Raw genomic sequence first — 113,684 nt, 5'->3', positions numbered from 1 at the left:
GTCGGCCTGCCGACGCTGCGCCTGATCCGCATCGCCATCGGCCCCTTCTCGCTGGCCACTCATCCGGTGCTGCCAGGGGAATGGCGGGAAGTGGATCCGCTGGAGCTTGAAAAATGAACGTGGACGAACGATGAATTTCCACATGGAAATTATGCGCGTAACCGCCCATGCGGAAACTCACAAAAAAGATGAAGAAGCCTGTCAACCTCTGTCGCGCGCTGCCGTTATTGTCAGTGATTCGCACGAATCATCGTTTGCCTCACATCCCTAACATGTTGAATTGAAGGACGCAAAATGAAAAAACTGATCGCCGCTCTGGTTGCCGCTCTGTTCGCAACTGCCGCTTTCGCACAAGCTCCGGCCGCTCCGGAAGCGCCGAAGGCTGAAGCCGCTGCTCCGAAGGCAAAGAAGGCCAAGAAGGCAAAGAAGGCCAAGAAGGCAAAGAAGGCAGCTGAAGCTAAGTAATTAGCGTCCGCGCAATTCGAAAAAGGCAGGCTAGTCCTGCCTTTTTTCATTTCCGACGCCTTTTCCCGCGCAGCGGCCGCAAGCGCCGACCGACGCCGATGCGCAGCATCGCTATAATCCTGCTGTCCCGCCTTCCGGATTGACCAAGAACAAACATCGATCATGCGCCAAACGAATCTTTCCCGCCTCCTGCCCCTCACCGCCGCAGTCCTGCTCGCCACCGCCTGCGCCGCCGGCGCCCATGCGCAAACGCCTCAGGTCGCGCGCTTCCCCACGACCCAGCTCAACATCGGCATCCACCTGATCAAGGCGGAAGTCGCCAAGACCGAGGCCGAGCGCGAACAAGGCCTGATGTTCCGGGAAAAAATGGGCGAGAACGAAGGCATGGTGTTCCTGTTCGGCGCGCCGGCCGGCGTGTGCATGTGGATGAAGAACACGCTGATCCCGCTGTCGGTGGCCTTCATGGATGAAAACGGCGTGATCCTCAACATCGAGGAAATGAAGGAACAGACGCTGGACTCGCACTGCGCCAGGCGCGGCGCGACCTACGCGCTGGAGATGAACAAGGGTTGGTTCAAGCAGAAGAACATCAAGCCCGGAACCAAGATCGACGGCTTGCCCCGATAAGGATCAGGGATGCGTCGCGCCGGTCACGCGCCGGCGCCGGCACGAGAAGCCGACGCGGCGAGAATCGGAAATACAAAAACCCGCCTGGGAGACAGGCGGGTTTTTGGTACTGCGGGCACTGCAGCCGAGGCATGCGCCTCAGCCCAAGACCGGCGAATTAAGCAGCCAGGGCCTTCAGGGCAGCAGCCAGGCGGCTCTTGTGGCGAGCAGCCTTGTTCTTGTGAATGATCTTCTTGTCGGCGATGCTGTCGATGGTCGACACCGAAGCCTGGAACACGGTTGCGGCGGCAGCCTTGTCGCCACCGGCAATTGCCTTGCGAACAGCCTTGATTGCGGTACGCAGGGTCGAACGCTGGCTCGAGTTGTGCGCGTTTTGCTTAACTGCTTGACGTGCACGCTTACGTGCCTGTGCGGTATTTGCCATGAAATTATCCTAAATCGAGAGTCGTGTGCGCCGCAAACCCGAGGACTCGCGATGCCAAATTCTGTAAAGCGTTGGATTATAACCAGTTTTCCCGAACAGGGCAAATACCCCGCCTGAACGGCCGCCATTTGCGCCTCATCCGTTGCTATCCGGCCAAAAACGGGCGGCAATGCATGCCATACCGGCCGTCGCATTACCGGGAAGAAATATCAACAAGGCATCGAACCGATTCAAACCGTGGGCACTCTACGCCGCGTCCCTCGGCCGCCGGCTCATCGGCGCGCCCGTTCCGAATCACCCGCAATCGGCGCCGCCGCGCATGGCCGCGCCGCTATAATGCCGCACCATGAACTTGCATAAAACGCTCGCCGCCATCTCCGGCATGACGATGCTCTCGCGCATCACCGGACTGGTCAGGGAAATCCTGTTTGCCCGCGCTTTCGGCGCCTCGGCCTACACCGACGCCTTCAACATCGCCTTCCGCATTCCCAACCTGCTGCGCCGCCTGTTCGCCGAAGGCGCCTTCTCCCAGGCCTTCGTCCCCATCCTGGCCGAATACAAGAACCAGCGCGGCGCCGACGAGACCAAGCACCTGGTCGACCACGTCGCCAGCGTGCTGATGTGGGTGATGCTGGTCACCTGCGTGGCCGGCATCGTCGCCACGCCCTTCGTGGTCTACTTCATCGCCACCGGCCTCCAGTACAACCAGGATGCCTTCCACGCCTCGGTGGTGATGACCCGCATCATGTTCCCCTATATCGGCTTCATGGCCTTCGTGGCGCTGGCCGGCGGGATCCTGAACACGTGGAAGGAATTCAAGATCCCGGCCTTCACCTCGGTGCTGCTGAACCTTGCCTTCATCGTGGCCTCGCTGTTCGTGGCGCCGTTCATGGAGCAACCGATCTACGCCATGGCCTTCGCCGTGCTGGTGGGCGGCATCCTGCAGGTGGCGATCCAGGTGCCGGCGCTGGTGAAGATAGGCATGCTGCCGCGCCTGTACTGGAACCCGATGCCGGGCCTGCGCGACGCCGGCGTGAAGCGCGTGCTGCAGAAGATGGGGCCGGCCGTGTTCGCCGTCTCGGCCGCGCAGATCAGCCTGATGATCAACACCAACATCGCCTCGCGCCTGGAGCACGGCAGCGTGTCCTGGCTGTCCTATGCCGATCGCCTGATGGAATTCCCTACCGCGCTGCTGGGCGTGGCGCTGGGCACCATCCTCTTGCCCAGCCTGGCCAATGCGCACGCGGCCAAGGACGGGGAAGAATACTCCGCCCTGCTCGACTGGGGCCTGCGCCTGACCTTCATGCTGGCCATGCCGGCCGCGGTCGGCCTGGCCACGCTGTCCGAGCCGCTGACAGCCACGCTTTTCCACTATGGCAAATTCGACAACCTCTCGGTGACCATGACCGGCCATGCGCTGGTGGCCTACGGCGTCGGCCTGATCGGCCTGATCATGGTGAAGATCCTGGCGCCCGGCTTTTATGCCAAGCAGGACATCCGTACGCCCGTGATCATCGCCGTCGGCGTGCTCATCGCCACGCAGCTGATGAACAGCATCTTCGTGCCGATGTTCGCGCACGCCGGCCTGGCGCTGTCGATCGGCCTGGGGGCCTGCCTCAACGCCGGCTTCCTGTACTGGGGACTGCGGCGCCGCCGGATCTACGTGCCGCGTCCGGGCTGGGGCATCTTCCTGGTGCGCCTGGCCGGCGCGCTGCTGGTGCTGGCCGGCGCGGCGCTGTGGATCTCGGGGCACTTCGACTGGATCGCATTGCGCGCGCATCCGCTGCTGCGCATCGGCGCGCTTGGGCTGGTGATGGTGGTGTGCGGGCTCGCCTATTTCGGCCCGCTGTTCGCGATGGGATTCCGGCTGCGCGAATTCAAGCGCATCGCGCGCCGCTGAAAAATAACGCAAGCGCAAGAGCATAAACCCGGGCCGCCTTGCCGACCAGAGCTGCCCGGGAGAAACAACAGGATTTTCTTGCGCGGCATTTTCATGCGCGACGAACCTGACGCCCGACAAAATATTTTGATAGGATGGACGGCATGACGCTCACCTCCCTCGAATATTTCGCTTCGCTGGTGCGCCAGGACGATTCGATTCCCCTGTTCGAATCCGCCTTGACGCTGGGACAGGACTTCTACCCCGAGATGGACTTTGCCGAGCAGGAAGTCGAGCTCGACATGCTGGCGGCCAAGCTGAAACATCGCCTGCCCTCGGACGCATCGCAGATCCAGAAGCTGCGCATGCTGAACCATTTCTTCTTCCAGGAAATGGCCTTCGCCGGCAACATCAACAACTACTACGATCCCGACAACAGCTACATCCACCGCGTCATCGCCACGCGGCGCGGCATTCCCATTTCGCTGGCGGTGGTCTACATCGAACTGGCCCAGCAGGTGGGGCTGGACATGAAAGGCGTCTCCTTCCCCGGCCACTTCCTGATGAAACTGTCGGTGCAGTCGGGCGAGATCGTGCTCGATCCGATGAACGGCTCGAGCCTGTCGCGCGAAGAGCTCGAGGAGCGGCTTGAACCCTACCTCGAACGCCAGCAGGAGCAGGAACTGGAGTTCGACGACGAACTGCCGCTGGCCGCCTACCTGCGCGCGGCGCACCCGCGCGAGATCCTGGCGCGCATGCTGCGCAACCTCAAGGCGATCTTCATGGAGAGCCAGCGCTGGCAGCAGGTGCTGGATGTGCAGGAACGGCTGGTGATCCTGCTGCCGGAAGAAATCACCGAGCGGCGCGACCGCGGGCTGGCGCACGCCAACCTGGGCGTGGCCCAGGCCGCACTGGAAGACCTGGAGGCCTACCTGGCCCTGCGCCCCTACGCCGACGACGCGCAGAGCCTGCGCGAGATGCTGCCCGATCTGCGCGAAGCGCTGCGCAAACCCAACTGAGCGGCAGTCCTTCAAAACAAAAGCCCGCCATCTCCGTAACGCGGCGATGGCGGGCTTGTTGCTGACACGGCGCGGACCTACTTGCGGCCGTCGATCTCTTCCCAACGCTCCAGGCTGGCCAGCAACTCTTCGTCGATCTCGGCGAAGCGCTGGTTCAGCTTCACCACGTCATCCGCGTTGCTCTTGTAGATGTCGGGATCGGCAAGCTTTTCCGAAATGATCTTCTGCTCGGCCTCAAGTTCGGCGATACGCTTGGGCAGCTCTTCCAGCTCGCGCTGTTCCTTGTAGCTGAGCTTTTTCTTCGGCGCCTGGGGCGCCGCGGCCGGCGCGGCCATCGTCGATTCGGCCTTCACCTCGCTCTTGTCGCTTTTCACTGGCGCCTTGGCGGCAGCGTTCGCAGCCGGGCGCTGGCGCTCCCAGTCGGTATAACCGCCCACGTATTCGCGCCACTCGCCGCCGCCCTCGGCTGCGATCACCTGGGTCACCACGTTGTCCAGGAACATGCGGTCGTGGCTGACCAGGAACACGGTGCCGTCATATTCTTCCAGCAGCTCTTCCAGCAGTTCCAGGGTGTCGATGTCGAGGTCGTTGGTCGGCTCGTCCAGCACCAGCACGTTGGCCGGCTTGGCGAACAGGCGCGCCAGCAGCAGGCGGTTGCGTTCGCCGCCCGACAACGTGCGCACCGGCGAGCGGGCGCGCTCCGGCGCGAACAGGAAGTCGGACAAGTAGGTCATCACGTGCTTGCGCTGGCCGTTGATCTCGACCCAGTCGCTGCCCGGCGCGATGGTGTCGGCCAGGCTGGTTTCTTCGTTCAGTTGGGCGCGCATCTGGTCGAAGTAGGCGATCTGCATCTTGGTGCCCTGCTTGACGGTGCCGCTGTCGGGCGCCTCTTCGCCGAGGATGAGCTTGAGAAGCGTGGTCTTGCCGGCGCCGTTCTGGCCGATCAGGCCGACCTTGTCGCCGCGCATCAGGATAGAGCTGAAGTCGCGCACGATGGTCTTGGCGCCGTAGGCCTTGCCGACGTTTTCCAGCTCCGCCACGATCTTGCCGGAGCGCTCGCCGGTGCCCACTTCGAGCTTGACCTGGCCCTGGCGGTCGCGGCGTTCGCCGCGCTGCGCGCGCAGCGCTTCCAGGCGGCGCACGCGGCCTTCGTCGCGGGTGCGGCGGGCCTGCACGCCCTTGCGGATCCAGACCTCTTCCTGCGCCAGGAATTTGTCGAACTTGGCGTTCTCCACTTCCTCATTGGCCAGCAGCTCGGCCTTGCGCGCCTGGTAGGTGCTGAAATTGCCCGGGAAGGACAGGATCTTGCCGCGGTCCAGCTCGATGATGCGGGTCGAGACGTTATCGAGGAAGGAGCGGTCGTGGGTGATGAACAGGATGCTGCCCTTGAAGTCGCGCAGCAGCCCTTCCAGCCACAGGATGGAGCCGAAGTCGAGGTGGTTGGTGGGTTCGTCCAGCAGCAGCACGTCGGGATTGCCGACCAGCCCGCAGGCCAGCGCCACGCGCTTCTTCATGCCACCGGAGAGCTCGCCGATGCGGGCGTCGCGGTTCAGGTTCAGCTTGTCCAGCGTAGTCTCGACCTTGTTGCCGATGGACCAGGCGTCGGCCGCATCCAGCACCGTCTGGATCTGGTGCATGCGCTCCAGCAAGGCGTCGTCGTTGTCGCCGCCGAACTGGCCGGTGATGGCCTCATACTCGGCCAGCAGCGCCGGCAGTTCGCCCAGGCCGGAGGCCACGGCGTCGAACACGCTCATCTCTTCCGGGAAATGCGGCTCCTGGTCGACATAGGCGATCTTCAGGCCCTGCTGCATCACCAGCAGGCCGTCATCCAGCTTGGAGCGGCCGGCGATGATCTTCAGCAGCGAGGACTTGCCGGTGCCGTTGCGGCCGATCAGGCCGATGCGTTCGCCGGTCTCCAGCGAGAATTCGGCGTGATCGAGGAGCGCCACGTGGCCGAAGGCCAGTTGCGCGTCGGTAAGGGAAATGACTGCCATAGGATTGCTTGCGTGCTGTGCGTGATGCGCGCCGGCCGAAACCGCGCGACAGGTGCTTGAAAAGGCGCGTAAAAACCGCGTAAAGAGCGGCATTGTACCGGCTGGCGCGGGGAAATGCCCGCAAACCCGACGACGGCGGCAACGCCGCCCCCGATTGTTTGCTTCCAGGCATCGAAATCGCCGCGCGGCGTGCGCGGCGAAACATCTTTTACATCCTGTTAAGCTTTGCCCGCGCCCGCCCGTGCGGGGCCCGGCGGCCCGATGCGGTAAGATAGCGCATTCCGATTCCCGCTCACTCCATGCACCTGTCCAAATCCCCGGCCCCGCTGCGCCGCCAACGCGGCTTCCTGAATCCCAATATTGCCAAGTTCATCGGATTATCGATCGTCGGCATGGCCATCGCCGGCGCGCTGCTGGTGGTCTACGCGCTGATCTTCATCAACCCGCGCCTGCCCTCGCTGGACCTGATCACCGATTACCGGCCCAAGGTGCCGCTGCGCATCTGGTCCGAGGACAAGGTGCTGCTGGGCGAATTCGGCGAGGAAAAGCGCAGCCTGGTGAAGCTCGACGACATCCCCGCCGACGTGAAGAACGCCGTGCTGGCCATCGAGGACTACCGTTTCTACCAGCACGGCGGCATCGACTGGATCGGCATCGCCCGCGCGCTGGCGGCCGACGTGCTGCGCGGCAGCGCCTCGCAGGGCGCTTCCACCATCACCATGCAGGTGGCGCGCAACGTGTTCCTGACCAAGGAGAAGACCTTCTCGCGCAAGCTGTATGAAGTGCTGCTGGCCAACAAGATCGAGACCGCGCTGACCAAGGACCAGATCCTGGAGGTCTACATGAACCAGATCTACCTGGGCCAGCGCGCCTTCGGCTTCGCCGCCGCCGCGCGCACCTACTTCGGCAAGGATCTGAAGGACGTCTCGCTGGCCGAGGCCGCGATGCTGGCGGGCCTGCCCAAGGCGCCGTCGGCCTACAACCCCATCGTCAATCCCAAGCGCGCCCACATCCGCCAGCAGTACATCCTGCAGCGCATGCTGGACGTCGGCTTCATCACCCAGGCCCAGTACGACAAGGCCGCCAAGGAAGAGCTCAAGGTGCGCGCGCCCGGCAGCCAGTACACGGTGCACGCCGAGTACGTGAACGAGATGGTGCGCCAGATGGTGTACGCGCAATACAAGGAAGACACCTACACCCAGGGCTTCAACGTCTACACCACGATCAATGCCGCCGGCCAGCAGGCCGCCTACCTGGCCGTGCGCAAGGGCGTGATGGACTACGATCGCCGCCACGGCTACCGCGGCCCGGAAGAGACGATCGAACTGCCGGCCGGCGCCGAAGACCGCGCCGCCGCCATCGACGACGTGATGGATGACCATCCCGACAACGACGACATCCTGGCCGCCGTGGTGGTGGCCGCCGGCCCCAAGCAGGTGGACGCGGTGCTGCGCTCGGGCGACAAGATCAGCATCAAGGGCGAGGCGCTGCGCTTCGTCGCCAATGCGTTGTCGGAGAAGGCCAAGAAGGAAGTGCGCATCCAGCCCGGCGCGCTGATCCGCGTGATGCAGGACGCCAAGCAGAACTGGCAGATCGTGCAGCTGCCGCAGGTGGAAGCGGCGCTGGTGTCGGTGGTGCCGCAGGACGGCTCGATTCGCGCGCTGGTGGGCGGCTTCGATTTCACCCAGAACAACTTCAACCACGTGACCCAGGCCTGGCGCCAGCCGGGCTCGACCTTCAAGCCCTTCATCTATTCGGCGGCGCTGGAGAAGGGCTTCGCCCCGGCCTCCATCGTCAACGACGCGCCGGTCTCCTACCCCGCCGGCCCCGGCCAGCCGAACTGGGAACCCAAGGATGACGAGACCCCGGCCGGCCCGATGAGCGTGCGCACGGCGCTGCAGAAATCGGTCAACCTGGTGGCCATCCGCACGCTGGACAACATCGGCGTGGCCTACGCCAAGGACTTCATCACCGCCACCTACGGCTTCGACCCGGACAAGGTGCCGCCCTACCTGCCCATGGCGCTGGGCGCGGGACAGACCAATCCGCTGCAGTTGTCGGCGGCCTACTCGGTGTTCGCCAACGGCGGCTACAAGATCCAGCCCTACCTGATCGCGCGCATCACCGACGCGCGCGGCAAGGAGCTGTCCAAGGCCGATCCGCTGATCGTCGGCAACGGCGCCCCGCGCGTGATGGCCGAGCGCAACAGCTACATGATGACCAACCTGCTCAAGTCGGTGGCGCAGCGCGGCACCGGCGCGCGCAGCAACAGCATCGGCCGCACCGACCTGGCCGGCAAGACCGGCACCACCAACGAAGCCTTCGACGGCTGGTTCGCCGGCTACCAGCGCACGCTGGCCACCGTGGTGTGGATGGGTTACGACCAGCCCAAGAGCCTGGGCGGCATGGAATTCGGCGCGCAGCTGGCGCTGCCGATCTGGGTCGACTACATGGCCAAGGCATTGAAGGGCGTGCCGCAGTTCGACCAGCCGGCGCCGGACGGCATCCGCTTCATCGACGGCGAACCGTACTACGACAACTTCACGCCCGAGAACGGCCTGGTGACCAACGTCGGCGTGACGGTGGTCGACGCCATTTCCAACTTCTTCGGCTGGACGCCCAACCAGGCCCCGGCATCCCCCTCGGGCGGCCAACCCATGCCCAACGCGCCGGGCACGCAGCAGCCGGCCGCACCGGCGTCGCGCGCGCCCGGCGAGGCCGGCAAACGCTTCCAGGAGAACACCTACCAGGGCCATTGAACCGGCCTGAAAGCAAAAAAGCGCAGAAGACATCTTCTGCGCTTTTTTTTATGCTGGCGCCCCCGACACGGATCGAACGTGTGACCTATCCCTTAGGAGGGGATCGCTCTATCCACTGAGCTACGGGGGCGGCAAGGGCGCTATTGTATCCGCTGCGCCGAGGCTTGCAAAGCCGCGCGGCGCAGCGCCTCGCGGCATGTTGTATGCACACGCATGTATGGGCCATGTAGGGAGCGGCGGCGCGGCGGCTTCCACTACAATAAGGCCACCGCCGGCCTTCGCGGCGGCTCCGGAGATCCCGAGAAAGGAAGACCCGCTTGAGGTCATACGCCATCCCGTCGCGCTGGACCCGCCTGCTCCGCAGAGCCTGCCTGGCCGCGTCATGCTGGATCGCGTGCGGCGCGGCCCCGGCGCAGCAGGCGGCGCCGGCCGCGCTGCCCGGCATGGCCGAGCGCGTCGCCGCCTGCACCGCCTGCCACGGCAAGGAAGGCCGCGCCACCGCCGACGGCTACTACCCGCGCATCGCCGGCAAACCGGAAACCTATCTGTTCAACCAGTTGCAGAATTTTCGCGACGGGCGGCGCCAGTATCCGACGATGACCTACCTGCTGGCCAATCTCTCGGACGACTACCTGCGCCAGATCGCAGCCTTCTTCGCCAACGAACATCCGCCCTACCCGCCGCCGGCGCCGACCGGCGCGACGGCGGCCACGCTCGAACGCGGCCGCCTGCTGGTCACCGAGGGCATCGGCGCACGCCGCATCCCGGCGTGCGCCGCCTGCCACGGCGCCGCGCTGACCGGCGTGCAGCCTGCCATCCCCGGCCTGCTCGGCCTGCCGCGCGACTACATCAATGCCCAGCTGGGCGCCTGGCGCAACGGCATGCGCCGCGCCCGCGCGCCCGATTGCATGGCCGCCATCGCGCACGAACTCACACCCGAAGACATCAACGCCGCCAGCAGTTGGCTGTCGGCGCAACCGGCGCCGGCCAACCCGGCGCCGGCGGCATCGCTGCCGGCGCCCCTGCCGCTGAGTTGCGGCAGCATGACGCAAGCCGCCGGAGCAGTCCGATGAAAAAGGCGTTGCTGGCCACGGCCGCCTCCCTGGCCGCTCTCGTCATCCTCATTGCCGCCGCGGTGCTGGCGTGGCAGACGCTTCGCAGCGAAGATCCCGGTGTGGCCTCGCCGGTTGCTGATCCGGCGCAGCAAATCGCGCGCGGCCAATACCTGGCGCGCGCCGGCAACTGCATGGCCTGCCACACCATGCGCGGCGGCGCCGCCTACGCAGGCGGCCGTCCGATCGCCACCGGTTTCGGCACGCTCTACTCGTCCAACATCACGCCGGACAAGGAGACCGGCATCGGCAAATGGAGCGCGGACGACTTCTGGCGCGCGCTGCACCACGGACGCTCCCGGGACGGCAGCTTCCTCTATCCCGCCTTTCCCTTCACCAGCTACACCAAGCTGACCCGCGACGACACCGACGCGCTGTTCGCCTACCTGCAGAGCATCCCGGCCGTGGGACGGCCCGACCAGGAACACGCGCTGCGTTTCCCCTACAACCAACGCTTCCTGCTGGCCGGCTGGCGCGCGCTGTTCTTCGAACCGGGGCAATACCGGCCGGACGCCAGGCAGAGCGCGCAATGGAATCGCGGCGCCTACCTGACCCAAGGGCTGGGGCACTGCGCAGCCTGCCACAGCGCGCGCAACGGCCTGGGCGCCAGCGTGTCGCCGCTGCAGCTGGCGGGCGGCATGATCCCCGGGCTCGACTGGTATGCGCCGCCGCTCAACGGCGACCGCGCCAACGGGCTGGGCGACTGGGAGGATGCGCACCTCGAGGCCTTGCTCAAGACCGGCGTATCGCCGCGCGGCGCGGTGTTCGGGCCGATGGCCGAGGTCGTCGGGCGCAGCCTGCAGCACCTGGATGAGCCGGACATCGCGGCCATGGCGACCTACCTGAAATCGCTGCCGCCGGCCGACGCCATGCCGCGCGCCACGGCGCAGCAGCCGGCGCCGGCCGAGGCCGAGCGCATCATGAAACTGGGCAAGCAGCTATATGGCGACCTGTGCGTGGATTGCCACAGCGCGCGCGGCCAGGGCAGCGTGCCGGACTATCCGCCGCTCAACGGCAACCGCGCGGTGGCCGGCGCCTCGGCCGTAAACGCGATCCGCATCGTGCTCAACGGCGGCTATCCGCCTTCCACGGCAGGCAACCCTTATCCCTTCGGCATGCCGCCGTTCGGGCCGCGCCTGTCGGACCAGGAAGTGGCGGCAGTGGTCTCCTACATCCGCAACAGCTGGGACAACCATGCGGGCTTCGTCTCGCCGTCGGAGGTCAATCGTTATCGCAGCGTGCCGCTGGACTGAAGATCGGCGACGCACGCGAAAACAAAAAAAGCGATCCGGCGGATCGCTTTTTTCATGGGGGGCAATGCACCCGCGCCTAGTCCTGCCCTTCGGCGCTCAGCTTGTAGCCCACGCCGCGCACGGTCTGCACGTAGTGCGACAATTCGCCCAACGACTTGCGCAGGCGCATGATATGCACATCCACCGTACGTTCCTCGATGAAGGTATGGTCGCCCCACACCTTGTCGAGCAACTGGGCGCGCGAGAAGATGCGGTCGGGATGCGCCACCAGATAACGCAACAGCTTGAACTCGGCCTGGTCCAGCAGCACCGGGCGATCCCCCAGAGAGACCTGGCGCCGCTCGACGTCGATGCTGATGATGCCGTACTTCAGCGCCTGGCTGCCGATCTCCGGCGCCTTGCGGCGCAGCAGCGCCTGCACCCGGGCCACCAGTTCCTTGGGTGAGAACGGCTTGGTGACATAGTCGTCGGCGCCTTCGTTCAAGCCCTTGACCTTGTCCTCTTCCATGCCCTTGGCCGTCAGCATGATTACCGGCAGCGCCGCGGTGCGCTGGTCGCGGCGCAGTTCGGAGAGCAACGCCAGGCCCGAGCTGTCGGGCAGCATCCAGTCCAGCAGCACGGCATGCGGCAAGGCCTCGGCGATCAGCTTGCGGGCCTGGCCGACGTCGGTGGCGATGGTGGTCGCAAAGCCGGCCCCCTGCATCGTGAAACGCAGGAGTTCGGCAATGCTGGGCTCATCCTCGACCATGAGGATATGGGGCAACTCTTTTGACATTGTCCTTCTGTCTGAAAACGGCTGTCACTACATGACGACGATATGGCGACGCGCTCCGGCGCCGCCGCTTGCGGCGCTTGCTTACAGCACCTTGTCGGCGATGCGCTGGGCCATGCTGCGCGCCAGGTCGGCGTCCTCGGCCTCCACCATCACGCGGATCAGCGGCTCGGTGCCGGAGGGACGCAGCAACACGCGGCCGCGCTCGCCCAGGCTCTCTTCCACCGCGGCCTTCTCGGCCTGCAGCGCGGCATTGGACTTCCAGTCGTAGCCGAGCGGAATCTTCACGTTGATCAGCGCCTGCGGGAACAGCGTCAGGTCGGCCGTCATCTGCGCCAGCGTCTTGCCGCTGCGACGCAGCGCCGACAGCACCTGCAGCGCCGAGACGATGCCGTCGCCGGTGGTGTGCTTGTCCAGGCACAGCAGGTGGCCGGAGCCTTCGCCGCCCAGTACCCAGCCCTTCTCCTGCAGCACTTCCAGCACGTAGCGGTCGCCCACCTTGGCGCGCTCGAAGCCGATGCCCATCTTCTTGAAGGCGACCTGCAAGGCCATGTTGGTCATCAGGGTGCCGACCGCGCCCTCGACCGGGCCGGTGGCCAGACGGTCCTTGACCATCAGGTACAGCAGCTCGTCGCCGTTGTAGATGCGGCCGGAGGCGTCGACCATCAGCAGGCGGTCGGCGTCGCCATCCAGCGCGATGCCGAGGTCGCCGCGATACTCGCGCACCGAGGCCGCCAGGGTCTTGGGCGCGGTGGCGCCGCAATCCTCATTGATGTTGTAGCCGTCCGGCTGGTTGCCGATGGTGATGACTTCGGCGCCCAGTTCGTGGAACACGTGCGGGGCGATGTTGTAGGCCGCGCCGTGGGCGCAGTCGACCACCAGGCGCATGCCGCGCAGGTCCAGCGCATTGGGGAAGGTGCTCTTGCAGAACTCGATGTAACGCCCCGGGGCATCCGACAGGCGGCGCGCCTTGCCCAGTTTTTCCGAGGGCACGCAGTCCATCGGCTGCTCCAGCGCGGCTTCGATGTCGGCTTCCAGCGCGTCGGGCAGCTTGTTGCCGGTCGCGGAAAAGAACTTGATGCCGTTATCGTGGAAAGGATTGTGCGAGGCAGAGATCACCACGCCGGCCGACAGCCGCAGCGCGCGCGTGAGGTAGGCCACCGCGGGTGTGGGTATCGGCCCGGCCAGCCAGACGTCCACGCCGGCAGCCGCGAAACCGGCTTCCAGCGCGGCTTCCAGCATGTAGCCGGAAATCCGCGTGTCCTTGCCGATCAGCACCGTGGGACGCGCCGCGCCGTCGCGCGCCTTGGCCAGGACCTTGCCCGCCGCGTAGCCCAGGCGCATGACGAAGTCAGGGGTGATGGGCGCCACGCCCACACGTCCGCGCACGCCGTCGGTGCCAAAATATTTTGCCGCCATTTCTGTTCCCTTCCCAAACTGTGCACCGCGCTGCGGCGGCGCTGCCGGCAGCGGCTGACGCCGCCGGCTGCATTGAATTCTTCGCGCCGGCGCACCGGCACGCTCGCTGTAGCTGCTGTTGTGATTGCTTCTGTTATTGCTGCTCTTCCCGCCCCGCTTGCCACATATTCAGGGCGTCGACGGTCTCGGCCACGTCATGCACGCGGATGATCATCGCGCCTTGCTGCGCGGCGGCCAATGCGGCGCCGATGCTGCCGGCCACGCGCTTGTCCAGCGGCTTGCCGGTGACCGCGCCGACCATGGACTTGCGCGACATGCCGGCCAGCAGCGGCAGGCCGAGACCGGCGATCAGCCTGCGCGTGTTCTTCAGCAAAGCCAGATTATGCTCTACTGTCTTGCCAAAGCCAAAACCGGGATCGATGCAGATGCGTTCGCGCGCCACGCCGGCGGCATTCATCAGCAGCACCTGGCGGCGCAGGAAATCCTCCACCTCCGCCACCACGTCGGCGTAGTGCGGCTCTTGCTGCATGGTCTGCGGCTCGCCCTGCATGTGCATCACGCACAGGCCCGCCTCCCCGTCCTTCACCGCCTCGATCGCGCCCTCGGCGCGAAAACCGTTGATGTCGTTGATCATGTCGACCTCGGCCAGCAAGGCCTCGCGCATCACGGCCGGCTTGTAGGTGTCGATGGAGAGCGGCTTGCCGCAGTCGCGCAGCGCGTAGATGACCGGCATCACGCGCTCCAGCTCCTGCTCCAGCGATAGCGGCTCGATACCGGGCCGGGTCGACTCGCCGCCGATGTCGATGATGTCGACGCCGTCGGCGATCATCTGTTCGGCGTGCGAGAGCGCGAATTCGAGGGACTGGTGGCGGCCGCCGTCGGAGAAGGAGTCCGGCGTGACGTTGAGGATGCCCATCACCAGGGGGCGACGGCCTTGTTGCACCGGCAGGCGGAACCTGCCGCATTTGAGGAATGCTGGGGTCATGTTGCTGAAGTCTTTGTATTTCCGGTGAGCGCCCGCTACGGCCGTCTTGTCTTTTTTGCCATGCCGCAGGCAGAAAAAAGGGCGAGGATTTCTCCTCACCCTTTGATCATCGGCCGTACGTACCGGCGGTATCGGCGGACCGCGAGGATCAGGCCGGCGCGGTGGCGTTCGGCGTGACGTCGCCCGGACGATTGTTGTCCGAGGACGATTTCTTGACCGGCACGCCGTTGCGCGGCGGGCGCGGCTCGTCGCCGTTCATGATGTCGTTGACCTGGTCGGCATCCAGCGTTTCCCACTCGAGCAGCGCCTTGGCCATGACATCGACCTTGTCGCTGTTCTCTTCGAGCAGCTTGCGCGCCAGCGCGTATTGCTCGTCCAGGATGCTGCGGATTTCAGCGTCGACCTTCTGCTGCGTCGCTTCCGACACGGTCTTGGCGGACATGCGGCCGAAGTAGGCGTCCTGCTCCGAATCCTCGTAGACCATGGTGCCCAGGGTCTCGGACATGCCGTAGCGGGTCACCATCGCGCGGGCCAGCTTGGTGGCGCGCTCGAAGTCGTTGGAAGCGCCGGTGGACATCTGGTGCATGAAGATCTCTTCGGCGATGCGGCCGCCGAACAGGATGGAGATCTCTTCCAGCATCTTGTCCTTGTACATGTTCACACGATCATGCTCGGGCAGTTGCCAGGTCAGGCCCAGCGCATAGCCGCGCGGCATGATGGTGACCTTGTGCACCGGATCGGCCTTGGGCAGCAGCTTGGCGACCACCGCGTGGCCGGACTCGTGGTAAGCGGTGTTGCGGCGCTCTTCCTCGCGCATCACGGCCGACTTGCGTTCCGGGCCCATGACGATCTTGTCCTTGGCGTCTTCGAAGTCCTGCATTTCGACCAGGCGCTTGTTGCGGCGCGCGGCGAACAGGGCTGCCTCGTTGACCAGGTTGGCCAGGTCGGCGCCGGAGAAGCCGGGGGTGCCGCGGGCCAGGATGTCGGCCTTGACGTCAGGCGCGATGGGCACCTTGCGCATGTGCACGTAGAGGATCTGCTCGCGGCCGCGGATGTCCGGCAGGCCGACCATCACCTGGCGGTCGAAACGGCCCGGGCGCAGCAGCGCCTTGTCCAGCACGTCGGAACGGTTGGTCGCGGCGATCACGATGACGCCCGAGTTGGCTTCGAAACCATCCATCTCGACCAGCATCTGGTTCAGGGTCTGCTCGCGCTCGTCGTTGCCGCCGCCCATGCCGGCGCCCCGATGGCGGCCGACGGCGTCGATTTCATCGATGAAGATGATGCAAGGCGCGTGCTTCTTGGCGTTTTCGAACATGTCGCGCACGCGGGACGCGCCCACGCCGACGAACATTTCAACGAAGTCCGAACCGGAGATGGTGAAGAACGGCACCTTGGCCTCGCCGGCGATGGCGCGCGCCAGCAGCGTCTTGCCGGTACCCGGGGGACCGACCATCAGCACGCCGTGGGGGATGCGGCCGCCCAGCTTCTGGAACTTGGTGGGGTCGCGCAGGAACTCGACCAGCTCCTGCACTTCTTCCTTGGCCTCGTCGCAACCGGCGACATCGGCGAAGGTCACCGAATTGCTGTTCTCATCGAGCATGCGCGCCTTCGACTTGCCGAAGGAGAACGCGCCGCCCTTGCCGCCGCCCTGCATCTGGCGCATGAAGAAGATCCAGACGCCGATCAGCAGCAGCATCGGGAACCACGAGATGAAGACTTGCGACAGGAAGGATTGCTCTTCCGGTTGCTTGACGTCGAACTTGACGCCGTTGTTGAGCAGGTCGCCGACCAGGCCGCGGTCCAGGTTGGTGGAGGCGGTCTTGACCTTGCTGCCGTCCTGCGTGGTGGCAACGATCATCGGGCCTTCGAGGACGGCGTCCTTGATGTGGCCGGCCTTGACCTCGGTGATGAAGTCGGAATACGCGATCGATTTGGCGCTCGACGCCGTGCTGCGGCTGTCGAACTGTTTGAATACCATAAACAGTACGAGCGCGATGACTACCCAGATGGCAGCCTTGGAAAACATGTTGTTCACTGGAACTCCTCCGACGCGCAATGCGCCACGTTGCCTTTGTACGCTCCGATTTTACCCGGATTCAAACACCCTTACTAGGAAACCACCCACTCGCGCCGACTCGCACCCGCCCACCGTGTCTGCCAGCAACGCGGCGGCGGAGGTGCGGCAGGAGATTCCGCATTGCCAGACCGGCAACAAATGGTGCCGGCGGCGAAACAGGCGTGGAGGCAAACTGCATCGATCTTGCCGGATTGACATCCGGCTCAGCCATACTGACGATTCCTGAAAATTGATATGAGGCTGAAACCAGGCAAAACAAGACGCGAAACGCCCTCGTATCGAGAGATTTTGAGCGTTAAACGGCGCGTTGATTCCGATTCACCTCAACTCTATAGGAATTTTCAGCCCGGATTCTTCAGGATTTTCCCGAGCAGGAAGATTTCGGAGGACTTGTCGCGGCTGGCCTTGGGCTTCTTCGAGGCCACCGTCTTGAATTCGGCGCGGAATTTGTGCACCAGCTCGTTGTAGCCGGTGCCGTTGAAGCACTTCACCAGCAAGGCGCCGCTGGGTTTCATGTGCATCTGGGCGAACTCGATTGCCAGATCGATAAGGTACTCGACCCGCGCGGCGTCGGCGATGGCTACGCCGGACAGGTTGGGCGCCATGTCCGACAGCACCAGGTCGACCTTGCGGCCGTCCAGCAAGGCCAGCAACTGCTGCAGCGAGTCGTCCTCGCGGAAGTCGCCCTGGATGTAATGCACGTCGGCGATCGGATCCATCGGCAGGATGTCCAGGCCGATGATGGTGCCGTGGATACCGCCGCCCTCGGCGCCGGCCAGCTTGTTGCGCACGTACTGGCACCAGCTGCCCGGGGTGCAGCCGAGATCGACGATGATCTGCCCCGGCTTGATCAGGCGCTCTTCCTCGTCGATTTCCTTGAGCTTGTATGCCGCACGCGCACGATAGCCTTCCTTCTGCGCAAGCTTCACGTAGGGATCGTTGATGTGGTCATGCAGCCAGTTTTTGTTAAGTTTGTTCTTAGCCATTCGCGTAGAATACTGGTTTTATCTCTTTCAGGGACAGCTTCGCGCCACCGTCGCGCGGTCCCGCATCGCATCCCCATGTTGACACTTACTCCCGCCGAGCGCAGCGAACTGCGCGCCCAGGCCCATGCCTTGAATCCGGTCGTCCTGGTCGGCGAAAGCGGCTTGTCCGAATCCGTCCTGAAAGAAATCGACAAGAGCCTCAACTCCCACGGCCTGATCAAGGTGCGCGTATTCGGCGACGACCGCGAAGCCCGCATCGCGATCTACGAGACCATCTGCGCAGAACTCAAGGCGGCCCCGGTGCAGCACATCGGCAAACTGCTGGTGATCTACCGCCCCAAGAAAGACGACGTCAAGAGGACCGCCTCCGGCGCCAAGGGCGGCCTGCGCGAGGTCACCATCGTCAAGACCCACACCACCAAGCGCCCGACGGTCAACAAGGTCATGCTCAAGGGCAACGAGCGCGTCACCGCCGGCGGCCTGGTCAAGAAGGCCAAGCCGCGCCAGCGCAGCGCCAAGAAGTCGCTGGGCTGAAGCCCACAGGCCCGGCTCGCGCCGGACCAAAAAACAGAATGCCCGCTGATGCGGGCATTTTTCATTTCCAGCTCCGCGATACCGCCCCACGGCAGCATCGCGTCAATCCCCGCCGCCCGGGGCGGCGGGGCAAGCGCCCGTCAGACGTAGCGCACTTCCAGGATTTCATATTCCTTCACGCCCGACGGCGCTTCCACCGCCACCACGTCGCCGGCGCTCTTGCCGATCAATGCGCGCGCAATGGGCGAGGTCACGGAGACTTTCGACTCCTTGATGTCGGCTTCGTCCAGGCCGACGATCTGGTAGGTCACCTTCTCGCCGCTGTCCAGGTTTTCCAGGTCCACGGTGGCGGCGAACACCACGCGGCCATCCGCGCTCAGTTCGGCCGGGTCGACGATCTGGGCCGCGCCCAGCTTGCCTTCCAGGTCGGCGATGCGGCCTTCGATGAAGGACTGGCGCTCCTTGGCGGATTCGTATTCGGCGTTTTCCGACAGGTCGCCCTGCGCGCGCGCCTCGGCGATCGCGTTGATGACTTCGGGACGATCTTTGGATTTCAAACGTTGCAACTCTTCTTTCAGAAGTGCCGCGCCACGCTTGGTAAGGGGAACTGTGCTCATAGGTCTCTTGCTCAAGGTTAGGGAAGTCCGGAAAACGCAGGCAAGGTCCACCGGCGGGATTGCAAACGCAAAAGGAGGACTCCGTCGCGCATGGGGCAACCGGGCGTCATCTTTGCGGGAACAATCTTCACTGATGAACGGAACGCTGCTGCAGAAGTTCCGTCAGCTCTTCAACTACGCGCGCGCCCGACTCAGAGCCGCTAACAAAATACCGTCGTCCGGCCCGGCGCGAAGCCAGCGCGGCGGCGGGATTTTGTTAGCGGCCCCCGGACGGATCTGCCCTGCAACATTGAACATGTTGTGGCCGCAGGGAGCCGTCCCGCGAGTCGCTAACAAAAAACCGCCGGAGGCATGTGGGCCTGTGGCCAGGCCCGCCGGTCTTTTGTTAGCGACTCTAAAAGTCAGAGAGGGCATCGATTGCTCAGATGCCCTCTGCGCTTGCCAGCGTCAATCATTCAATTCCAGCCGGCAATCCAACGTGTTGTGGGTTTAGTGTATAGCTTTATGCAGGCCTTGTAAATCGTAGACGTCCAGCTTGTCCAGATGGCGCATGCCCTCCACCGCAGCCTCCGCGCCGGCAATGGTGGTGAAGGTGGTCACGCGCGCGGCCAGGGCCGAGGTGCGGATCGCGCCGGAGTCGGCGATCGCGTTGCGCTTTTCCTCAACGGTGTTCACCACCAGGGCGATCTCGTTGTTCTTCACCATGTCGACGATGTGCGGACGGCCCTCGACCACCTTGTTGACGGTGGTCACCGGGATGCCGGCGGCGCCGATGGCAGCCGCGGTGCCCTTGGTCGCCACCACCGAGAAGCCCAGCGCGACCAGGTCGCGCGCCACTTGCACGGCGCGCGGCTTGTCGTTGTTCTTCACCGACAGGAACACCTTGCCCGAGGTCGGCAGCTTGACGCCGGCGCCCATCTGCGACTTCACGAAGGCTTCGCCGAAGGTCTTGCCCACGCCCATGACTTCGCCGGTCGACTTCATCTCGGGGCCGAGGATGGTGTCCACGCCCGGGAACTTGACGAACGGGAACACGGCTTCCTTGACGCTGTAGTACGGCGGCACCACCTCGCCCTTGATGCCCTGGCTGTCCAGCGACTGGCCGACCATGCAGCGCGCGGCGATCTTGGCCAGCTGCAGGCCGGTGGCCTTGGAAACGAAGGGCACGGTGCGCGAGGCGCGCGGATTCACTTCCAGCACGAACACGGTGTCGACCGTCTTGCCGTCGACTTCGTTCTGCTGGATCGCGAACTGCACGTTCATCAGGCCGACCACGTTCAGGCCGCGGGCCATGGCGGCGGTCTGGCGCTTCAGTTCTTCGATGGTGTCCTTGGACAGCGAGTACGGCGGCAGCGAGCAGGCCGAGTCGCCCGAGTGCACGCCGGCCTGTTCGATGTGTTCCATCACGCCGCCGATGAAGGTGCGCTGGCCGTCGGACAGGCAGTCCACGTCCACTTCGATGGCGTCGTTCAGGAAGCGGTCCAGCAGCACCGGCGAATCGTGCGAGACCTTCACCGCTTCGCGCATGTAGCGTTCCAGGTCGCGCTGTTCGTGCACGATTTCCATCGCGCGGCCGCCCAGCACGTAGGAGGGGCGAACCACCAGCGGGTAGCCGATTTCCTGCGCCAGGCGCAGCGCGTCGGCTTCGGTACGGGCGGTGCGGTTGGGCGGCTGGCGCAGGCCCAGGTCCTGCAGCAGCTTCTGGAAACGCTCGCGATCTTCGGCGGCGTCGATCATGTCCGGCGAGGTGCCGACGATGGGCACGCCGTTGGCTTCCAGGTCCAGCGCCAGCTTCAGCGGGGTCTGGCCGCCGTACTGGACGATCACGCCGACCGGCTTTTCCTTGTCGACGATTTCCAGCACGTCTTCCAGGGTCACCGGCTCGAAGTACAGGCGGTCGGAGGTGTCGTAGTCGGTCGAGACGGTTTCCGGGTTGCAGTTGACCATGATGGTTTCATAGCCGTCGTCGCGCATCGCCAGCGCCGCGTGCACGCAGCAGTAGTCGAACTCGATGCCCTGGCCGATGCGGTTCGGACCGCCGCCCAGCACCATGATCTTCTTCTTGTCGGTGGGATTGGACTCGCACTCTTCGTCGTAGGTCGAATACATGTAGGCGGTGTCGGTCGAGAACTCGCCGGCGCAGGTATCGACGCGCTTGAACACCGGGCGCACGCCCAGCTTCTTGCGCTGCTCGCGCACGGCGGTGTCGGTGGTCTTCAACAGCTTGGCCAGGCGACGATCCGAGAAGCCCTTCTGCTTCAACTGGAACAGCGTGGCCTTGTCCAGCGACTCCAGGGAGACATCCTTCTCCAGCCACAGCTCGATGTCGACGATCTCCTTGATCTGCGACAGGAACCACGGGTCGATGTGGGTCAGGCCGTGCACTTCTTCCAGCGAGAAACCTTGCGCGAAGGCGTCGCCCACGTACCAGATGCGGTCCGGTCCGGGTTCGCCCAGCTCTTCCTCGATGGTCTCGCGGTCGGTGGTCTTCTCGTTCATGCCGTCCACGCCGACTTCCAGGCCGCGCAGGGCTTTCTGGAAGGATTCCTGGAAGGTGCGGCCGATGGCCATCACTTCGCCCACCGATTTCATCTGGGTGGTCAGGTGCTTGTCGGCCTGCGGGAATTTCTCGAACGTGAAACGCGGGATCTTGGTCACGACGTAGTCGATCGACGGCTCGAAGGACGCCGGCGTGGCGCCCCCGGTGATCTCGTTGCGCAGCTCGTCGAGCGTGAAGCCCACGGCCAGCTTGGCGGCGATCTTGGCGATCGGGAAGCCGGTGGCCTTGGAGGCCAGCGCCGAGGAGCGCGACACGCGCGGGTTCATCTCGATGACGATCATGCGGCCGTCCTTCGGGTTCACCGAGAACTGCACGTTGGAGCCGCCGGTGTCGACGCCGATTTCACGCAGCACCGCCAGCGAGGCGTTGCGCATGATCTGGTATTCCTTGTCGGTCAGCGTCTGCGCCGGCGCGACGGTGATCGAGTCGCCGGTGTGCACGCCCATCGGGTCGAGGTTCTCGATCGAGCACACGATGATGCAGTTGTCCGCCTTGTCGCGCACCACTTCCATCTCGTATTCCTTCCAGCCGATCAGCGATTCCTCGATCAGCAGTTCGGAGGTCGGCGAGGCTTCCAGGCCGCGCTTGCAGATGGTTTCGAATTCCTCGGCGTTGTAGGCGATGCCGCCGCCGGTGCCGCCCATGGTGAAGGACGGGCGGATGATGACCGGGAAGCCGAGCGTCTTCTGCACCGCCCACGATTCGTCCATGGTGTGCGACACGCCCGAGCGGGCCGAACCCAGACCGATCTTGGTCATGGCGTCCTTGAACTTGGAGCGGTCCTCGGCCTTGTCGATGGCTTCCGGCGTGGCGCCGATCAGTTCGACCTTGTACTTGTCCAGCACGCCGTGACGGTGCAGGTCCAGCGCGCAGTTCAGCGCGGTCTGGCCGCCCATGGTCGGCAGGATGGCGTCCGGCTTTTCCTTGGCGATGATGCGCTCCACCGCCTGCCAGGTGATCGGCTCGATGTAGGTGGCGTCGGCCATCTCCGGGTCGGTCATGATGGTGGCCGGGTTGCTGTTGACCAGGATGACCTTGAAGCCCTCTTCGCGCAGGGCCTTGCAGGCCTGTGCGCCGGAGTAGTCGAACTCACAGGCCTGGCCGATGATGATCGGGCCGGCGCCAATGATCAGGATGCTTTTAATGTCAGTACGCTTAGGCATTTTGTTTCTTCTCCATCATCGCCACGAACTTGTCGAACAGGGGGGCGATGTCATGCGGTCCAGGGGATGCTTCGGGGTGACCCTGGAAGCAGAAAGCAGGCTTGTCGGTGCGCTCGAAACCTTGCAGCGAGCCGTCGAACAGCGAGACGTGGGTGACGCGGCAGTTGGCCGGCAGGGTCGCCTGGTCCACGGCGAAGCCGTGGTTCTGCGAGGTGATCATCACCTGCTTGCTGTCCAGGTCCTGCACCGGGTGGTTGGCGCCGTGGTGGCCGAACTTCATCTTCAGCGTCTTGGCGCCGGACGCCAGCGCCATGATCTGGTGACCCAGGCAGATGCCGAAGGTCGGGATGCCGCGCTCGATCAGTTCCCTGGACGCCGCGATCGCGTAGTCGCAGGGTTCCGGGTCGCCGGGACCGTTGGACAGGAAGATGCCGTCCGGATTCAGGGCCAGCGCCTCGGCGGCGGTGGCTTGCGCCGGCAGCACGGTGACCTTGCAGCCGCGCTCGGCCAGCATGCGCAGGATGTTGAACTTGACGCCGTAGTCGAACGCCACCACGTGGAACTTGGGAGTGATCTGCTGGCCGTAGCCGCGGCCCAGGCGCCATTCGGTTTCGGTCCAGTTATAGGACTTCTTGGTCGACACGACCTTGGCCAGGTCCATGCCCGCCAGGCCGGGGAAGGCGCGCGCCAGCTCCAGCGCCTTGGCGGCGGCGGCCGCGCTGTCGGCCTCGCCTGCCACGATGGCGCCGTTCTGGGCGCCCTTCTCGCGCAGGATGCGGGTCAGCTTGCGGGTATCGATGCCGGCGATGGAGACGATGTTGCTTTCTTTCAGGTAATCCGAGAGCGATTGCTGGCTGCGGAAGTTCGACAGCAGGCGCGGCAGGTCCTTGATGATCAGGCCGGCGGCGTGGATCTGCGAAGCTTCGACGTCTTCACGGTTCACGCCCGTGTTGCCGATGTGCGGATAAGTGAGGGTGACGATCTGGCGGCTGTAGCTGGGATCGGTCAGGATTTCCTGGTAACCGGTCATGGCCGTGTTGAACACCACTTCGCCAGTGGTATTGCCTGCGGCGCCGATGGAAAATCCTTGGAAGACAGACCCGTCTGCTAGCGCGAGGACGGCCGGGATCGCGGGACCGGAAAGAAGAGGCAGCAAGGGTAACTCCTGAGATGTTACCGCCGCGGCTGGATGACCGGAAGATCCTTGGCGCGCCGAACCGGCCGGCGCAAACACCCCGACTCATTCGGTACGGGAGCTGGCTTCTGGCCTGTAAGGAACGAGGTGGAGAGTGGGTATGCGCTACGGCGGAATTAAATTGGCTAAACCGCGTAATTATAGCGCAAGAGGCTCCCTCCGGCAAATCCAGGATCGCCGAAAGTTGCCGCAAGATGCGCTCCGATGAGCGCAATAAGCGGGATTCGCCGGCCAGGCGCGGCCTGCCGGCGAAGCGGGAAGATTACAGGCCCAGGGCGGCGATGCCGGCCTTGCCGATCTGCACGTCTTCCGAGGACTTCACGCCCGAAACGCCGATGGCGCCGACCACGTGACCGTCGACCACGATGGGCACGCCGCCTTCCAGCATGCCTTCCAGGCCGGGCGCGCTCAGGAACGAGAAGCGGCCGTTGTTGATCAGGTCTTCGTAGATCTTGCTTTCGCGACGACCGAGGGCGGCGGTGCGCGCCTTGCCCGGGGCGATCTGCGAGGAGATCGGGGCGGCGCCGTCCAGGCGCTGCAGCCACAGCAGGTGGCCGCCGTCGTCGACGATGGCGATCACCACGTTCCACTTGTTGGCCTTGGCCTCGGCTTCAGCGCCGGCGGCGATCTTCTTCACGTCGTCGAGCGTCAGGAATGGTTTGGTTTGCATGCTTGCTCCGGTGTGCACAAAAAATTGAACGCTGATTGTACGGCGAGAAAGCCAATTTGGCACCCAGCTCGTCGGTGAGAGTTTTTAAAGCGACCCGCGCCGCCGCCCTTCCGTAAATTATTTAGCCGAAAAAAATTTCCGCCCCCTGTAGGAAAAACACTTACTGGGAGATGCCATCAAAAGGGCCGATTTTGCCCCGGGAAACCCGTAATTGTTACAAATTACCCCGGAATTAGCTTTTGACAGCAAGTAAGAATTCGCTTACAGTCCCGCAATCCTACTTTGCGAGAGGATCTTGATGACCCAGCGCCGATCTGACCGACTCCGACGACACACCGCTCGTGCGTGTGCGCTCGCGGCCGGACTCCTGATCAGCGCGCAGGCCTTCTCCGCCGACCTCTCCCTGGCGGCGCAGGATCTCCCCGCCCCCCAGGCAACATCCCCGCAAGCCCAGCTGCTCATCAGCAAGACCAACCTGGCCATCGCGCGCCTGCAAGACATCACCAACCGCGCGTCCGAACTGGCAACCCAGGCCCTGGCCATGCTGGGCATCAACTATCGCTACGGCGGCAACACTCCCGATACCGGCCTGGATTGCAGCGGCCTGGTGCGCTACGTCTTCAAGGAAGCGTGGGGCACCGAGCTGCCCCGCACCTCGCTGGAGATCTCCCGCGTGGGCGAAAAGATCGGCAAGGACAACCTGCAACCGGGCGACCTGGTGTTCTACAACACCCTGCGCCGCGGTTTCTCCCACGTCGGCATTTACCTGGGCGACGGCAAGTTCATCCACTCGCCCTCCTCCGGCGGCCAGGTCCGCATCGAGAGCATGGATGAATCCTACTGGAAGAAGCGTTTCAACGGCGCGCGCCGCATCGCCGCCGATGAGGAAGAAGGCAAGTAAGCTTGCGCCCGATTGAAAAAGCCGCCATCAGGCGGCTTTTTTCATTTCGTCCGTTGATCCAAACGGATCTCCGATGGAGAGCCTTCCGCTCGGACTGAGCAGCCGCAACGCGGCGTCTCGAAGGCGCTCCCTGCGCCCATCAATTTCCCGCCATCGCCTTCAGCTTGCGCTTGATCTCCGGCATGGCCAGCATTGCCGCCTGCTCGCCGGCCAGGATCGCCACGTTGCGGCTGGCGAAGTCACTACCCTTCATCGCGCCCAGCACCGGCTGCAGCACGATGTCGGCGTTCTTGAGTTCGTACTGGTTGATGGTCTGGCCCATGATGGCGAAGGTTTGCAGCAGCACGTCCACCGAACTGGATGAGGCCTGCGCCTCCGGCTGCGCCGAGATGTTGACCGCAATCACGAAGTCCGCCCCCATCTGCCGCGCGAAGCGCACCGGCACCGGCGCCACCAGGCCGCCGTCCACGTAATAGTGCTCGCCGATCTTCACCGACTGGAACACGCCCGGCACCGCCGACGAGGCGCGCACCGCGATGCCCGGATTGCCGCGCTGGAACAGGATGGGCTGGCCGGTCTTGAGGTCGGTCGCCACGGCGCCGAACGGAATCTTGAATTTCTCGATGGGCAGGTTGTTCAGGGTCCGGTTCACGTAGTTCTGCACGCCCTCGCCCTTGAGCACGCCCGCCACCTTGGCGAAGAACGGCACCGACCAGTCCGAGATGGTGGCCTCATCCATCGCCAGCGCCAGCTTCTGCAGCGCGAAGCCGTCGTTGCCGGCGGCGTACATCGCGCCCACCAGGCTGCCGGCGCTGGTGCCGGCCACGATATCGGCGTCGATGCCCTGCGACTCCAGCGCCTTGATCACGCCGATATGCGCGAAGCCGCGCGCCGCGCCGCCGCCCAGGGCCAGCCCGATGCGGACTTTCTTCGGGCTGGGCGCGACCGGCGTCGGCGCGGTGGCGACCGTTTCGGCAGGCTTGCCGTCGGCAGGGCCCGGCAGCCAGGCGGTGGTGCCGCAAGCGGTCAGCAGGAAGGTGGAGGCGAAAACGGCAAAAGCCGTGCGGCGAAACGAAAAGCGCATGGGCTGGAAATAATGGTCGGGTGAAAACATGGGCGCGGGATGGCGTGACATTCTACTGCAAGCCCGGCGCCGGCCGGGGAGCTCCGCCCACTGGTGTAGAATGCGCGCCCGGCCCAAGCGACAACGATGCCCCCCAATTCCCCATGAATATCGTCATCAACGAAGAACTGCAAAAGTACATCGATCCCCTCACGCCCAACGAATACGCCTCGCTGGAGCGCAGCCTGCTGGCTGAAGGCTGCCGCGACGCGCTGGTGCTGTGGGGCGAGGTGCTGGTGGACGGCCACAATCGCTACGAGATCTGCAGCAAGTACGACCTGCCCTTCCAGACCGTGCAGAACGACAGTTTCAAGTCGCTCGACGACGTGCTGCTGTGGATGATCGACAACCAGCTCGGCCGCCGCAGCGTCTCCGATTTCCAGCGCGGCATGCTGGCGCTGCGCAAGCGCGACATCATGGCTGCCCGCACCAAGGCCGTGCCCAAGCCGGCCAGGGCGGACGACGCCCCGGCCGCCGATGCAGCGGGCGAAGCCGCGCCGGACGCCGCCCCCGCCGACGCGGGCGACCCGCCCTGGCACGCCGACGACACCACCGGCCCGATCAAGACGCGCCAGGACATCGCGCGCGCCGCCGGCATCAGCAGCGCCACCATCGGCCAGATCGACCGCATCCGCAAGAGCGCGGCGCCGGAGCTGGTGGAAGCGGTGCGCGCCGGCACCATCTCGATCAATGCCGCCGCCGCGGTCGCCTCGCTGCCCAGCCAGGACCAGGTCAGCGCGGTAGCCGGCGGCAAGAAGGAATTGCGCGAGGCCGCCAAGAAGGTGCGCGAACAGAAGGCCGCCACCCGCACCCCGCGCGCGCCCAAGGCGGATGACGGCGAGACGGCCGGCGAGGCCATCCCGCTGGTCGAAGGCCAGGAGAACGAACTCTCGGCGACCCTGCGCCGCGAGATCGCCGCGCTGCAAGGCCGCGTCGCGCAGCTCACCCAGGAAAACCAGGGACTGCGCGCGGAACTGGCCCTGCTCAAGGGCTCCGAGGCCTGAAGCCGAAGAGCGCCGCACCGTGCCCACCTTCACCCTCGCCGCGCGCGCCGAGATCGAACTCGAGATCCGCAAGAGCCGCTTCATCGGCATCGTGATGCCGGTGGAAGGGCGCGAGGCGGCGCTGCAGGAAGTGGAGCGCATGCGCGCGGCCCATCGCGGCGCCACCCACGTGTGCTGGGCGCTGATGGCGGGCGGCCAGTCCGGCATGTCGGACGACGGCGAACCCTCCGGCACAGCCGGGCGCCCCATGCTGGAGGTGCTGCGCCACCATGAACTCGACGGCGTGCTGGCGATGGTGGTGCGCTACTACGGCGGCATCAAGCTGGGCGCGGGCGGCCTGGTGCGCGCCTACACCGATGCCGTGGCCAGCGCGCTGAAGAACGCCGAGCGCACCGAACGCGTGGCCCAGGCGGAGATCGAGATCGGCATCGTCTACGCGGCCGAACCGCAACTGCGCCACTGGCTGGCCCAGCACAAGTACGAGCTGCTCGAGAGCCGCCACGACGCGCTGGCGCACCTGCGGCTGCGCTTGCCGCAAGCGCAGCTCGATCAGGCCGAGGAAGCCATCCGCCGCGTGGCCTCGAACGCCTCGATCAAGCGCATCATCTGATCCATGCGCTCGCGGCGCCGTCCTTCGTCCCGCGCCGGCGGACGCGCCCACAGCTGATCGAACTCGGCCACCAGCAGGTGGTATTGGATCTCGTCCAGTTCAGCATGCATCCCCATCCTCCCTGTATTGCGCCTATCGCCCTCAACGCGACCGCGCCAGGCCCGCTGCCAAGGCCGGCGCCAGCGCAAACGCCGCAAACAGCACCGCGGCCGCCTGCTGCGCCCCGGCGACGCCGCCCGGCGCGCCCAGCCCGGCTGCATTGGCGGTCAGTCCGGCCAGCGCCGCGCCGACCGCCATCGCGTACAACTGCACGGTGGTGACCGCGGCCGAGGTCAGGTTCTCCTCGCCCGGATTGGCCGCGCGCATGGCGCGCTCGATCAGGTGCGGCCAGGCCAGTCCGATACCCAGGCCCGCGGCTGCCAGCGCAATCGCGATGGCGGCGTCGGCCGCCGCGCCGGTCCCCAGCCATGTGCCGGGCAACAGCAGCGCAAGCGCCGCCAGGCCCGACGTCATCAGAAGCGGACCGAGGCGCACGACGCGCTCGGCGCCCGAACCGGCGCGGCCCGAACTGAGCAGCGATCCTGCACTCCAGCCGCCGGCCATGGCGGCGGTCATGTAACCCGCGCCCAGCGGCTGGTAGCCGTGCAGGATCTGCAGGAAGTACGGCACGAAGATCTCGGTGCAGCTGCCGATCACCAGCAGCGCCACGCAAGCAAACACCTTGCCCATCGCCGAGCCCGGCGCATAGCCGCTGCGCGGCAGCAGGCTGACGCGATGGCGCAGGTCGATGCGCATCACCAGCCAGCCCAGCAATACACCGCCGCCCACGCAGGCCGCCGCCAGCCAGGCCGCATCGGTTTGCGCCGCCAGCGCCATCAGCAGGACCGAGCCGGCCAGCAGCAGGATGCGGCCCAGCGGCATGGCGGCGTCGACCGGCTGCACCGCCCTGACCGAACGCGGCCCCAGTTGCGCCGCCACCAGCGCGGCCTGCACCAGCAGCAAGGGCGCCAGCGCCCAGAACGCCATCCGCCAATGCCCGCCGGCGGCGAACAGGCCGCCCACCGCCGGCCCCAGCAAGGTGGAGATGCCCCACATGCCCGACTCCAGCGCAATCGCGCGCGACCACAGGCGCTGCTCGAACACCAGGGGAATCAGCGCGTAGCCCAGCCCCGCCAACAGGCCGCCGCCCACGCCCTGCACCGCGCGGCCGGCCAGCATGGCGGCCATGCTGCCGGCCGCGGCGCACACCAGCGCGCCGGCGCCGAACACCGCCAGCGCCAGCAGGTAGGTGCGGCGCGCCCCGAGCGCGGCGAGCAGCTTGTTGGTCAAGGTGGAGCCGATGATGGAAGTCACCACGAACAGGGTCACGTTCCACGCGTAATAGTCGAGGCCGCCGATGTCGCGCACCACCGACGGCAGGATGGTGGTGACGATGTGCACGTTGATCGCGTGCAGCGCGATGCCGCCGGTCAGCGCCACCGCCCGCAGGCCGTTGCGCCCGCTCAGCAGTTCGCCCCAGGAGGCGGCCGGCGCGGCTTGATGCCGCGCAATGTCCGTGGTGGAGCCGGGCTTGCTCATTGCTTGTCCTTCGCTTCAGGTTGGCCGGAACCCGCGTTCGACATTTGGCCGGAGCGGGGATAATATGCAAGCAGTCGTTTGCTTATTTAACCGGAATGGTAATGCGCCTTCATGAATATAACAAGTAAACACTTGGAAAATGAATCTCCTGCCGGGCCAGGCATGGCCGGCCCCTCCACGCCCGAGCGCATCCTCTTCCGCCTCAAGACGCGCGGCCCGACCGCCACCGCCGAGCTGGCGCGCGAGCTCGGCATGACGGCCGAGGCGGCGCGCCAGCAGGTGCAGAAGCTGGCGGCCGAGGGCCTGATCGCCGGTCGCCAGGCCGATGCTGCGGCAGGCACGGTCGCGCGCGCCGGCCGGCCGCGCCAGGATTGGGACCTCACCGCCGCCGGTCACGCCCGCTTCCCCGATTCCCACGCGCAGCTGACGGTGCAGCTGATCGGCTCGATCCGCCACCTGTTCGGCGAAACAGGCATGGACAAGCTGATCGCCCAGCGCGAGGAAGAGATGCGCGCCGACTACCAGCGTCACTGCGCCCCCATCGCCTCGCTGCCCAGGAAGCTGGAAAAACTGGCCGAGATCCGCAGCGCCGAGGGCTACATGGCGCGTGTGGAAAAGGATGGGAAGGACTGGCTGCTGGTGGAAGACCACTGCCCCATCTGCGCCGCCGCGCACAGCTGCCAGGGTTTCTGCCGCTCGGAGCTGCAGCTCTTCCGCGAGGTGGTGGGCGACGAGGCCAGCGTCGAACGCGAGGAGCACCTGCCGGCGGGAGGCCGGCGCTGCGTCTACCGCATCACCCGCATCTGAACATTCCGCCCAAGCAGGATTGACGTCGCCGCATTCACGTAATAATATAAGTTACATGAAACGCAGCGACCGCCTATCGATTGCCCTGCACATCCTGTTGCACATGGGCCAGCGCCCCGACGCGCCGATGACCTCGGAAGAGATCGCCGGCTGGGTCGGCACCAATCCCGTCGTCATCCGCCGCACCTTCGCCGGGCTGCGCGAGGCCGGCATCGTCGCCTCCACCAAGGGGCACGGCGGCGGCTGGTCGCTGGCGCGACCTATGGATGAGATCAGCCTGCATGAAGTCCAGCAGGCGCTGGGCGAACGGCTGGTGACCCTGGGCGCGCGCGAGGAGTCGCCCGGCTGCCTGGTCGAGATCGCCGTCAACCGCGCGCTCGACGAGGTGATGGAGCAAGCCAACCGCATCCTCGATGAACGCCTGGCCGGCATCACGCTGGCCTCGCTGGCCCGTGACGTCGGGCCGCGTTTCCACCAGTGGCAGCCGCCGCCGCACTGAGCGGCCCTGCCCTTTCCCCTGCCGCATTCCATTTCCGCGCCTTGCCGCACCAGGCGCGCGGGCGTCTTCGCGCCCGCATTTTTGAAAGGAGTTTTCCATGCACTACGATGTCATCGTCGTCGGCGCCAGCTTCGCCGGCGCATCGGCCGCCATGCAGCTGGCGCGCGCCCGCCGCAAGATCCTCTTGATCGACGCCGGCAGCCCGCGCAACCGCTACGCCGAGGCCTCGCACGGCTTCCTCGGGCAGGACGGCACGCCGCCGCACGAGATCATGGCGATCGCGGTGCAGCAGCTGATGGCCTATCCGAACTTCGAACTGGCGGTGGCCTACGCCGAGCACGCCGCCGCCGATGCGCAAGGCGTGAGCGTCACGGTGGAGGGCGGCCGCCGCTTCCAGGCGCGCCGCCTGATCCTGGCCACCGGCGTGCGCGACGAGCTGCCGCCCATCCCCGGCCTGCAGGAGCGCTGGGGCAAGACCGCGATCCACTGTCCTTATTGCCACGGCTACGAAGTGCGCGACCGCAAGCTGGGCGTGATCGCCACCACGCCGCTGTCGGCGCACCAGGGCATCATGCTGCCGGACTGGGGGCCGACCACCTACTTCACGCAAGGCCAGTTCGAACCGGAAGAGGCGGAGCTCAGGCAGATGCAAAAGCGCGGCACGGCGATCGAACGCACGCCGGTGGTGGAGATCCTCGGCGAGGCGCCGGAGATCGAGGCGGTGCGCCTGGCCGACGGCCGCGCGCTGGAACTGGGCGCGGTGTTCGTCGGCCCGCGCGTACACATGTCCAGCCCGCTGGCCATGCAGCTGGGCTGCGCCTTCGAGCAGGGAGCGATGGGGCCCTACATCCGCACCGACGAGATGCGCCAGACCTCGGTGCCCAACGTGTTGGCCGCCGGCGACGCCGCCATGGCCTTCCACAACGGCACCATGGCCTCGGCCTCGGGCGTGATGGCCGGCGTCAGCGCGCATCGTTCGCTGATCATGGAATAAGTCCACGCTCCAATAAAAAAGAGCACCCGCGGGTGCTCTTTTTTCAATTGCGGCCGGCTCAGCTTTTGAGCACCGCCGCCATCGCCTCGGCCACCCGCGCCACGTTGCCGTCGTTCAGGCCGGCCACGCAGATGCGGCCGGTGGCGATCGCGTACACGCCGAACTCGTCGCGCAGGCGATCCACCTGGGCCGCGGAGAGACCGGTGTAGCCGAACATGCCGTGCTGGCGCAGCAGGAAGGAGAAGTCCTGCTCCGGCGCCGCCGTCTTGAGCTGCGCCGCCAGCTTGCCGCGCATGTCGCGCACGCGCAGGCGCATCTCTTCCACCTCGGCGCGCCATTGCGCGGCCAGCGCGGCGTCCGACAGCACGCGCGCCACCAGCAGCGCGCCATGCATCGGCGGACTGGAATAGTTGCGGCGCACGGTCAGCTTCAGCTGGCCGAGCACGTTGGCGGCCTGGCCCGGCTGCGGGCAGAACACCGACAACGCGCCGACGCGCTCGCTGTAGAGCGAGAAGATCTTGGAGAAGGAATTGCTGAGGAAGAAGGCGATGCCGCGCCGCACGCATTCGCGCACCGGCCAGATGTCGGCGTCGAGGCTCTCGGCGAACCCCTGGTAGGCCAGGTCGAAGAACGGCAGCAGGCCGCGCTGTTCGAGCACGCCGACGATCCGCTCCCACTGCTCGCGCGTGGGATCGACGCCGGTCGGGTTGTGGCAGCACGGGTGCAGCAGCACCACTGCGCCCCTGGGCAGGGAGTCGATCTTCGCCAGCATGGCGTCGAAGGCCAGGCCCTTGGTCTGCGCGTCGTAGTAGGGATAGCGTTCGGTCTTGAAACCGGCGCCCTCGAAGATGCCGATGTGGTTGTCCCAGGTCGGATCCGGGATCCACACCGTGGGCTGCGGGAAGAAGCGCGCGATCAGGTCCGCGCCCACCTTCAGCGCGCCGGATCCGCCCAGGGTCTGGACGATGGCCAGGTGCTCCGGCGCCGGCAGCTCGCGGCCGAACAACAGCTGCGCCACCGCCTTGCGGTAGCCGCCGTGCCCTTCCATGGGCAGGTAGACGTAGGGCGTGGTGGCCTGCGCGACCTCGGCCGCCGCCGCGCGCACCGAGGGCAGCACCGGCACGACGCCCTGGCCATCGGTGTAGATGCCGATGCTGAGGTTGACCTTGCCGGCGCGCTCGTCGCGCTGGAACACTTCCATCAGGCTGAGGATGGGGTCGCCGGCATACGGCGGAAGATGGGAAAACATGGATGGCTCTCGGAAACGGTGACGGTCAAGCCGCTATGTTAGCGCGTCGCGCGGAAAAACTCCCGGCAACGCCATCCATACATGCGCGCCGCTAAGCCTTGGCCATCGCCGCCGCCGCGTCGCGCTCGTCGATCGGGAAATGCAGCAGCGCCGCCATCACCCCGGCCACGAAGGTCGCGCCCCACAGCAGCGTGTACGATCCGGTCAGGTCCAGCGCCAGCCCGCCCAGCCAGGCCCCGAGGAAGGAACCCAGCTGATGGCTCAGGAAGCACACGCCGAACAGCGTTCCCATGTGGCGCGTGCCGAAGATGCGCGCCACCAGCCCGCTGGTGAGCGGCACCGTGCCCAGCCAGGTCAGCCCCATCACGGCGGCGAACAGGGTCACCGACAGCTCGCTCTTGGGCAGCACGAAGAACAGGCCGATGGCGGCGCTGCGCACGAGATACAGCCAGCCCAGCACATGCTGCTGGCGAAAGCGTCCGCCGAGCCAGCCGCAGGTCCAGCTGCCGGCCATGTTGAACAGCCCGATCAGCGCCAGCGCCGTGGCCGCCAACCCCATCGGCATGTGGCACAGCTCCAGGTAGCCGGGCAAGTGGGTGGCGATGAAGGCGAGCTGGAAACCGCAGGCGAAGAAGCCGGCCGTCAGCAGCCGGTAGCCGCGGTGGCGGCAAGCCTGCGCCACCACCGCGCGCAGGGAAAACCCCAGGCCGGCATCATCCGCCGCGCCCGCGACGCCCGACGGCGCGCGCCGTCCCAGCGCCAGCCCCAGCGGCGCCGTCGCCGCCACCAGCGCGGCCAGCGCCAGCAGCGCCACGGTGATGCCGGCGCTTGAACGCATGCCCTGCACCAGCGGCACCATCAGTACCTGGCCCAGCGAGCCGCCGGCGCTGGCCAATCCCAGCGCCATGCTGCGCCGCTGCGGCGCGACGTTGCGCCCGACCGCGGTCAGCACCACGCCAAAGCTGGTGCAGCTGATGCCCACGCCGATGAACACGCCCATGCCCAGCGCCAGCATCCAGCCGCTGGAGGCCAGCGCCGTCATGGCCAGCCCGACGCCATAGGCCAGCGCGCCGAAGGCCACTACCGGCGCCGGCCCCCAGCGGTCGGTGGCGGCCCCGGCCAGCGGCTGAGCGAACCCCCACACCAGGTTGTGCAAGGCGATGGCAAAGGCGATCAGGGTGACCGGCAGGCCGTAGTCGTACGACAGCGGGCTGATGAACAACCCGAAGGTCTGGCGCGATCCCAGCGCCATGCTCATGACCACGGCGCCGGCGGCGATGATCAGGTAGGTCTTGCGGGACGAAAGAGGAATGGATGGCGAAGGCATGGCGCGGGCCCGAAGCTGGTCGAACCGCCATTGAAACGCCGCGCGGGATCGGCTTCAAACGAGATTTGCGCGCGCTGGCATGCGCGCCGCGCATGCGAAAAAAAACAGCGGCCGCAACCGCTGTTTTTGCTGCCGCGCCGGCGCTTACTGCTGGCCCAGCTCGCGGTACAGCTCGTTGGCGCGCGTCAGGTGAGCGCGCATCGCCTCGGCGGCGGCGGCGCCGTCATGCGCGGCGATGGCGTCGACGATGCGCTGGTGCTCGGCCAGGGTCAGCTCCTCGGCGCCGGGAGCACGCACCAGCGTGGTGTAGAACTCGCTGGCCCAGCGGAACATCGATTCGACGATCGAGGGGAAAATGGGATTGCCGCTGATGTCTGCGATCTCGCGGTGGAAGGCCATGTCGCGCTCGATGAACTCTTCCAGGTTGACCATCGAGGCGCGGTGCTCGGCGATGGCCTGGCGCAACCTGGCGACCTGCTCCTCGGTGGCGCGCTCGGCGGCCATGCGGGCGGTGCTGGTTTCCAGGAAGACGCGCGCTTCCTTCATGTGCCTGAGCATGTCGGGCTTGGTGCGCAGCAGGTGCTGCGCGCCGGCGGCGATCTGCGCAATCAGGCGCTCGGCGGTCGGGTCGACCACGCGGGCGCGCTCGCCGTGAGCGATCTCGACGAAGCCGGAACGCTCCATCGCCTGCAAGGCCTCGCGCACTGCGGGGCGGCCCACGCCGTATTGCTCCATGAGTTCGCGCTCGGACGGCAGTTGCGATCCCGGTGGGAAATCGCCGCCGTGGATGCGTTCCATGAGGCGTTCCAACACTTCCTGGTATAGCTTGCGTCGCTGTATCGGTTCCGGCATGGGAAAAAATGTCTCTGGACAGTTTGTTGGTATCGTTGGACGCGCACTCTACCACAATCCCAATACCGGCCTGACTTTGCGGCGATTCGCGGGTATCCCGCGAAGACATCTTCTCAAGCTGCGGGACGACCTGCCAACACGTCGCCGAAAAAGCTGCGCGCGCCCACTTGCCCGCCCTTCAACACCAGTTCCAGGCCGTCGCGGCGCGGATTGTCCGACCAGGCCCGGCACAGTGGCGCGCCCGGCGCCATGCCGGCGCACACCGACAGCGCGGCGATGTCCAGCGCGCCTGCCACTTCGCCCGAGCTGTCGCCGCCGGCGATGGCGATGCGCCTGAGGTCGTGGACGTCCAGGATGCGCCGCATCACCTCGGCCAGCGCCACGCCGACGCTGCGCGCGGCGTCCGCGCGGCTCATGCCGGCGCCTTGCGCGATGGCGTCGAATCCGGTCACCGCCGGATCGTCCGGCCCCTCGGCGGAAAACACCAGCGGGCTGCGTCCGGCGCCAATGGCCTCGCCGGCGCGCGCCAGCAGGCGCGCCAGTTCGGCTTCGCGGCCGGATCCGGCCAGCACCGCCGCCAGGTCCATGCGCTCGGCGGCGAAACCATGCTCGCGCGCCCAGGCGATCTGGCCGGCCGTCACCGGCGAGCAGCTGCCGCTGACGGCGGCGATCACCGGCGCCGGCGCGGCCTGCGGCAGCGAGGGTTGCGCCGGGATCCAGCCGCGCGCGCGCCAGTAGGCCGCCAGCGCGTATTGCAAACCTGAGGACGACGCGCTGAACACGCCCGCGCCCTTCTCTTCCCACACCAGCCTTCCGGCCTCGCGCAGGGTTTCCTCGTCCAGCACGTCGACCAGCACCACCGGACGGTCGTCGCCGCGCAGCGTGCGCAGCCGTTCATGCGCAAGTACGGCGCCGTCGCGCAGTTGCACCATGTCCACCAGCTCGATGCGGCGGTTGGTCTGCCGGCCCAGGTGGCGGCGCAGGTCGGCCTCGTCCATGGGCGTGACCGGATGGCGCGACATGGTGGGATGGCGGTCCAGCCGATAGCCGGCGCCGTCCACCGCCGCAAACAGGTTGCCGAAGGCCTGGTAGCGCTTCAGGCGCGGCGCGCCCACCACCATCGGCGACCAGTCGCCGGGCATGTGGCGCACGCCGATGTCGACCGCGCGGCCGATCGATCCGGTGGCGGCCGACGAGTCGAAGGTGGAGCATACCTTGTACTGCATCAGCGGCGGCCGCAGCGCCGCCAGCGCCTCGAAGTCGGGCGGCAGGTGCGCATCCATCCACTGCGGCGAACGCCCGCGCGAGGAACCGGCGATGCCCACGCAGCGCACGCCGGCAAAGCGCTCCAGCAGGACCGCATCGGGCGTGCGCAGGAACAGCACGGTGGACAAGCCCGCCGCCGTCATCACTTCCATGGCGTCGGTGGAGCCGGTGAAGTCGTCGCCGTAGTACGCCAGCAGCAAACCCGGCGGCAGCGCCGGCTCGATTTGCGCCGTCATTTCCAGAATCCCAGCGCGGCCTGCAAGGCCGGGTTGCCTCGCGCGTGCTGCGCCAGCGGCACGCCTTCGATGGCGGCCACCCAGGCCTCGCGCAACGCCTCGACCCCGGCCGCCACGCCCTGCGGATGGCCGAAGATGCCGCCGCCGGCGGTGTGGATCAGGTCGGCGCAGCCGATCGCGGCATAGGTGTCGGCCGCCTGCAGGCCGGTCTGGCCGGAACTGAACACCGGCATGGTCGAGACCATCGGCGCGCCCTCGACCACCGGCGCCAGCACGGCACGCGCGGCCGTGACGACGCTGTCGTCGGGTTCGCTGAACTTGTTGCGCAGGCCGTTGACGTGCATGTGATCGGCCCCAGCCAGGCGCCACAGCTGCTGCCAGGGCGCGTAGTCCCAGCCCAGCTGCGGGCTGCGCGAGAGATAGCCCCAGCCGGCGCGATGCGCGTGGATCGGCATTTGCGCATGCCGGCGCAGCTCGCGCAGGCCGACCAGGCCGATCGAGTTCAGCACCGCCATCGCGCAGTTGCCGCCCTCGGCCAGGATCAGGTCGTGGCGGCGGCGCATCTCATCCAGGTCGCCGGTCAGGTTGAAGGCCATCATGACCTTCTTGCCGGTGCGCTCGGCGTGTTCATTGATGACCCGCATGACACCGCGCACGCGCTCATCGAACGGGCAGCGGCCACCGTCGGCCTGCAGCTCGTCGTCCTTGATGAAGTCGATGCCGCCGGCGACCAGCTCGCGCACCTGCTGCACGGTCTCCTCCACCGACAAGCCGATGCTGGGCTTGATGATGGTGCCGATCAGCGGGCCGCGCGCCACGCCGGTGAGCTTGCGCGTGCCTTCGATGCCGAAGGCCGGGCCTGGATAGGCGTCGGCGAAGGCGCGCGGCAGCTTCAATCCGGTCAGGCGCAGGCCGGAAACCTGGCGCAGCTCGAACAGGTTGCCGGCGATGGTGGACATCAGGTTGGGCAGCGAGGCGCCGGTGTTCTCCAGCGGCCAGGAGAGCTCCAGCGCGCACTGCGTGTAGCGCTGCGAAGGCATGCCGCCCGGCAGGCTGGGCTGCTCGCCGTGGCCGAGGATCTCCAGCCGCTCGACGCGGGCGCCGGAGCGCTCCTTGAGTTCCGGCGTCTCGGTGGCCAGGGCGACGAAGGTGCCGCTCGATTGTTCCCCGGCGATGACCTCGGCGGCGCGCGCGGGGTCGTCGCCGGTTTCCAGCCAGTAGCTGGCGTAGATGCGTTCCATGCGCTGTCTCTTCCTTCTTGTTGCGTGTTCGTGGCCCGGGCGCCGGGGATCGTCAGGTGATGCGGCGAATGCTCTCCGCGATCTCATCGTGATCGAACACCTTCAACCAGTCGTCGCGCAAGAGGCGCGGCAGGCCGTTCTGGATGGCCTTGTTGCAGGCGTCCGAGAAAGCGCCCGGGATCTCCTTGAAGATCACCGCGCCCAGGATGTTCATGTGGCCCAGCAGGAAGTCGCGCGCGGCCTCTTCCGGCACGCCGCGGCGCACGGTCTCGTCCATCGCCTGCTTCATGGCGTAGAGCAGCGTGGCGCACACGGTCTCCGACAGGCCCGGCTCCAGGATCGCCATCTGTTCCACCGTCAGGCGGTAGCTGCGCAGGATCGGCTGGTAGATCACCTTGGCCACGTCCTCGCCGAGGTCGAAGGCCGACTCCGGGCCTTGCATCAGCGCGCTGGTGATCGACTGCCGGGCGGCGCCGCCGCCGAAGAAGTCGCGCCGGCCTTCCTGCGTAGTCTCGTCGTTGAAGATCGGCGGATGGCAAGGATGGGCCACGAAGTAGACCAGGTCCGGGCGATCCGGCAAGTGGCCGGCGAAGGGCGCGGCCGCGTCCAGCGTCATCACCATCACGCCGGCGCGCAGCTTGGGCGAGATCTCGGCGGCGATCTTGCCGATCAGGGTATCGGGCACCGCCAGGATGACGACGTCGACATTGTCCAGCGCGGCGTCGATGCCGACGCACTCGATGCCGGCCTCGTCCCGCAGGCGCTTCTGCCCCACTTCGCTGACTTCGACGTGGGCGACCTGGTAGTCGGACTTCTTCAGGTTCTTGGCCAGGCGCACGCCCATCTTGCCGCCGGCGCCAAACAGCGCGATTTTTTCTTTCATGATCATTCTCCGTTCAAGACAAAACTGCATCGTTCCCCGCGGGCAGGCCGCCCGCGGGCTTGTTCCTCATTCCGCCACGACCCTGCCCTGCAGCTCGGCGGCTTCTTCCCTGGCGCCGGCGCCGATGGCGAAGATCACCACGGCCGACACCAGCATCAGCGCGCCGACCACGAACATCGGCGCCTGGTAGGAGCCGGTCGCATCCTTGATGGCGCCGGTGACGAAGGGCGCCATGAAACCGGCGGCATTGCCCACGGTGTTGATCAGCGCAATGCCGGCCGCCGCCGCCGCGCCCGAGAGGAAGCGCGCCGGGATCGACCAGAAGGTCGGCAAGGCCGAGAAGATGGCGCAAGCGGTGACGGTGATGGCCAGCACGGTGGCGGCCGGGGTCTGCATGTACAGCGCGGCCGGGATGCTGATGGCGCCCAGCAGCGCCGGCAGGCCGACGTGCCAGCTACGCACGCCGCGGCGGGTGGCGTCGCGGCTCCACAGGAACAGCGCGACGGCCGCCGGTGCGTAGGGAATGGCGGTGATCAGGCCCTTCTGGAACACGTTGAACTTGGCGCCGAACTGGGCTTCGAAACCGCCGATGATGGTGGGCAGGAAGAAGGCCAGCGCGTAGAGCCCGTAGATCAGCCCGAAGTAGACCAGCGACAGCATCCACACGCGGCCGTTCTTCAGCGCCGCGCCGGCGTGCTGCGTATGCTGCACCTGCTTGCCGCTGCGCTCGGCCGCCAGCTCGGCGGTAAGCCACTTGCGCTCGGCCTCGGTCAGCCACTTGGCCTCGGCCGGCTTGTCGGCCAGGTAGAACCAGGCGATCACGCCCACCACGATGGCCGGCAGCGCCACGCCGGCGAACATCACGCGCCAGCCTTCCAGACCGAACAGGCCGTGCGCCTCGATCAGCAGCGCCGCCACCGGCGCGCCGATGACGATGGTCAGCGGCTGGGCCAGGTAGAACAGCGCCAGGATGTGGCTGCGGTGCCGCGCCGGCACCCACAGGCTCAGGTAGAGGATGGCGCCCGGGAAGAAGCCGGCTTCGGCCACGCCCAGCAGGAAGCGCAGCGCATACAGGCCTTCCACGCTGCTGACCCAGGTGAACAGCAGCGCAACAACGCCCCAGGTCACCATGATGCGCGCCAGCCAGCGGCGCGCGCCGTACTTGTGCAGGGCCAGGTTGCTGGGAATCTCCAGCAGCACATAGCCGATGAAGAACACGCCGGCGGCGAAGCCGAACTGGGCCGCGGTCAGCGCAAGATCCTTGCTCATGCCGTTGGGACCGGCGAATGAAATCGCGGTGCGGTCGAGGAAATTGATGAAAAACATCAGGCCCACGAAAGGCACTAGCCTCATCGCGACCTTGCGGATGGCCGATCTTTCGACGGCGCTGGCGGTGGTCTCCACTGTCTGTCTCCTGGTAGGTTGAGAGGCTGAAGCCCGATCAACGACAACCTCTGCTTTTTTTTGATTGCGCCAGGGACGACGGGGCTGCGAACCCTCAGGCCGCCTGGCTGCCGCTTTTATGTTTCTTTGTAATTTCTTGCCGGTTGCCACGTCTTTCCCTTACAAAAGACGTGAATTAGCAACTGGTATAATCACTATACCATTGTCTAAATCGAGTCTGCATTAATTTCTTGCACGCGTGGGATGAGTATTGCGAGGGTTGTCGTCGCGAAACGGATGCTCCGAATGGCCAGGTGCGATAGACCTTCCTTTGTCAGCCATCGCCTCTGAACCATCGCCTCTGTTGTCCCGGCGAAGGCCGGGACCCAGCGTCTTTTGTCGCACCTCGCCAGATTCCGTTCTGACTCCAAGGAGCGCAACGAAAGTCGCTGGATCCCCGCTTTCGCGGGGACGACGGCTTAATTGAGATAGCGAGCCAAGGAATCGATGCCGCAGGCGAGTAAGAAACAGCGCGAGGCCGCAGGCGAGCCGGATACGCTTTCCCCTTGTGGGCCAGCCGTCGGAGCGGCGCAAAAAGTGGATCAGGGCGTCAGTCGGAGCGCAGCGACTCTGACGACCCCACTTTTTGTGCCGCTCCGACGGGTACCCCGAAGGGGCTGGCACTTAGGGGCCGGTTTCTTTGCTTACTTTCTTTGGCGGGCCAAAGAAAGTAAGCGGCTGCCGGGCCGCCCCCGGCGCTCCGGCCCGACCGGAGAAAGACAAGATTAAAGCCGGTACATCTGCACGCAGCAAGACCAGACTACCCAAAACAACGACGGCATCCACGCCGACTTCGATACGCCGCCAAAGCGGCTACTCAGCCCGAACGGAGTCCAAGGAGCGCAACGAAAGTCGCTGGATCCCCGCCTTCGCGGGGATGACGGAGGAGAGAACTTGTACAGCCGGCGGATGGAATCCCCTCCTGCTTGTCGTTCCTGCGAAAGCAGGAACCCAGTGGCGTTCATCATGCCTCGACCGCCGTTGAACGGCGCTGGATCCCCGCTTTCGCGGGGACGACGGATTAAATGAGATAGTGAGTCGCCAAAGGGACAGCCAACGAGCAGCAAGCAAGACAAAGCCGCAGGCGAGTCGGAGGCAGCGCGAGGCCGCAGGCGAGCCGGCTACGCTTTCCCCTTGTGGGCCAGCCGTCGGAGCGGCGCAAAAAGTGGATCAGGGCGTCAGTCGGAGCGCAGCGACTCTGACGACCCCACTTTTTGCGACGCTCCGATGGGTACCCCGAAGGGGCTGGCACTTAGGGGCCGTTCTCTTTGCTTACTTTCTTTGGCGGGCCAAAGAAAGTGAGCGGCTGCCGGGCCGCCCCCGGCGCTCCGGCCCGACCGGAGAAAGACAAGATTAAAGCCGGTACATCTGCACGCAGCAAGACCAGACTACCCAAAACAACGACGGCATCCACGCCGACTTCGATACGCCGCCAAAGCGGCTACTCAGTCCGAACGGAGTCCAAGGAGCGCAACGAAAGTCGCTGGATCCCCGCCTTCGCGGGGATGACGGAGGAGAGAACTTGTACAGCCGGCGGATGGAATCCCCTCCTGCTTGTCGTTCCGGCGAAAGCAGGAACCCAGTGGCGTTCATCATGCCTCGACCGCCGTTGAACGGCGCTGGATCCCCGCTTTCGCGGGGGCGACGGATTAAATGAGATAGTGATTCGCCAAAGGGACAGCCAACGAGCAGCAAGCAAGACAAAGCCGCAGGCGAGTCGGAGGCAGCGCGAGGCCGCAGGCGAGCCGGCTACGCTTTCCCCTTGTGGGCCAGCCGTCGGAGCGGCGCAAAAAGTGGATCAGGGCGTCAGTCGGAGCGCAGCGACTCTGACGACCCCACTTTTTGTGCCGCTCCGACGGGCACCCCGAAGGGGCTGGCACTTAGGGGCCGTTTTCTTTGCTTACTTTCTTTGGCGGGCCAAAGAAAGTGAGCGGCTGCCGGGCCGCCCCCGGCGCTCCGGCCCGACCAGAGAAAGACAAGACTAAAGCCGGTACATCTGCACACAGCAAGACCAGACTACCCAAAACAACGACGGCATCCACGCCGACTTCGATACGCCGCCAAAGCGGCTACTCAGCCCGAACGGAGTCCGGTGAGGTGCGACGAACGACGCTGGATCCCGGCCTTCGCCGGGACGACGGAGGAGAGAACTTGTACAGCCGGCGGATTGAATTCCCTCCTGCTAGTCGTTCCTGCGAAAGCAGGAACCCAGTGGCGTTCATCATGCCTCGACCGCCGTTGAACGGCGCTGGATCCCCGCCTTCGCGGGGACGACACGGAGGAGGTGGTCAACACCTCTCCACGCTCAAGATACTTACTGCGTGTCGTTCCTGCACAAGCAGGAACCCAGTGGCATTTGCCATGCATCAAGATCGGCTGAACGACACGAGATCCGCTTCCGCAAGAACGACAAACAGAGCAAGCAAGCTCACCCTTTCCCGCCAAACCGCTCCCGCAACAATCCCACAAACACCCGCGCCGCCGGCGACAGCTCGCCGCCCTTGCGCGTGACGATGCCGATGGTCTGCGACATCGCCTTGAGCTTCACCGGCAGGATGCGCAGCATGCCGCGCCGGGTGAACATCTCGGCCACCCCGGTCGGCAGGATCGACACCACATCGGTGCACTGCTGCAGCACCGCCACCGTGACGAAGGTGGAGGCGGTGGAAATGGTGTTGGCCGGCATGGCCAGCCCGGCCAGGTCCATCTCGCGCTCCAGCACGGCGTGCATCGGCATGTGGCTGGGATAGGTCACCCAGCGGTAGCCGGCCAGGTCGGCCAGGCTGACGTTCCTGCCGCGCAGGCGCGGATGCTCGCTGGAGACCACCACCGACAGCGGCTCGTCCGACAGCGGCTGGTAATGGTATTTGCCGGGATTTCCGGAGACGCTGGCGCGCGCCACCAGGATGTCGAGGTGACCGTCGTCCAGCAAACCCAGCATGTTCACGCTGGTGTCCTCCACGATGTCGATCGCCAGCTCCGGGTTGCGCCGGTGCAGCTCGTTGATGGCCGGCACGATCATGCCGGGCACCGCCCCCATCACCGCGCCGATGGCCAGCCGGCCGCCGCGCCCGGAGCGGATCTGCGCCATCTCCTCGCACAGGGCGCCGAGGTCGGTGGCCATCAGCCGCGCGTAGCGGATCACGCAATGGCCGAACTGGTTGGGGATCAGCCCGGCCTTGGTGCGCTCGAACAATTGCGCGTCCAGCAGCGCCTCCAGCTCGGCCAGCGACTTGCTGGCCGCCGACTGCGTCATGGCCAGGGCGTTGGAGGCCTTGTGCAGGGACTTGTGCTCGTCCAGCGCGATGAGCAGCTGGAGCTGCTTCATGCGCAGGCGCGAGAGCAGGCTGTTGAGGTTCTGCGGGCTGGAAGCTGGTTTCATGGCGGTCGGCGGCGAGATCGGGGATGGCCCACGGTGAGTCGCAAAAGCGATCACATGATGGAAAGTCTTCACTATACAGCCCCTGCCGCCGCACGTATATTCATCGCCATCCGGCGCCTGGACGCTGTCCCGGCATACGGCCCATCGCATTCACACACAAGCGGAGACACCATGAGCACCCCCATCTACCGCGGCGTATTCCCCGTCGCCCCGACCATCTTCGACCAGGACGGCAAGCTCGACCTGGAAGGCCAGAAGCGCGCCATCGATTTCATGATCGACGCCGGCTCCAACGGCCTGTGCATCCTGGCCAACTTCTCCGAGCAGTTCGTGCTGTCCGACGAGGAACGCACCCTGGTGCAGAACACCGTGCTGGAACACGTGGCCGGCCGCGTGCCGGTGATCGTCACCACCACCCACTACGGCAGCCAGATCTGCGCCGAGCGCAGCCGCGCCGCGCAGGACGCCGGCGCCGCCATGGTGATGGTGATGCCGCCGTACCACGGCGCCACCTTCCGCGTTTCCGAAAAGCAGATCTATGAGTTCTACGACCGCGTCTCGGCCGCCATCGACATCCCCATCATGATCCAGGACGCACCGGTGGCCGGCACGCCGCTGTCGGCGCCCTTCCTGGCCAGGATGGCCAAGGAGATCGAACAGGTCTCCTACTTCAAGATCGAGACCGCCGGCGCCGCCTCCAAGCTGCGCGAGCTGATCGAGCTGGGCGGCGACGCCGTGGTCGGTCCGTGGGACGGCGAAGAGGCGATCACCCTGATCCCCGACCTCGACGCCGGCGCCACCGGCGCCATGACCGGCGGCGGCTATCCCGACGGTATCCGCAAGATCGTCGACGCCTACTTCGCCGGCGACACCGAGAAGGCTGCCGAGCTGTACATGAACTGGCTGCCGCTGATCAACTACGAAAACCGCCAATGCGGCCTGGCCGCCTGCAAGGCGCTGATGGTGGAAGGCGGCGTGATCAAGTCGGACATGCTGCGCCATCCGCAGCCGCCGATGCATCCCAAGGTGCGCGAAGGCCTGCTGCGCGTGGCGCGCCGCCTCGACCCGCTGGTGCTGAGCTGGGGCAAGTAAGCGGCTGCAACCGCATAGAAAAAACGGGAGCCGGCGGCTCCCGTTTTTCATTCCCGCTCGCGCCTGCGCGAACTGTGTCATCCTGCCGTTTTTCCGCTACCGCACCGAGGAGCCCGCCTTGAGCCATTTCCGTCCCGTCGCCCTGAACCACGCCAGCCGCCTGGTCAACCACGGCCCCACCGTGCTGGTCAGCGCCGCCCACGCGGGCCGCCGCAACATCATGGCGGCCGCCTGGTCGATGCCGGTGGAGTTCACCCCGCCGCGCATCGCCGTGGTGCTCGACAAGAGCACCTGGACCCGCGAACTGATCGCCGCTTCCGGCAGCTTCGGCATCATCGTGCCGGGCCCGGCGCTGATGGACTTCACCTACGCCGTGGGCAGCGAAAGCGGGCGCGACATGGACAAGTTCGCGCACTATGGCGTCGAGGCCTGCGCCGGTCCGGAACTGGGCATGCCCATCATCGAGCGGGGCTGCTCGGCCTGGCTGGAATGCCGCTGGCTGCCGGAACCGCGCAGCGAGGAAGCCTACGACACCTTCTTCGGCGAGGTGGTCGCGGCGGCGGCCGACGCCCGCATCTTCGACAACGGCCACTGGAACTTCACCGCCGACAACGCCGAACTTCACACCCTGCATCACCTGGGCGCAGGCAAGTTCGTGACGGCCGGCAACCAAATCCAGGCCAGGATTCCCAATGGTAAATAACGGTAAATAAATCCCGCGAGACCACGCGGAGATGACCACCCCAGGCGGCCGCGGCCGCCTTTTTTGTGGGCGCGGCGCGCCCGGCAAGACATCCGGCGACGCGCTATAGTGCAATGGCGGCGGCACTGCATGCGCCCTCGCCACGACAACAAGCATCCGCCAACCCTTCGCAGGAAGACATCATGAACCAGCCAGCCGTACAGCCAGCCCTCAGCTTCGAACAGTTCCGCCAGACCATGCTGGCGCAAGGCTACGACGAAGTCGTCGCACGCCATTGGAAACAAGCCGAGGAGGTCGAGATCCACACCCATCCCTTCGAAGCCAACGCCATCGTGGTCCAGGGCGAAATGTTCCTGTCCGTGCAGGGCGAGGCCGAGCGTCGCCTGCTGCCGGGCGACCGCTTCCACCTGATGCCAGGCACGCCGCACGCCGAGCGCTATACGGCAGAAGGCGCGACCTACTGGGTGGCGCGCAAGTCCTGAGCGGCCCGACCGCAGATAAAGAAAGGGCGGCCGATGCGGCCGCCCTTTTCATTTGCGCCTTTGCCGCGCGCACCGTTTCAATCGATGTACTTGAGCCCGGCCGCGGCCAGCGGCTCGCGCATCTTGTACATGTCCAGGCCGAGCACGCCGGCGGCCAGCCTGGCGCGCTTGTCGGTCTCGTTGTTCTCGCGCGCCTCGGCGGCGTCGGCCACCTGCTGCGCGATCGCGGCCGGCACCACCACCACGCCGTCGGCGTCGGCCACCACCACGTCGCCCGGATTGATCGCCGCGCCGGCGCAAACCACCGGTATGTTGACGGAACCCAGCGTGGCCTTGACGGTGCCCTTGGCGCTGATGGCGCGCGCAAACACCGGGAAGCCCATCTCCTGCAGTTCCCTGACGTCGCGCACGCCGCCATCGATCACCAGCCCGGCCGCGCCTTGCGCGCGGTAGGAAGTGGCCAGCAGGTCGCCGAAGAAACCGTCCTCGTTGTCGGTGGTGCAAGCCGCCACCACTACGTCGCCCGGCCGGATCTGTTCGGCCGCGACGTGCAGCATCCAGTTGTCGCCCGGCTGCAGCAGCACGGTGACGGCGGCGCCGCACATGGCCGCGCCCGGCCACGCCGGACGCATGACGGTCTTCATCAGGCCCACGCGCCCCATGGCCTCGTGGATGGTGGCCACGCCGAAGCGCGAGAGTTTCTCCACCGCGGCGCCATCGGCGCGAACGATGTTGCGCTTGACGATGCCCAACTGGTTCATCGGTGTGCTCATGCTTGCAATCCTTTCGCTGTCAGGGCGGCGTCCAGGCGCGGGTACACCCGGCGCGCGTTGCCCTCGTAGATCTGGTGGCGCTCTTGCGCGGTCAGGTCGGCCGCGTCGATGTAGCGCTTGGTGTCGTCGTAGTAATGCCCGGTCTCGGGATCGATGCCGCGCACCGCGCCGATCATCTCGGAGGCGAACAGCACGTTCTCCACCGGAATCACCCGCGTGAGCAGGTCGATGCCCGGCTGGTGGTAGACGCAGGTGTCGAAGAAGATGTTGTTCAACAGGTGATCCTTGAGCAGCGGCTTCTTCATCTCCTGCGCCAGGCCGCGGAAGCGGCCCCAGTGGTAAGGCACCGCGCCGCCGCCGTGCGGGATCAGGAACTTCAGCGTCGGGAAGTCCTTGAACAGGTCGGAGGTGAGGCACTGCATGAAGGCCGTGGTGTCGGCGTTCAGGTAGTGCGCGCCCGTGGTATGGAAGCAGGCGTTGCAACTCGTGCTCACGTGGATCATGGCCGGCACCTCCAGCTCCACCATCTTCTCGTAGAGCGGATACCAGGACTTGTCTGACAGCGGCGGCGAAGTCCAGTGGCCGCCGGACGGATCCGGGTTCAGGTTGATGCCGACGAAACCGTACTCCTTCACGCATTTCTCCAGCTCCGCCAGCGAGCTGCGGATGTCCGCCCCCGGCGACTGCGGCAGCATGGCCGCGCCGATGAAGTGATCCGGGAACAATTGCGCCACGCGATGGCACAGCTCGTTGCAGATTGCCGCCCAGGTCTGGCTGGTGTTGAGGTCGCCGATATGGTGCGCCATGAACGACGCGCGCGGCGAGAAGATGGTCAGGTCGGCGCCGCGTTGCTTCATCAGGCGCAGCTGGTTGGTCTCGATGGAATCGCGCAGCTCGTCGTCGCTGATGCGCAGCTCGGCGACCTTCGGCCCCAGCTCCGGCGTGTTCAGGTTGGCGACCTGCCGGTTGCGCCAGTCCTCCAGCGCCTTGGGCGCGGTGGTGTAGTGGCCGTGGCAATCGATGATCATGCGGATTCTCCCGATAAAAAAAACGGCGGGCCGCCCACCGGGACGGCCGCGCCGCGAAACGACTAGAAGCGGTGGTTGATGCCCATCGTGTAGGCCATCTGGTGGCCCACGCCGACGGTGTTGAGGGTGGTGACCACGGCGCGGCGGTACTTGTTGTAGTCCGCCTCGACGTACAGCTTGGTGCGCTTGGAGAGGTAGTAGTCCAGGCCGACGATGCTCATGTTCTTGCTCTGGGCGCGGTCGGTCGACACCGCGGTCTTGTAGAAGCCGCCGGTCAGCTTGACGCGATCCGAGAACGAATAGCTGGCGCCGCCGAAGATGTTGCGCGTGACGGTGTTGGCGATGTTGGCCGGCATCTCGATGGTGTCGATCATGTAGCCGCCGGAGAGCGCGAAGTTGCCGAACTTGTAGGCCGCGCCGGTCAGGTAGTAGTTCTCGTTGCGGAACGTGGCGCCGACCTGGACGAAGCGGCGGTTGTAGGAGGCGCCCACGGTCAGGTCGCCGGCGTAGTATTGCAGGCCCACGCCGCGCGCCGAGCCGTTGTTGAAGTTGCCGGCGGCCTCGCCGAAGGAATTCTCCAGCTCGAACTTGAAGTTGCCGAATTCGCCGGTGTACTTCAGGTCGTTCGAGAAGCGTGTGCCGCTGGAGGCCTGGGTCAGCGGGATCAGCGAGGTGTAGTTGAAGTGGAACGGATCGTAGTCCGAGATGAAGTCATGCGAGATGGTGTACTGGCGCCCCATGTCCAGCGCGCCCCAGCCGCCCTTGATGCCGACGAAGGACTGGCGCTGGAACAGGGTGTTGGTGGTGTTGTCCAGCGCGCCGGTGGCCAGGTTGAAGCCGTTTTCCAGCAGGAAGTGGGCTTCCATGCCGCCGCCCAGGTTTTCGCTGCCGGCGATGTCGATCTTGTTGGAGCTGTTCCAGCCGTTCGATCCCATGAAGACCTTGTTGCCGCCGGCCGCGTTGGCATTGGTCTGGTAACGCACACCGCCGTCGGCGGTGCCGAAGATGGTGATGCTCGATTGGGCATGCGCGGCATGCATGGCGGGTGCGACGGCGGCGACGACGGCGCAGGTGCGGACGAATTTTTTCATGCGTGATCTCCCCCGCATGCCTCACGGCATGCGACAAATGGTAGTTGGCTGTTTATTGGTTGTTTTTTATTGCTTGATACGGCCTGAACGACGACTGCGTTCAGTGGTGCGCCGCGACGCTCTTGATGGCGACTTCCGGTTCGACATAACCTGCGTCGAGCTCAGTCTTGAGCCGGTCGCGGTCGAGTGCGTTTTCCCAGCGCGCCACCACTACCGTGGCCAGCGCATTGCCCGTGATGTTGACGAAGACGAAAGCCGAGGACAGCAGGCGGTGCACGCCCAGCACCACCGCGATCGACGACACCGGGATCGCGTTGGTCGAGGCCAGCGTGGCAGCCAGCACGGCGATGGCCGAACCCGCCACCCCGGCTCCGCCCTTGGAGGTGATCAGCAACACCAGCAGCAGGGCCAGCTGTTGCTCCCAGCCCAGCGCGGTATTGGTGGCCTGGGCCAGGAACACCGACACCGCGGCGAAGTACAGGCAGGTGCCGTCGTGGTTGAAGGAATAACCGCCGGGCAGCACCAGGCCGACCACCGATTTCTCGCAACCCAGTTGCTCCAGCTTGCGCAGCAACTGCGGGAAGACGCTTTCCGACGAGCTCGTGCCCAGCACCAGCAGCAGTTCGGAACGGATGTAGCGCATCAGCTTCAACAGCGAGAAGCCGCTGAAATGCGCCACCGGCCACAGCACCAGCACGAAGAACAGCAGGCAGGTCAGGTAGAACTCACCCACCAGCTTGCCCAGCGAGACCAGCGAGCCGACCCCGAACTTGCTGACGGTGAAGGCGATGGCGCCGTAGGCGGCGATCGGCGAGATCTTCATGGCCAGGCCGATGATCCAGTAGACGCCCTGGGCGAAGCTCTCCAGCACATTGAGCATGGGCTTGGCGCGTTCGCCGGCCGCGGCCAGGCCGAAGCCGAACAGCACCGAGACGAACAGGATCTGCAGGATGTCGCCGTTGGCGAAGCCCGAGACCATGGTCTTGGGGATCAGGTTCAGCAGGAAGGTGCTGGTCGAGACGAAGTGGCTGGCCTGCGTGATGTAGCTGTTGGCCGCGCCCTTGTCGAGCGCGTTGACGTCGATGTTCATCCCCACGCCGGGCTGCAGCACGTTGATGGTCACCAGGCCGATCACCAGCGCGATGGATGTCACCACCTCGAAGTAGATCAGCGCCTTGATCGCGACCCGGCCGACCTTCTTCATGTCGCCGGCGTTGGCGATGCCGCTCACCACCGAGCAGAAGATGACCGGGCCGACCACCATCTGGATCAGGCGGATGAAGGCGTCGCCCAACGGTTGCGACGCGGTGCCGATGTTGGGCCAGTAATGCCCCACCACCACGCCGAGCACGATGCCGACCAGCACCTGGAAGGAAATGTCGCGATAGAACGGCTTCCTGGTCTTCTGTCGTGGGACGGGCAAATCTTTCATGTCCACGTTGATGCTCTCCTCAATAAGATGGTCTGGTTCTTTCCATATCGCTCTTGGCGGCGACGTCGGATCGGGGCGCCCGGGCGGGCGCCGCGTCATTGGGCGGCGCGTGGTTCGCGCCGCCGCTTGCGGGTTCAGCGCGCCTCGGCGCCGAGCAATGCCAGGCTATCGGCGAAGACTTCGTCCACGCCGATCTTACGCGGCAACAGCTGCTGCCGCTCGCAATGGCGGATGATCATTTCCAACGCCCCGCGCATCGCCTCGATGCCGTCCGGCACGCGCTTGCGCGCAGCCACGGGATCGGGGGTGGCGTCCTTGCCCCGGCGCAACAGGCGGTACACGCCGCGCGCGGTTTCCGGGTCGGCCTGCGCGATATCGCTGCGCATCACCGCCACGTGGTTGGTCGGATAGAAACCGTGCTGCCCGTACCAGACCTGGTCGGCCGCGGCCGGATCCGGGATCAGCGGCGCGATGTCCTCATGGTCGGGCAGGTCGTTGCCGAAGATGGCAGCGTCGATCTCGCCGTCCAGCAGCATCTGCAGCATCTCCTTGCCGGTCGGCGCGCGGGTGACGAACGCCGGGTCGCGATACTCTTCCAGGTGGCCGCCCTCGAAGGTGATCCATTCGATCTTGTCGCTGGCCACGCCGTAGGTGCCGTCGAGGATGGCGCGCACCCACATGCCGGTGGTCTGGGTATAGGCGCGCACGCCGACCCGCGCGCCGGGCAGGTCGATCACGCCCAGCGGGCCGCGCCGCCTGTTGTAGACGATGCAGCCTTGCTGCAGCCGCGCCGCCAGCACGCTGGGCAACATCACCAGCGGCTTGCCGTAGGCCTTGGCCTGCAGGAAGGTGACGATCGCCATTTCGCTGACGTCGTAGGCCTGGCTGCGGGCCATCGGCGCGAAGGCGCGATGGATCGGCTCGACCACCTGGCAATCCAGTCGCAGGCCGGGCTCGGCGATGGCGCCCTCGATCAGGCCTTGCGTGTGCGGATATTTCTTGAGCGCCGCGGTGAGGTGCAGCACGCCGTCTTGCTGTTTCATTTGGCCGCTCCCATGCGCGTGAGCTCAGGATAGATGGAGCGCGCGGTGTCGCCGAAGATCCACTTGCGGTCGGACTCGGAGAGCAACGCCAGGCCTGCCTGCGCCTCGGCCAGCAGCGACTTGAGCGAACCTTCGGCCGAGGGGAAGTTGGAGCCCCAGGCGATGCGGTTGGCGCCGAAGGCTTCCAGCACCCGGGGGAAGAAGGCCTGCGGCGTGGACAGCCCGCGTCCCGATTCGGCGATGGTGCGGTTGGTCAGCTTGAGGTAGACGCCGGGATACGCGGCCAGCTCGAACAGCGAGCGCGCCGATTCGTACGGCGGGCCGCCGGCCAGGTCGGGACGCGCCAGGTGGTCCAGCAGCACGCGCACCCTGGGGAAGCGCTCCAGCATGCCCTTGAGCGCCGGGATGCCGGCCGCGGTCATCTGCAGGCAGATCGAGATGCCGTTGGCCTGGGCGTACTCCCACACCGGGAAGGAGCGAGGATCGTCCAGCCAGTTGGCCTGGCCGGGCATGGTGGTGCCGGTCAGGAACAGGCGCAGGCCCGACATGCCTTCGGCCAGCCAATGCTTGAACTTGTCGACCGCGTCCGGCGCCAGCACGTCGATCGAGAACACGCCGCAGAAGCGGTCGGGATGCGCCCTGACCGCGTCCACCACATAGCGGTTGTCGTTGCCGTAGGCGGTGGAGGCCTGCACCACCATCGCATGCGCGATGCCGGCGTCATCCAGGGACGCCAGCAGGTTGCCGTAGTCGGCCGGGCGGTGCGCCGACCAGTCGGACTGCTTGCCGCCGACCGGCGCCAGCGGATAGCGCACGTGGTCGGACGAAATGGCGTGGGTATGCGTATCGACGATGTCGTACATTGTTAAGCTCCAATATTCTCTTCGCGGCAGAAACAGGCAAAGTGTATTGAAGCGAGACGATATCGGCTAATTTCAACTGCGCCACATCCCATAAATTTATATTAAGCTTATCATCCATAAATGCACCGGAAAATGATGAGGCAAGGATGTCCGACGAGAATCTCCGCCTGCGCCGCTTGGCGCTGTTCGACGCCGTGTGCCGGGAAGGCGGCATCAGTCATGCGGCCGAGGCGGTCGGACTGACGCAACCGGCGGTCAGCCTGGCCATCAAGAAACTGGAAGAAAGCTTCGGCGCCGTGCTGTTCGAACGCGGTTACGGCGGCAGCGACCTGACCGAGGAAGGCCGGCTGTTGCAGCGGCGGGTGCGGCGCATGCTGGAGCAGATCGAAGCCGCCGTGGCCACCGTGCTGGCCGGCGGCAAACCGCGCGCGCACGATGCGGCGGCAGTGTGCCGCCACCTGACCGATGCCCAGGTGCGCTGCCATATCGCCATCTCCCAACTCGGTTCGGCGGCCGAGGCCGCGCGCCGGCTCGGCATCTCGCAGCCGGCGGTGCACCGCGCCGCGCGCGAGCTGGAAGCCACCGTCGGCGCGGCGCTGTACCGGCGCCGCGTGCACAGCGTCTCGGCCAATCCGGTGGGGGTGGAATTCGCGCGCTGCCTGGCCATCGCCATGAATGAGATCAACCAGGCCGCGATGGACCTGGTGGCCGCGCGCGGCCTGGCCAGCGGGCAAGTGTCGGTGGGTGTGCTGCCGCTCTTGCCGCAGCGCCTGTTGGCGCGCACCATCGCCCGCCTGCAGGAAGAGTATCCGAACGTGGCGGTAACCATCCGCGAAGGCGCGCATGCGCGGCTGCTGGAGGACCTGCGCTTCGGCAAGCTCGACATCATCGTCGGCGCCCTGCGCGAGCCGCGACTGGAGGGCGGCGTGGCCGAGACCGAACTGTTCACCGATCCCTACGCCGTGGTGGTGCGACGCGGCCACGCACTGGCCGGCCGCAAGAAAATATCGCGCAAGGATCTCACCGCCTACGGCTGGGTGGTGCCGCAGCAGGACATGCCGCGCCGCACGGTAGTGGAGCTGATGCTGGCCACCCTGCCCGAGCGTCCGCGCGTGGTGGTGGAGACCAGTTCGCTGGCCATGATGATGGCCATGCTGGAAGAAAACGACTGCATCTCGCTGCTCTCGCGCTCGCACATCCTGTACGGCAATTACCGCAACGACGTGGTGGCGCTGGATGTCGTGCCGCCCAAGGCCGAACGCACCGTGGGCTACACCACCCGCGCGGATTGGCTGGCCACGCCGGTGCAGCAAGCCTTCATCGAGCAGTTGCGGCGCCAGTGCCGCATCGTGCGCTGAGGCGCGGCGCCGTCACGAGCCGGCCGGCTCCCTGCCGCGCGGCGCGCGCTCCTGCCCCTCTTCCGGGGAATCCGGGGCCTGGCGCAGCAGTTGCGCGTTGCGCTGGTTGATCTGGTATTGCTCCTCCGCGTGCTGGTAGGCCAGCTGTTCTTCAGGCGAACGGCTGCAGCCGGCAACGGCGAGGAGCAACAGGATGACGGCTGGGTAGCGTTTCACGCTTGCCTCCAATTGTTATATTTCCATGTGGAAATATACTCCTCACAAATCCTCACTGCAACATCTATTCCGGCCTGCAGGCCCGCATGCGGCGGCCCGCAGGCCTCCTTACATAAATTTGCGCGAAACGTCTGCCTTCCCACATAATGCAAACAATTCTCATTTGAATTGCTATATCAATCCAAAATAATCCCGGGGAGGGAAGCTTGGCGGCCGCCGATTCGTCTTTACTGCAGCAGGAAGTGCGCACCCTTTACCACGACCATCACGGCTGGCTGAAAGCCTGGCTGCGTTACAAGCTGGGCAACGCCTTCGATGCCGCCGACCTGGCGCAGGACGTGTTCATGCGCCTGCTGGCGCGGCAGGAACCGGTGGCCGCGCGCGAACCGAAGGCCTTTCTCTCGACCATCGCGCGACGCCTGGTGATCGAGCACTGGCGCCGCCGCGAGCTCGAGCAAGCCTGGCTGGAGACGTTGGCCGCCCTGCCCGAAGCGCAGGCGCCCTCGGCCGAAAGCCGCGCCCTGTTCCTGGAGGCGTTGGTGGAAATCGACGCCATCCTCGACTGCCTCAAGCCCGCGGTGCGCAACGCCTTCCTGCTGGCCCAGCTGGACGGGCTCACCTGCCCGCAGATCGCGCGCGAACTCGGGGTCTCGCTGGCCACCGTCGAGCGTCATATCGCCCGCGCCCTGCGCGCCTGCTATGCGCTGCGTTTCGAATAGGCGCGCATGACGTCAAGCGCCAGCATGCCAACCAGCCAGCGCCTGCCCGACGCGGTGATCGACGCCGCCATCGTGTGGGGCGTCAAGCTCAACTACGGCGAACCCACGCAGCAAACCCGCTCTCGCTTCCAACGCTGGCTGGAGGCCGATCCGCTGCACCGGCTCGCGTGGGAACGGGTGGGCGCGTTCAAGCCGGCCATCGCGCCGTTGCAGGCGGCGCTGGGCCGCGACGTGCTGGCGGCGGCCGACCGCGAGCACCGCCGGCAAGACGCGCAGCGCCGGCGCGCGCTGAAGATCCTCTCGCTGGGCGGCGTCGCCGCCCTGTTCGGCTGGAGCTTGCGCGATGAACTGGGCTGGCAGCGCCTGACGGCCGAGGCCAGCACCGCGGTCGGCCAGCAGCGCCGGCTGCAGTTGGAGGACGGCACCGCCGTCGTGCTCAATACCGACAGCGCGGTGAGCACCGATTTCTCGGGCGAGCGCCGGGTGCTGATCCTGCGCCGGGGCGAGATCATGGTCACCACCGGCGCCGACGGCGCGGCGGCGTCGAAACGGCCGTTCTGGGTCTTCACGCCCTTCGGCAAGATGCAGGCGCTGGGCACGCGCTTCGTGGTGCGACTGGAGTCGCAGCGCGCGCGCATCAGCGTGCAGGAAGGCGCGGTCGAACTGCATCCCGCCGGCGGCGGCGCGTCGCTCATCGTGCGCCCGGGGCAAAGCGGCTGGCTGGCCGACGACGGCGCGCTGGCCGCGCCTGAGCAGGAGTTCGCAGCCGACGGTTTCGCCGACGGCGTCATCGCCGGCCAGAACATCCGCCTGGACGCGTTGCTGACCGAACTGGCGCGCTACCGGCGCGGCCATATCAGCTGCGATCCGGCAGTGGCCGGACTGCGCGTGTCGGGGCTGTTCCATGTCGCCGACACCGACCGCGCGCTGCAATTCCTGCTTCAGACCCAACCGGTGAGCGTGAGTTACCGCACCCGGCTGTGGGTGGTGGTCGGCCCGGCGAGCCAATCCTGACCGGGACTTGCGGCCGCCGCGAAAAATATTTCAAGAAAAATGAGGGGATTTGGCATCTCGCCCGACCTGACAGACAAGAGGCCTGGAAACAGGCAGCCACTTTCTCACTGTCGGGAACCACAATGAATTCCATCGCATCGCACGCTGCTCGTCCTGCCGCGTCCATTACCGCTTCTTCCGCCGCGTTTGCGGCATCCGTCCATCCTCGCCGTTCTGCGCTGGCCGTGGCGATCTCGCTTGCCCTGCTCGGCGCCTGCCTGGGCGCGCAGGCGCAAACCCCGGCCGCCTTGCCGGAGGGCGCCGCGCTCAGGCACTTCGATGTCCCTGCCGGCCCGCTGGCCAATGCACTGGATCGCTTCGGCCGCAGCGCCGGCGTGAACCTGTCCTACGATCCGGCGCTGGTCAACGGCGTGACCACCGGTGGACTGTCGGGCGAGACGGGAGTGGAGGCGGCCTTGCGCTCGCTGTTGCGCGGCACCGGACTGGAAGCGGTGGCGCAACCCGGCGGCGGCTACTCGCTGCGCAAGGCGACGGCCCCCGGCCCGGCCGCCGCCATCGAAGGCACGCTGCCCAATATCACCGTCTCGGCCCAGCCCGATGGGCAGAGCGCCGCCGGGCCGGTGCGCGGCTACCTGGCCACACGCAGCGCGGGCGCGACCAAGACCGACACCCCACTGCTCGAAATCCCGCAGTCGATCTCCGTGGTCACCCGCGACGAGATGGACGCGCGCGCCGCCAACAGCGTGCTGGAAGTGTTGCGCTACATGCCCGGCGCCAATACCGAGACCCATGGCGTGGACCCGCGCGGCTATGACTATTTCAACCTGCGCGGCTTCATCAATGCCCAGAACACCAGCGATTTCCTCAACGGCCTGCGACAGGTGGGCGCCGGCTTCGGCACGTTCCGCACCGAGCCTTACGGGCTGGAGCGCGTGGAAGTGCTGCGCGGCGCGGGATCGGTGATGTTCGGCCAGGGCGACCCGGGCGGCACCATCAATCGCGTCGCCAAGGTCGCCGGCAGCGGTGCGGGCAATGAGCTGATGGTGGACGTCGGTTCGTTCCAGCGCCGCCAGGTGGCGGCCGACCTGAACGGCAAGTTCGACGAGGACGGCAAGTTGCAGGGCCGCTTCGTCGGCCTGTTGCTGGACGCCGACAACCAGTTCGACTATGGCAATGGCCGCGCCGGCAACAACGACCGTGTGTTCCTGGCGCCGTCGCTGACCTGGCGCCCCTCGGCCGACACCTCGCTCACGCTGCTGGCCAGCTACACCAACGATCGCAGCGGCAGCGGGCGCTGGACCGCGGTGCGCCCGGACGGCACCAAGACCCACCTGCTCTACGGCAACCCCGATTTCGACAAGCAGCACAACGAGCAATGGTCGCTCGGCTACCAGCTGGAGCACCGCCTGGACGACACCTGGACGCTGCGCCAGAACTTCCGCCAGGCCCACCTCGATTCCACCTATTCCGCCGTCAATCCGGTGGCGCAGGCGGGCAACCTGATCACGCGCACCACGGCGATCTACTACAGCCAGGTCGACAACACCTTGCTGGACAACCAGGCCCAGGCCAAATTCAACTGGGGCGACACGCAGCACACGGTGCTGCTGGGCCTGGACTGGCTGCGCATGACCGACCGCGAAGTGCGCTATCGCGGCACGGCCCCGACCTTCAACATCAATGCGCCGGACTACGCCACGCCGATCGCCGCGCCCACCCAGTTGTTCGGCAACCTGGATGAGACGCTGACCCAGACCGGCCTTTATGTGCAGGACCAGGTCAAGTACCAGCGCCTCGTCCTGACCGCGGGCGCCCGCTACGACCGCGCCAGGGACAGCACGCGCAACTACCTCGCCAACACCCGCGTGACGGCCGACGACTCCGCGGCCAGCGGGCGCGTCGGCCTGACCTACATGGTCACGCCCGAGCTTGCCCCCTACGTCAGCTACAGCACCTCCTTCCTGCCGCAAGCCGGATCCGACTTCTTCGGCACGCCCTTCCAGCCGTCCAAGGCCAAACAGTACGAGGTGGGCGTGAAGTACCAACCGGCTAACGGCAAGAGCCTGTACACCGCCGCGCTGTACGACCTGACCAAGACCAATGTGCTCACCAGCGACCCGCTGCACAACAATTTCTCGGTGCCCGCCGGCGAGGTGCGCTCGCGCGGCATCGAGCTGGAAGCCAAGGGGGAGATCGTGCGCGGGCTGAACATCGCCGCAGCCTATACCTACACGCAGGTGGAGAACACGAAGAACACCACCGCCAACCTGCAGGGCAAGACGCCGATCCTGGTGCCGCGCCATGCCGCCTCGCTGTGGATGGATTACGCGGTGCAGGACGGTTCGCTGGCGGGACTGGGCATCGGCGGCGGCGCGCGCTACACCGGTCGCAACTACGCCAACGCCATCAACACCGTGCAGAACGCCGCGGTCACCGTGTTCGACGCCGTGCTGCATTTCTCCAGCGGCCATTGGCGCTATGCGCTCAACGTGAACAACATCGCCAACAAGCAATACACCTATTGCCTGGCCGAGCCGACGCTGACCTGCTTCTGGGCGCCGGAACGCACGGCGATCCTGAGCGCGCGCTACAGGTGGTGAACCTGAAGCGTTGCGCCTGTAAGCGTTCTTCTTCCGGCCGCGCCGGCCTCAGGCGTCTTGCCGCAACGCCATGATCCGCGGCAGGCTGGCTTAGATCCGGTCGGCCAGCGCCTCCACCCGGGCGGCCGCCCCACCGCCCCGTGGGCGGACACCGTCGGCGAGGCGCTCAAGCGCGCCTGAAACGCCTGGCGAGAAAGACGGCATGCGCAAACGACAACGCCCGCAATCGCGGGCGTTGTCGCATGGATGCCGCAGCGGCTACACGGTGGTCTTGCGCATGATCGCCAGGTGGGCGGTCCAGATGCCCATGCTGCGCAGGCTGGCGAAATCCGGATACAGGCTCTCGGTATCGCGCAGCAGCTCGACCTCGGCGCCCTTGCGCAATTCGACGGCAAGCCGCCATCCGCCCGGCATTTCATAGCCGACGATGGTGACCTCGAAATTGCGATAGGTGAAGCCGCAGGTGAGCGACGACATGGCTGCTTCCGTGGAGGAAATGATTTGATCGATTATATAGGCGGGACATTGCATTTCGGTTACATGCCCATGCCGGCGACAGGACTTGTCGCCGCGACAAGCATCATGCCGCGGCCTGCTCGTACAGTTCCAGCGGCAGGCCGTCAGGGTCGGCGAAGAAGGTAAAACGCCGGCCGGTGTATTCATCGGTGCGTATCGCTTCCACGGCCACGCCGTGCCGCTCCAGCCAGGCCGTGGCTTGCGCCACGTCGGCGACCGCGAACGAGAGATGGCGCAGGCCGCAGGCCTCCGGACGGGACGGCCGCGACGGCGGCGCGGGAAAGGAGAACAGCTCGATCTGCCCGCCGTCCGGCAAGCCCAGGTCGAGCTTGTGGGAGCCGCGCTCGGCGCGGTAGTTCTCGGCGATCACGCGCAGGCCCAGCAAATCGACGTAGAAGGCGCGGGAGATCGCGTAGTCGGAGCAGATGATCGCGACGTGATGAATGGATTGCAAGAACATGGCGGAAGGCGGCGGGCGCCGTGATGACGGAACCTCCATCAGAACATGCGGCGGCGCAAATGTTCAATGGCTTTGTGCCGATCGCCGCCGCATGCCTGCCATCCGCGCTTCCTCAGCGCTTACTCAGTGCTTCTCCCCGCCTTTGGCCGGCGCCGCGATGCTCACGCCCATGGCCTGGAACAATGTGGCGGTATCGGCCAGCCGCGCCGCCGTGGCGCGGATCTCGCCCAGCTGCGCATTGAGGTATTGCCGCTCGCCCGCGCGCGCCGCGCTGGCCGGCGCGGCCCCCAGTTCCATGCGCCGCTGCGCGTTGCGCCAGCCCTGTTCGCTGTGGCCGCGCGCGGCGGAGGCGGCCTGCAGCGCGTCGGCGTCGTGGGTCAGCGCCGTCAGGCTGTCGGCCACGTTCTGGAAGGCGTTCAGGACGGTCTGCCGGTAATTGTCCTCCGAGGCCAGGTAGGCCTCCTGCGCGGCCCGCCGGCGCGCGCGCAGGGCGCCGCCGTGGAAGATCGGCTGCGTGATCGAGGCGCCGATGCCCCACACCGCGCCGGCCGCGCCGGTGGCCTTGGGCCAGGTGAAACCGGATTGCCCGAACGAGGCGTTGATCGACAGGCTGGGGAACATCTCCGCCGTGGCCAGCGCTTCCTCGGCCGCGGCCACCTTCAGCGCGGCGTCGGCGGCCAGGATGTCGGGACGCTGGCGAAGCAGGTCCGAGGGCACCGACAGGGGGACGTTCTGCGGCAATTGCAGGACCGCGATATCGAGGTCGGCCGGCGCGGCGTCGGGCGTGCGTCCCATCAGCACCGCCAGCGCGTGGCGCACGGCCTGCCATTGCGTCCTCAACCCCGGCAGGCTGGCGCGCAGCGACTGCGCGTTGGCCTTGGCGGCCAGCACGTCGTCGACCGCCACCGAGCCGATGGCCGCGCGCCGCTGCAATTCCCCGGCGTCGGCATCGGCCAGCGCCACCAGCCGCTCGGTATTGGCCACCTGCGCCCGCAGCGAGGCGGCGTTGATGGCGCTGATCACCACATTGGCGGCCAAGGTGCGGCGCGCCGCGTCGAACTGGTAGGACTGGGCGTCCACCTGGGCCGCCAGCGCCGAGTTGGCGTAGCGCTCCACGCCGAACAGGTCGAAGGTGTAGCTGGCGTTGAGCTCGCCGGCGAAGACGTTGTACAGGTTGGTCGGCGGCCCCATGGTGGGCAAGCCCAGCGCGCGCTGGCGCGTGGCCTGGCCGACCGCGTCGACGGTGGGCCACAGCGACTCGTCGATCTGCCCGCGCAACTGCTCCTTGGCGCCGGCCAGGCTGTGCTCGGCCTGCGCCAGCGAATGGTTGTTCTTGAGCGCCTCATCCACCCAGGCCGACAGCTCGGGCGAACCATACGCCTGCCACCAGCGCGGCACCGCGCGCTGGCCCAGCACGAACTGCTGGCGGGCGCCATCCGGGCCGATGGCCGGCGGCGTGGCCTCGACCGCGTAGTGCGCCGGCTGCGGCACGGCCGGCGCGTCGCCGCTGGGGCCGAGGGCGCAGCCCGACAAGGTGAGCGCGGCCAGCCAGGCCAGGCGCCGCGGCTTGAACGATTCAGGTGTCAGCATCAGTGGCTCCCTTGCGCGCCGGCGACGTCGGCGGCATGGTGGGTTTCATTGGTCTTGACCCGGTAGCACAGCGCGTACAGCGCCGGCAGGTAGAACAGGGTCAGCACGGTGGCGATGGTGATGCCGCCCATCAGGGCGGTGGCCATCGGCCCGAAGAAGTTGCTGCGCAACAGCGGGATCAGCGCCAGCACGGCGGCCGCCGCGGTCAGCGTGATCGGGCGGAAGCGGCGCACCGTGGCGCCGACGATGGCGTCGAAGCGGCCGCGGCCGGCGGCGATGTCCTGCTCGATCTGGTCCACCAGGATCACCGAGTTGCGCATGATGATGCCCAGCATGGCGATGGTGCCCAGCATGGCGACGAAACCGAACGGCTGGTGGAACAGCAGCAGCGCGCCTACCACGCCGATCAGGCCCAGCGGCGCGGTCATCACCACCATCATGGTGCGGCCGAAGCTTTGCAGCTGCACCATCAGCAGCAGCAGCACGGCAATCACCATCAGCGGCATCTGCGCCGAGATCGAGGACTGCGCCTTGGCGTTCTCCTCCACCGGGCCGCCGACGTCGATGCGATAGCCCACCGGCAGCTCGGCGCGCAGGGCGTCGAGCTTCTGGTTCACCGTATTGGTGACGTCGATGCCTTGCACGCCGGCGTGCACGTCGGCCAGCACGGTGATGGTGGGCTGGCGGTCGCGCTCCCAGATCACGCCGTATTCCAGCGTGTTGCGGAAGTGGCCCAGCGTGGCCAGCGGCACCGGGCCGTTGGCCGTCGGCATGGACAGCGTGGCCAGGCGCGACGGATCCACGCGCTCGCTGCGCGGCGCGCGCAGGTCGACGCTGATCAGCTTGTCGCGTTCGCGGTATTGGGTCACGGTGTAGCCCGAGAGTTGCATGGCCAGGAAGTTGGACACCTGTTGCGAGGTAAGACCGAGTTCGCCGGCGCGCTTCTGGTCGATCTCGAAGGACACCGAGCGCTGGGCCGGCTCATCCCAGTCGAACTGCACGTTGGTGGCGCGGCTCTCCTTGCGGATCTCGGCGGCCACCTGCTCGGCGATCGCGCGCACCTTGGGGATCTGCTCGCCGCTGACGCGGAACTGCACCGGGAAGCCGACCGGGGGCCCGTTCTCCAGGCGCGTGAGGCGGGTGCGCAGGCCGCTGAACTGGGTGCGCAGCGGCTCTTCCAGGGCATGGGCCAGCGCCTCGCGGTCTTCCACCGACTTGGCGGTCACCACGAACTGGGCGAAGTTGGCGCTGGGCAGCTGCTGGTCCAGCGGCAGGTAGAAGCGCGGCGCGCCCGTGCCCACGAAGCTGACCACGTGGTCGATCTGCGGCCGGCCCTTGAGCACCGCTTCCATGCGCAGCGCCTCGCGTTGCGTCGCCTCGAAGGAGGAGCGCTCCGGCAGGCGCAGGTCGATCAACAGCTCGGGCCGGTCGGAACTGGGGAAGAACTGCTGTGGCACCAGCCCGAAGGCGGCCAGCGAACCGAAGAACAGCAAGGCGGTGGCCAGCACCACGCGGCCGCGATAGGCCACGCACCAGGCCACCATCCGGCGCAGGCGCGTATAGATCTTGGTCTGGTAGATCGGATGGTCGTGGTCTTCCTCGTCATGGCCGGCGTGCGGGTTGGCGGCAATCTGCTCGTCGCTGAGCGCGCCCGGCTTTTCCTTGAGCATGTGATAGCCCAGGAGCGGGATCAGCACCACCGCCGCCAGCCAGGACAGCAGCAAGGCGATCGCCGAGACCTCGAAGATGGAGCGCGTGTATTCGCCGGTGCCGGACTTGGCCAGCGCGATCGGCAGGAAGCCGGAGACCGTCACCAGCGTGCCGGTGAGCATCGGGAAGGCGGTGCTGGTGTAGGCGAAAGCGGCCGCGCGGCGCCGGTTCCAGCCCTGCTCCAGCTTCACCGCCATCATCTCCACGGCGATGATGGCGTCGTCCACCAACAGGCCCAGCGCCAGCACCAGCGTGCCCAGCGAGACCTTGTGCAGGCCGATGTCGAACATGTACATGAACAGCGCAGTGACCGCCAGCACGATGGGAATCGAGATCACCACCACCATGCCGGTGCGGATGCCCAGCGACACCAGGCTCACCACCAGCACGATGGCGACCGCCTCGGCCACCGCTTCGAGGAAGTCGTCCACCGACTTCTCGACCGCGTGCGGCATGCTGGAGACCGGCGTCAGCGTCAGCCCGGCTGGCAGGCGGCGGCGCAGCTCCTCGGTGCGGGTGTCCAGCGCCTGCCCCAGGCGGATGACGTCGCCGCCGGGCTGCATGGTCACGCCGATGCCCAGCACCGGCTTGCCGCCGGCGCGCATCTCCTGTTCCTGCGGCTGCTCGTAGCCGCGGCTGATGGTGGCGATGTCGCCCAGGCGGAAGTTGCGGTTGTTGATGTGGATGATCTTGTCTTCGAGCGCGCGCAGGTCGTCGAACTGGCCGGTCGGCCGCACGTAGACGCGGTCGTCGCCGGTGGTGACCAGGCCGCCCGGCACCACCGCGTTCTGCCCGCCGATGGCGTCGGCCAGTTGCTGCGGGCTGATGCCCAGGCGCGTCATGCGGGCGTTGCCGATATCGATGTAGATGCGCTGGTTGCGATCGCCGAAGTAGTCGATCTTGCCCACGCCGGGCACGCGCAGCAGTTCGCCGCGCAGCTGGTCGGCATAGTCGCGCAGCTGCGCCGGCGAGAAGCCGTCGCCGGCCAGCGCGTAGATATTGGTGTAGACGTCGCCGAACTCATCGTTGAAGTAAGGCCCATGCACGCCCTGCGGCAAGGTGGCCGCGATGTCGCCGACCTTCTTGCGCACCTCGTACCAGGTCTTGGGCACCTGCGCGGCGGGCGCCGTGTCCTTGATGGTGAAGAACAGTTGCGACTGGCCCGGGCGCGAGTAGCTGCGCAGGAAGTCGACGTCGGGCGTCTCCTGCAGCTTGCGCGCGATGCGGTCGGTGATCTGCTCCTGCACCTGGCGCGCGGTGGCGCCCGGCCAGTCGGTCTGGATCACCATCACCTTGAAGGTGAACGGCGGATCTTCCGATTGCGAGAGCTTGGTATAGGAGCCGATGCCCAGCAGGGTCACCAGCGCCAGGATGAAGGTCACCAGCGCCTGGTGCTGCAAGGTCCAGGACGACAGGTTGAAGCGGTCGGAACCGGGCGCGCTCATAGTGCGAAGTCCTCGGCGTGCAGCGGCGCGATGGCCTTGACCTTCTCGCCGACGGTGAGCGTGTGCACGCCCTGCACCACCACCTTCTCGTCAGCCCCCACGCCCTGCGCCAGCGAAATGCTGCGCTCGCCGTAGGCGGCCACCGTCACCGGACGCAGCAGCAGCTTGCCGTCGCCGCCGACGATCCACACTGCGGGCTTGTCGCCCTGGTGGAACAGGGCGGTGGCGGGCAGCACCATGACCTGCGCGTTGTCATTGCCCTTGGGTTGGATCACGACGTCGCCGGTCATGCCCAGGCGCAGCGCGGCGTCGGGCTGGTCCAGCGTGACCTTGACGCGATAGGTGCGGCTCTGCGGATCGGCCGCCGGGCTCACCTCGCGCACGCGACCGCTGAAGCTCTTGCCCGGCAACGCCGGCAGCGTGAGGGAGGCGACGGCGCCGGGCTGGATGCGCGCGACCTGGTTGTCGGCCACCTCGGTGACCACGTCCACCGCGCCCGCCCAGGCCAGCGAGAACACCGGCTGGCCGGCCGACAGCACGTCGCCGGTATTGGCCTGCTCGGCGCTGATCACGCCGTCATGCTCGGCCACCAGCGAGGTGTAGCCGCGCTGGTTGCCGGCCACCGCCGAACGCGCCTGCGCCGCCTTGAACTGGGCCTGCGCGGCGGCGTAGGCGTCCTGGCTTTGCTCCAGCTGCTGGGGACTGATCAGGTTTTCGCGCGCCTGTTCGGTATCGCGCTTGAATTGCTTCCCGGCCGCCTCCAGGTGCTGGCGCGCCGACTCCAGTTCGGCGCGGGCGCTGGCCGCATTGTGTTCGGCGTCGGCCGGATCGAGGCGCGCCACCACCTGGCCGCGGCGCACGGCGTCGCCCAGGTGCACGCGGCGCTCCACCAACTGGCCGGCGATGCGGAAGGACATCGCCGTCACGAAGCGCGACTGCACCTCGCCCGGCAGGTGCAGCGCCTGCGCGCCGCTGCGCTGCTGCGCCTGCAGCACCACCACTTCGCGCGGGGCCTCGGCCACCGGGGCGGGCTTGCTGCAGGCGGCCAGCGCCAGGACCACGGAGATCGACGCCAGCGCCGGCGTCAGGCGCGGCGCGCCGGGGGCGCGCGCAGGCTGGCTGCGCGAACGGGGATGGAGGGCAAGCTTCACGACATTCCTTTCAGGGAAGTGGGTGTCCGGATCGACGCGCGCTCCGAATCCTCGATGGCAACTGCATTGAATTTTTCGAATTCTAATACGTTTATGAATTCAGATGCAACCTTGTATTTGGATTCATGAGTGATAAAATTCGCCTCATGACACGCCAACGACTCAGCCGCGAGCAAAGCCGGGAGCAGACCAGGGAACGCCTGCTGGACTCGGCGCACGCCGTCTTCATGCAAAAGGGATTCCCGCTGGCCAGCGTGGAGGACATCAGCGCCGCCGCAGGATACTCGCGCGGCGCCTTCTATTCCAATTTCGACGACAAGACGCAGTTGTTCTTCGAACTGTTACGCCGCGAGGGCGAAAGCATCGACCAGGAATTTCACCGCATGCTCAGCGGCCCGGTCAGCGACCCGGTCGCCTTGCGCGAGGAAGTCGCGGCGCAATATTCGCAACTGTATCAGGGCGACAAGTGCAGCCTGCTGTGGATGGAAGCGCGCATCGTCGCCTTGCGCGACGAGAAATTCCGCGTGGAGCTCAATCGTTTCCTGGAAGAGCGCTATCTCCAGATCGCCGGATTCGTCGAAGCCTATTCGCGCCTGACCGGCACCGCCCCGGCGGCGCCGCCGCGCGAGATCGCCATCGGCCTGATGGCCCTGTGCGAAGGCGTAAGCTTCTCGCACCGCTGCGCGCCGGACATGGTCGACGGCAAGACGGCGGAGTCGGTGCTGTCTTGGTTCCTGAAAGCCTCGATCGCGATGCCTGCGGCTGCGCCCGCCCCCGCTCCCGCGCCGAAGAAAACCGCCGCGCGCAAGAAGAAAGCCTGACGCGACCTCTTCATGCCGGCATCGCCGCTTCCGGCGAGCATGCCTGCAGCCGGCTCCCCGCGCCATGATCGACGGGGACAGCGCACCCTCGCCTCCTCCTGCCCCTCCCTCCTTTTCTCTTTTTCCAACACATCTTTACATTTTGATTGTAATGACAATCATTCCGTTTTACAGTGTATTAAAAATAGTTCTCATTAAAAATACCAACTTACACGCCAAGCACCGCCACCATGGCAACCATGCCCGCCGCAGATCCCTGTTTGCGCATTTCCGTCGAAGACTTGTACACATCCCATCACGGCCCGCTGGTGGAATGGCTGCGCAAGAAGCTGGGATGCGCCTCCAATGCCGCCGACCTGGCGCAGGACACGTTCCTGCGGGTGATCCTCAAGCGCGACCTGGAAGCGCTGCGCGAGCCGCAGGCCTACCTGCGCACCATCGCGCATTCGCTGCTGGTGAACCACTGGCGCAGGCAAGACCTGGAGCGCGCCTACCTGGAGGCGCTGGCGGTCTTCCCCGACGCCATGCTGCCCTCGGAAGAAGACAAGGCCGTCGTGCTGGAAGGCCTGCAGGAGATCGACCGCCTGCTGGGTCGCCTGTCGGTCAAGGCGCGCACGGCCTTCCTGCTGTCCCATCTCGAAGGCCTCACCTACGCGCAAATCGCCGTCGAACTGGAGGTATCCGAGCGCATGGTCAAGAAGTACATGGCGCAGGCCATGCTGGTGTGCCTGGAACTGCAGGTCTAGGCGCATGAGCGGCGACTCCTCCCGCGTCCTGCGCAAGGACGCCCACGGCGTGCTGGAAGCCAGCGCCGAGTGGTACTCCATCATGCATGCCGACAGCGTCAGCGACGAAGACATGCGCAGGTGGAACGCCTGGATGCTGGCCGATCCCTCGCACCGCAGCGCCTGGGAACGGGTCATGAATATCAGCAGCAAGTTCGGGGCGATGCCTCATGCATTGAACGCGCGCGCGGCCAACCACGCGCTGGCCGCGGTCTCCGGCAAGCAGCGCCGCCAGACGCTCAAGCTGCTGGGCGCGCTCTGCGCCGTCGGCGTGGGCGCCTTGCTTGCCTCGCGCAGCCGCATGGCCTCGACCCTCTTCGCCGGGCACCGCACCGGCGTGGGCGAGCAACGACAACTCATCCTGGCCGACGGCACCGAGATCTGGCTCAACACCGAGACCGCAATCGACGTCGACTACGGCGGCGCGCTGCGCCAAGTCAGCCTGCGCTCGGGCGAGATACTGATCAAGACCGCTGCCGACCGCCAGTCCCCCGCCCGGCCGTTCGTGGTGACCACCGAGCAGGGCAACCTGCGCCCGCTGGGCACGCAATTCACCGTGCGCGGCGAGGATGGCGTGGTCAACGTCGCCGTCTTCGAAGGCGCCGTCGAAGTCGCGCTCAGGGACGATGCGGCGCAGGCGCGCCCGGTCGTCCACGCCGGGCTGCAAATGTCCTTCTCGCGCTCCGGCGCCGGCGCCATGCAGCCGGCCGAGACCTTGCGCCGCGACTGGATCCATGGCGTCCTGGCCGCGGACAACATGCGACTGGCCGATTTCATCGATGAACTGGGCCGCTACCACGCCGGCATCCTCAGCTGCGCGCCGGAGGTGGCCGACCTCAGGATCGTCGGCGCCTTCCCGGTGCGCGATATGCCGGCCATCCTCGCCGCGCTGGAGTCCACCCTGCCCATTACCGTCAGGCAATACGCGCGCTGGTGGGTCTCCATCAATAAAAAATCCGCATAAATTCGCTTTTCGAGGTTCCCCATTTGTTCGAGCTGCTTGGCATACCTAGTGAAAGCCGCACAACTCTCGAACAAGAAAGGGACATCATGTCAGCACCAAACCAAGGCCGCGCCATGCCCGGCCGCCTGCATCGCCAATTCAAGGCCAAGCGCCTGGCCCGCGCCATTCACCTGGCCTGCGCCAGCTTGCCGGTCGCGCTGCTGGCGTACTCCGCCGTACCGGCCTGCGCCGCCGAACCCGCCGGCGCGGCAATCCGCGCCTATAACATCCCGGCCGGCTCCCTGAGCAGCGTACTGAGTCGCTTCGCCACCGAGTCCGGCATCCTGTTGTCGGTCGACGGCAACCTGACCGCCGGCAAGACCAGCCCCGGCCTGCAGGGCAACTATGCCATCCGCGACGGCTTCGAGAAGCTGCTCACCGGCACCGGCCTGACCGTCACCCAAAGCGCCGCCGGCTACGGCCTGGCGCGCAGCGCCGCCGCCGCGGGCGAGGCCGGCTCGCTGCCGCAGGTGGCCATCGTCGGCCAGCGCGAGGCGGTGGCCGGCTACGTCGCCCGCAACACATCCACCGCCACCAAGTCGGACACCCCCATCCGCGACATCCCGCAGACCGTCTCCGTCATCACCCACGACAGCATCCGCGACCAGGCCATGCAGAGCATGGCCGACGCCATGCGCTACGTGCCGGGCATCGGCATGGCCAACGGCGAAGGCAATCGCGACAGCCCCATCATCCGCGGCAACAACGCCTCCTCGGGCGACTTCTACATCGATGGCATCCGCGACGACGTCGAGTACTACCGCGACCTCTACAACACCGACCGGGTGGAAGCGCTGACCGGCCCCAACGCAATGATCTTCGGCCGCGGCGGCTCGGGCGGCGTGATCAACCGCGTCACCAAGAAGGCCGACTGGTCCAACAGCAAGGAACTGAGCGTCACCTACGGTTCCTACAACAACCGCCGCGTCACCGCCGACATCGACCACGCCGTCAACGACGACGTCGCCGTGCGCGTGGCGGCCATGTACGAGAACTCCGACGGCTACCAGAAGAACTTCAACCTGGAGCGCCTGGGCATCAACCCCACCGTGAGCATCAAGGCCGGCCCCGACACCCTCATCACCCTGGGCTATGAGCACTACCAGGACGACCGCGTCGCCGACCGCGGCATTCCTTCGCTGCGCGGCCGCCCCTACGACACCGACGTCTCGACCTTCTTCGGCGACCCGCGCGCCGATCGCCGCCCGATCTCGCTGAAGACCGACAGCGTCAACGCCATCATCAGCCACGACTTCGGCGCCGGCGTGAAGCTGACCAACCAGACCCGCTTCATGGCCTACGACAAGTTCTACCAGAACTACAACGCCGGCGCGGTGAACCTCACCACAGGCGCGGTTCCGGTGACGGCCTACAACAACCACCAGTGGCGTCGCAACCTGTTCAACCAGACCGACCTGAACTTCGACCTCAGCACCGGCGACATCAAGCACCGCATGCTGGTGGGCATGGAACTGGGCCAGCAAAACACCGACTACTTCCGCACCACCGGCGTGTTCGCCAACGGCACGACCACGGGCAGCGTGAACCTGGCCAATCCCTCGGCCAACCTGCCGGTCAACTACGTGCTGGGCGCCAGCGCCTCCGACCGCGACGCCACCAGCAACGCCAACATCTTCGGCCTCTACGTGCAGGACCAGATGGAGCTGTCCAAGCAGTTCCAGATCATCGGCGGCGTGCGCTTCGACCGCTTCTCGCTGGACTACCACAACCGCAACCGCGCGGTCATCGCCGGCGGCGACCTTTCCAGCTCCGACAACCTGGTCTCGCCGCGCCTGGGCTTCGTGTTCAAGCCGGTGGAAGCGGTCTCGCTGTACGCCAACTACAGCGTGGCCTACTTCCCGCGCGGCGGCGACCAGCTGAGCAGCCTGTCCAACGTCAACCAGGGCCTCAAGCCGGAGAAGTTCACCAACTATGAGGTCGGCGCCAAGTGGGAAATCCGCCCCGACCTGCTGGGCACGGTGGCGCTGTATCGCCTCAAGCGCAACAACGTCGCCGTCACCAACCCGCTGACCGGCATCGCCGACCAGTTGACCGACGGCCAGAAGACCGACGGCGTCGAACTGGGCCTGAGCGGCTACGTGAGCAGCCAGTGGAGCATCAAGGGCGGCTATGCCTACCAGGACTCCAAGCTGACCGCCACCACCTCCGGCACGGCGCAGAACGGCGCGGTCGCGGCGATGGTGCCCAAGCACACCTTCTCGCTGTGGAACCGCTACGACTTCACGCCGCAATGGGGCGCGGCGCTGGGCATCATCCATGTCGCCGACCAGTTCGCCTCCACCAGCAACCTGGTGAAGCTGCCGAGCTACACGCGCTATGACGGCGCCGTCTACTTCGTCCTGAACAAGGACACCCAGATCCAGCTGAACATCGAGAACATCACCGACAAGAAATACTGGACCAACGCCAACGGTGACAACAACATCACGCCGGGCGCCCCGCGCCTGGTGCGCCTGGGCCTGACCACCCGGTTCTGATCCGTAGCCTGAGCGAGTTTGGCCACCGCATCCTCCGATGCGGTGGCCTTTTTCATGATTCGCCGCATACCGCAACGGCAAGCGGCGCTGCCGCGGTTCAGGCCCTTGCCAGCACCACCAGCCCCGGCACCGGCTGCCCCATTTCCACGCGCAGGCTCTCCTCGCGCATGACCATCAATTCAAGCCCGGCGTCGCGCAAGCTTGCCTCCACATAATCGCGCCGATGGCGGAAGCGGCCGCTGGGATGCAGGAAATAGCCGTCCGTGCATTCTTGCCGCGCGGCTTCCACCGTGAAGATGAAATGGCCGCCGGCGCGCAACGCGTGCCGCGCGGCCGCGAAGAAACGCGCCAGCCGGCCGCAGTAGATCAGCACGTCGCAGGCCGACACCAGGTCGTACTGCGCCCGGCGCGCCTCCATCCAGTCGGCCGCCTCGGCCTGGGCCAGATGGGTATAGCTTGCGCGCGCGGCCGCATGCCGCAACATGTTTTCCGACAGGTCGATGCCGTCCAGGCGGCGTGCGCGCGGCGCCAGCGCCGGAGCGCACAGGCCGGTGCCGCACCCGGCGTCGAGCACGTCGGCCAATGGCCGGTCTTTTCCCAGCGCGGCGTCCAGCAAACCGGCCAGCACCTGCGGGCCGCGATACCCGAGATGCGTGACCAGGTTGGCGTCGAAGCTGTCGGCATAGTCGTCGAAGCGGCGGGTGATGTAGGCCGGCGCCGCCGAGTCCGCCGGCAGGCCGGCATAGGCGGCATGCATATGCCGCGCGGTCGGGTTGCCGGGTTCCTCTTCCAGCCATTGCCGGCACACCTGGGCAGCCTCCTCCACACGCCCCAGGAAGTAGTACGAAATGCCCAGCATCTCGCGCGACTTTCCCTCGTGCGGCGGCAGCACATAGGCCATGCACTGGTAACGCGAAGCTTGCATGCGGTCGCCGGCGCGCTCGTATAGCTCGGCCAGCTGCAGCATGGCCGCGCCAAACCCCGGGGCCAGTTCCAGCGCGCGCAGGCAAGCCTGCGTAGCCTCATCATCCGCCCCCTGGGCGCGCAGGGCGGCGCCGCAGTTGTTCCACAGTTGGGCGTCGCCCGGACGCAGCGCCAGCGCCTCGCGATAGGCGGCAGCGGCTTCGCCGAAGCGCTCGCGCGCGAACAGCACGTTGCCCAGGTCGTTGCGCCAGTCCGCCTCATGCGGCGCCAGCGCCCCCGCCCGCAACAGGTACGCCAGCGCCTCGTCATGCCTGCCGCGCTGGTGCATCAGGATGCCCAGGTAATGCATGGCGCCGGCGTGGCCCTCGTCCAGTTCCAGCAACAGGCGATACTCTTGCTCGGCTTCATCCAGCCGGCCGGCGGCATGCGACGCGAATGCGGCCTCGAAGGCCTGTCCGATGAACTGCTCCAACTCTCCCGAATGCGACATCCTGGCTCCAATCAGTGCGGCAACAGGGCCGCGGTTTGCGATGGCAACGCCGCTGCGGCGGCCATGCGCGTCGTATCTCCCGGCACCGGCGCCGGCGCTGAGAACACGGCGACCGATGCGGCCAGCGCGCCGGCCTGCGTCGTCAGGGCTGCGGCGGCCGCCGAGGTCTGCTCGACCAGCGCGGCGTTCTGCTGGGTGGAGCGATCCATCTCCACCAGCGTGCGGCTGACCTGGCCGATGCCTTCGGCCTGTTCGCGCGTGGCGGTAGCGATTTCGTTGACGGTCTTCATGACCTGGCTGAACGATCCGACGATCTGGCCGATGGCCCGATCGGCCTGCGCCACCTGGTCCGACGCCTGGCCGACCGAGTCGATCGAATCCGAGATCAGGCCCTTGACCTCGCGCGCCGCCTGCGCGCTGCGCAGCGCCAGCGAGCGCACTTCCGCCGCAACGACGGCGAAGCCCCGTCCCTGGGCGCCGGCGCGGGCCGCCTCCACCGAGGCGTTCAGCGCCAGGATATTGGTCTGGAAGGCGATGCCGTCGATCACGCCGGCGATGTCCGATATGCGCGCGGCGCTGGCCGTCACCTGCGCCATCGCGCCGGCGATGCCGCCCATCACCTGGCCGCCGCGCTCGGCATCGCGCGCCGCCGCTGCCGCCAGTTCGTTGGTGCGGCCGGCGTTCTCGGCGTTGTTGCGCACCGCCGACGACAGCTGTTCCAGCGTGGCGGCGGTCTCCTCCAGGGCGGCCGCCTGCTGTTCGGTACGCTGGGCCAGCTCGCCGTTGCCGCGCGCGATCTCGCGGGCGCCGCGGTGAACGTCGCCGGTGGCGTCGCGAATGCGCGCGACGGTGCCGGCCAGGCCATGCTGCATGCGCGCCAGCGCTGCCAGCAGCGTGCCGATCTCGTTGCCGGAGATGCCGCGTACCGGCGTGCCGAGATCGCCGCCGGCGATGCGCTCGAAATGCCGGCCCGCCTCCTTCAGCGGCCGCAGCAGGACGCGGTCGAACAGCATCCAGTACAGGCCGACCAGCAACAGCGAGCAGGCCAGCATCGCCGCCGCCAGCCAGGAAGCCACGGCGTAGCGCCGCTCGGACGCCAGCCGCAGCTCCCCGTGCACCGCCTCGGCGTGGCCGATCACCTCGCGCAGGATCGCGGCGAACGCGCGGTCAGCCGCTTCGGCGCTGGCGGTGGCCGCGGCGTAATCGTCCAGCGAGACGTCGTACAGCGCCACCTCGCGCTGGCCGAGCACCCTGGCATAAGCCTCGTAGGCCTGGGCCACGCGCGGGGCGTCGGCATCGGCCATCGGCTGCGGCGCGGGCGCGCGACGGTAGGCGTCGAAGGTCTTCTTCGCCTCCTGCAGCGCGGCCGAGGCGCGGCGGGTGTAGTCGTTGGACTTCACCTCGTCGCCCTTGAGCAGGTTGATATAAGCGTTGTCCATGTTGAGCAGGGTGACGAGGAACAGGCGCTCGGTGTCGTGCAACGGCTGGATGCGCCGCTCCGACAAGTCGATCAGCGCGGTTGCGGCCTGCGCCGCCGAGCGTGCGCCACTCCAGGCCAGGGTCACCGCGCACCACAGCGCGAGCGAGAAGATGCCCAGCACCAGCAGCAGGCCGGTGCGGATTTTCAGTCTGGCGAACATGCGCGCTCCCACCCGGATCAGCGAATGCCCAGGCGGCGGTCCAGCGACCAGGCGCCGCCGCCGCGCGCCACCAGCAACAGCAGCAGGCCGGCCCACGACAGGTGGGTGGGCCAGGCATCCGGATAGACGAAGATCTCGATCACCGCCGTCATGCCCAGCAGCGCCAGCGCGGCGCCGCGCGTGAACAGGCCCAGCACCAGCAGCAGCGGGAACAGGTGTTCGGCATACGCTGCCAGGTGAGCGGCGAGATCGGGCGGCACCAGCGGCAAGCGGTACTCCTCCTGGAACAGCGCGTAGGTGCCGTCCTTGATCGTAAGAAAACCGCTGACCTTGGTGCGGCCGGAAAGAAAGAAGATGGCGGCGATCGCGCCCCGCGCCACCAGCGCCAGCAGCGAGTCGCCGATCAGGTGCTGCGCCAGGCCGGCGCCGCGCGACCACAGGGATTGCGGTACGCGCGGCGGCTTGCCGGCATCCATCGGACCAGGCTTGTTCATGTCGTTCTCCATCAATGAAAGGAAGTAAAGGCGCCCGCCTGCAGCAGCGCGCCAAGCATGGCGGCCACGTCCAGCCCGGGCTCGGCCTCCAGCGCCAGCGCGGCCGATGCGGCCACGCCCGCGCCATCGCCGCAAGCGTCGAGGAAACGGCACGCGCCGGGCCCGATGCCTTGCCACCGCACCTCGCCCACGGGCCGGGTCAGCAGCGCGCCCTCGGCGCGCCAGGCGAGTTCATCCGGCGTCTCGACGGCTTCACGATTGGCCGACCAGATCGAATACGCCGGATGCGCCGGCTCCCAGCGCCAGCGCGCCGCCGCGTGCGGGACCAGTCGCACGTCCTGCCCGGCCGCCAGCGCGGCATGCAGGGCGGCGGCGTCGAGCGCGGCGTCGTCGGCCGCCAGGTGCGCTTCGGTCCAACAGCGATCCAGCGCCGCCACGCCGGCCAGGTAAGGCAACTCGCTTGCCTCCTCCAGGCCGGAGAGGAACGCCGCAAAGCCATCGCCATAGGCGATCAGGCTGGCATCCTGCGGCATGTTCCGGCGCGCGTAGGCCAGCGCCGCGCCCTGGAACCACTGCGCGCCGACCAGCCGCTGCACCGCCGGATAGTTGGCCGCGAGGGCATCCACGCAGCCCTTGAAAATCGTATTGCGGTAGACCGCGAAAGCCGGCTGCGCCAGCAGCGACGCCACCAGCGGATCGGCGCTGCGGTCATGCCATACGGCGTGCAGGAACGCGCGGTAGTAATCGTGGTCGTTCACGCTGCGCGCTCCCGGTGCGTGGAGTCCAAGCCGTCGAGGATCCCCTGCGCGATGTCGCGTTCGGCCAGCAGCTCGTCGAAGCCGGGCAGCTTGCCGTCGCGCTCGATGAGCGTCGGGCGCGGACCGATGCGCGCCACCAGCCCGCGGTACAGGTCCCAGACCGCCGGCGCCACTGCGGCGTCGTGCGAGTCGACCAGCAGGCCGGGCAGGCCGGCGTCGCTGCTGTGGCCGGCCAGGTGGATCTCCTCGATGGCCTCGGCCGGCAGTTGCTCAAGATAGGCCTGGGCATCGAGGCCCAGGTTGGCCGCGCTGACGTGCACGTTGTTGACGTCCACCAGCAGGCCGCAGCCGGTGCGGCGCACCAGCTCGCGCAGGAACTCGGGCTCGCTCCATTCATGGCCATCCATGCGCAGGTAATGCGAAGGATTTTCCAGCGCGATGCGGCGCCTGAGCGCATCCTGCGTGCGCGCGATATTGGCCGCCAGCCGCGCCAGCGTGGCGCCGGTGCGCGGCACCGGCAGCAGGTCGGGGAAGTAACGGCCGTCGGCGCGCGACCAGGCCAGGTGCTCGGACACCAGCGCCGGCTCGATGCGCGCGGCCAGCGCGGCCAGCCGCCGCAAATGGACCGGGTCGGGCGCGTCCGGCCCGGCCAGCGACAGCGAGACGCCGTGCAGCGCCAGCCGATGGCGGCTGCGCACCGCCTCCAGCCAGGCCAGCCGCGGGCCGCCATCCATCAGGTAGTTCTCCGGATGGACCTCGAACCACAAGCCCGGCGCGGCGCAGGACAACGCCGCGTCGAAATGCTGGGGCTTGAGGCCGAGGCCGGCGGCCAAAGGCGCTGCGTTCATGTGCGCGTTCCGCCTCAGAAGGGCTTGAGCGAACCCATGCCGCGCGGGGTCTTGATCGAGGCGCAGGTGCCGGCCGGGACGTTCTTCCAGGCATTGCCCTGGTAGTCCATCGTGGCGGTGCCGGCGCAGGTGGTGCCTTCGCCGGCCTTGCAGTCGTTCTGGCCGGCCATGGAAACGCCGTAGCACTTCTCGACGGCGGTCTTGGCGGCGGGTTGCTGGTTTTGCGCCATGGCCACGCCCGAGGCCAGGGTGGCGAGGGTGAAGGCGGCGGTAGCGACGATACGGGTATTCATGGTGCGGCTCCTTGAAAAATTGAACAGGTTGAAAGTGGATGCGGCCGGCGGCTGGTTTGCTGCCGGTCTGCAAGTTATTTCGCCGGGCCGGGCGTCCCGGTTACAGGCATCGCCGGGAAATATTTTTTGCGCATGCTGTAACCGGATCGGCCCGACCGGCGAATAAGGAATAAAGCGCGCTGCGCGCACCGAGGGATAAAGAGGGCAACCATGAAGACAATGGAATTGGTGGACATGCTGGCGGCAGGCACCGGCGGCCCGGGCGGCAAACGCCCGGCCGGCGGCGACGGCGCGCGCATGGCCCTGGCGCTGGCGGCCGGCCTGGGCGGTTCGGCGCTGCTGCTGGCCGTGATCTACGGCGTGCGCAGCGACATGCCGGCGCTGCTGTTGCAGCCGCTGTTCTGGCTCAAGGTCTCGTTCCCGCTGGCCGTGCTGCTGGCGGCGCAGGCCACGGCCGCGCGGCTGGCAAGGCCGGGCGTGCGCATCGGCCTGGGGCCGGCCGCCGCCCTGCTGCTGCCGCCGGCGGCGCTGTGGCTGGCCGGCGCCGGCTGGCTGGCGCTGGCGCCGCCTTCGCAGCGGCTGGAACTGCTGCTGGGCAGCACCTGGGAAGTCTGCTCGGGAAACGTCGCCTTGCTCTCGCTGCCGACGCTGGCGGCCATGTTCTGGTTCATGCGCGGCCGGGCGCCGACCCGGCTGATGGCCGCCGGCGCCATCGCCGGCCTGGTGGCGGGCGCGCAGGGCGTGCTAGTCTATTCACTCTATTGCGTGGAAATGGCGCCGCCGTTCTGGGGCATCTGGTACGTGCTGGGCGTGCTGGGCCCGACCCTGCTGGGCGCCTTGTCCGGCCCCGTGCTGCTGCGCTGGTAAACCGACGGCACGCGCCATGACCGATAGCCAACCGTTATTCGCCCATGAATTGTCCGCCTTCCACGACGGCGCGGCCGGCCGTTCGATGACGCCGCTGGCCGGCAAGGAGCCCGCGCACCCGACCGAGGAGCGCCTGCGCGCGCTGCTGCTGGCCGGGCTGGACGGCGACGCCGTCGCCTATCGCGACTTCCTCTCCGAACTCAGCGGCCGCCTGCGCGCCTTCCTGCGCAAGCGGCTGCAGCACATGCAGGACGAAGTCGAGGACATCGTCCAGGAAACCCTGCTGGCCGTGCACAACGCGCGCCACACCTACCGCGCCGACCAGCCGCTGACGGCATGGGTGCACGCCATCGCGCGCTACAAGCTGATGGACTTCCTGCGCGCGCGCTCGCGCCGCGAGGCCTTCAACGATCCGCTGGACGACGAGCACGAGCTGTTCGCCGCCTGCGACGAGGAGCCGGCGCAGGCCCGCCGCGATGTCGGCGCGCTGCTGGAACAGTTGCCCGACCGCCAGCGCCTGCCGATCGTGCACGTCAAGCTGGAGGGCATGTCGGTGGCGGAAACCGCCGCACTGACCGGCATGAGCGAATCGGCGGTGAAGGTCGGCATCCACCGCGGCCTCAAGGCGCTGGCCGCCAAAATCCGGGAGAAGCTGTAATCATGAAAACCGATGACCTGATATCGATGATGGCCGCCGGCGTCGCGCCGGTGGACCGTCGCCTGCCCCTGCGGCGCATGGCGCAGGCGCTGGCGCTGGGCAGCGCCGGCTCGCTGGCGCTGCTGTTGCTGATCTACGGGCTGCGCCCTGACCTGAAGGCGATGTTGTGGGCGCCGTTGTTCTGGATCAAGCTGGCCTTCCCCACCACGCTGGCGGCCGGTTCGCTGCTGGTGCTGCGCCGCCTGTTGCGCCCCGGCCAGCGGGTCGGCGCCAACTGGGCCGGCATCGCCGCCCCGAGCCTGGCGATCTGGCTCGCCGGCGCGCTCGTGCTGGCGGTGGCGCCGGCCGCCGAACGCCTGCCGCTACTGATGGGATTTACCTGGCGCAGCTGCCCCTTCAATATCGCCCTGCTGTCGCTGCCGCTGTGCGCCGCCATCGTCTGGGCCGTGCGCGCGATGGCGCCTACCCGGCTGCGCCTGGCCGGCGCCGTGGCCGGCCTGCTGGCAGGCGCCGTCGCCACCATGGTGTATTGCCTGCACTGCCCGGAGATGGGCGTGCCGTTCTGGGGGCTGTGGTATTTCCTGGGCATGCTCATCCCTGCCGCGGCCGGCCTGCTGCTGGGCCCGCGCCTGCTGCGCTGGTAAGTTTTTCGGAGAATCGTCGGTGTCCCTCATCCATACCCGCTTCATCGCCGGCGCCGCCGGCGACTGGCAGATCGAACGCATCGCGCCGGTCAGCGGCGAGCCGCTGGCGCCCGCATCGCGCCTCGCAATAGCCGACGCGCGCCACGCCGCATCGGAGGCCGGCGCAAGCTGGCAACTCCAGGGCATCACCAGCAATACGCGCTACACCACCCGCCAGGAAGCAGACCGGCTCGCCGCCATCCAGCAAGGCCTGGGCCGGCCGCGAGCCACCCGGGCGGCGCTGATCCCGATCCGCAAGAGCGCGCACTGGTGGGCGCTGGCGCAGGACGAGCGCCGCGCCATCATGGAAGAACAATCGCGCCACATCGCCATCGGCTTCGACTACCTGCCGGCGGTGTCGCGCCGCCTGTATCACGCGCGCGAACTGGGCCAGCCCTTCGACTTCCTGACCTGGTTCGAATATGCGCCGGCCGATGCCGCCGCCTTTGAAGAGCTGGTCGCGCGGCTGCGGCAAAGCGCCGAGTGGCGCTTCGTCGAGCGTGAAGTCGATATCCGCCTGGCCAGGCCCGGCAACAATGCAAATGGAGACCCCGCATGAACCTGCTTTCCCTGTGGCCGCGCGCCAGGCGCAAGACCTCGCCCGGCGGCGACGCGCAACGCGACGAGAAACTCCTGTCCAGCCTGTTCCTGCTGGCCTGGGCGGTGGAGGCGCGCGACCCGTATACCGGCGGCCACCTGTGGCGCGTGGCGCGCCTGTCGCGCTTGCTGGCCCAGGCCGCCGGGCTCGATGCCGGGCAGGTCGCGCGCATTGCCATCGGCGCCTTCCTGCACGACCTGGGGAAGATCGGCATTCCCGATGCCGTGCTCGGCAAGAAATCCAAACTGGACGACGCCGAGTACGAGGTGATCAAGACCCATCCGGAAATCGGCCTGCGCATGCTGGCCGGCCATCCGCTGGCGGCGCTGGCCGAGGATGCCGTCCTGCTGCACCACGAGACGCCGGACGGACGCGGCTATCCGTTCGGCAGGCGCGGCGAGGAGATTCCGCTGGTCGCCCGCATCGTCGGCATCTGCGACGCCTTCGACGCCATGACCAGCACCCGTCCCTACCGCGCCGGCATGCCGATCGCGCGGGCCATGGGCATCATCGAAAGCGAACTCGGCCGCCAGTTCGACGCGCGGCTCGGCGCCCTTTTCATCGCCCTGGCCGACAACCCGGAACTGGCGCATATCGTCGGGCACAGCGACGAGGGCATTCCGCTGGAGCGCTGCGGCGCCTGCGGCCCCATCGTCGTGCGCCCGCGCCAGGCGCAAGCCGGCGACACCCTCTACTGCCCCGCCTGCCACAGCGAATACACGATCGCGCCGGCCGGCGGCCTGCTGGCCACCGGCAAGCAAAACACCGCCCGCGCGCTGGCGGCATCGCCCGACACCAGCCTGATCGGCCGGCTGGTCGGCGAGAACCTGACCGCGCTCGGGTAGCAGGCGCATCGTCGCCAGCTTTCGGCGCGAGCCTGGCGCATGCGCGTAGCGACAAAATTGCCGATTCGGCAAGCCCTGCCGCCACGCCGAAAAAACTTCCGCAACCGCATGCTGCAAGGCGGCGATCTGTGCCAGTATCCGCCAGTCGGCCCATCCGGGCCTATCCATCCACGGGGGTTCACATGCGAATGATATTTGCGTTGCTGCTCGTCCTTGCCTCTCTGCTTCCCTTCTCCTCCAGCGCCGCGACCAAGGCGTTCACCTTCCCGGCCGGCTTCAAGACCCAGATGATCGCCACCAACGGTACGCGCCTGCACGTGCGGGTCGGCGGCCACGGCCCGGCGGTGCTGATGCTGCACGGCTACGGCGAAACCGGCGACATGTGGGCGCCGCTGGCGGCCAGGCTGGCCGCCAGCCATACCGTGATCGTGCCGGACCTGCGCGGCATGGGCCTGTCGGATCATCCGGCCGGCGGTTTCGAGAAGAAAAACCAGGCGGTCGACATCGCCGGCGTGCTGGACACGCTCAAGATCGGCAAGGTCGATGTGGTGGCGCATGACATCGGCAACATGGTGGCCTACGCCTTCACGGCGGAACAGCCCGAACGCGTCACGAAACTGGTGCTGATGGATGCGCCGGTGCCCGGCGTCGGTCCGTGGGAAGAAGTGCTGAAGAATCCCCTGCTGTGGCATTTCCGTTTCGGCGGCCCGGACATGGAACGCCTGGTCAAAGGTCGCGAGCGGATTTACCTGGATCGTTTCTGGAATGAGTTCTCGGCCGATCCCAAGCGCTTCGACGAAGCCTCGCGCCGCCACTACGCCAAGTTCTACGCCCTGCCGGGCGCGATGCATTCCGGCTTCGAGCAGTTCCACGCCTTCGACCAGGATGCCATCGACAACCAGGCCTACCTGGCCAAGGGCCCGCTGACCATGCCGGTGCTGGCCGTCGGCGGCGGCAAGTCCTTCGGCACGATGATGGAAACCGTGATCCGTCCCGCGGCAAGCAATGTCCAGGGCGCGGTGATCCCGGACTCCGGCCACTGGCTGATGGAAGAACAGCCGGAAGCGACCATGGCCGTCATCGAGAAATTCCTGCAGTAAGCGTCTCCTTGGCCGGTCCGCCTGATGACAGGCGGACCGGCATCCATGCTCCGCCTTCACCTCACCCCCAGCGTTTCCCCTTGGAAAATCCGATGTATTTTCTGCATCGGGCAGCGCGTGGCGAACGTTGCTTATCGAGCAAACCTGCCGATGTTTGTTGCATCCAGACGGATCTTTGGCAAATAATGACATTCATTCTCATTTAGGCCACTGACCGATGACGCAGTTCCTTGCAGCCCTGCGTCGCCGTGTGGTGATCATCCGTGTCCAATCCTAGCTACCCGATCACTCCTCCCGTGGAGACCCTTTATCGCGACCATCATGGCTGGCTGCAGGGATGGCTGCGCCTGCGACTGGGCGATACGGGCGACGCTGCCGACCTCGCCCAGGAAGCATTCCTGCGCCTGATCGTCAAACCCGCCTCGCGCGGATTCGCCAACTTTGCTGAAACGCGCGCCTATCTGCGCACGATGGCCCAGGGTATGTGCATCAACCTGTGGCGCCGGCGCGAAATCGAGCAGGCCTGGCTCGATACTCTAGCCGCCCAGTCGGCAGATCTCGCCCCCTCGGCCGAGCATCAGGCCATCGTGCTCGAGGCACTGCTGGAAATCAGCAGCATCCTGCTGGAGCTGCCGTCCAAGGCGGCCGCCGCCTTCCTGCTGTCCGCCGTCTGCGACATGACGGCGCAGGAAGTGGCCGACGAGATCGGCGTGTCCACGCGCATGGTGCGCAAGTACGTCTCGCAAGCGATGCTGTGCTGCCTGCGCTCGCATGCCGCGCAGACAACCATCGAACTGGCCGCGCGCGCGTCGGCCTAGTCCCGCATGACAGTTGCGTCCGAACCGGTGCTTCCGGATGCCATCCTCGAGCAGGCGGCCGACTGGTTTGCCTTGTTGATCTCGGGCGAAGCGAATCCGGCCGACCACGCCCGCTGGCGTGCCTGGCTGCAGGCCAGCCCCCTCCACCGCCAAGCCTGGAGCTACGTGGAGGCCGTTAGCCAACGCATGGTGGCACCGGTGCAAGGCACCGCCGATCCCCGCCTGGCGGCCGACAACATTCAGGCCGCCAACGAACGCATCCGGCGTCGGCGACGCTCTCTTTCCGCCCTACTGGTGCTGATGGGCGCCGGCACCGCCGGCTGGCTCGCCTGGCGCCATACGCCGTTGGCCGATGCGGCGCTGGCATGGACGGCCGACTACCACACCGGCGTGGGTGAAATCCGCGAAGTCGCCCTACCCGACGGCACGCACGTGTGGCTCAATACCGCCAGCGCGTTCAACCGCGACTACCGCGCCGACCTGCGCAGGCTTGACCTACTCAAGGGTGAAATCCTGATCGCTACCGCGCACGATGCGGCCCGACCGTTCGTCGTCGATACCCCGGCCGGCCGGCTGCGCGCGCTGGGTACGCGCTTTACCCTCAGGCAAGAGAGCGATGCGGTGCTGCTGGCGGTCTACCAAGGCAGCGTGGAGATTCGTACCGCCGCAAGCGACGCCGTGTCGGTGATCGGCGCAGGACAGCAGGCGCGCTTCCGGCCCGAGGGCATCGAGCCCGTCAGCCGGGTGGACGAGGCACGTCAGGCGTGGAGCCGCGGCAGCCTGGTCGCGGCCGATGTCCCGCTGGGAGAACTGGTTGCGGAGCTGCGCCGCTACACCATGCAGCACATCGGGCTGGATGCCGACGTCGCCGCACGCCGGGTCTTCGGCACCTTCCCCCTCAACGACATCGACAAGAGCCTGGAACTGGTGGCCCATGCCGCCCACCTGCGCATCCGGCGTCCCTTGCCCTGGTGGGCCACCCTCACGGCGGCAAACGGCAGCCAGGCGCAGCCATAACCCCCCTCACCAGCGCCGACGCGCGGAGACGATGTGATGCTTCGCAGCTTCCTGCATCCATTTTTTCAAAAGAAAATTTGTAAAGATGGTTCCGCTTTTTTCCCGCTCGCTTGATTTACCAGGCGAGAGGGAACCATATCATCGAGCGATAGCCACCTGGGCGCCATGAGGCGGGCAGCCAATCCATGTCGGGAAATGAGGAACTCGTCATTCCACCGCTATTTTTGGAGAAGGATCAGCCATGTCCCGCATCAATGCCCCAATGCCGAATCGCCCCCAACCGTCGACCGCAAATCACATCTATTCCAAGCAGCCCAGGTTCAGGCCGATGGTGATGGCCATCCACCTGGCCTTGGCGGGCACCTTGGGCGCCGCCGCGTTCATCCCCACGGTCTATGCCCAGACCGCTGCCGCCGAGCTGCGCCACTACGACATACCGGCCGGCCCGCTGCAAACGGCGCTCAATCGATTCTCTTCTGATGCGGGCATTTTCCTGGCCGGCGACAGCAGCCTGGCCAGGGAAAAAAGCAGTCCCGGCCTCAAGGGCGACTTCACCGTCAGCCAGGCATTGGAGGCACTGCTGGCCGGCACCGGCCTGCAGGCGGTGAAATTGGGCGACGGCGGTTACGGCCTGCGCGCCAGCCCGGAAGCGCAGCGCACGGACGGCGGTTCGCTGCCCGTAGTGGCGGTGTCGGCGCAGCGCGACACCGCCGGCGACATTGCCGCCAAAGGCGCCCTGCCCGCGCCGTATGCGGGCGGCCAAGTGGCCCGCGGCGGCAGGGTCGGCATGCTGGGCAACAAGGACGTTATGGACACGCCGTTCAACACCGTCAGCTACACGTCCGACCTGATCCTCGATCAGCAGGCCAAGTCGGTCTCCGACGTGCTGGCAAACAATCCCTCGGTGCGCATCATCTATCCGGACAACGATGGCTCGACCGACTATTTCGTGCGCGGCAACAAGGTTTCCCAACTCGACATCGGCTATGACGGCCTGTACGGAATAGGCACACCGGGCATCGAATCGCTGGAGCGCATCGACGTGCTAATCGGCGCCAATGCCCTCCTCAACGGCCTGGGCCCCAGCGGCGGCGTCGGTGCGATGATCAACCAGGTGCCGAAAAAAGCGCTGGAAACCCCTCTGACCCGGCTCACCTTCAGCTGGATCTCCGATAGCCAGATCGGCGGCGCGGTCGACCTGAGCCGACGCTTCGGCGCAGACAATCAGTTCGGCATCCGCGTCAACGCCGCATACCGCGACGGCGACCTTCCGGTCGACAGGCAGTCGCGCAAGGTCACCACCGCCACCGTCGCCCTGGACTGGCGCGGTCGCGACGCGCGCATCTCCAGCAACTTCGGCTATCGCGAGAACGACAATCAGTCGCCGGCCCGCACCACCTACCTGCTCACCAATACCTTCCAGATCCCGCCGCCGCCCGCCGACAGCGCCAGAAACTGGCAAAACACCTGGACCTACGACAATTCCAAAACCAGGTTCGCCACCCTGCGCGGCGAATACGACATCTCGCCCGCTGTCACGGCCTACGTCGCGATAGGCGGTTCGAAGATGACGGAAGAGGAGTTGTTCGCCAATACCTTCCTGACCTCGTCCAACGGCGCCATTGCGCGGCGTACCGTGTACTGGCCGCTGTACCGCAACTCCTGGAGCGCAGAAGCGGGCCTGCGCGGAAGCTTGCGCACCGGCGCAGTCAAGCACGGCTGGTCGGTGGTTGCGTCCCAGATCGCCGTCACCAACGGCATCGCGCTCAACGACCTCGGCGTGACCGCCTCCAATATCTACAACCCGGTGTACTTCAACCAGCCCAGTATCGCCGGACTGCGCGACGCCAACAACGTCCACAAGACCGGCGACACCAACCTGACCGGCTTGGCGCTGTCGGACACGCTCTCGGTACTCGACGACAAGCTGCAATGGACCGTCGGCCTGCGCCAGCAGAATGTTGCCACCAAGAGCTACGATGAGGCATCGCAGGCGCTGACCGGGCGCTACGACAAGGGCAGGCTCACCTACGCCACCGGCTTGACGCTGCGTCCGACGAACAATCTGTCGCTGTACACCAACTACATCGAAGGCCTGCAGCCCGGCGCCACCGTCGGCGCCGGCTACACCAATGCCGGCCAGGTGTTCGCGCCTTACGTTTCCCGGCAGTTCGAGATCGGCGCCAAATACGATTTCGGCGGATTCCTCACCACCCTCAATGCCTATCAGATCAGTACGCCCAACGCCCAGGCCAATGGAGCGATCTACACCATCGACGGCAGGCAGCGCACCGAGGGCATCGAGCTCAACACCTACGGCGAGGTGGCCCGCAATGTGCGCCTGCTGGGCGGATTGGTCCTGACCGATGCGCGCCAGGTCAATACCGCCAACGGCGCCAACAACGGCAAGCGCGTGCAAGGTGCGGCGGAGGTGCAAGCCAACCTCGGCGCGGAATGGGATTTCGCGCCGGGCTTCACTGTGAGCGGGCGCACCCTTTATACCGGCCGGGAATACATCGACGCCGGCAACCTGCAAGCCATCCCTGGTTCGATCCGCTATGACGCCGGCCTGCGCTACAAAACGATGATTGGCGGACATCCGACGGCGTTGCGCTTCAATGTCGAGAACCTCACCGACAAGAGCTACTGGGTCGGCGGACAGGGCTTCCTGATCCAGAGCCGTCCGCGCACCTTCTCGCTGTCGGCCAGCGTCGATCTCTAAGCTTGCGGGAGCGAGACTTGGCCTGGTCGATGCAAAAGTGGTACTGGTTGCACAAATGGAGCAGCCTGGCATGCACGCTGTTCCTGCTGGTGGTGTGCATCACCGGGCTGCCGCTGATCTTCATCGACGAGATCAGCGAGCATTGGCGCGGAGATCCGCCGGCGGCCGATATCTCCGACGCCGCGCCGATGGCAAACCTGGATCGCCTGGTGCTGGCCGCGACCGGGCCGCAGGGTGCGTTTCCCGGCCAGACGGTGCGCTGGCTCAGCATCGAGGACGACAAACCGGAGATCTGGTTCGGGCTGGCGCCATCGTATTCGGCGCAGCGCAAGTTGGACCACGTAGTGCGTTTCGATGCGCGCAGCGGCGCCCTGATCAGGGCGCTCAAGTCGGGCGAGCATACCTCCCCGCTCTGGCTGGGCCTGATGTTCAAGCTGCACACCGACTGGTTCGCGGGCATCTTCGGTGAGCTGTTCCTGGCGGGCATGGCCTTGCTGTTCGTGGCGGCGACCGTCTCGGGTGTCGCGCTGTACGGCCCGTTCATGAAGAACCAGCGCTTCGGTGTCCTGCGCGCCGACAAGTCCGCCCGCCTCAAGTGGCTGGATCTGCACAATCTGCTCGGGATCGCCACCGTGACCTGGATGCTGGTGGTCGGACTGACCGGAATCCTGAACCAGCTCTCGACGCCTCTCTATGACATCTGGCGCAACACCGAGATGAACGGCCTGATGGCGGCGCACAAGAATGCTCACGCACCGTCTGGCCTGAGTTCGGTGCAAGACGCCTATCAGACGGCCTTGCAAGCCATGCCGGGCAAATCGGTGCGCAGCATCCGCTTCCCCGATGCTCAATTGGGTAGCCCGCGCCATTATCTGATCTGGACCAAGGGCGACACTCCCCTGACCTCGCGCATCCTGCAACCGCTGCTGGTGGACGCCCAGACCGGACGGTTGGCGGCGATGGCGCGCCTGCCCTGGTACCTAACCGCCCTGCAGGTTTCACGCCCGCTGCACTTCGGTGACTACGGCGGGCTTCCCCTGAAGATCCTGTGGGTGATCCTGGACCTCGCTGCCATCACGATCCTGTGCAGCGGCCTGCTGCTCTGGAATCTGCGGCGCCGCTCGGCCGGCGAACATGCGCATGCGCGCAAGCCGCGCTGAGACACGTCCGCTTGCACCCGACGGCAAGCATGGTTATAGTACGCACGTCGAAAAAGGCAGACTTGGTGTGGTCCAGCCCAGGTCCTTCCGCAAGCGGAAGCTCTGTCCATGCCCTGCCCGTGCATGAGTCCCACGACGAACATCGCGCCCTTGCGGCGCTTTCCGTTCGTCGGCGCGGTTCTCAAGACAACGAACCGTCCTGGTCGAACGACCACATGATCTCGGAGTCTTTATGCACGACACATCCCCCCATGACGTCATCATCGCCGGCGCCGGTCCGGTCGGCCTGTTTCTCGCGTGCGAGCTGCGCCTGGCCGATCTCTCGGTGCTGGTGCTGGAACAAGCGCCGCACCCGGATTCGCCGTTGAAGCGCCTGCCGTTCGGCATGCGCGGCCTGTCCTCGCCTTCCGTCGAAGCCCTGTACCGGCGCGGCCTGCTGGAGGCCGTCGCGGCGCGACAGGCGCAGCGCGATCCCGCTGCCGCCAGCGCCCACTGGAGCCGCCAGCCGCGCGCCGCCGGCGGCCATTTCGCCGGCATGCAGTTCTACCTCGACCGGGTGGATCAAGCGCACTGGCCCTACCGCGTACCCGGACCCTGCGCGCCCCATATGGCCACCGACCTGGCCCATCTCGAAAGCGTCCTCGCCGCGCGCGCGGCCGAACTGGGCGCGGAGATCCGGCGCGGCGTCGCAGTGGAGCAGGTAGAGCAATCCGCGCACGAAGTGCGCGTGCGGACGCGCGACGTCAGCCTGCGCGCGCGCTGGCTGGTGGGCTGCGACGGCGGACGCAGCACCGTGCGCAAATCCTGCGGCTTCGGTTTCACCGGCACCGAGCCTGAGTTCACCGGCTATTCGGCGCAGGTCGAACTGGCCGACCCGGGCCTGCTGGCGCCGGGCCGGCACCACACCGCAACCGGCATGTACACCTACGAGCGCTCGGGCGTTCTGGCCATGGCCGACTTCGACGGCGGCGCCTTCCACCGCAGCGGACCGATCACGCCGCAGCACATCGAATCGGTCTTGCGGCGCGTGTCGGGCGCCGATGCCCGCGTGACCCGGCTGGAACTGGCCGCGACCTGGACCGACCGCGCCTTCCAGGCCACGACCTATCGCCAGGGACGCGTGCTGCTCGCCGGCGACGCCGCCCACGTCCATTCGCCGCTGGGCGGGCAAGGCCTCAATCTCGGCCTGGGCGACGCCATGAACCTGGGCTGGAAGCTGGCGGCCACGGTGCGCGGCGAGGCGCCCGACGGCCTGCTCGACAGCTACTGCGCCGAACGGCATCCGGTGGGCGCGCAGGTGCTCGACTGGTCGCGCGCGCAGGTCGCGCTGATGCGCCCCGGCCCAGGTTCGCGCGCCCTGGCCGCCATCATGCGCGAGCTGATCGAGACCGGCGACGGCACCACCTATTTCGCCGGCCGCATCTGGGGCCTGTCGCTGCGCTACGAGCTCGGCGCCGGACACGACCTGGTCGGCCGCAGCGCCCCCGACGTCGAATTGGCAGACGCCAGCCGCCTGGGCCAACATCTGCGCAACGGCAATGGCCTGCTGCTGGACTTCACAGGCGACGCGCAACTGCAGGCATGGAGCCGTCGCCGGCACGGCCGCATCGCCTACCTGGGCGGCGACGCCGGCATCGGCGCAAAACTCGGCCTCGGCGCCCTGCTGGTGCGCCCGGACGGCATCGTCGCCTGGGCCGGCTCCGGCATCGCCGACCGGGCCGAGCTCCAGCGCGCCGCCTCGCGCTGGTTCGGCGCGGCCTGAGGGCCTCGCCGCCTGCGCCCTCATGCCGTTGTCGCAGGCTTCAGACCGAAATAAGAAAAGCCCTCTGTCGAGGGCCTTTTCCTGTTCCACGTCCCGTCAGGTCAGGTCAGGTCATTGATCAAGCTTTTCGCGCGCATCCTTCAGTTCAGCCTCGGCGTCCTGCACCTTCTTTTCCTGCTGGGCGATTTTCTTGGGCTTGCCCTTGGCCTTGGCTTTTTCCAGGTCGGCCTGGCGCGCGGCGAGCTTTTCCTCTTTCTTTTTCACGTCGGCTTCCCGCTCGCGGCGCAAGCCCTCATCGGTGCAGTTGGACGCCAGCTGTTTCTGCGCGATCTTGAGCTTGGCCTCCTGGGCCTTGTTGCCATGCGCCCGCGCCTGCTCCAGTTGCGTTTGCACGTCGGCTTTTTTCGCCGCGCATCCCGTCAGGCCGGCGCTCTGCGCGGATGCGCAGGCGGCGGCCGTGCCGAGGATCATGGCCAGCGCGCAAGAAGAAATTTTATGCATCGGCCGCTCCAGTTGTGAAATGCGGATGAACTATCGTCGGATCAAGCCTGATTGGCCCACGCCAACTATAGCGTCTTCTGCCGCCGGCCGGGGATCCGTTTGCATACCGGACCCAGGCCTGGCGCGCAGTCCCTCGGCGGCTACTTCCTGGCCTTGGCCGGCTTGGCGCCCTTGGCAGGCTTGCCCGTCCGCGCTGCCTTCGCCTTGCCGCCGCCCTTCTCCTGCTCGAACAAGACGAAGTACTCGGACGCCATCTTCCTGATGGCGCGGCCGATGTTGGCATAGTCGTACTCGTTGAGATTGGCCAGCGACACCCGGCCTGAAGGATGGGCCGCGCCGAAGCCCCGGCCGGGGAGCAGGATGACGCCGGTTTCCTCCGCCAGGCGGAACAGCGCCTCATTGGGCTTGAGGCGCTTGAGCAGCCATTTGGAAAAATCCTCGCCGTGCATCTGGGCGGCCAGCGACTCCAGGTCGAGCAGGTGATAGTAGCGCACCGAATTGGCGTCGTAAGGCATGGGCAGGCCGAGCTCGCGGTACAGGGCCTCCTTGCGGCGCAGGACGATGCGCTTCATCTCGGCCTTGTAGCTGCCGGCTTCGTCCATCAGCGAGAACAGCGAGAACAGGCTCATCTGCGCTTGGATCGGCGTCGACAATCCGGCCGTATGGTTGAGCGCGACGGTGCGGCTGTCGGCCACCAGGCGGTCGATGAACTTGATCGAACGCGGCGCGGTGGTGATGGAGCTGTAGCGCTCGTCGAGCTGGAGCGCGGTCTTCTCCGGCAGCCTGCCAATCAGTTCGTCGATGACGTTGTTCTTGTGCGTGGCGACCACACCCATGCGCCAGCCGGTGGCGCCGAAGTACTTGGAGAACGAATACACCAGGATGGTGTTGTACGGGCAGATCGCGAACAGCGAGGTGAAGTTGTCGGCGAAGGTGGCGTAGACATCGTCGGTGAGGATGATCAGGTCCGGCCGTTTCTTGACGATCTCGGCGATGTAGGCCAGGGTCTTGTCGTCGATCTTGACCGAGGGCGGATTGCTCGGGTTGACGAGGAAGAAGGCCTTGACCTTGGGGTCGAACAGCTTGTCGAGCTCCTTCTTGGTGTATTGCCAGTTGTTGGATTGCGGCGCGTCGATGGCCAGTTCGACGAGATTGAATTCGGCCAGGTGCGGGATCTCGATATAGGGCGTGAAGATCGGCATGCCCAGGGCGATCGTGTCGCCTTCCTTGATGACATGGTTGGCCTTGAGGCTGGCGAACAGGTAGGTCATGGCGGCGGTTCCGCCCTCGACCGCGTACATGTCGAAATGGCCGACGAAGGGATAGGTGCCGATCATCTCCTTGTGCAGATAGTTGCCGACGATGCGCTCGGTCATGCGCAGCATGCGGTCCGGCACCGGATAGTTGCAGCCGAGGATGGCTTCGCACATCTCGTAGATGAAGTCGCCCGCCGACATCCCCAGCTGGTCGCGCACATAGGAAACGGCGGCCTCGATGAAGCGCACGCCGGGCACGCCGGCATTGTTCTTGGCAAACAGCTCGAAGCGGGCCTCGATGCCGTCGCGCTGCGGGAAACCGCCGACGCCGTCCATGTAGACATAGGAGCGCTCGGCTTCGCTCATCGCAAACAGGCCGAACTGGAAGAAGCCGTGGCGCGGCTTGGTGGCCAGGAAATTGGGATTGCCGCGGCCGGCATTGAGCATCAGTTTGTTGCCCTTGAGCGCGGTCTGTATCAGGGCGTCCTTGAGTTCGAAGGGGCTTAACAGGGCAAGCTTCTCTGGGTCGCTGAAATCCATGGTGCTACTCCTTTATTGAAAACAATGCCCTGTGCCAGCGGCGAAGAAATCCAGGTTGAACCGCACGCGCCCGGCCGTTAGACCAGCGCCACGATCAGCGGCCCCAGCAAGGTCAGGAAGACATTGGCCAGGGCATAGGTGATGGCGAAGGGAACGGTGGGAATCGAGTTCTCGGCCTTGTCGAGCACTTCGCCGAAGGCCGGGTTGGCGCTGCGCGAGCCGGTCAGCGCGCCGGCGAACACGGCCGTGTTGTCGTAGCGCAGGATGTAGCGGCCGAACAGCATGGTGAGCAGCAGCGGCAGCACGGTCACCACCACGCCGACCCCGAACAGGGTCAGGCCTTGCTCCCTCACGGTCTGCACCGCCTGCAGACCGGACGACAGGCCGACCACCACCACGAAGCCGGCCAGTCCGAGATCCTTCAGGATCTGCACGGCGCCGCCGGGCATGGCGCCGAAGGTCTGGCGCTTGGCGCGCAGCCAGCCGAACAGCAGGCCCGACAGCAAGGCGCCGCCGCCGCTGCCCAGCGTCAGCGGGATGGCGCCGATGCGCGCAGTCAGCAGGCCGACCAGCAAGCCCACCACCAGGCCGGCGCCGAGATAGACGAAGTCGGTCTTGGCGCTGGGCACGATCACGTAGCCGATCAGCGAAGAGACGCGCTTGACGTCCTGCTCCGAACCGAAGACGGAGACCACGTCGCCGACCTGGACCACCGTCTTCTCCTGCAACGGCAAGACCTTCCCCATGCGCACCAGCTGCACGACATAAATGCCATGGCGCACCTGCAGGCTCGTGTTGGCGCGAATGTCGCCGACCGTGCGGTTGTGATACTCCTTGTTGGACAGCACGACGTCGCGGCGCTCCATCGTCAGCTCCATGCCCTCGACGCCATACAGCTCCTTGCTGAACACCGGCACCACATCGACCATCGCCTGGCGGCGGCCGACGGCCAGCACGATGTCGCCGGCTTGCAGCGGCAACTCGGGGGCGACTTCGATGATCTTGCCGCCGCGCTTGACGCGCTCGATGGTGATGCCGTGGGCCGCATGCTCCCGCTCCAGCTGGCCGATGGTGAGATCGGCATGGTCGCCGAGCTGGTAGATGCGGCCGACCAGCTCCGGCGCGGCGGCCTGCTGGCCGGGCGCCAGGACTTGCACGCCCTGCTGCATGGCCGCCTCGGCGCGCACGGCGTCTTCCTTGATGCTGCGTCCCATCAGCCGGGGCAGCAGGTTGACGCACACCAGGATGGCGCCGAACGAGCCGAAGACATAGGTCACCGCATAGCCGACGGCGACATTGCCCTGCAGGCGCTTGACCTCATCGGCTGCCAGCCCGAGCTTGGTGATGGCATCGCCCGCCGTGCCGATGATGGCGGACTGGGTCAGGCCGCCTGCGGCAACGCCTGCGGCCAGCCCCTTGTCGAGGCCGAACAGCTTTGCCATGACGACCACCGTCGCCAGCCCGCTGGCGGCGAGCACAGCGGCAAGGATGATTTCGCGGATGGATTGCTTGCCCAGGGAATTGAAGAACTGGGGGCCGCTCTCATAGCCGACGGCATAAATGAAGAGCGCAAAAAGCACCGACTTGACGCCGGGATCGACGCTCACGCCCACCTGGCTCACCAGCACGGCCACCAGCAGCGAACCCGCGACACCGCCGAGCTGGAATTTTCCGAACTGGATCTTGCCGATGTAGTAGCCGGCCGCCAGCGACAGGAACAGCGCAATCTCCGGAGATCGGGCGAACAACTGGTGTAGCCATTGCATGATTACCACCTTTCAGTACAAGGAAAATGTTGATCCGTCGTTGCCCGAGGCAAGCGGCGATGGCGCATGCACGGCGTCCAGGCGCATGCGTCTGGCGTTCAGGTTGGAGAAGGACTGCGGCCCGCCGGCGAAGCCGGGCGCGAAGATGAACAGCGCAAGGAAGACTGTCTTGGGATGAGGGCTGAGGGACGAGCGACGCGCCCGCTTGCCCGATCGCCGGCGCGCCGCACACGCCACGCACGCCGCCGGGCCGGACCCGGTTTTCCCCACGCCGTGGCCGATGGCCCATGACGCGAAGAGAGCAACTTCTGGAATTGCCGTCGACGGAACGGCAACAGCATTAAGCATAGAGGCCCCATGACGAGGAGTTGATCACGCGATGCCGGCGCTGGCGCGCCGGGTATCGATGCTTCTATTTGCTAGGGGCTGAAAGTTGAGACCGCTGACTGAGCGCTTGCTCAGAATGTTGCCGTTTGGCTATTTGCGCTCAGGATGCGCGAAAAAATAAAATACGTCAATAAACTTGCTCGACTACGAAATCCCTCTCGACGCATCAAGCATGGAGATGCCGCAAGCGGATGCGACCGGCCACACAAAAAAAGCCCGATCAGCTCGGGCTATTTTTGGGTCGGCGTCGGCGACTATCGCCGCCATCAACGACCGTCGTCCAGCGTGAACGTGCTGACCAGTTGCTTCAGGTGCGTTGCCTGGCCTTGCAGGGCGTCGGCAGCCGCGGCGGCTTCCTCCACCAGTGCGGCGTTCTGCTGCGTGACCTGGTCCATCTGGGTCACGGCGCGGTTCACTTCGTTGATGCCGGTGCTCTGCTCCTGGGTCGCGGCACTGATCTCGGCCACCAGATCGCTCACGCGCTTGACGCTGCTGACCACCTCCGTCATGGTTCTTCCGGCCTGCTCCACCAGCTTGCTGCCGGATGCCACCTGGTTGACCGAATCGTCGATGAGCGTCTTGATTTCCTTGGCGGCGGAAGCGGAGCGCTGCGCCAGGCTGCGCACTTCGGAGGCGACCACCGCGAAGCCGCGCCCCTGTTCGCCGGCGCGGGCCGCCTCCACCGCGGCGTTGAGCGCGAGGATGTTGGTCTGGAAAGCGATGCCGTCGATGACGCCGATGATGTCGACAATGCGATTGGACGAGGCGCTGATGGCCTGCATGGTATCGACCACCTGCCCCACCACCGCGCCGCCGTCCACCGCCACGCCGGACGCGGATGCCGCCAGCTGGTTGGCGACCCGGGCGTTCTCGGCATTCTGCTGCACGGTCGATGTCAGCTGCTCGAGCGCGGAGGCGGTCTCTTCCAGCGAACTCGCCTGCTCCTCGGTGCGGGAGGAGAGATCGAGGTTGCCGCTGGCAATCTCGGTCGACGCCGTTGCAATCGTTTCCGATCCCGTCAGCACCTCGCGCACCGTATTGCGCAGGTTCTGGGTCATGCCCTGCAAGCCGGTCAGCAGCTGCCCGATTTCATCTTCCCGATCAACCACCACGCGCGTGGCCAGATTGCCGGCGGCCACCGCGGCGGTGGCTTGCACGGCATGCGACAGGGGACGGGTAATGCCCTCGGAAAGACGCCACGAAATGACGATCCCCAGGAGCAGCGCCAGGGCGCCCACTGCGATCAGGATGACGCGCCCCGAGCGATACTGGTCATCGACGATCGTCGCGCTGTTGTTGATCAGGCGCTGCTGGTAGGCGACCAGGGCCTTGACGCGCGCCGTGTACTCCTTCATCGCCGGGAGCAGCTTCGACTCCAGTCCGGCCAGCGCGGCCTGCTCGTCGCCGGCTTTTTTCTGGCTGAAGACCTCGTCGCGCGCGGCGCTGTAGACCTTGCGTTGCGCGAGCACGGCGTTGAAGAGCTGGCGCCCTTCTTCCGATCCGATCATCTCGTCGAGCTTCTTCTGCAAGGCGCTGGTGCCCGACACCGTGGCGTCGAGCTGCTCCTTGAAGTATTGCTGGTCGGCCGCTACCGGCGACTTGACGAGCGCCACCGTGCGAATGCCGTTGGCCTCGATGTTCCCGGCCCACTCGACGGCCAGCCGCTCCTTCACCAGGTCGCCTGCAATCATGTCCGAGGTGCGCCCGCCGATATCCTGCAGGCGCCAGACGCCGATCACCGTCATCAGCAGCAAGAGAACCAGCACTGCCGAAAATCCAAGCGCCAGGCGCGGGCCAATTCGCATATTTTTCATATATCCATTTCGTCTGTCTTCAGTCATGCAGGCGGTGAGCCTGCTCGCATCAGGATGTTAATCAGACGACGACATGATCCATCCGCCTATCAGGAGGGAAAAACCCTTCGTTTGCCGATGATGAATGTTTTGCATCGATGCCGCGCGGCAACCGGAAGGCCTGCCGCCGCGCTTCGGGGCGCGGGCGCATTTGCAAAAAAATGCGCCATCGGGTATTTTGATGAGAATAATTCTTATTAATATTCTATCGCCCAAAGGGAGGGCGCATGTCCGCCACGCTTGCCGCACAGGAAAGAATCGAGTCGCTGTATTGCGCCTATCACGGTTGGCTGCACGCATGGCTGCGCAAGAAGCTCGGCAACTCCTTCGATGCCGCCGACCTCGCCCACGACACCTTCCTGCGCGTGATGAACAGCCAGCGCCTGCTGTCGCTGGGCGACGAGCCGCGCGCCTTCCTGACCGACGTGGCGAAGAAGGTGGTGATCGACCACTGGCGCCGGCGCGAGATCGAGCGGGCTTATCTCGAATCGATCGCGCACCTGCCGCAGCCGCAGGTGCCCTCCGAGGAAACCCGCCTGCTGATCCAGGAAGCGATCGCGGTCTGCGACGCCATGCTGTTCAAGCTGGGCGCCAAGACCCGCAGGATCTTTCTCATGGCCCAGCTGGAGGGCCTGACCTACCAGCAGGTCGCCGAGGCCACCGGCGTGAGCCTGATCACCGTCAAGCGCCACATGCGGGATGCGTTCGTGGCCTGCATGCAGACCTTGTGATTGCATGATGGCAAGCGAATCCAACCAACCCGACACCATCTTGCTGACGGAAGCCGCCGACTGGCTGGTGCGCATGCAGTCGGGCAGCTGGACGGCCGCCGAGCAGTTGCTGCTGGAGCAGTGGCAGGCGCGCAGCGCCTCCCACGCCGCGGCCTGGGCGCGCGCGCAAAGCGTGCTGCATGCCTTCGGCCGGCTGCCTGCCCGTGCGGGCCACGATGTGCTCGACACGCTGGGCCGCCAGGATCGCCGCCGCGCGCTGCGCCGGCTGGGACTGACCATGCTGGCCGCGCCCGTGGTGTGGGCCGGATGGCGCCAGTTGCCCTGGGATAGCTGGAGCGCCGATTTCAGCACCGCCACCGGCGAGCGCAAGACCGTCGCGCTGCCCGATGGATCGCAGCTTGCGCTCAATACCGGCAGCGCCGTGAAGGTCGCATTTTCCGCCGGCGAGCGCCGCCTCCACCTCGTGGCCGGGGAAATCCTGGTGACGACGGCCCGCGAGCATGCGCCGGTCTACCGCCCATTCATCGTGCAAACCCCGCAGGCAAACATCCGCGCCCTGGGCACGCGCTTCAGCGTGCGCCTGGATGACGATGACACCCTGGTCGCCGTCTTCGAGCATGCGGTGGAAGTGCAACCGCACGGCGGCATCGACGCCACCCGTCTGGACGCCGGACAGCAGGCCCGGTTCGGCGCCGACGGCCTGCGACAGTCAGTCGGCAAGGCCGCGCCGACGCTCGCCTCCTGGCAGCAAGGCATGCTGGCGGTGCAAGACATGCCGGTCGGCCGCTTCGTCGCCGAGCTGGCGCGTTACCGGCGAGGCTGGCTGCGTTGCGATCCGGATATCGCCGGCCTGCGCATTTCCGGCGTGTTCCCGCTGGACGACATCGACGCCAGCCTGGCCATGATGGCGCGCACGCTGCCGGTGCGGGTCCGGCAGCGCACCCGCTACTGGCTCACGGTGGAGCCGGCCTGACACAAAAATCCTTCACGGCGCTGATACCTTTTTCCGTTTCGTTCGATGTACCGGTTGAAGAGGCAAGAATGCCTCGCCTGCCGGCGCCAGCGATGGGCCGAATTCGCGACGAAATGAAGAGAAGGATCATGACCAGCAAGCCGATGCACCAGAAGGTTCAGCAGAACAGACCGCGTTTTTCCCCGCTCACCCTCGCCATTCATGCCGCGCTGCTCGGCATGGCCGTCGCCGTTGCCGCGCCGGCGGCCCGGGCGCAAAGCGCCGCCGCCGGCAGCGAGGCCAGCCGCAGCTACCGCATCGAGGCGGGGTCGCTGGGCGAGGCGCTGGTGCAATTCGCCGCGCAGTCGGGCGTGCGGCTCTCCTTCGATGCGACAACGCTGGCCGGCCAGACCAGCCCCGGGCTGCAAGGCAACTACTCGGTGAAGGGCGGATTCGCGCGCCTGCTGGGCGGCAGCGGCTATGTGCTGCAGGAGCTCGGCGATGGCAGCTACGCATTGCAGGCCCGGCGCGACCAGTCCTCCCTGCCGGCCGTCACCGTGACGGCGCAAGGCGAAGGCAGCGCGACCGAAGGCAGCGGCAGCTACACCGCCACCGGCCCCAGCGCCACCGCCACCAGAATGGGCCTGTCCCTGCGTGAAACGCCGCAGTCGGTCACCGTCATCACCCGCCAGCAGATGGACGACCAGGCGCTGACCAACGTCTCCGAGGTGCTGGAAAAGACTACCGGCATTACCGTGGGCCGCAACGACAGCGAGCGCTTCACCTTCTACTCGCGCGGCTACCAAATCGAGAATTTCCAGTTCGACGGCATCCCCAATACCATGGACGCCGCCAATCAATATACGACCTCGCTGGCCGACAGCGCGATCTACGACCGCGTGGAAATCGTGCGCGGCGCCACCGGCCTGCTGACGGGCGCGGGCTACCCGTCGGCGGTGGTGAACCTGGTGCGCAAGAAACCCGCGCGCGAGTTCGCGGCCTCGGTGGAAGCCGGCGCCGGCTCCTGGGGACGCCGGCGCCTGGTGGCGGACGTCTCCACGCCGATCAACGAGGCCGGCACGGTGCGCGGCCGCGTCGTGGCGGCCGGGCAGAATTCGGATTCCTTCACCGACCACTACAGCCGCGACACCCGCAACGCCTATGCCATCGTCGAAGCCGACCTGACGCCGCACACGTTGCTGAGCCTTGGTGTGGACTATATGGAAACGCGCGCCGACGGCGCCTCCTTCGGCCACATACCGCTGTTCTACAGCGACGGTTCGCCCACCAATTTCCCGCGTTCATGGAACCCGGCCGCGCGCTGGGCGTATTGGAACAACAGCAGCAGCAACGTGTTCGCGACGCTGAAGCACGATATCGGCGGCGGCTGGAAGATCGACCTGGCGGCCAGCCATCTCTCGCAGCGGCGCGACGCGGTCTTCGGCACCACCTACTACGGCACGGTCGACCGCGCCACCGGCGCCGGCATCAGCATGCTGTCCGGCACCAATCCGTCGCAGGCCCAGACCGATGCGTTCAGCGCCACGCTCACCGGCAACTTCCCGCTGCTGGGCCGCACGCACGACCTGAGCGTGGGCGCGAACTATTCGCGACAGAACCGCGATGCGCAGAACTACAACACGACCTTCACCGCCATCGACAATTACTTCGCATGGAACGGCAACGTCGCGCGCCCCGCCGCCGAGAAGTATGAGGACTGGAAGATCCGCATCGTCGAAAAGGGCCTCTCGCTGGCCACCCGCCTGCGCCCGACCGATGCGCTCTCGGTCATCCTCGGCGCGCGCGCCAGCTGGTACGACCTGCTCGACAAATCCACCGCCGTGGACACCGGCCTCACCACCGTGGCCAACGACCTGCACGTCAAGCGCAAGATCACGCCCTATGCCGGGGTGGTCTACGACATCAACAAGCAATGGTCGGCCTACGCCAGCGTGACCGACATCTTCAATCCCCAGACCTATTACAAGGATGCCGGCGGCGGCGCCCTGCCGCCGCTGACCGGCCGCGCCCACGAAGTGGGCATCAAGGCCGAGCTGCTGGATCGCAAGCTCAACGCCAGCCTGGCCCTGTTCCATATCCGCCAGAACAACGCGCCGCAATACGTGGACGTGAACCCGGCCACCGGCGAGGAAATCTATGTGCCCATCTCGGGCGTCACCAGCCGCGGCGTCGAGATGGAACTGTCCGGCAGCATCACGCCCGCCTGGAACCTGTTCGCCGGCTACACCTTCCGCACCTCCTCGGCGCCGGCCCAGCCCGACGCCGTGCTCAGCGCGGTCAACACCAACCAGCCCAAGCACCTGTTCAAGCTCGGCACCAGCTACCGCCTGCCGGACGACTGGTCGCGCTGGACCGTGGGCGGTAACCTCACCTGGCAAAGCGACACCTACTTCCAGCAATCGTCGGCGCCCTACTACCGCGCCGACCAGCCGTCCTATGCCGTGGTCGGCCTGATGGCGCACTATGAGTTCAGCCGCAAGCTCTCCGCCACGCTCCACATCAACAACCTGCTCGACAAGACCTACATGCCCGGACTGGGCTCCTACGGCACCGGGATGTACGGGGATCCGCGCAATGTCCTGCTGACGATGAAGTATGCGTTCTGATACGCATTGGCCAGCATGAAAAAAGCCTGCAGACGCAGGCTTTTTTCATGGAGCGGTCATGTAGCGCAATCACGCCGTGGAATCGTCGAAGCCGCCGCTGTCGCCGAGATCGATGTCGGAGAGATCCGCAAGATCGTTGCCCGATGCCGCGTCGTCGCCGGCCGCAGCCGGCGTCCTGGCGGCATCGCTGGCGTAGTAGTTGTTGACGGTGGTGTTCTCGACGTTCTCCACCGGCGCGCTCAACCCGTTCTGATGCGCGGATCCCGAGCCGCTGCCGTTGCTGCCAGTGTTGCCATTGATCAGGTGTTCGATTCCCTGGTACAGGAACGCGCCGCCCGCCACGCCGGCGGCAGTGGCGGCGACCGTACCCAGCATGCCGCCCATACCGCCCATGCCGCCGCCAAGGAAACCCGACGACGGCGCCGCAGCCGCCGGGTATTGCGCAGCTGCTTGCACCGGAGCCGCCGCATAGGCCGGAACCGGCGCAAGGCCGGGAGCGCTGCGCACAGGCGAAGGCGACGCCGGCGCATGGCCCCAGGCATTGCCGTCGAGAAAACCCGGCGTGGGCGCGGCGGCGGGCTGCAAGGCCTGCACCTGGTTCTGCAGCGATGCGACCTGGGCATTGGCGGCCTTCAGCGCCTGCTCCATCAACAGCGCCCGCTGCACCAGCAGGTAGGCGGCATCCGGCTGCTGCGCGACGGCGGCGGCGATCATCGATTCGGCCTGGACATCCTTGGCGACGCCGCGCACCTGCGTCAGTTGTTGGAGAAAATCTTGCAGCGCTTGTGTTTCTTGCGGACTCATGATGCTTGGCTCCCGGCTGTATTGCACAACGACTAACACGAGGTCATGCGGCCCTCTTCGACCGCCTCGGATTGGATTATGCGCGTGAACGGGCGCCGCCTTTGTGTCCGCGGCGGCAAAGTTCGAAACAGCTTGTAACACGACCGAATCCCGCTGCGCATCCAGACGAGGAAAAGCCGCCCGCAGGCGGCTTTTCCCAATGTTGCGTCAGTTCGCCCGCAGTCTTCGCGCTCCGTCCTATCCCTGCTGGACGATGGCCGCCTGGATCCGCTCCCTGACCGCGGCGATCACCGCATCGCGCACAAACACCTCGGATTCGCGCTGCCCGGCCAGCAGGCCCTGCATCGGCTCGATGCTCCGGCTGCCGCCCGTGACCGTCACATCCCATGTGACGGGGGAGCCCATCTGATAGTGAATCTCGAGATAGAAGACATCGCTCGGCGCTTCCAGGCGTCGAAATGATCCCCGTATCGTCGGCATCTCATTGCACTCCAATAGCGCCGAAAAAGCCGGAGCCGGGGCGCTGCATGCTATCCGCAGCCCTCATCGGCGACGAGGAAACTTGCGCGTGCCCGGCGTGCGGTTTTCGATATGGCGGAAAGTGATGCGTCCCTTGCTCAGGTCATAGGGAGACAGTTCAAGCGTGACCTTGTCGCCGGCCAGGATCTTGATGAAGTTTTTACGCATGCGGCCTGCCGTGTACGCAATCAGCGTATGGCCGTTATCGAGGTCTACCCTGAAACGCGCATCCGGCAAGATTTCGCTGACTTTCCCCTGCATTTCAATGAGTTCTTCTTTAGGCAAGTTGCCTCCATGGTGGATGTGACGTGGCCTTCAGGCGGCGCGCCGGGACCGCTTATCGGGTTCGCGGCGAGGGCCGGCCATGACGTCTCCCTGAATGAACAAGAGGACGGACGTGTGCAGCCGCTTCTCCTGGCGAAGCGGCCGAAGAACTGCATCTGAAAATCGAAGAAAGGGAATGACTGGAATCAGACAGACATTGCCGGAACAGGCAATGCAGGCGAGACGGGCCAGAAGCTTCCAATGACCAGGAAGACGTGGGCCACTATACACACCATTGGCGCATTCGCCTAAGCATTTGTTCCATCACGGCTATCCGCCCTGCCGGATCCGCAGGTCAGGGCGCCGGCACCTTCCGGCGCGGCCACAGGGCTTTCTTTTCACGGAAGGCCACCGCCTTGGCGCCGATGGCAGAAGAGATCGCCTCGCCGGAATGCGCAATGCCTTTGTCGCCATGCTCACGCAGATGATGCTCAATCGCGTGGGCGATTTCGTCCTGGCTAAATCGCTTGTCAGCATTTGACTTCACGTCACTCTCCTCAATCGGCGGTTTGCCGGAAGCTTCACCCTCGGACAGGCGGCCTGTCGGCAGGAAATCCGTCGACGCCGCGCCGCGAGGGCCGGCGCGCAGACGATGCACTTTGCTCATGATGCTCCCCATGGAAATGACAGCAGTGTTCAAGCGCCTCACACTGAGAGACTCGAAGATCGCAGGAGGAGTCGGAATCGGGATGAAGGGGCGAACCGGCAAGGAAGTACAACAGCGGCAGATCCGGTGCGCAAAAGAATGTGGCCTACAGTACTCTTCTTTTCGCCCTGCAAACCGGAATGGCGGCGCATATTTTCCTATCGATCGGTTTGACGCGATAGCGAAGCGGCGCCTTCGCGGCGCCGCTTGCATCGGGGAAACCGGGACGTTCAGGTGACCAGCACGATCTTGCCCACGTTCAGGCCATCCTCCATGCGCTGTTGCGCGGCGCCGGCCTCGGCCAGAGGAAACACGCTGTCGATCACGGGATTGAGCCCATCCGGCCCGAAGCGCGACAGCCAGCGCTCCTTGAAGCGGGCCGACATGGCGTGCTTCACCTCTTGCGAACGCGACTTCATGACCGTGCCGATGATCTTCAGGTGACGGTACAACAAGCGGTCCAGCGGAATCTTCGCGTTGGCGATGCCGCCCATGATGCCGATCTGCACCAGGCGCCCGCCGAAATCGAGCGAATTGACGTTGCGCTCGAAGTACGGCGCGCCGATGAAATCCAGGATCAGGTTCACGCCGCGATTGCCGGTCAGCCTGGCGATCGCCTCCGAGAAATCCTCCTTCTCATAGTCGATGGCGTGATCGGCGCCCATGCTGTGCACCAGCCCATGCGCGCCGGACTGGGCGGTGGTGTATACCGTCGCGCCCACGGCATGGGCCAACTGGACTGCGGCGCCGCCGACACCGCCTGCGCCCGCGTGCACCAGCACGCTCTCGCCGGCCTGCAAGTTGCCCAGGTGGATCAAGGCCTCGTGCGCCGTCACGAAGACCTCGGTGATGGCGGCGGCATGGATGTAATCCATCTCCCCGGGAATCGGCATGGCCATGCGGTAGTCGATGCGGGAGACCTCCGCGTAGGCGCCGCCGCCGACGATGCCCATGACGCGGTCGCCGACCGCATAGCCCTGAACTTGCTCGCCGACGGCGATGACGTCGCCCGCTATCTCCAGGCCCATGATGGTGGAGTCGCCGAAGTCCGGCCAGCCGTAGCCGCCGCGGCGATGAGTGAGGTCGGCGCGGTTGACGCCGGCCGCGCGGGTGCGCACCAGGAGGTCGTGCGGGCGCAGCGTCGGCTCCGCGACTTCGCCGATATGCAGCACGTCGGCGGCGCCGAATTGATCGAAGGTGATGGCTTTCATGGATGTTCCTTTTGTCTTGTTGGATGTGGTCGGCCGCCGCGTCGTCGGCGCGGCGGCATCTGTTCAGGCCGCGCCGTCTTCGGCGAAGGCGGCATTGGCATAGGCCGACGCGGTGATCGCCGCGGGGAAGCCGGCGTAGAACGCCAGGTGGGTAATGGCGGCGCTGAGCTCGGTCTTGGTCAGGCCGTTCTGCAGGCCGCGACGCAGGTGGGCCGGCAGTTCGTTGGCGTGATTGAGCGCGATGAGGCAGGCGATCGTGATGAGGCTGCGGTCGCGCGGCGCCAGGTCCCGGTCTTGCCAGACTTCGGAATACAGCGGCTCTTCGACGAAGTCGGAAAGCTTGGGCGTGAACGGGCGCGCGGCGGCGCGGGGGCTGGTGAAATCGATGGGCTTCATGATCTTTCCTTTCGGTGTGGAATCAGGCTTGGCTGATGAACTTGTTGCTCAGGTAATGGCCGATGCCCTCGGTGCCGCCTTCGGAACCGTGACCGCTTTCCTTCATGCCGCCGAAGGGCAGTTCGGTGGCGACGATGCGGTACTGGTTGATGCCGATCATGCCGGCCTCCAGCCCGTCGCCGACATCGATGGCGGTGCGCGCGTCGCGGGTAAAGGCGTAGGCCGACAGCGCATAAGGCAGGCGGTTGGCCTCGGCCAGGCCGTCTTCGATGGTGTCGAAGGGACGCAGGACGGCGATGGGGCCGAACGGTTCCTCGTGCATGATGCGGGCGCTCATCGGAACGTCCGCGAGCACGGTCGGTTCGAAGAAATAGCCGGGGCCGTCGATGCGCCTGCCGCCGGCGAGCACCTTCGCGCCCTGCTCGACGGCATCCGCCACCAGCGCCTCCATCTTGGCCAGCTGGCGCGGATTGGCCAGCGGACCGACCTGGGTGTCGGGCGCCATGCCGTCGCCGATCACCAGCTTGCCGGTAGCTGCCACGAACTGCTCGGCAAAGCGGCGGTAGGCGCCGCGCTGGATGAGGAAGCGGGTAGATGAGATGCAGATCTGGCCGGTGCCGCGAAAACGGTTGGCGGCGCCGCCGGCGGCCGCGGCGTCGATATCGGCGTCCTCGAACACCAGGACCGGACCGTGTCCGCCGAGCTCCAGCGTGATCGGCTTGACGCCGGCCGCGGCGCGCTCGGACAGCAGCCGCCCGACGGGCACGGAGCCGGTAAAGGCGACCTTGCGGATAATGGGCGAGGCGATCAACTGCGACGACACCATGTCGGGCACGCCGAAGACCACCTGCAGCACGCCCTTGGGCAAGCCAGCATCGTCCAGGCAACGGGCCAGCGCCAGGGCCGTCGCCGGGCTCTCCTCGCCCGGCTTCAGGATGACGCTGCAGCCTGCCGCCAAGGCGGCGGACAATTTGCGGGCAGGCGTGATGGCGGGGAAATTCCAGGGCGTGAAGGCGGCGACCGGGCCGATGGCCTGGCGCTTGACCAGCTGCTGCACTCCCGGCCGGTTGGCGGGGACGACGCGGCCGTCGATGCGGCGCGCTTCCTCCGCGAACCACTCGAAGTAGTCGGCCGCGCGCAGCACTTCGTCGCGGCTTTCGCCCAGCGGCTTGCCCTCTTCCAGGGTCATCTGCACGGCGATATGCCCGGCGCGTTCGCGCATCAGGTTGGCGGCGTTCTTCAGGATGCGGGCGCGCTGCTCGGGCACGGTATGGCGCCAAACGTCGAAGGCGGCCTGCGCCGTCGCCAGGGCCTGCTCCAGGTCGGCCGCCGTGGCCAGCGGGAGGCGGCCCAGGGCGGCGCCGGTTGCCGGGTTGACGACGGCAGCGGTGTCCCGGCTGCCGGCTTCCAGCCACGCGCCGTCGATGAACAGGTAAAGGGGGTCGTACTTATACGTTGGCATGATGTTCTTCCTCGGGTGAATTCGGTAAGGTCTTGGCTTACGACAGGAAGAAGATTAAGACCGGGCGCCGTCGCCGATAAGACGGCTCCTGCCCACAACGGCTATGCAAGGAATGCACAGATGCAATCAGAGAAATTCGCGGAGTTCCTGGGCGTGTTCGCCGACGTCGCGCGCGAAGGCAGCTTTTCCGGCGCAGGCCGGCGCCGCGGCAGGACGCCGTCCTCGATAGGCCGGCAGATCGATATGCTGGAGGCGTATCTCGATACGCCGCTGTTCTTGCGCTCCACCCGGCTGCTCACGCTCACCGATGCGGGCGAGGCGTTGCTGGTGCGGGCAAGGCAGATCCTGGATTCGCTGGAAGACGCGCAGCAGGAGCTGGCGTCGATGAAGGGCGCGGTGACCGGGATCCTGCGCGTGGCGTGCTTCCCCACCTTCGGCAAGCGCTATGTGCTGCCGGTGATGGGCGAGCTGGCGCGCCGCTATCCCGACGTGCGGCTGGAACTGGATTTGACGGAAAGGATTGCCGACCCCGTGGCCGAGCGCCTGGACCTGGTCATCCGCATCGGCGACATGGCCGACAGCACGCTCATCGGCGCGCGCATCGCCACCCAGACCCGCATCCTGTGCGCCAGCCCGGCCTATATTGCACAGGCGGGCATGCCGGCGCGGCTGGACCAGCTCGCCGCCCATCGCCTGATCGACAAGCTGCATGGCGCGGACTTGCTGGGATGGGCCGATGTGCTGGGACAGCCGGCGCGCGCGGCGAGCGCGCAACCCGTCTTCGCCTGCGACGACTTCGAGGCGATGCGCCTGGCCGCGCTGGAGGGGCTGGGCATCGGCTATCTTCCCGATTGGGTAGTCGGCCCCGACGTCAAGGAGGGCCAGCTGCTGCAGCTGTTCCCCGAATGGTCGGCGCAAGCGCGCGCCTCGACCGGCATCCACGCCCTGCGCGCGCTGCGGCAGCCCCCTGCCCGCGTCACCGTCTTTCTGGACGCCCTGCGCGGCCTGATCGGGCATCCGCCGACATGGGCGCCCGGCGGGCAGGAACACTCAGGCGAGACTTGGCCGGAGTGAAAGCGGGAGTCAGGGAAACAGGCCCGCTTGGCGATAGCCTTCGATGATCTGATCGTAGACGGCGATGTCTCCCTGCCCGCGGGCAATGAGCTGGGCGCCTTCGATCGCGGCGAAAACGGCCAGCGCCCGATTTCTGACCTGCTTAAGCTGCCTGGCGTCATTGCTTCCGCCGGCAAGCAACTCGCTCAACCAGGCGATATTCATCTGATTGAAGCGATTGATCTCCACCCGCACTTCTTCCGGCAGGTCGTCGTGTTCAGCGGACATGATTCCGCAAAGGCACATCCGGTTGTCGTCCACCAGCGCCGACCGGAAGATATCGGTGTACTGCTGCATGGCGGCGCGCGCGCTCTTGCTGCCAGTCTTGATCGCGGCCAGGAATCCGCTCCCGTCTTCCGAATAGCGGCGCGCCAGGGCAGCGCCCAAATCGCCCTTGGTGGGGAAATGGTAGTGCACGCTTGCGCTCTTGATGCCGACTTCCGCAGCCAGGTCCCTGAAGCTCAAGGCGTTGTAGCCTCGCGCCTGCACCGTCTTGCGGGCGGCGCTCATTATATTTTCACGGGTATCAGCGGCGCTCATAAAAATCTCTCTATCGATAGATAGTTGTTGACAGCGCGATTCTACTCCCTTATCGTCTATCTACCGATAGATAGATAACAAGGAGTTTCAAATTGAAGATTTATGATCGCCCCGGCTTTCCCAATCCCGCCAGGATCCGCATCGTTCTTGCACAAAAGGGACTTGACGCCAAGGTCACCTTTGAATCCGTGGACCTCATTGGCGCACAGCACAAGGAGGATGCCTTCCTGGCCAAGAATCCTTCCGGCGTACTCCCCCTGCTGGAGCTGGACGATGGCACCCTGATCGCCGAGAGCACTGCGATTACGGAATACCTGGACAATCTCGACGGCAATCCTGTCCTGACCGGCAGCACACCCAGGGAGAAAGGGCTGATTCACATGATGCAGCGGCGCGCCGAAAGCGAATTGCTGGATGCCGTGGGAATCTATTTCCATCACGCCACCCCAGGCCTGGGCCCGGCGCTGCAGAAACACAAGAGCCCGCAATGGGAACATCGCAAGCAATGGGGCGAACGCGAACGCGACAGGGCAATCAGGGGCATGTGCTACTTCGACCAGGTCTTGCGCGAGCATCCGTTCGTCGCCGGCGACAATTTCTCGATGGCCGACATCACGGTCTTCGCGGGCCTGGCATTCGCCGACGCCGCCGGCATTCAGATCGCCGACGAACTGGCGCAGCTCAAGGCGTGGCGAGCCAGGGTGGCAGAACTGCCTGCCGTCAAGAACCGCAGCGGCCAGGATTTCGAAGCGGAAGATCTTCGCCGAATGGGATTTTAAACGGTGGCTTGAAGCGGCAATGCGGCCCCGCGCATCGGCGCGCGGGGGCCGGTGGATCATCTCAGCTGTCGCCGGTGGTCAAAACGCGCTCTTGATGACGCCGCCATCAACACGCAGCGCCGCGCCGGTGGTGGCGGAAGCCAGCGGGCTGACCACGTAGGCGACCAGCGAGGCCACCTCCTGCGGGGTGCCGAAGCGCTTGATCAGCGAGGTCGGGCGGACATGGTCGAAGAACTCCGCCTCGACCTGCTCGAAGCTCTTGTCGCTGGAGCGCGCCATGCCTTCGACGAAGTCGCCCACGCCTCGCGATTTGGTCGGGCCGGGCAGCACGCTGTTGACCGTGATGCCGGTGCCGGCGACCGACTCCGCCAGCCCGCGCGACACCGCCAGCTGGGCGGTCTTGGTCATGCCGTAATGGATCATCTCGGTGGGAATCTGCACCGCGCTTTCGCTGGAGATGAAGACGATGCGCCCCCAGTTCGCGCGCTTCATTTCCGGCAGCACCAAACGCGCCAGGCGCACGCCGCTCAAGACATTGACGTCGAAGAAGCGCTGCCAGTCCTCGTCTGGAATATCCTCGAAGGCCTTGGGCTCGAAAATGCCGAGATTGTTGACCAGGATCTCGATGCCCGGATGGCGCCGCGCCACCTCATGCGCGGCATCGGCCTGGCTCAGGTCCGCGGCGAAGCCCTGCACCGTGCCCTTGGTCTCCGAGCGGATGCGCTCCACCGCCTCATCCACCCCCGCCTGCGTCCTGCCGTTGACGATAACGTTCGCGCCCTCCTGGGCCAGGGTGCGCGCGATCGCGTAGCCGATGCCCGCCGTACTGCCGCTTACCAGGGCCAGTTTGCCCTTGAGTTGCAAGTCCATGTCGATTCTCCTTGGTTGGCTGCGGAAGATGCCGCGAAGGCGCGATGAAACGGATGCTCGCCATCCCGGCAGCAGCGCCACTGTATCAGGAAGTCCCCCCACCCTCCCGGGCCGATTGCGGCAGGATGGCCTCCAGCTCGACCCCGGCCTGCTCGAAGCGTTCCACCAGGAAATCCAGCAAGGCGCGCACGCGCGGCGCCATGTAGCGGGTGCGCTGGTACAGGGCGTGCACCGGCGCGTCCGGCGTGCGCCAGTCCGGCAGCAGCACCTGCAAACGGCCGGCCTGAAGGTCGGCGCCGATGTCCCAGACCGACTTCATGGCGATGCCGTGGCCATCGATCGCCCACTCGCGGGCGACGGCGCCGTCGTTGGTTTCGCGCGCGCCGGCGGTGGGCACGATGAAGTCCCGCACTTGCCCGTCGCGCTCGAAGCGCCACTCGTTGGCCGTGCCCGAGGCGGAGGACAGCACGATGCAATCGAAGCGGTGCAGCTCATCAGGATGCGCCGGCATGCCGCGCGCGGCCACATAGGCCGGCGCCGCGCACAGCACCCGGCGATTGAACGCCAGCGGCCGCGCCACCATCGAGCTGTTCTGCGGCACGCCGAAGCGGATGGCGAGATCAAGGTCGTCCTGCAGCAGGTCGGCGACCGCGTCGCCCAGGATCAGCGCCAGCGTGATGTGCGGATGAAGCCGGTTGAACTCCTCCAGCCAGCCGCGCAGCACATGACGGCCGAAGTCGGAAGTGGCGGCGATGCGCAGCTTGCCGCTGACGGCGCTGCGCCCGGCCTGCAGCGCCGCATGGGCGTCGTCCAGGGCGTCGATGGCCTGCTGGCAGTGCGCCAGGTACATGGCGCCCTCGGCGGTGAGGCGCAGCCGGCGCGTGGTGCGCTCGAACAGCCGCGTGTTGAGCGCGGCTTCCAGCTTGACCAGGCGGGCGCTGGCGGCAGCCGGCGAGAGGCCCATCTTGCGGCCGGCGGCCGACAGGCTGCCGAGCTTGGCCGCTTCGACAAACAGACGAATATCTCCCAAGTTTTGCATCGTAATTATTTTGTTATTTTTGATAATGCATCAAATACTAGACCAATTATCAAATTTTCGCCGCATTCGCATAATCGACCCAGTTCAAACTTTCCTGGAGTCTTCCATGCAATCGATCTCACCCCTGCTGGCCCCGCTCACCGTCGGCGACGCCACCCTGCCGCACCGCATCGTGATGGCGCCCATGACGCGCGCCCGCAGCACGCAACCGGGCGACGTGCCCAATGCCCTCAACGCCGCCTACTACGCGCAACGGGCCTCGGCCGCGCTGATCGTCAGCGAAGCCGCGCAAATCTCGCCGCAAGGCAAGGGATACTCGTTCACTCCCGGCATCTACAGCCAGGAGCAGGTGCGCGGCTGGCGCCTGGTGACCGACGCGGTGCACCGGGCCGGCGGCCGCATCTTCCTGCAACTGTGGCACGTCGGCCGCATGTCCCATCCCGATTTCCACGACGGCGCGCTGCCGGTGGCGCCCTCGGCGATACCGTTCGACGGGCAGATCTGGAAGGTCGACGCCGCCACCGGCGTGGGCGCCATGGTGGATTGCCCGACCCCGCGCGAACTGCAGCGCGACGAGATCGCCGCCATCGTCGAGGACTTCCGCCAGGGGGCGCGCAACGCCATCGCGGCCGGATTCGACGGCGTCGAGATCCACGGCGCCAACGGCTACCTGGTCGACCAGTTCCTGCGCACCACCTCCAACCAGCGCACCGACGAATACGGCGGCACGCGCGAGAACCGGCTGCGCTTTCTCAGGGAAGTGGTCGACGCCGTGGCCGGCGAAGTCGGCGCGCATCGCACGGCGATCCGCCTGGCGCCCTTCCTGACCACGCGCGGCATGGATTGCCCGGACATCCTGCCGACCATCCTGGACGCGGCCGCGTTTCTGCAGGAGCGCGGCATCGCCTACCTGCACCTGGTGGAAGCGGACTGGGACGACGCGCCGGAATTCACCGAGAGCTTCCGCCAACAACTGCGCGAGCGCTTCGCCCGACCCATCATCGTGGCCGGCAATTACAACAAGGCGCGCGCGCAATGGGTGCTCGGCCGCGGCTACGCGGACCTGGTCGCCTTCGGCCGGCCCTTCGTCGCCAATCCCGACTATCCGCGCCGCCTGACCGAAGACCTGCCGCTGGCCGACTTCGACGGCGCCACCTTGTTCGGCGGCGGCGAGCGCGGCTACACCGACTACCCGGCGCTGCCGGAGGCGGTCGCGGCCTGAGCGCCGTTGACCATCGTTATCCGACAATCCATCCATACCTCATCAGGAGAACCATCATGAAAGACACCACAGTGCTCGTCATCGGCGGCTTGTCCGGCATCGGCCGCGCAGTGGCTGAACAGGCGGCAGCCGCAGGCGCGCGCGTGATCGCCGCCGGCCGCCGTGCGCCCCCCGCCGATTTCCCGGCCTCGATCGCGACGATGCAAGTCGACATCGGCGACGACGCCTCGGTGGCCCGCCTGTTCGACGGCATCGGCGCCATCGACCACCTGGTCGTCACGGCCGGACCGGTGATCGGCTCGGCCAGGTTGGCCGACCTGAAGATGGCCGACGCCATGGCCGCCTTCAACGTCAAGTTCTTCGGCCAGATGCGCGTGGCGCAGCGCGCCCTGGGCAGCATCAACCGCGCCGGCTCGATCACGTTGACCTCGGGCCTGCTGGCGCGCAAGGCCGCGCCGGGCGCGCTGGTCAAGGCCACCATGAACGCCGCGACCGACATCATGGCCAAGACCCTGGCCAAGGAACTGGCGCCGCTGCGCGTCAACGTCGTCAGTCCCGGCATGGTGGAGACCGGCATGTGGGGCGAGATGAGCGAGGCCGACCGCAAGGCCATGGCCGCGCGCGCCGGCGCCAACCTGCCGGTGGGCCGCGTCGGCCAGGGCGCCGACCTGGCGCAGGCTTACCTGATGCTGATGCAAAACGGCTTCATGACCGGCAGCGTAGTCGACGTGGACGGCGGCGGCTTGCTGTAAGACGGCCATGCAACTCGACCACATCACCATCGTGGCCTCGGACTGCGCCTGCCTGCGCGATTTCTTCGTCGAAGTCGCCGGCATGGAGGAAGGCGCGCGACCGGCGTTCGGCGTGGCCGGGCACTGGCTGTACCTGGGCCGGCTGCCGGTGCTGCACCTGATCGAACGCCCGGAGGCGCAAGCCGATGCCGGTGTCGCCAACGGCCGGCCGGCGGCCCGCATTGATCACATGGCCCTGCGCATCGACAGCGCGCCGGAGTGGCAAAAGCTGCTGCGGCGCCTGCGCGAGCGGCAGGTGCCGTACCAGCTCTCCGGCGCCGGCGCGCTGCAGGAGCGGCAGCTCTTCGTCACGCTGGCGCCGGCGGTCACGGTCGAATTCGTGATCGCGGCCGAGCACCTGGCCTAGGCCGGCGGCACGACCGCCGAGGCTTCGCGCCAGAAGGCGCCGGGCGGGCCGCTTTCCGGATTGCGATCAGGAAAACGATTCGCTTCGTACGCCTTTCATTCCTCCCGCCAAACAATTCCTCCCGGCAAGCGTTGCCCGCGACGCCGCATCCCGGAGCCCATCAGGAAAACCCCCATTGTCGCCGCGCCGGGCTTGACCAAGAATCCCATTGGGCGTCATCGATAAGCGGCCGCCCCGTCGGGCGAACCCTCGACGCCGAATGCCGGGCGCCCATGGCGACAGGCCTTCCTCCAACAATTCGAATGGCGGGGTTGAAATGAAACACCTGAGAAGTCTCAAGATCGGCACCCAGCTGCGGCTGGGATTCGGTATCCTGATCGTGCTGATGATTGTGCTGGTGTCCTTCGCGTTGGTCCGCATGAATGCGATCTCGCACGCGGTCAAGCACCTGGACAAGATTCACGACACCAGGCTGGACCCGATGTACGAAGCCCGGGAAGCGCTCGACCAGACCGGCATGGCCGCACGCAACGCCTTCATCTTCCAGGACGAGCGCGAAGCCTCGAGGGAGCTGGCGATCCTGGACGAGCAAAAGGCGCTCTACCTGGACGCGCTGGCCAGGCTGGAACCCGAATTCCGCGACGACCCGCAGTTCGCCAAGGTCAAGGCCGGATTGCTGGCCATGGCCGAGGAACTCAAGCGCCCACGAAAATACCGGGAGGCTGGACAGATGAGCGAATTCGGCACCTTCCTCGTGAAAGAGTGCAGCCCCTTGCGCCGCCAGATCGTGCAGGACATCGACGTCCTGCTGAAATCCCAGCAGAAGGCGGCCGACCAGGCCACCGACTACGCCGAATCGCTGTTTACCGAATCGCTGCGCCTGATCATGGCCTGGACCGCAGTCATCCTCGCCGTCTCGGTCCTGACCGCATGGCTGATCCGCAAGAGCCTGCTCACGCAACTGGGCGGCGAGCCGGCCTACGCGGTGGAGATCGCCGGGCGCATCGCCCATGGCGAGCTGTCCACGGCGGTGGAGACGGGCGAGCAGGATGACTCCAGCCTGCTGTTCGAGATCCGCATCATGCGCGACAAGCTGGCTTCGCTGGTGCAGCAGGTGCGCATCGGCACCCACACCATCGCCGGCGCCTCGGCCGAAATCGCCTCGGGCAACCTGAACCTGTCCGAGCGCACCGAACAGCAGGCCGATACGCTGGAGAAGACCGTGGCCGCGATGGAGGAGCTGATCCTGACGGTGCGCCGCAATGCCGAGAACGCGCAGCAGGCCAAGCAACTGGCGGACTCGGCTTCGTCGATCGCCACCAAGGGCGGCGATGCCGTGAACCAGGTGGTGACGACCATGGGCGTGATCGACGACGCCTCCAGGAAGATCGTGGACATCATCGGCGTGATCGACGGCATCGCCTTCCAGACCAACATCCTCGCGCTGAACGCCGCGGTGGAAGCCGCCCGCGCGGGCGAACAGGGTCGCGGCTTCGCGGTGGTGGCCTCCGAGGTGCGTTCGCTGGCCCAACGTTCTGCGTCGGCCGCCAAGGAGATCAAGGAGCTGATCGATCATTCCGTGACCAGCGTGGCCGATGGCAGCCGCCTGGTGCGCGAAGCCGGCGGCACCATGAGCGAAGTGGTGGCCAGCGTGCAGCGCGTGACCGGCATCGTGGCCGAGATCAGCCACTCCAGCCAGGCGCAGACCGAGGGCATCACGGCGGTCAACGAGGCCATCTCGCAGCTTGACCAGAACACCCAGCAAAACGCGGCGCTGGTCGAGCAGGCCGCCGCGGCATCGCAATCCATGAGCCAGCAGGCGGAACACCTGAGCGAGCTGGTCGGCGCCTTCAAGCTGAGCCAGGTGCAGATGGACGCGGAGCACCGCGAGATCAACATCACCCCGCAATACATGGAATTGCAAGTGGCGTGAAACCCCGGCGCGCCGGACGGCGCCGGGTGCAATGAAGAACAAGGATGCCGGCGGGGAGCCGGTCAACGGGACAATACCTGACGAGAGAAGATGATGGATTCCTTTCAACAAGAAATCGACGAGCGCACCAACCTCACCGCCAACAACAAGTTCGAGCTGCTGCTGTTCCGCCTGGGACGCCCGGCCGGCGACAATGCCGGCGGCGAGGGCGAGCTGTTCGGCATCAACGTCTTCAAGGTGCGCGAGATCGTGCCGGCCATGAACATCATCAAGCCGGCAGGCATGCGTCCGCCGCTCATGGGCATGGCCAATGTGCGCGGCGAAGTGATGCCGGTCATCGACCTGCCGTCGATCGCCGGCTGCGTCTCGCCGGAAGAGCCGGGCATCCTGCTGATCACCGAGTTCGCCCGCCACACGCAGGCCTTCGCGGTGCAATCGGTCGAGGACATCGCCCGCCTCGACTGGACCCAGGTGCTGCCCGCCGAGTCGCAAAGCGTCAGCGATGTGGTGACCAGCGTCGCGCGCCTGGAGACCAGCGAAGGCAAGCACACCCTGGTCCAGGTGCTGGATGTGGAGCATATCCTGGAGATCGTCTCGCCCAGCCAGGACAAGTCGCTGGGCTTGCCGCAGGACGAGCAGCCGCTGCAGCTGCCGCCGGGTTCCGTGGTGCTGGCCGCAGACGATTCACGCGTGGCGCGCGCGCTGATCGAAGGCAGCCTCAATGAACTCAAGCTGCCCTTCGTGATGGCCAAGAACGGACGGGAAGCCTGGGACAAGCTGCAAGCCCTGGCGCGCGAAGCGGAAAGCGAGGGCTGCAGCGTCGCCGCCAAGGTCGCGCTGATCCTGACCGATCTGGAGATGCCGGAAATGGACGGCTTCACCCTGACCCGGAAGATCAAGACGCACGACAAGCTCAAGCAGATCCCGGTCGTGATCCACTCCTCCCTGACCGGCAGCGCCAACGAAGACCACGTCAAGACCGTGGGCGCCGACGGCTACATCGCCAAGTTCTCGCCGTCGGACTTCGCCGGGGTGGTGCAGAAGGTGCTCGGCGCGAACCGCTAGCACCCGGCACGG

101 protein-coding genes and 1 tRNA gene (1 of these 102 running past the window's edge) are annotated in these 113,684 nt (G+C 66.4%); 47 read left to right on the top strand and 55 right to left on the bottom strand.

The genetic code is table 11. From position 1 onward, the window contains the following. The 3 genes from Herbaro_RS05835 to Herbaro_RS05825 form a co-directional block, all read left to right on the top strand. On the top strand, positions 1–117 hold the 3' end of the coding sequence (locus Herbaro_RS05835) for a pseudouridine synthase (protein ID WP_275012887.1). The gene continues 444 nt to the left of window position 1, outside the view; the window shows 117 of its 561 coding nt (coding positions 445–561); the start codon falls outside the window, past its left edge; the stop codon is at positions 115–117. Positions 118–294: 177 nt separating this feature from the next. Next, on the top strand, positions 295–465 hold the full coding sequence (locus Herbaro_RS05830; RefSeq protein WP_275012886.1) for a hypothetical protein: 171 nt from the start codon (positions 295–297) through the stop codon (positions 463–465). A gap of 162 nt (positions 466–627) precedes the next feature. Then, positions 628–1,092 carry a DUF192 domain-containing protein gene (locus tag Herbaro_RS05825; protein ID WP_275012885.1) on the top strand — a complete coding sequence of 155 codons (465 nt, stop codon included), beginning with the start codon at positions 628–630 and terminating at the stop codon, positions 1,090–1,092. A 157-nt stretch (positions 1,093–1,249) separates the two neighbouring features. Here Herbaro_RS05825 and rpsT read toward each other — a convergent pair whose 3' ends face one another. Then, on the bottom strand, positions 1,250–1,516 hold the full coding sequence (gene rpsT, locus Herbaro_RS05820) for a 30S ribosomal protein S20 (RefSeq protein WP_275012884.1): 267 nt from the start codon (positions 1,514–1,516) through the stop codon (positions 1,250–1,252). A 346-nt stretch (positions 1,517–1,862) separates the two neighbouring features. Between rpsT and murJ the strand changes: the two genes are divergently transcribed. Together murJ and Herbaro_RS05810 are read left to right on the top strand one after the other, a co-directional pair. Next, positions 1,863–3,416, top strand: a complete 1,554-nt coding sequence (gene murJ, locus Herbaro_RS05815; RefSeq protein ID WP_275012883.1) for a murein biosynthesis integral membrane protein MurJ — start codon at positions 1,863–1,865, stop codon at positions 3,414–3,416. A 143-nt stretch (positions 3,417–3,559) separates the two neighbouring features. Next, on the top strand, positions 3,560–4,414 hold the full coding sequence (locus Herbaro_RS05810; protein ID WP_275012882.1) for a SirB1 family protein: 855 nt from the start codon (positions 3,560–3,562) through the stop codon (positions 4,412–4,414). Positions 4,415–4,491: 77 nt separating this feature from the next. Here the strand turns inward: Herbaro_RS05810 and Herbaro_RS05805 are convergent, their stop codons facing one another. After that, positions 4,492–6,408, bottom strand: a complete 1,917-nt coding sequence (locus Herbaro_RS05805; protein ID WP_275012881.1) for an ATP-binding cassette domain-containing protein — start codon at positions 6,406–6,408, stop codon at positions 4,492–4,494. 299 nt (positions 6,409–6,707) lie between these two features. Between Herbaro_RS05805 and Herbaro_RS05800 the strand changes: the two genes are divergently transcribed. Further along, positions 6,708–9,167, top strand: a complete 2,460-nt coding sequence (locus Herbaro_RS05800) for a penicillin-binding protein 1A (RefSeq protein ID WP_275012880.1) — start codon at positions 6,708–6,710, stop codon at positions 9,165–9,167. Between the two features lie 54 nt (positions 9,168–9,221). Here Herbaro_RS05800 and Herbaro_RS05795 read toward each other — a convergent pair. Next, positions 9,222–9,297: transfer RNA gene (locus Herbaro_RS05795), tRNA-Arg, on the bottom strand. 313 nt (positions 9,298–9,610) lie between these two features. On the opposite strand from Herbaro_RS05795, the gene Herbaro_RS05790 reads away from it, so the two are divergent. Both Herbaro_RS05790 and Herbaro_RS05785 read left to right on the top strand, forming a co-directional pair. Further along, positions 9,611–10,240 (top strand): c-type cytochrome, encoded by a 630-nt coding sequence (locus tag Herbaro_RS05790; protein WP_446719329.1) that lies wholly within the window; start codon positions 9,611–9,613, stop codon positions 10,238–10,240. Then, positions 10,237–11,532 (top strand): c-type cytochrome, encoded by a 1,296-nt coding sequence (locus tag Herbaro_RS05785; protein WP_275012879.1) that lies wholly within the window; start codon positions 10,237–10,239, stop codon positions 11,530–11,532. The genes Herbaro_RS05790 and Herbaro_RS05785 overlap by 4 nt, the downstream gene beginning before the upstream one ends. 76 nt (positions 11,533–11,608) lie before the next feature. Here the strand turns inward: Herbaro_RS05785 and Herbaro_RS05780 are convergent, their stop codons facing one another. The 5 genes from Herbaro_RS05780 to Herbaro_RS05760 all read right to left on the bottom strand — a co-directional run bounded on the left by Herbaro_RS05780 (position 11,609) and on the right by Herbaro_RS05760 (position 17,774). After that, positions 11,609–12,307, bottom strand: a complete 699-nt coding sequence (locus Herbaro_RS05780; protein ID WP_275012878.1) for a winged helix-turn-helix domain-containing protein — start codon at positions 12,305–12,307, stop codon at positions 11,609–11,611. A gap of 81 nt (positions 12,308–12,388) precedes the next feature. Then, positions 12,389–13,723 carry a phosphoglucosamine mutase gene (gene glmM, locus Herbaro_RS05775; RefSeq protein ID WP_275012877.1) on the bottom strand — a complete coding sequence of 445 codons (1,335 nt, stop codon included), beginning with the start codon at positions 13,721–13,723 and terminating at the stop codon, positions 12,389–12,391. A 133-nt stretch (positions 13,724–13,856) separates the two neighbouring features. Continuing rightward, positions 13,857–14,708 (bottom strand): dihydropteroate synthase, encoded by an 852-nt coding sequence (gene folP / locus Herbaro_RS05770; RefSeq protein ID WP_275012876.1) that lies wholly within the window; start codon positions 14,706–14,708, stop codon positions 13,857–13,859. 148 nt (positions 14,709–14,856) lie between these two features. Further along, positions 14,857–16,746, bottom strand: coding sequence for an ATP-dependent zinc metalloprotease FtsH (gene ftsH, locus Herbaro_RS05765; protein WP_275012875.1), 1,890 nt, complete (start codon positions 16,744–16,746; stop codon positions 14,857–14,859). 383 nt (positions 16,747–17,129) lie between these two features. Next, positions 17,130–17,774 (bottom strand): RlmE family RNA methyltransferase, encoded by a 645-nt coding sequence (locus tag Herbaro_RS05760; RefSeq protein WP_275012874.1) that lies wholly within the window; start codon positions 17,772–17,774, stop codon positions 17,130–17,132. Between the two features lie 75 nt (positions 17,775–17,849). On the opposite strand from Herbaro_RS05760, the gene yhbY reads away from it, so the two are divergent. Continuing rightward, positions 17,850–18,308: a ribosome assembly RNA-binding protein YhbY gene (gene yhbY, locus Herbaro_RS05755; RefSeq protein ID WP_275012873.1), complete on the top strand. Its 459-nt coding sequence runs from the start codon at positions 17,850–17,852 to the stop codon at positions 18,306–18,308. Positions 18,309–18,448: 140 nt separating this feature from the next. Here the strand turns inward: yhbY and greA are convergent, their stop codons facing one another. From greA to Herbaro_RS05735, 4 genes are all read right to left on the bottom strand, one after another. Next, positions 18,449–18,925 carry a transcription elongation factor GreA gene (gene greA, locus Herbaro_RS05750; RefSeq protein WP_275012872.1) on the bottom strand — a complete coding sequence of 159 codons (477 nt, stop codon included), beginning with the start codon at positions 18,923–18,925 and terminating at the stop codon, positions 18,449–18,451. A gap of 489 nt (positions 18,926–19,414) precedes the next feature. After that, the gene (carB, locus tag Herbaro_RS05745; protein WP_275012871.1) at positions 19,415–22,648 is read right to left on the bottom strand and encodes a carbamoyl-phosphate synthase large subunit; all 3,234 of its coding nucleotides are present in this window, start codon (positions 22,646–22,648) and stop codon (positions 19,415–19,417) included. Further along, positions 22,641–23,804: a glutamine-hydrolyzing carbamoyl-phosphate synthase small subunit gene (carA, locus tag Herbaro_RS05740; RefSeq protein ID WP_275012870.1), complete on the bottom strand. Its 1,164-nt coding sequence runs from the start codon at positions 23,802–23,804 to the stop codon at positions 22,641–22,643. Before carA ends, carB begins: the two co-directional genes overlap by 8 nt. 301 nt (positions 23,805–24,105) lie before the next feature. Continuing rightward, positions 24,106–24,513: a GlcG/HbpS family heme-binding protein gene (locus Herbaro_RS05735; RefSeq protein ID WP_275012869.1), complete on the bottom strand. Its 408-nt coding sequence runs from the start codon at positions 24,511–24,513 to the stop codon at positions 24,106–24,108. Between the two features lie 298 nt (positions 24,514–24,811). Here Herbaro_RS05735 and Herbaro_RS05730 point away from each other — a divergent pair, with 298 nt between their 5' ends. Next, a complete protein-coding gene (locus Herbaro_RS05730; RefSeq protein ID WP_275012868.1) occupies positions 24,812–25,414 on the top strand; it encodes a C40 family peptidase in 603 nt (200 codons plus the stop codon). Positions 25,415–25,553: 139 nt separating this feature from the next. Here Herbaro_RS05730 and Herbaro_RS05725 read toward each other — a convergent pair whose 3' ends face one another. Further along, on the bottom strand, positions 25,554–26,498 hold the full coding sequence (locus tag Herbaro_RS05725) for a patatin-like phospholipase family protein (RefSeq protein ID WP_275013970.1): 945 nt from the start codon (positions 26,496–26,498) through the stop codon (positions 25,554–25,556). A gap of 143 nt (positions 26,499–26,641) precedes the next feature. Here Herbaro_RS05725 and Herbaro_RS05720 point away from each other — a divergent pair, with 143 nt between their 5' ends. Continuing rightward, positions 26,642–27,541, top strand: a complete 900-nt coding sequence (locus Herbaro_RS05720) for a hypothetical protein (protein ID WP_275012867.1) — start codon at positions 26,642–26,644, stop codon at positions 27,539–27,541. Between the two features lie 19 nt (positions 27,542–27,560). Continuing rightward, positions 27,561–28,151 (top strand): IMPACT family protein, encoded by a 591-nt coding sequence (locus Herbaro_RS05715; RefSeq protein WP_275012866.1) that lies wholly within the window; start codon positions 27,561–27,563, stop codon positions 28,149–28,151. Here the strand turns inward: Herbaro_RS05715 and Herbaro_RS05710 are convergent. Continuing rightward, positions 28,091–28,261 carry a hypothetical protein gene (locus Herbaro_RS05710; protein WP_275012865.1) on the bottom strand — a complete coding sequence of 57 codons (171 nt, stop codon included), beginning with the start codon at positions 28,259–28,261 and terminating at the stop codon, positions 28,091–28,093. The two genes, Herbaro_RS05715 and Herbaro_RS05710, sit on opposite strands and share 61 nt — an antisense overlap. Positions 28,262–28,292: 31 nt before the next feature. Beyond that, positions 28,293–29,729, bottom strand: a complete 1,437-nt coding sequence (locus Herbaro_RS05705) for an MFS transporter (protein WP_275012864.1) — start codon at positions 29,727–29,729, stop codon at positions 28,293–28,295. A gap of 162 nt (positions 29,730–29,891) precedes the next feature. On the opposite strand from Herbaro_RS05705, the gene Herbaro_RS05700 reads away from it, so the two are divergent. The 3 genes from Herbaro_RS05700 to Herbaro_RS05690 all read left to right on the top strand — a co-directional run bounded on the left by Herbaro_RS05700 (position 29,892) and on the right by Herbaro_RS05690 (position 32,029). Beyond that, complete coding sequence (locus Herbaro_RS05700) at positions 29,892–30,536, top strand: helix-turn-helix transcriptional regulator (protein WP_275012863.1); 645 nt, start codon at positions 29,892–29,894, stop codon at positions 30,534–30,536. A gap of 55 nt (positions 30,537–30,591) precedes the next feature. After that, complete coding sequence (locus Herbaro_RS05695; RefSeq protein ID WP_275012862.1) at positions 30,592–31,035, top strand: Rrf2 family transcriptional regulator; 444 nt, start codon at positions 30,592–30,594, stop codon at positions 31,033–31,035. A gap of 97 nt (positions 31,036–31,132) precedes the next feature. After that, positions 31,133–32,029 (top strand): NAD(P)/FAD-dependent oxidoreductase, encoded by an 897-nt coding sequence (locus Herbaro_RS05690; protein ID WP_275012861.1) that lies wholly within the window; start codon positions 31,133–31,135, stop codon positions 32,027–32,029. A gap of 58 nt (positions 32,030–32,087) precedes the next feature. Here Herbaro_RS05690 and Herbaro_RS05685 read toward each other — a convergent pair whose 3' ends face one another. The 8 genes from Herbaro_RS05685 to Herbaro_RS05650 form a co-directional block, all read right to left on the bottom strand. Further along, positions 32,088–33,278: an amino acid aminotransferase gene (locus tag Herbaro_RS05685; protein ID WP_275012860.1), complete on the bottom strand. Its 1,191-nt coding sequence runs from the start codon at positions 33,276–33,278 to the stop codon at positions 32,088–32,090. Between the two features lie 91 nt (positions 33,279–33,369). Next, positions 33,370–34,605, bottom strand: a complete 1,236-nt coding sequence (locus tag Herbaro_RS05680) for an MFS transporter (RefSeq protein ID WP_275012859.1) — start codon at positions 34,603–34,605, stop codon at positions 33,370–33,372. Positions 34,606–34,749: 144 nt separating this feature from the next. Then, positions 34,750–35,457: a transcriptional regulator NanR gene (locus Herbaro_RS05675; protein ID WP_275012858.1), complete on the bottom strand. Its 708-nt coding sequence runs from the start codon at positions 35,455–35,457 to the stop codon at positions 34,750–34,752. A gap of 113 nt (positions 35,458–35,570) precedes the next feature. After that, positions 35,571–36,959 carry a 3-oxo-isoapionate kinase OiaK gene (gene oiaK / locus Herbaro_RS05670; RefSeq protein ID WP_275012857.1) on the bottom strand — a complete coding sequence of 463 codons (1,389 nt, stop codon included), beginning with the start codon at positions 36,957–36,959 and terminating at the stop codon, positions 35,571–35,573. Beyond that, positions 36,956–38,200, bottom strand: coding sequence for a ribulose-bisphosphate carboxylase large subunit family protein (locus Herbaro_RS05665; protein WP_275012856.1), 1,245 nt, complete (start codon positions 38,198–38,200; stop codon positions 36,956–36,958). The genes oiaK and Herbaro_RS05665 overlap by 4 nt, the downstream gene beginning before the upstream one ends. Positions 38,201–38,252: 52 nt before the next feature. Continuing rightward, positions 38,253–39,083: a phosphogluconate dehydrogenase C-terminal domain-containing protein gene (locus Herbaro_RS05660; protein WP_275012855.1), complete on the bottom strand. Its 831-nt coding sequence runs from the start codon at positions 39,081–39,083 to the stop codon at positions 38,253–38,255. Positions 39,084–39,149: 66 nt separating this feature from the next. Beyond that, entirely contained in the window at positions 39,150–40,487 is a 1,338-nt protein-coding gene (locus Herbaro_RS05655; RefSeq protein WP_275012854.1) for an MFS transporter, read from the bottom strand. A gap of 2,467 nt (positions 40,488–42,954) precedes the next feature. Continuing rightward, on the bottom strand, positions 42,955–43,908 hold the full coding sequence (locus Herbaro_RS05650; RefSeq protein ID WP_275012853.1) for a LysR family transcriptional regulator: 954 nt from the start codon (positions 43,906–43,908) through the stop codon (positions 42,955–42,957). Between the two features lie 171 nt (positions 43,909–44,079). On the opposite strand from Herbaro_RS05650, the gene Herbaro_RS05645 reads away from it, so the two are divergent. From Herbaro_RS05645 to Herbaro_RS05635, 3 genes are all read left to right on the top strand, one after another. After that, a complete protein-coding gene (locus Herbaro_RS05645; protein ID WP_275012852.1) occupies positions 44,080–45,000 on the top strand; it encodes a dihydrodipicolinate synthase family protein in 921 nt (306 codons plus the stop codon). 118 nt (positions 45,001–45,118) lie between these two features. Continuing rightward, positions 45,119–45,703: a flavin reductase family protein gene (locus Herbaro_RS05640; RefSeq protein ID WP_275012851.1), complete on the top strand. Its 585-nt coding sequence runs from the start codon at positions 45,119–45,121 to the stop codon at positions 45,701–45,703. 182 nt (positions 45,704–45,885) lie between these two features. Continuing rightward, positions 45,886–46,185 carry a cupin domain-containing protein gene (locus Herbaro_RS05635; RefSeq protein ID WP_275012850.1) on the top strand — a complete coding sequence of 100 codons (300 nt, stop codon included), beginning with the start codon at positions 45,886–45,888 and terminating at the stop codon, positions 46,183–46,185. Positions 46,186–46,262: 77 nt separating this feature from the next. Here the strand turns inward: Herbaro_RS05635 and ligK are convergent, their stop codons facing one another. The 6 genes from ligK to Herbaro_RS05605 form a co-directional block, all read right to left on the bottom strand. Continuing rightward, entirely contained in the window at positions 46,263–46,958 is a 696-nt protein-coding gene (gene ligK / locus Herbaro_RS05630; RefSeq protein WP_275012849.1) for a 4-carboxy-4-hydroxy-2-oxoadipate aldolase/oxaloacetate decarboxylase, read from the bottom strand. Then, positions 46,955–47,986, bottom strand: coding sequence for an amidohydrolase family protein (locus Herbaro_RS05625; protein WP_275012848.1), 1,032 nt, complete (start codon positions 47,984–47,986; stop codon positions 46,955–46,957). Before Herbaro_RS05625 ends, ligK begins: the two co-directional genes overlap by 4 nt. Positions 47,987–48,048: 62 nt before the next feature. Then, positions 48,049–49,077 (bottom strand): porin, encoded by a 1,029-nt coding sequence (locus Herbaro_RS05620; protein WP_275012847.1) that lies wholly within the window; start codon positions 49,075–49,077, stop codon positions 48,049–48,051. Positions 49,078–49,177: 100 nt separating this feature from the next. Next, complete coding sequence (gene dctA, locus Herbaro_RS05615; RefSeq protein WP_275012846.1) at positions 49,178–50,509, bottom strand: C4-dicarboxylate transporter DctA; 1,332 nt, start codon at positions 50,507–50,509, stop codon at positions 49,178–49,180. Positions 50,510–50,643: 134 nt separating this feature from the next. Next, positions 50,644–51,552, bottom strand: a complete 909-nt coding sequence (locus Herbaro_RS05610; RefSeq protein ID WP_275012845.1) for a substrate-binding domain-containing protein — start codon at positions 51,550–51,552, stop codon at positions 50,644–50,646. Beyond that, positions 51,549–52,415, bottom strand: a complete 867-nt coding sequence (locus tag Herbaro_RS05605; RefSeq protein ID WP_275012844.1) for an amidohydrolase family protein — start codon at positions 52,413–52,415, stop codon at positions 51,549–51,551. Before Herbaro_RS05605 ends, Herbaro_RS05610 begins: the two co-directional genes overlap by 4 nt. Positions 52,416–52,561: 146 nt before the next feature. Between Herbaro_RS05605 and Herbaro_RS05600 the strand changes: the two genes are divergently transcribed. Further along, positions 52,562–53,773, top strand: coding sequence for a LysR family transcriptional regulator (locus tag Herbaro_RS05600; RefSeq protein WP_275012843.1), 1,212 nt, complete (start codon positions 52,562–52,564; stop codon positions 53,771–53,773). 12 nt (positions 53,774–53,785) lie between these two features. Here Herbaro_RS05600 and Herbaro_RS05595 read toward each other — a convergent pair whose 3' ends face one another. Beyond that, positions 53,786–53,989: a hypothetical protein gene (locus tag Herbaro_RS05595; protein WP_275012842.1), complete on the bottom strand. Its 204-nt coding sequence runs from the start codon at positions 53,987–53,989 to the stop codon at positions 53,786–53,788. 206 nt (positions 53,990–54,195) lie between these two features. Here Herbaro_RS05595 and Herbaro_RS05590 point away from each other — a divergent pair, with 206 nt between their 5' ends. From Herbaro_RS05590 to Herbaro_RS05580, 3 genes are all read left to right on the top strand, one after another. Next, positions 54,196–54,708, top strand: coding sequence for a sigma-70 family RNA polymerase sigma factor (locus tag Herbaro_RS05590; protein ID WP_275012841.1), 513 nt, complete (start codon positions 54,196–54,198; stop codon positions 54,706–54,708). Positions 54,709–54,732: 24 nt separating this feature from the next. Further along, positions 54,733–55,722 carry a FecR domain-containing protein gene (locus tag Herbaro_RS05585; RefSeq protein ID WP_275012840.1) on the top strand — a complete coding sequence of 330 codons (990 nt, stop codon included), beginning with the start codon at positions 54,733–54,735 and terminating at the stop codon, positions 55,720–55,722. Between the two features lie 224 nt (positions 55,723–55,946). Continuing rightward, a complete protein-coding gene (locus Herbaro_RS05580) occupies positions 55,947–58,322 on the top strand; it encodes a TonB-dependent siderophore receptor (protein WP_275012839.1) in 2,376 nt (791 codons plus the stop codon). 258 nt (positions 58,323–58,580) lie between these two features. Here Herbaro_RS05580 and Herbaro_RS05575 read toward each other — a convergent pair whose 3' ends face one another. The 5 genes from Herbaro_RS05575 to Herbaro_RS05555 form a co-directional block, all read right to left on the bottom strand. Next, positions 58,581–58,799, bottom strand: coding sequence for a hypothetical protein (locus Herbaro_RS05575; protein WP_275012838.1), 219 nt, complete (start codon positions 58,797–58,799; stop codon positions 58,581–58,583). A gap of 103 nt (positions 58,800–58,902) precedes the next feature. Continuing rightward, complete coding sequence (gene gloA2 / locus Herbaro_RS05570; RefSeq protein ID WP_275012837.1) at positions 58,903–59,298, bottom strand: SMU1112c/YaeR family gloxylase I-like metalloprotein; 396 nt, start codon at positions 59,296–59,298, stop codon at positions 58,903–58,905. Between the two features lie 123 nt (positions 59,299–59,421). Beyond that, complete coding sequence (locus Herbaro_RS05565) at positions 59,422–60,888, bottom strand: efflux transporter outer membrane subunit (RefSeq protein ID WP_275012836.1); 1,467 nt, start codon at positions 60,886–60,888, stop codon at positions 59,422–59,424. Next, a complete protein-coding gene (locus tag Herbaro_RS05560) occupies positions 60,888–64,043 on the bottom strand; it encodes an efflux RND transporter permease subunit (RefSeq protein ID WP_275012835.1) in 3,156 nt (1,051 codons plus the stop codon). The genes Herbaro_RS05565 and Herbaro_RS05560 overlap by 1 nt, the downstream gene beginning before the upstream one ends. Beyond that, complete coding sequence (locus Herbaro_RS05555) at positions 64,040–65,131, bottom strand: efflux RND transporter periplasmic adaptor subunit (RefSeq protein ID WP_446719328.1); 1,092 nt, start codon at positions 65,129–65,131, stop codon at positions 64,040–64,042. The genes Herbaro_RS05560 and Herbaro_RS05555 overlap by 4 nt, the downstream gene beginning before the upstream one ends. Positions 65,132–65,340: 209 nt before the next feature. Between Herbaro_RS05555 and Herbaro_RS05550 the strand changes: the two genes are divergently transcribed. The 4 genes from Herbaro_RS05550 to Herbaro_RS05535 all read left to right on the top strand — a co-directional run bounded on the left by Herbaro_RS05550 (position 65,341) and on the right by Herbaro_RS05535 (position 70,301). Next, a complete protein-coding gene (locus tag Herbaro_RS05550; protein ID WP_275012834.1) occupies positions 65,341–66,015 on the top strand; it encodes a TetR/AcrR family transcriptional regulator in 675 nt (224 codons plus the stop codon). Between the two features lie 239 nt (positions 66,016–66,254). Continuing rightward, the gene (locus Herbaro_RS05545) at positions 66,255–66,761 is read left to right on the top strand and encodes a sigma-70 family RNA polymerase sigma factor (RefSeq protein ID WP_275013968.1); all 507 of its coding nucleotides are present in this window, start codon (positions 66,255–66,257) and stop codon (positions 66,759–66,761) included. Between the two features lie 4 nt (positions 66,762–66,765). Beyond that, positions 66,766–67,764, top strand: a complete 999-nt coding sequence (locus tag Herbaro_RS05540) for a FecR domain-containing protein (RefSeq protein ID WP_275012833.1) — start codon at positions 66,766–66,768, stop codon at positions 67,762–67,764. Between the two features lie 86 nt (positions 67,765–67,850). Then, on the top strand, positions 67,851–70,301 hold the full coding sequence (locus Herbaro_RS05535; RefSeq protein WP_275012832.1) for a TonB-dependent siderophore receptor: 2,451 nt from the start codon (positions 67,851–67,853) through the stop codon (positions 70,299–70,301). A gap of 97 nt (positions 70,302–70,398) precedes the next feature. On the opposite strand, the gene Herbaro_RS05530 is transcribed toward Herbaro_RS05535, so the two are convergent. From Herbaro_RS05530 to Herbaro_RS05505, 6 genes are read right to left on the bottom strand one after another with little or no spacing between them, the layout of a single operon-like run. Continuing rightward, entirely contained in the window at positions 70,399–71,715 is a 1,317-nt protein-coding gene (locus Herbaro_RS05530) for a tetratricopeptide repeat protein (RefSeq protein ID WP_275012831.1), read from the bottom strand. 11 nt (positions 71,716–71,726) lie between these two features. Continuing rightward, positions 71,727–73,355: a methyl-accepting chemotaxis protein gene (locus tag Herbaro_RS05525; RefSeq protein ID WP_275012830.1), complete on the bottom strand. Its 1,629-nt coding sequence runs from the start codon at positions 73,353–73,355 to the stop codon at positions 71,727–71,729. A gap of 17 nt (positions 73,356–73,372) precedes the next feature. Further along, a complete protein-coding gene (locus Herbaro_RS05520) occupies positions 73,373–73,831 on the bottom strand; it encodes a DoxX family protein (RefSeq protein ID WP_446719327.1) in 459 nt (152 codons plus the stop codon). Between the two features lie 29 nt (positions 73,832–73,860). Continuing rightward, on the bottom strand, positions 73,861–74,607 hold the full coding sequence (locus Herbaro_RS05515; protein ID WP_275012828.1) for an HvfC/BufC N-terminal domain-containing protein: 747 nt from the start codon (positions 74,605–74,607) through the stop codon (positions 73,861–73,863). Beyond that, entirely contained in the window at positions 74,604–75,455 is an 852-nt protein-coding gene (gene bufB, locus Herbaro_RS05510; protein WP_275012827.1) for an MNIO family bufferin maturase, read from the bottom strand. The genes Herbaro_RS05515 and bufB overlap by 4 nt, the downstream gene beginning before the upstream one ends. A 14-nt stretch (positions 75,456–75,469) precedes the next feature. Further along, positions 75,470–75,748: a BufA1 family periplasmic bufferin-type metallophore gene (locus Herbaro_RS05505; RefSeq protein ID WP_275012826.1), complete on the bottom strand. Its 279-nt coding sequence runs from the start codon at positions 75,746–75,748 to the stop codon at positions 75,470–75,472. A gap of 210 nt (positions 75,749–75,958) precedes the next feature. On the opposite strand from Herbaro_RS05505, the gene Herbaro_RS05500 reads away from it, so the two are divergent. From Herbaro_RS05500 to Herbaro_RS05450, 11 genes are all read left to right on the top strand, one after another. Next, the gene (locus Herbaro_RS05500; RefSeq protein ID WP_275012825.1) at positions 75,959–76,615 is read left to right on the top strand and encodes a DUF1109 domain-containing protein; all 657 of its coding nucleotides are present in this window, start codon (positions 75,959–75,961) and stop codon (positions 76,613–76,615) included. Between the two features lie 16 nt (positions 76,616–76,631). Then, positions 76,632–77,273 (top strand): sigma-70 family RNA polymerase sigma factor, encoded by a 642-nt coding sequence (locus tag Herbaro_RS05495; protein WP_446719308.1) that lies wholly within the window; start codon positions 76,632–76,634, stop codon positions 77,271–77,273. Between the two features lie 2 nt (positions 77,274–77,275). Further along, positions 77,276–77,917: a DUF1109 domain-containing protein gene (locus tag Herbaro_RS05490; protein WP_275012824.1), complete on the top strand. Its 642-nt coding sequence runs from the start codon at positions 77,276–77,278 to the stop codon at positions 77,915–77,917. Positions 77,918–77,936: 19 nt separating this feature from the next. Further along, the gene (locus Herbaro_RS05485) at positions 77,937–78,515 is read left to right on the top strand and encodes a chlorite dismutase family protein (RefSeq protein ID WP_275012823.1); all 579 of its coding nucleotides are present in this window, start codon (positions 77,937–77,939) and stop codon (positions 78,513–78,515) included. After that, a complete protein-coding gene (locus tag Herbaro_RS05480) occupies positions 78,512–79,399 on the top strand; it encodes an HD-GYP domain-containing protein (protein ID WP_275012822.1) in 888 nt (295 codons plus the stop codon). The genes Herbaro_RS05485 and Herbaro_RS05480 overlap by 4 nt, the downstream gene beginning before the upstream one ends. A gap of 182 nt (positions 79,400–79,581) precedes the next feature. Then, the gene (locus Herbaro_RS05475; RefSeq protein ID WP_275012821.1) at positions 79,582–80,499 is read left to right on the top strand and encodes an alpha/beta fold hydrolase; all 918 of its coding nucleotides are present in this window, start codon (positions 79,582–79,584) and stop codon (positions 80,497–80,499) included. Positions 80,500–80,762: 263 nt separating this feature from the next. Further along, complete coding sequence (locus tag Herbaro_RS05470; protein WP_275012820.1) at positions 80,763–81,317, top strand: sigma-70 family RNA polymerase sigma factor; 555 nt, start codon at positions 80,763–80,765, stop codon at positions 81,315–81,317. 6 nt (positions 81,318–81,323) lie between these two features. Next, positions 81,324–82,334 (top strand): FecR domain-containing protein, encoded by a 1,011-nt coding sequence (locus Herbaro_RS05465; RefSeq protein ID WP_275012819.1) that lies wholly within the window; start codon positions 81,324–81,326, stop codon positions 82,332–82,334. Positions 82,335–82,575: 241 nt separating this feature from the next. After that, complete coding sequence (locus Herbaro_RS05460; RefSeq protein ID WP_275012818.1) at positions 82,576–85,056, top strand: TonB-dependent receptor; 2,481 nt, start codon at positions 82,576–82,578, stop codon at positions 85,054–85,056. A 29-nt stretch (positions 85,057–85,085) separates the two neighbouring features. After that, a complete protein-coding gene (locus Herbaro_RS05455; protein WP_275012817.1) occupies positions 85,086–86,216 on the top strand; it encodes a PepSY-associated TM helix domain-containing protein in 1,131 nt (376 codons plus the stop codon). A 232-nt stretch (positions 86,217–86,448) separates the two neighbouring features. Further along, positions 86,449–87,978, top strand: coding sequence for an FAD-dependent monooxygenase (locus Herbaro_RS05450; protein WP_275012816.1), 1,530 nt, complete (start codon positions 86,449–86,451; stop codon positions 87,976–87,978). A gap of 111 nt (positions 87,979–88,089) precedes the next feature. Here the strand turns inward: Herbaro_RS05450 and Herbaro_RS05445 are convergent, their stop codons facing one another. From Herbaro_RS05445 to Herbaro_RS05430, 4 genes are all read right to left on the bottom strand, one after another. After that, a complete protein-coding gene (locus Herbaro_RS05445) occupies positions 88,090–88,479 on the bottom strand; it encodes a DUF1090 family protein (RefSeq protein ID WP_275012815.1) in 390 nt (129 codons plus the stop codon). Positions 88,480–88,619: 140 nt separating this feature from the next. Beyond that, complete coding sequence (locus Herbaro_RS05440) at positions 88,620–90,275, bottom strand: bifunctional aspartate transaminase/aspartate 4-decarboxylase (RefSeq protein ID WP_275012814.1); 1,656 nt, start codon at positions 90,273–90,275, stop codon at positions 88,620–88,622. A gap of 77 nt (positions 90,276–90,352) precedes the next feature. After that, complete coding sequence (gene aspT / locus Herbaro_RS05435; RefSeq protein ID WP_275012813.1) at positions 90,353–92,041, bottom strand: aspartate-alanine antiporter; 1,689 nt, start codon at positions 92,039–92,041, stop codon at positions 90,353–90,355. Between the two features lie 653 nt (positions 92,042–92,694). After that, complete coding sequence (locus Herbaro_RS05430) at positions 92,695–94,233, bottom strand: methyl-accepting chemotaxis protein (protein WP_275013966.1); 1,539 nt, start codon at positions 94,231–94,233, stop codon at positions 92,695–92,697. Between the two features lie 275 nt (positions 94,234–94,508). Between Herbaro_RS05430 and Herbaro_RS05425 the strand changes: the two genes are divergently transcribed. The 3 genes from Herbaro_RS05425 (at position 94,509) to Herbaro_RS05415 (ending at position 98,591) form a co-directional block, all read left to right on the top strand. After that, positions 94,509–95,012: a sigma-70 family RNA polymerase sigma factor gene (locus tag Herbaro_RS05425; protein WP_275012812.1), complete on the top strand. Its 504-nt coding sequence runs from the start codon at positions 94,509–94,511 to the stop codon at positions 95,010–95,012. Between the two features lie 4 nt (positions 95,013–95,016). Then, the gene (locus Herbaro_RS05420) at positions 95,017–95,985 is read left to right on the top strand and encodes a FecR family protein (protein ID WP_275012811.1); all 969 of its coding nucleotides are present in this window, start codon (positions 95,017–95,019) and stop codon (positions 95,983–95,985) included. Positions 95,986–96,113: 128 nt separating this feature from the next. Further along, complete coding sequence (locus Herbaro_RS05415) at positions 96,114–98,591, top strand: TonB-dependent siderophore receptor (protein WP_275012810.1); 2,478 nt, start codon at positions 96,114–96,116, stop codon at positions 98,589–98,591. 69 nt (positions 98,592–98,660) lie between these two features. Here the strand turns inward: Herbaro_RS05415 and Herbaro_RS05410 are convergent, their stop codons facing one another. The 7 genes from Herbaro_RS05410 to Herbaro_RS05380 form a co-directional block, all read right to left on the bottom strand. Continuing rightward, the gene (locus tag Herbaro_RS05410) at positions 98,661–99,395 is read right to left on the bottom strand and encodes a DUF2076 domain-containing protein (protein ID WP_275012809.1); all 735 of its coding nucleotides are present in this window, start codon (positions 99,393–99,395) and stop codon (positions 98,661–98,663) included. Positions 99,396–99,632: 237 nt separating this feature from the next. Next, positions 99,633–99,875, bottom strand: coding sequence for a hypothetical protein (locus tag Herbaro_RS05405; protein ID WP_275012808.1), 243 nt, complete (start codon positions 99,873–99,875; stop codon positions 99,633–99,635). 63 nt (positions 99,876–99,938) lie between these two features. Next, positions 99,939–100,199: a translation initiation factor IF-1 gene (gene infA, locus Herbaro_RS05400; RefSeq protein ID WP_275012807.1), complete on the bottom strand. Its 261-nt coding sequence runs from the start codon at positions 100,197–100,199 to the stop codon at positions 99,939–99,941. A gap of 334 nt (positions 100,200–100,533) precedes the next feature. Further along, positions 100,534–100,845, bottom strand: a complete 312-nt coding sequence (locus Herbaro_RS05395) for a hypothetical protein (RefSeq protein ID WP_275012806.1) — start codon at positions 100,843–100,845, stop codon at positions 100,534–100,536. A 269-nt stretch (positions 100,846–101,114) separates the two neighbouring features. Beyond that, on the bottom strand, positions 101,115–102,095 hold the full coding sequence (locus tag Herbaro_RS05390) for an NAD(P)H-quinone oxidoreductase (RefSeq protein ID WP_275012805.1): 981 nt from the start codon (positions 102,093–102,095) through the stop codon (positions 101,115–101,117). 63 nt (positions 102,096–102,158) lie between these two features. Continuing rightward, complete coding sequence (locus tag Herbaro_RS05385; protein WP_275012804.1) at positions 102,159–102,491, bottom strand: carboxymuconolactone decarboxylase family protein; 333 nt, start codon at positions 102,489–102,491, stop codon at positions 102,159–102,161. 22 nt (positions 102,492–102,513) lie between these two features. Next, a complete protein-coding gene (locus Herbaro_RS05380) occupies positions 102,514–103,953 on the bottom strand; it encodes an NAD-dependent succinate-semialdehyde dehydrogenase (protein ID WP_275012803.1) in 1,440 nt (479 codons plus the stop codon). Positions 103,954–104,073: 120 nt separating this feature from the next. Here Herbaro_RS05380 and Herbaro_RS05375 point away from each other — a divergent pair, with 120 nt between their 5' ends. Beyond that, a complete protein-coding gene (locus Herbaro_RS05375) occupies positions 104,074–105,027 on the top strand; it encodes a LysR family transcriptional regulator (RefSeq protein ID WP_275012802.1) in 954 nt (317 codons plus the stop codon). Between the two features lie 9 nt (positions 105,028–105,036). On the opposite strand, the gene Herbaro_RS05370 is transcribed toward Herbaro_RS05375, so the two are convergent. Further along, the gene (locus Herbaro_RS05370) at positions 105,037–105,606 is read right to left on the bottom strand and encodes a TetR/AcrR family transcriptional regulator (protein ID WP_275012801.1); all 570 of its coding nucleotides are present in this window, start codon (positions 105,604–105,606) and stop codon (positions 105,037–105,039) included. Between the two features lie 92 nt (positions 105,607–105,698). On the opposite strand from Herbaro_RS05370, the gene Herbaro_RS05365 reads away from it, so the two are divergent. After that, entirely contained in the window at positions 105,699–106,385 is a 687-nt protein-coding gene (locus Herbaro_RS05365) for a glutathione S-transferase (RefSeq protein ID WP_275012800.1), read from the top strand. Positions 106,386–106,463: 78 nt separating this feature from the next. Here Herbaro_RS05365 and Herbaro_RS05360 read toward each other — a convergent pair whose 3' ends face one another. Together Herbaro_RS05360 and Herbaro_RS05355 are read right to left on the bottom strand one after the other, a co-directional pair. After that, positions 106,464–107,255 carry an SDR family NAD(P)-dependent oxidoreductase gene (locus Herbaro_RS05360; RefSeq protein ID WP_275012799.1) on the bottom strand — a complete coding sequence of 264 codons (792 nt, stop codon included), beginning with the start codon at positions 107,253–107,255 and terminating at the stop codon, positions 106,464–106,466. 85 nt (positions 107,256–107,340) lie between these two features. Then, positions 107,341–108,294: a LysR family transcriptional regulator gene (locus Herbaro_RS05355; RefSeq protein WP_275012798.1), complete on the bottom strand. Its 954-nt coding sequence runs from the start codon at positions 108,292–108,294 to the stop codon at positions 107,341–107,343. 106 nt (positions 108,295–108,400) lie between these two features. On the opposite strand from Herbaro_RS05355, the gene Herbaro_RS05350 reads away from it, so the two are divergent. The 5 genes from Herbaro_RS05350 (at position 108,401) to Herbaro_RS05330 (ending at position 113,672) form a co-directional block, all read left to right on the top strand. After that, positions 108,401–109,516: an alkene reductase gene (locus Herbaro_RS05350; protein WP_275012797.1), complete on the top strand. Its 1,116-nt coding sequence runs from the start codon at positions 108,401–108,403 to the stop codon at positions 109,514–109,516. 56 nt (positions 109,517–109,572) lie between these two features. Next, positions 109,573–110,268: an SDR family oxidoreductase gene (locus tag Herbaro_RS05345; protein WP_275012796.1), complete on the top strand. Its 696-nt coding sequence runs from the start codon at positions 109,573–109,575 to the stop codon at positions 110,266–110,268. 7 nt (positions 110,269–110,275) lie between these two features. Continuing rightward, entirely contained in the window at positions 110,276–110,674 is a 399-nt protein-coding gene (locus Herbaro_RS05340) for a VOC family protein (RefSeq protein ID WP_275012795.1), read from the top strand. A gap of 316 nt (positions 110,675–110,990) precedes the next feature. Next, entirely contained in the window at positions 110,991–112,607 is a 1,617-nt protein-coding gene (locus Herbaro_RS05335) for a methyl-accepting chemotaxis protein (RefSeq protein ID WP_275012794.1), read from the top strand. Between the two features lie 93 nt (positions 112,608–112,700). Beyond that, a complete protein-coding gene (locus tag Herbaro_RS05330) occupies positions 112,701–113,672 on the top strand; it encodes a chemotaxis protein (RefSeq protein WP_275013965.1) in 972 nt (323 codons plus the stop codon). Positions 113,673–113,684 lie beyond the last annotated feature (12 nt).

Origin of the sequence: Herbaspirillum sp. WKF16 (assembly GCF_028993615.1) — a bacterium.
GTDB lineage: Bacteria > Pseudomonadota > Gammaproteobacteria > Burkholderiales > Burkholderiaceae_D > Herbaspirillum.
Note: the sequence above shows the minus strand (reverse complement) of the source record. Positions and strands in the feature narration are given on the sequence as shown.

Excerpts from the sequence above, each read along its gene's own strand:
- Herbaro_RS05830 (WP_275012886.1), top strand. The coding sequence starts at position 295 with ATGAAAAAACTGATCGCCGCTCTGGTTGCCGCTCTGTTCGCAACTGCC.
- Herbaro_RS05825 (WP_275012885.1), top strand. The coding sequence starts at position 628 with ATGCGCCAAACGAATCTTTCCCGCCTCCTGCCCCTCACCGCCGCAGTC.
- rpsT (WP_275012884.1), bottom strand. The coding sequence starts at position 1,516 with ATGGCAAATACCGCACAGGCACGTAAGCGTGCACGTCAAGCAGTTAAG.
- murJ (WP_275012883.1), top strand. The coding sequence starts at position 1,863 with ATGAACTTGCATAAAACGCTCGCCGCCATCTCCGGCATGACGATGCTC.
- Herbaro_RS05810 (WP_275012882.1), top strand. The coding sequence starts at position 3,560 with ATGACGCTCACCTCCCTCGAATATTTCGCTTCGCTGGTGCGCCAGGAC.
- Herbaro_RS05805 (WP_275012881.1), bottom strand. The coding sequence starts at position 6,408 with ATGGCAGTCATTTCCCTTACCGACGCGCAACTGGCCTTCGGCCACGTG.
- Herbaro_RS05800 (WP_275012880.1), top strand. The coding sequence starts at position 6,708 with ATGCACCTGTCCAAATCCCCGGCCCCGCTGCGCCGCCAACGCGGCTTC.
- Herbaro_RS05790 (WP_446719329.1), top strand. The coding sequence starts at position 9,611 with ATGGCCGAGCGCGTCGCCGCCTGCACCGCCTGCCACGGCAAGGAAGGC.
- Herbaro_RS05785 (WP_275012879.1), top strand. The coding sequence starts at position 10,237 with ATGAAAAAGGCGTTGCTGGCCACGGCCGCCTCCCTGGCCGCTCTCGTC.
- Herbaro_RS05780 (WP_275012878.1), bottom strand. The coding sequence starts at position 12,307 with ATGTCAAAAGAGTTGCCCCATATCCTCATGGTCGAGGATGAGCCCAGC.
- glmM (WP_275012877.1), bottom strand. The coding sequence starts at position 13,723 with ATGGCGGCAAAATATTTTGGCACCGACGGCGTGCGCGGACGTGTGGGC.
- folP (WP_275012876.1), bottom strand. The coding sequence starts at position 14,708 with ATGACCCCAGCATTCCTCAAATGCGGCAGGTTCCGCCTGCCGGTGCAA.
- Herbaro_RS05760 (WP_275012874.1), bottom strand. The coding sequence starts at position 17,774 with ATGGCTAAGAACAAACTTAACAAAAACTGGCTGCATGACCACATCAAC.
- yhbY (WP_275012873.1), top strand. The coding sequence starts at position 17,850 with ATGTTGACACTTACTCCCGCCGAGCGCAGCGAACTGCGCGCCCAGGCC.
- greA (WP_275012872.1), bottom strand. The coding sequence starts at position 18,925 with ATGAGCACAGTTCCCCTTACCAAGCGTGGCGCGGCACTTCTGAAAGAA.
- carB (WP_275012871.1), bottom strand. The coding sequence starts at position 22,648 with ATGCCTAAGCGTACTGACATTAAAAGCATCCTGATCATTGGCGCCGGC.
- Herbaro_RS05735 (WP_275012869.1), bottom strand. The coding sequence starts at position 24,513 with ATGCAAACCAAACCATTCCTGACGCTCGACGACGTGAAGAAGATCGCC.
- Herbaro_RS05730 (WP_275012868.1), top strand. The coding sequence starts at position 24,812 with ATGACCCAGCGCCGATCTGACCGACTCCGACGACACACCGCTCGTGCG.
- Herbaro_RS05725 (WP_275013970.1), bottom strand. The coding sequence starts at position 26,498 with ATGCGCTTTTCGTTTCGCCGCACGGCTTTTGCCGTTTTCGCCTCCACC.
- Herbaro_RS05720 (WP_275012867.1), top strand. The coding sequence starts at position 26,642 with ATGAATATCGTCATCAACGAAGAACTGCAAAAGTACATCGATCCCCTC.
- Herbaro_RS05710 (WP_275012865.1), bottom strand. The coding sequence starts at position 28,261 with ATGCATGCTGAACTGGACGAGATCCAATACCACCTGCTGGTGGCCGAG.
- Herbaro_RS05705 (WP_275012864.1), bottom strand. The coding sequence starts at position 29,729 with ATGAGCAAGCCCGGCTCCACCACGGACATTGCGCGGCATCAAGCCGCG.
- Herbaro_RS05700 (WP_275012863.1), top strand. The coding sequence starts at position 29,892 with ATGGCCGGCCCCTCCACGCCCGAGCGCATCCTCTTCCGCCTCAAGACG.
- Herbaro_RS05695 (WP_275012862.1), top strand. The coding sequence starts at position 30,592 with ATGAAACGCAGCGACCGCCTATCGATTGCCCTGCACATCCTGTTGCAC.
- Herbaro_RS05690 (WP_275012861.1), top strand. The coding sequence starts at position 31,133 with ATGCACTACGATGTCATCGTCGTCGGCGCCAGCTTCGCCGGCGCATCG.
- Herbaro_RS05685 (WP_275012860.1), bottom strand. The coding sequence starts at position 33,278 with ATGTTTTCCCATCTTCCGCCGTATGCCGGCGACCCCATCCTCAGCCTG.
- Herbaro_RS05680 (WP_275012859.1), bottom strand. The coding sequence starts at position 34,605 with ATGCCTTCGCCATCCATTCCTCTTTCGTCCCGCAAGACCTACCTGATC.
- Herbaro_RS05675 (WP_275012858.1), bottom strand. The coding sequence starts at position 35,457 with ATGCCGGAACCGATACAGCGACGCAAGCTATACCAGGAAGTGTTGGAA.
- oiaK (WP_275012857.1), bottom strand. The coding sequence starts at position 36,959 with ATGACGGCGCAAATCGAGCCGGCGCTGCCGCCGGGTTTGCTGCTGGCG.
- Herbaro_RS05665 (WP_275012856.1), bottom strand. The coding sequence starts at position 38,200 with ATGGAACGCATCTACGCCAGCTACTGGCTGGAAACCGGCGACGACCCC.
- Herbaro_RS05660 (WP_275012855.1), bottom strand. The coding sequence starts at position 39,083 with ATGAAAGAAAAAATCGCGCTGTTTGGCGCCGGCGGCAAGATGGGCGTG.
- Herbaro_RS05650 (WP_275012853.1), bottom strand. The coding sequence starts at position 43,908 with ATGAAACCAGCTTCCAGCCCGCAGAACCTCAACAGCCTGCTCTCGCGC.
- Herbaro_RS05645 (WP_275012852.1), top strand. The coding sequence starts at position 44,080 with ATGAGCACCCCCATCTACCGCGGCGTATTCCCCGTCGCCCCGACCATC.
- Herbaro_RS05635 (WP_275012850.1), top strand. The coding sequence starts at position 45,886 with ATGAACCAGCCAGCCGTACAGCCAGCCCTCAGCTTCGAACAGTTCCGC.
- ligK (WP_275012849.1), bottom strand. The coding sequence starts at position 46,958 with ATGAGCACACCGATGAACCAGTTGGGCATCGTCAAGCGCAACATCGTT.
- Herbaro_RS05625 (WP_275012848.1), bottom strand. The coding sequence starts at position 47,986 with ATGATCATCGATTGCCACGGCCACTACACCACCGCGCCCAAGGCGCTG.
- Herbaro_RS05620 (WP_275012847.1), bottom strand. The coding sequence starts at position 49,077 with ATGAAAAAATTCGTCCGCACCTGCGCCGTCGTCGCCGCCGTCGCACCC.
- dctA (WP_275012846.1), bottom strand. The coding sequence starts at position 50,509 with ATGAAAGATTTGCCCGTCCCACGACAGAAGACCAGGAAGCCGTTCTAT.
- Herbaro_RS05610 (WP_275012845.1), bottom strand. The coding sequence starts at position 51,552 with ATGAAACAGCAAGACGGCGTGCTGCACCTCACCGCGGCGCTCAAGAAA.
- Herbaro_RS05605 (WP_275012844.1), bottom strand. The coding sequence starts at position 52,415 with ATGTACGACATCGTCGATACGCATACCCACGCCATTTCGTCCGACCAC.
- Herbaro_RS05600 (WP_275012843.1), top strand. The coding sequence starts at position 52,562 with ATGTCCGACGAGAATCTCCGCCTGCGCCGCTTGGCGCTGTTCGACGCC.
- Herbaro_RS05585 (WP_275012840.1), top strand. The coding sequence starts at position 54,733 with ATGCCAACCAGCCAGCGCCTGCCCGACGCGGTGATCGACGCCGCCATC.
- Herbaro_RS05575 (WP_275012838.1), bottom strand. The coding sequence starts at position 58,799 with ATGTCGTCGCTCACCTGCGGCTTCACCTATCGCAATTTCGAGGTCACC.
- gloA2 (WP_275012837.1), bottom strand. The coding sequence starts at position 59,298 with ATGTTCTTGCAATCCATTCATCACGTCGCGATCATCTGCTCCGACTAC.
- Herbaro_RS05565 (WP_275012836.1), bottom strand. The coding sequence starts at position 60,888 with ATGCTGACACCTGAATCGTTCAAGCCGCGGCGCCTGGCCTGGCTGGCC.
- Herbaro_RS05560 (WP_275012835.1), bottom strand. The coding sequence starts at position 64,043 with ATGAGCGCGCCCGGTTCCGACCGCTTCAACCTGTCGTCCTGGACCTTG.
- Herbaro_RS05550 (WP_275012834.1), top strand. The coding sequence starts at position 65,341 with ATGACACGCCAACGACTCAGCCGCGAGCAAAGCCGGGAGCAGACCAGG.
- Herbaro_RS05545 (WP_275013968.1), top strand. The coding sequence starts at position 66,255 with ATGCCCGCCGCAGATCCCTGTTTGCGCATTTCCGTCGAAGACTTGTAC.
- Herbaro_RS05540 (WP_275012833.1), top strand. The coding sequence starts at position 66,766 with ATGAGCGGCGACTCCTCCCGCGTCCTGCGCAAGGACGCCCACGGCGTG.
- Herbaro_RS05535 (WP_275012832.1), top strand. The coding sequence starts at position 67,851 with ATGTCAGCACCAAACCAAGGCCGCGCCATGCCCGGCCGCCTGCATCGC.
- Herbaro_RS05530 (WP_275012831.1), bottom strand. The coding sequence starts at position 71,715 with ATGTCGCATTCGGGAGAGTTGGAGCAGTTCATCGGACAGGCCTTCGAG.
- Herbaro_RS05525 (WP_275012830.1), bottom strand. The coding sequence starts at position 73,355 with ATGTTCGCCAGACTGAAAATCCGCACCGGCCTGCTGCTGGTGCTGGGC.
- Herbaro_RS05520 (WP_446719327.1), bottom strand. The coding sequence starts at position 73,831 with ATGGATGCCGGCAAGCCGCCGCGCGTACCGCAATCCCTGTGGTCGCGC.
- bufB (WP_275012827.1), bottom strand. The coding sequence starts at position 75,455 with ATGAACGCAGCGCCTTTGGCCGCCGGCCTCGGCCTCAAGCCCCAGCAT.
- Herbaro_RS05505 (WP_275012826.1), bottom strand. The coding sequence starts at position 75,748 with ATGAATACCCGTATCGTCGCTACCGCCGCCTTCACCCTCGCCACCCTG.
- Herbaro_RS05500 (WP_275012825.1), top strand. The coding sequence starts at position 75,959 with ATGAAGACAATGGAATTGGTGGACATGCTGGCGGCAGGCACCGGCGGC.
- Herbaro_RS05495 (WP_446719308.1), top strand. The coding sequence starts at position 76,632 with ATGACCGATAGCCAACCGTTATTCGCCCATGAATTGTCCGCCTTCCAC.
- Herbaro_RS05490 (WP_275012824.1), top strand. The coding sequence starts at position 77,276 with ATGAAAACCGATGACCTGATATCGATGATGGCCGCCGGCGTCGCGCCG.
- Herbaro_RS05480 (WP_275012822.1), top strand. The coding sequence starts at position 78,512 with ATGAACCTGCTTTCCCTGTGGCCGCGCGCCAGGCGCAAGACCTCGCCC.
- Herbaro_RS05475 (WP_275012821.1), top strand. The coding sequence starts at position 79,582 with ATGCGAATGATATTTGCGTTGCTGCTCGTCCTTGCCTCTCTGCTTCCC.
- Herbaro_RS05465 (WP_275012819.1), top strand. The coding sequence starts at position 81,324 with ATGACAGTTGCGTCCGAACCGGTGCTTCCGGATGCCATCCTCGAGCAG.
- Herbaro_RS05460 (WP_275012818.1), top strand. The coding sequence starts at position 82,576 with ATGTCCCGCATCAATGCCCCAATGCCGAATCGCCCCCAACCGTCGACC.
- Herbaro_RS05455 (WP_275012817.1), top strand. The coding sequence starts at position 85,086 with ATGCAAAAGTGGTACTGGTTGCACAAATGGAGCAGCCTGGCATGCACG.
- Herbaro_RS05450 (WP_275012816.1), top strand. The coding sequence starts at position 86,449 with ATGCACGACACATCCCCCCATGACGTCATCATCGCCGGCGCCGGTCCG.
- Herbaro_RS05445 (WP_275012815.1), bottom strand. The coding sequence starts at position 88,479 with ATGCATAAAATTTCTTCTTGCGCGCTGGCCATGATCCTCGGCACGGCC.
- Herbaro_RS05440 (WP_275012814.1), bottom strand. The coding sequence starts at position 90,275 with ATGGATTTCAGCGACCCAGAGAAGCTTGCCCTGTTAAGCCCCTTCGAA.
- aspT (WP_275012813.1), bottom strand. The coding sequence starts at position 92,041 with ATGCAATGGCTACACCAGTTGTTCGCCCGATCTCCGGAGATTGCGCTG.
- Herbaro_RS05430 (WP_275013966.1), bottom strand. The coding sequence starts at position 94,233 with ATGCGAATTGGCCCGCGCCTGGCGCTTGGATTTTCGGCAGTGCTGGTT.
- Herbaro_RS05425 (WP_275012812.1), top strand. The coding sequence starts at position 94,509 with ATGTCCGCCACGCTTGCCGCACAGGAAAGAATCGAGTCGCTGTATTGC.
- Herbaro_RS05420 (WP_275012811.1), top strand. The coding sequence starts at position 95,017 with ATGATGGCAAGCGAATCCAACCAACCCGACACCATCTTGCTGACGGAA.
- Herbaro_RS05415 (WP_275012810.1), top strand. The coding sequence starts at position 96,114 with ATGACCAGCAAGCCGATGCACCAGAAGGTTCAGCAGAACAGACCGCGT.
- Herbaro_RS05410 (WP_275012809.1), bottom strand. The coding sequence starts at position 99,395 with ATGAGTCCGCAAGAAACACAAGCGCTGCAAGATTTTCTCCAACAACTG.
- Herbaro_RS05405 (WP_275012808.1), bottom strand. The coding sequence starts at position 99,875 with ATGCCGACGATACGGGGATCATTTCGACGCCTGGAAGCGCCGAGCGAT.
- Herbaro_RS05395 (WP_275012806.1), bottom strand. The coding sequence starts at position 100,845 with ATGAGCAAAGTGCATCGTCTGCGCGCCGGCCCTCGCGGCGCGGCGTCG.
- Herbaro_RS05390 (WP_275012805.1), bottom strand. The coding sequence starts at position 102,095 with ATGAAAGCCATCACCTTCGATCAATTCGGCGCCGCCGACGTGCTGCAT.
- Herbaro_RS05385 (WP_275012804.1), bottom strand. The coding sequence starts at position 102,491 with ATGAAGCCCATCGATTTCACCAGCCCCCGCGCCGCCGCGCGCCCGTTC.
- Herbaro_RS05380 (WP_275012803.1), bottom strand. The coding sequence starts at position 103,953 with ATGCCAACGTATAAGTACGACCCCCTTTACCTGTTCATCGACGGCGCG.
- Herbaro_RS05375 (WP_275012802.1), top strand. The coding sequence starts at position 104,074 with ATGCAATCAGAGAAATTCGCGGAGTTCCTGGGCGTGTTCGCCGACGTC.
- Herbaro_RS05370 (WP_275012801.1), bottom strand. The coding sequence starts at position 105,606 with ATGAGCGCCGCTGATACCCGTGAAAATATAATGAGCGCCGCCCGCAAG.
- Herbaro_RS05360 (WP_275012799.1), bottom strand. The coding sequence starts at position 107,255 with ATGGACTTGCAACTCAAGGGCAAACTGGCCCTGGTAAGCGGCAGTACG.
- Herbaro_RS05355 (WP_275012798.1), bottom strand. The coding sequence starts at position 108,294 with ATGCAAAACTTGGGAGATATTCGTCTGTTTGTCGAAGCGGCCAAGCTC.
- Herbaro_RS05350 (WP_275012797.1), top strand. The coding sequence starts at position 108,401 with ATGCAATCGATCTCACCCCTGCTGGCCCCGCTCACCGTCGGCGACGCC.
- Herbaro_RS05345 (WP_275012796.1), top strand. The coding sequence starts at position 109,573 with ATGAAAGACACCACAGTGCTCGTCATCGGCGGCTTGTCCGGCATCGGC.
- Herbaro_RS05340 (WP_275012795.1), top strand. The coding sequence starts at position 110,276 with ATGCAACTCGACCACATCACCATCGTGGCCTCGGACTGCGCCTGCCTG.
- Herbaro_RS05335 (WP_275012794.1), top strand. The coding sequence starts at position 110,991 with ATGAAACACCTGAGAAGTCTCAAGATCGGCACCCAGCTGCGGCTGGGA.
- Herbaro_RS05330 (WP_275013965.1), top strand. The coding sequence starts at position 112,701 with ATGGATTCCTTTCAACAAGAAATCGACGAGCGCACCAACCTCACCGCC.